We start from the raw sequence: 115,343 nt of genomic DNA, 5'->3' as shown, positions 1-115,343 counted from the left end.
TTGGCTTCAGGGCGATGCCGCCGCTCGCCTCTTCAGCGAAGCGGGCCTGGACCTCGAACAGCTTCGCGTAGCGGCCCGTACCATGGATTTCCATCCGGTAACGCTGCCTGGAACACTGTTTTCCGCCGATCTTCCTGTAAAGAGCGAACAACTGAAGAGCCAGAACGTGCTCGGCAAGATCACGGGAACGAAATATCCTGACGAAACGGTTATGTTCGGAGCCCACTGGGATGCTTATGGCCAGCGCAAGGATGCACAGGGTCATACGGTTATTCGCCGTGGCGCCATCGACGACGGGTCAGGAATAGCCGCCGTTCTGGAGATTGCCCGTGCCTTCAAGGGTGGTCCCAAGCCGGAACGTACCGTGCGCTTTGCATCCTGGACAGGCGAAGAACGCGGGTTGCTGGGATCGGGCTGGTATGTTTCCCATCCGCTGTCTCCCCTGGACAAGACAGCAGCCAATCTGACCATGGACGTCCTCCAGATGGCTGGCCCCGCGCGCAATGCCTTCATCATCGGGCCAGGTCAGGACAGTCTTCAGGATGATTTTGCCGCAGCAGTCCGGACACAGGGTCGTACGGCAGAACCCGAAGCCATGCCGGAGCGTGGTGCTTTTTATCGCGCAGATCACCTTCCCTTTGCACGGGCCGGCGTGCCTGTTCTGGCGGTCATGGATATGGCCGGGAAGTTTGATCTTCTGAAAGGCGGAACGGAAGCCGGCGGTCAGTGGCTGACAGCATATATGGCCTGTTATCACCAGCCCTGTGATGCATGGAGCCCGAACTGGGATGTCCGCGGTGCAGCTCAGGATGCTGAAGCAGTCCGTCTGGTCGGTTCCAAGCTGGCTTTCTCCCATCAGTGGCCTGTCTGGAAAAAGGGTTCGGAATTCGCATCCATTCGCACCGCCAGCGACGCAAGCCGCAACACTCACTGAACAACCTTTTTTCATGGTTCTGCTTTGGCAGAACCATGAAGAAGCGCAAGCTTCTACAGCCTTCGCCCATGCCCGGTCGAAACGTTCGCGGCGTCTCTGGCCGCCCCGAAAGCGCTACCTCGCGGACAAACCAGCTTCTTGGCACAAACTGGCATTTCTGGGAAAACCGCCTCTTCCCGGCTTTGGTTTGCAGGTAAATAACTATATTATTTAGTTATTATTAAATTCCACATAATCCATAGATATTTACTTTATCAACTTTCAAATCCATGGTTATGATCATTTGACGTAATCTTATAGGCTTTATTGGAAAGCGAAATCAGCGTCATGGCCATTTACAGAAAAAGAAATTCACGTCTCCCGCATGCTTCCCGTTTTCCATCTTCCGGAGAAAAACTTCAGCTTTCCCGGCGCCTGGTCCTTGGCGGCCTCGCCACAAGTAGTCTGGCCGCGCTCACTGCAGGTACGGCACAGGCCGCGACCACCCGGCTTCTGAATGTTTCCTACGATCCTACCCGGGAGCTTTACGCTGACGTCAACAGGGCCTTTGCTGCTTACTGGAGCCGAAGCCACCCGGATGATCGGGTCAGTGTTACAACATCTCACGGAGGGTCAGGGGCGCAGGGCCGGTCGGTTCTGGAAGGCGCGCCGGCGGATGTCGTGACGCTGGGTCTCGCGTACGATATCGATATTCTGGCTCAGAAAGGCCTGATTGCCCCGGACTGGCAAAAGCGATTGCCACATAACTCGACCCCATATACCAGCACGATCATCTTCCTTGTGCGCAAGGGCAACCCAAAAAACATCCACGACTGGCCGGATCTGATCCGTAACAATGTGCAGGTTATTACACCCAATCCGAAAACCTCTGGTGGCGCACGCTGGAATTATCTCGCGGCCTGGGGATGGGCGCTCCATAGGCCGGGAGGATCAGAAACGGCAGCCAGAAACTATCTGAAAAGCTTGTTCAGTCATGTCCCGGTCCTTGACACGGGTGCGCGAGGAGCAACAAACAGCTTCGTACAGCGTGGGCTGGGAGATGTTCTTCTGGCATGGGAAGACGAAGCCCTTCTGGCCGCACGCGACCTCGGGCCGGACAAATTCGACATTGTTGTTCCGCCCGTCACCATCCTTGCGGAACCTCCCGTCGCCGTTGTGGATCGCAACGCCCAGGCGCACGGGACCGAAAAGCTGGCCCAGGCCTACCTGGAGTTCCTGTTTGCGCCTGAAGGTCAACGCATTGGCGCGAAACACTATTTCAGACCTGTCGATCCCACTATTTTAGCCGAATCCTCCATTTTCTCCAGAACCCGGACATTTGACATTGCCAGTCTGGGCGGATGGGCAGACGTTCAGAAAACACATTTTTCGGAAGGCGGCCTCTTCGACCAGATCTACAGTCGATGATGAACGCCAGCCTGCTGGCCTCTTTCAGGCAACGGCAGATCCTGCCGGGTTTTTTCCTCACGGCTGGCATCACGCTCTTCTGGCTCGGCCTGATCGTGCTTCTTCCTCTGACAGCTTTGCTCTTTCGTCCCTGGCAGGACGGTGCAGCGGCCATGATACATGCGCTTCATGACCGGCGCATGTATGCGGCCCTGCGTGTCAGCTTCGGCTATGCGTTTCTGGCCGTTCTGATGGACCTTCTGCTCGGACTTCTGCTGGCCTGGACGCTGGTACGGCTGAAACCACCGGGGACCCGGCTGATCAATGCCCTGATTGATCTTCCCTTTGCCATGCCCACAGCCGTTACGGGCATTACCCTGGCGACGCTGTATGGCCCCAACGGGTGGCTTGGTAAGCCTCTGCTGCATCTTGGCTTTCCAGTCGCTTTCACGCCAGCGGGAATTGTCGTGGCGCTCATGTTTGTCGGTCTGCCGTTCATTGTCCGTACGGTCGAACCTGTCCTGAGGGCCACCCCTCATGATGTCGAGGAAGCTGCCTTTCTGCTGGGAGCAACACCATGGCAGCGTTTTTTTCGTGTTGTCCTGCCTTCTCTTCTTCCGGCTCTCATCAGTGGTTTCGGTCTCGCGTTTTCCCGCTGCGTCGGGGAATACGGGTCCGTCATTTTCATTGCCGGCAACCAGCCTTTCCACAGTGAGGTCGCCTCTCTTCTCATCGTCATGCGTCTTCAGGAATTCAATTATGCGGGCGCAACATCGATTGCAGCCATTCTTCTGATCCTGTCCCTGCTCTGTCTGGCTCTTGTCGGACAGGTCCGTCGCATCGCATCCCGCGGGCTGGTACGGGAAGATGGCCGATGATCCAGCCATCCGCGCGTATCGGGCGCTTCGTGCTGATTGTACTGAGCTATGTTGCCGTCGCGACTGTCCTGCTTCTGCCCGTCCTGCTGATCCTGTCAGAGGCACTGCAGCAGGGATGGCATCATGCCTGGACCAGCCTGATGGATCCGGATGCCCTCTCCGCCATTCGTCTGACCGCTTTCGTGACCGTCATCGTAACCGTCCTCAACACGGTGGGCGGCATGGCCGCCGCCTGGTTCCTGACCAAATATACCTTCCCTGGACGGCGTTTCATGGTTGCGCTCATTGAACTGCCGCTCAGCATTTCTCCCGTGATTGCCGGCCTGGTATGGCTGCTTCTGTTCGGGCGGGAAGGATGGTGGGGAAACTGGCTGGAACGACATGATATCCAGGTCGCCTTCGCTGTTCCCGGAATCGTACTGGCAACGCTGTTTGTCACTTTCCCTTACGTGGCGCGAACCCTCATGCCTTACATGGAACAACAGGGGACTGACGCGGAAGAAGCCGCATTCCTGCTGGGAGCCAGCTTCTGGAAAACGCTCCGGCACGTCACCCTTCCGGATGCAGGAGGTGCGCTGCTTTCCGGCATTCTCCTGACCACGGCCCGGGCCATGGGAGAGTTCGGAGCAGTCTCCGTCGTTTCCGGGCACATTCCGGGAGAAACCGAAACGATGCCCTTGCATATCGAAACTCTCTATAATGGCTATCAGACAGCCGCAGCATTCACGATGGCTGCCCTTCTGGCGCTTTTCGCAATGGCCATTGTCCTGTTCCGCTCTGTCCTGGAGCATTCTGTAGCGAAAAAACAGTCATGAGCGTCCGTCTTCAGTCTTTCAGCCAATATGCACCCGGCACATCCCGAAAAATTCTGGATACGATCGATCTCGACGTGGCAGACGGTTCTTTCGTAGCCCTTGTTGGTCCTTCCGGAGCAGGGAAAACAACCCTTCTGCGTGCCATTGCAGGCCTTTCTCCATCTTTTGAGGGAACGCTTCTGATTGATGGCGCAGCCGCGTCCCAACGCCCTGCAAGCGACCGGAATATAGGTTTCGTTTTTCAGAACTATGCTCTGTTCCGCCATATGTCCGTTGCGCGGAATATTTCCTTTGGACTGGACGTTCTGCCACGGAACAGACGCCCTGACCGCGAAACCATCAGGCAGCGCGTCATGGAACTTCTCGACCTGATCCAGCTTCCTCACTTTGCAAAAGCAAGACCTAATCAGCTATCTGGCGGTCAGCGACAGCGCGTGGCGCTTGCACGGGCACTGGCAACCCAGCCGCAGTTACTGCTGCTTGACGAACCCTTCGGCGCTCTGGACCCCATTATCCGACGTCAGATCCGCCGGTGGCTGCGGGAACTGCATGACCGGCTGGGTCTGACAACCATCCTCGTCACTCATGATCATGAAGAAGCGCTGGATATCGCGGATACACTTGTCGTGATGCAGAATGGGCAGATCGTGCAGTCGGCAGATGCCGCCACCCTCGATCATGCTCCGGCCACTCTCTTTGTGATGCAGTTCCTGGGAGAAACCCTCCAGTTCAAAGGAGAGATCAGGAATGGAATCTTCAGGCCTTCTGAGCGGGACGTTCTTCCGTTCGCCTGCGCGTTCCCCGAAGGACCTGCAACGGCTTTCATCCGACCTCATGCCATTCGCCTGAAAAGCCATGAAGGACAGGCACGGGTCCGTCCTGGCCCCCATCATCCCAATGGCCTTTACCGTTACGATGTTGTCCTTACGGACAGGACAATCGAAATATTGTCTCCATCTCCGCCACCTACCGATGGCTTGGTCGGGCTCGACATCACGAACGCACATTTTTTCCCCTGAAAGCCGCTCTTGCCTGAAAAAATCTGGCAAATCATGACTATCGGCAGAAGAACCACACTTTCTTCCGCCGCTTACATGGACAGTAAAGATCAGACGGCCAGACGTGTCCGGGTAACAACGGTCTCGTGGTTTGCGTGGAAATGCGGGAATACAGAAAGCAAGCCAATGACGAAAGTAAAAATGCTTATCGCTTCCGCCCGGACGTAGTCGCGGGCTTACAGAGCAGGTCAAGGTCGTCCTGAATATTCGTTTCCAGTATGCTGTCCCAGACTGCCGACACAAATTCCGGCGTCACCTGTTCGCCAAGACGCACCACCCCTACAGCGCCGGGTGAAAAGCCCGGCAGTCTCTGCATCCTGAGCAGACCGGGAGGAGATACGCGTAAGGGAAATGATGAAACCGGCAGAATGGTTGCGACCTTCCCGGTCATGACCTGAGCATGAATCAGTTCCAGCGAGTTTGTCTCCAGCCTGATCATCGGCTCGACGCCGGCCGTCTGAAATCCCACATCGACCAGTTGCCGGCAGCGCATTTCCCTAGTCAACAGTGCCAGCGGCAATCTGGATGCAGCCTCCCAGCTGATATCGTCGCCTTCAGGAAGCTGAAAAACGCTGGCGGCCGCCAGAACCTGCTGTTCGGCATACAGAGCACGAACCTGGAAGGCTTTTGCCTGGGGACACTGATCATAATACATGATTCCGATATCGAGTTCCCTACTGACGAGTTTTTCAATGATCGACACGTTGGGAAGCACGTACACCTCACTGGCGAAATCGCCACATCGTCCCTGAACAGCTTCCAGCAAGAGTGGAACAATATGCACGGCAGTCGGGATAACACCGATCTTGACGATCCCCGCGATCGCCTTCTTCGTCACCGACACCTCATTGCGCAACTCGCTGATCCCTCGCAGGATGTCATGCGCCCATTTGAGGACACGCGCGCCATCGTCCGTGATCCCGAACACCTTTTTCTTGCGGTCGATAATAACGACACCCAGCTCATCCTCGAGCTGACGGATGGCTCGCGACAGTGCAGGCTGTGACACACCGCACGCAATGGCCGCTCTGGAGAAGCTTTTATGGCGTTCGATTTCCCGCAAGTACTGCAGCTGTTTCAGAAACATCTCATACTCCTCGCCGATGAGAGATCGTCACATCCGCCGCACCTGACATCATGATATTTCCATACAAAATACGTTCCCCGCCATGACTTTTTCCAGACGTTCCATTTCCCGACGATTTCTTCTCTGCTGCCTGTCAACTGCTGTGGAAGACCAGCAAACTGAGTAAAAATGCCAGTTTGCGCCGGACGATGCATACCCCAGTCGTACCGCGTGGCCCACAAAACAACGGAAGTTCTGCCAACCGGTGTAATCATCGCCCGGTCAGGCGCTGGCTGCCACAAAAGACGAACTGCCTGTCATGTCGTGCGATCGCAATCAGCGTCTGGTTCATTTTCTCAGCCAGACGCATAGCGCGATCAGTGGGAGCGGATATCGCAACGACGATATTCATGCCTGCATGTACCGTCTTGAGCGCCATCTCATACGAATAGCGGCTGGTCAGCAGGCAAATGCCATTTCCGGAGAACGTGCCATCACGCATGCGGGCGCCGATCAGTTTGTCAAGCGCGTTGTGCCGACCGACATCCTCCCGGATCAGGAGAATCTGTCCGTCCGTATCCGCCCAGGCCGCACCATGAACCATCCGTGTGCGGGCATTCAGTTCCTGCCAGCGATCGAGGTCATGGAGAGCACGGCGGATCGCGGACGAGGCAATCAACGGTTCCAGAGGAAAGGATGCCTGCCCGGTTACCTCGACGGACGGCACGTCGTCGCTGCCGCATATACCACAACTGGAATGTCCGGTCTGAACACGCGCCTTTCGCCGCAGCAACCGCGAGAAACAATCGCCCGAAATCGTAACATCAATTGTCGGCCCATCCACACCGTCCGACACCGAGACCGAACGTATCTGTTGCGGAGAATCAACAATCTGTTCCGTCAGACAGTAACCGAAGGCAAAATCCACCAGATGATCCGGCGTCATCATCATGACACCATACGGAAAAATGCCGCCGAAGACGAGCCTGACAGGCACCTCGTCTACAATGTTCAGATCAACCGTTTCTTCCGCCCAACCAAGGACAGTCACCTTCCGCGTATGAAACAGGGGAATCATAAAGCGTGCCTGTTTCCGGCATCAGTCAGGCCCGACCGCTCAGTTTCGTCAGAGACAGAACAGCAGGTGACCCATTCCGTACAGCCGTCGACATAATACTCGCCCTTCCAGACCGACACACGGACCCTGATCTTATCCATGACAGACTGAATCCGGCATGCAATTAGGGCAGTGGAAATCGCAATAATCCATCATCGAGATGCGCAAATCCCTGAGTGGTCCACGAAGTCGGTCCCCTGATGACCAGTCGTTCGGTAAGACTTCCGAATTCATGATTTTGGATCCCTGCTTCCCTCCATAGCATCCTTCATTGATGAAGGATGCCGCGCCGAATGGAAGCCTTTCAGCCCGTGATCTTGACCGGAGGCGCCGAAGCGACACTCGGCACGATCCTGACCGGAATTGCCTTGGCAGCTGGCGTGCCACTGATCTCGTCATAAAAATCGAGCGGCAGAAGCGGATTAAGTTCCGGATAATACCCCGCGATCGCACCGCGCGGCATCGGATAGTCGAGGATCGTCAACCCATCGACATAACGCCGGTGGCCGTCGTCGCTGTAGGTTTCCAGTCCAACGACCGCCCCGTTGTCCAGCCCCCGTTCCTCGCGGTCCTCTCTGTTCATGAAAATGACAAGACGGTTGTTATAAACCCCGCGATACCGGTCGCTGTTGCTGTAGATCGTGGTATTGTACTGATCATGCGAGCGGATCGTCGCCAGACGGAGCATTGCCGGGTCATCAATCACGGCGTTGACCTCAAGACCGGGCATAACGAGGAAATTCGCCTTTCCGTTCGGCGTCATCCACACGCGACGACGTGGCGGGATATCCAGATGGAACCCGTGCGGATTTTTCATCTTCTCCGAGAAGTCAGCATAGATCGCAGGATAGACGTCGGCGATCCTGTCGCGGATCAGCGTGTAATCCTCGATGTAATCGGCCCAGGGCGTCTTCGAATTGGGAAGCGTCGCCATCGCCACACGGCAGATGATCTCCGTCTCCGGGCGCACATGCTCGGTCACGGGCTCGAACACACCACGCGACGGCGTAACATTCGCCATCGCATCCTCGATGGTCACAAACTGCTCGCCCTTCGTGGTGCGGATGATTTCCGAACGCGACACAACCGGCAGAATCAGTGCGTCCCTGCCGTGGACCAGATGCGCGCGATTGAGTTTGGTCGTGACGTTCACGGTCAGATTCAGCCGCGCCATGGCTGCATAAGAGCGCTCGGTGTCAGGAATGGCGCGGGCGAAATTACCGCCCATGCCAAAAAACACCTTTGCCCTACCCTCTTTCATGGCCGCGACCGCCTCGACGACATGATGGCCATGCTCACGCGGAGGCTCGAAACCGAAGACGTCACGCACGCGGTCAAGATAGGCCTGTGTCGGCTTCTCATCGATCCCGACGGTACGGTCGCCCTGCACGTTGGAATGACCGCGGATCGGTGCGATGCCAGCACCAGGTTTTCCGATATTTCCTTTCAGCAGCAAAAGATTCGTGAGCTGCTGGAGAAGATGCGAGCCTTCCTGATGCTGCGTCAGACCCATGCCATAGCACATGATCGTCGCATTCGATTTCGCATAGATCCCGGCGATATGGCGGATCTGGTCTTCCGAAACGCCCGAAATACGCGTGATATCCGCCCAGGACGTATTCATGACATCCGTGCGCACCGCTTCCATGCCAACGGTGTGTTCGGCAATGAACGCCCTGTCCAGCACATTTTCGCCAGCCTCTTCCGCCTCGAACATCGCCCGCATCATGCCCTTGAAGATAGCCAGATCGCCACCAATCCGGACATGTACGAAATCCGTGGAGATTGCAGTCGACCCGAACGTCCCCATCTGAAGGATATCCTGTGGCTCGGTAAAGCGGATCAGCGCACGCTCTGGCATCGGATTGATCAGCACGACCGGAACGCCACGTTTGCGCGCCTCGACCAGATTGGTCATCATCCGCGGTGAGTTCGTGCCGGTGTTCTGGCCGATGACGAAAATCGCCTCCGCCTGATCGAAATCCGCCATGACGATCGTGCCCTTGCCGATTCCGATGGCAGGCGGCAGACCGCGCGATGTCGGCTCATGGCACATATTCGAGCAGTCGGGAAAATTGTTGGTCCCGTATTCACGTACAAAAATGGAATAAAGAAACGCCGTTTCATTGGCGGTCCGACCTGACGTGTAGAACTCGGCCTCATGTGGACTGTCGAGCGCCTGAAGGTGCTGGCCGATCAACGCATAGGCGTCATCCCATGCGATGGGCACATATTTGTCGGTTGCAGCGTCATAGCGCATCGGCTCGGTCAGGCGTCCCTGCATTTCCAGCCAGTAATCGCTCCGCTCCATCAAGGACGTGACGGTGTGCTGCGCGAAAAACGCCCGCGTCACCCGGGCTTTTGTTGCCTCGAAAGCAAGCGCCTTGGCGCCATTTTCGCAGAACTCCAGTGTCTTGCGATGATCCGGATCGGGAAAGGCGCAGCTTGGGCATTTGAAACCACCCGGCTGGTTCATGGACAGCAGCCCGCGCGACCCTTTGGCCAGAACGCTCTGCTCCATGAGCACCCTGGCCGTAGCGTTGGCGGCTCCCCAACCACCGGCCGGATGATGGTAGGGCCTGAATTCGGATTTCTTCTCTTTGCTCATGGTCTTACTTCATCTCCCTGAAGGAGGCCGAATTCTTTCAACGCCGGTACGAAATTCTCATTTTCATGCTTTGACCGCGCGAGTTTGATCAACGCAAAACGCTTGAGCGGCACCAATCCCGCCCATTGCTCAGGTGTGGGAGCCGAAACCCCATCCGCCCTTGCCTGAGCCAATACGGCTTCGGGCATACGATCCTTCTCGCGCCAGTCTTCCAGCGCCTGGATCGTCAGAAAGCGTACGGGTTCGTCCGCACGTGTCATGATCAGTTTCTCGACGAGCGCGCGATAGGACGCCTGCTCCCTGTCTGTCTCGCACGGCATATCCACCAACATGCCCCGTTCCTCACGCGTCAGACGGCTCCACTGACGAAGTGTCATCTTGATTCCAGCGATGTCGAGCTTCTGCCGCGCGATCATGGGAATGCAGCGCAGAGAACCGGCGAAATCGCGCTCAAACTCGAAAATCATAGGGTTCTCGGACATTGTATCTGCCCTTTCGTCCTTCAGAAGAGACGTGATTCTTATTTGGGGACCAGAAGATGGAGCAGTGACGCTCCAACAAAGAACACGGCAGTGCTGGCAGCCCATATCCCGGCAAGCCAGCCGAACCGGGCGCTCCAGCGGCGGGGCGCCTCCGACCCGTCTCCTTTTACGACTTCAATGATAGCCATCGGCTTCCGACACTTTCCCGCGAAAAACGCGGTAGGAGTAGATCGTGTAGGTCAGAATGATTGGCAGCATGATGGCGGTGCCGACAAGCTGGAAGAACTGGCTTGATGGCGGCGACGAGACATCCCACAGACTCAGCGTCGGCGGCACGGCATAAGGCCAGATGGTAATACCAAGGCCAGAAAGGCACAGAAAGAACCAGCCTAGGGCACACAGGAAGGGCACACGCGAATGCCCCTTTCGCAGGCTGAGAGCCAGCAGCAGACCCAATACGACCACAAGAACCGGGACCGGCGCCACAAGAGCGATGTTCGGCCACGCCGTCCAGCGACGCAGGTAGGGAGCATGCAACAACGGTGTCCAGACACTGATGACGGCAATGCACGCGAACAGCCCGACAGCCAGCCGGCCGGCCCAGCGGCGACATGACGCTTCCAGTACGTCGGTCGTCCGCCACACCAGCCAGGTCGCACCAAGCAGCGCATAGCCGCATACTACGGACAGCCCACAGAGAATACTGAACGGCGTCAGCCAGTCGAGCGGACCTCCGGCAAAAGCACCGTCTGTTACCGTCACGCCCTGAATGACGCTGCCAAAGATCGCGCCCTGACAGAACGCGGCAACGATGGAACCGGTCATGAAACCCAGATCCCAATGCCGTGCCCTGGGCGTACCTTTGGTCATCACACGGAATTCGAACGCAACGCCGCGAAAGATCAGGGCGACCAGCATCAGCACGATCGGCAGATAAAAAGCCGGAAGCAACGTGGCATACGCGCCCGGGAAAACGCCGTAAAGCACAGCCCCACCCAGAACCATCCAGGTTTCGTTACTGTCCCAGACGGGCGCAATCGTGCTGATCATCACGTTTCGCCGCGTTGCGTCCCCTTCCAGGGGAAACAGGATACCGATCCCCAGATCGAACCCGTCAAGGATAACGTAAATCGAAATCGCGGCGATCAGGATGATGGCCCAGACGATCGGCAACCAGTGTGCAAAATCTATCATTGTTCAGGCACCTTTCGCAGCAGAGGCATCGACGACCGAAGGGTGCGTGCGCATGGCTAGAATATCGGATGCATGCGCCGGATCAGCATTATGCTCGCCTTCTTCAGGCTCGCGCCCGAGCATCCGGACGAGAATGCCCAGACCGGACCCGAAGACGATGATGTAAACGACAACGAAAACGGCCATTGATACCACCATGCTCGAGAGGATGACCGGCGAGACACTCTGCGAGGTCCGCAGCAGCCCGTACACAGTCCAGGGCTGCCGTCCGACTTCGGTGGTAATCCAGCCGCACAGCAGAGCAAGGAAGCCAGCCGGCGCCATGCACAGGGCAACACGGTGGAAAAGCGGACTGAGGAAGAGCGTGTTGTTCCGCCTGTGCCACAGGGACCAGAGCCCAACCAGGACCATCAGCACCCCCAGTCCAACCATGATACGGAACGAGAAAAAGATGATCTGAGACGGCGGCCGCTGGTCGCGCGGGAAATCCTTCATCCCGGGAACCTTGCCATCCAGACTATGCGTGAGAATCAGCGAACCCAGCAGCGGAACCTTCACCGCGTAATCCGTGCGTTCGGTTTTCATGTTGGGAATACCGAACAGCAGTTCCGGCGCACGTCCTTCGCTGTTCCAGTCCCCTTCCATGGCAGCCAGCTTGGCAGGCTGATATTTCAGAGTGTTCAGCCCGTGAGCATCCCCCGCCAGGATCTGGACGGGCGCCACGATGGTCGCCATCCACATTGCCATCGAAAACATGACGCGCACGGGTTCAGTGGACATCTTACCCTGCCGGCGCGCCTTCAGCAGATGCCATGCACCCGTCGCCCCGACCGCGAACGCCACCGAAAGGAAAGCCGCCAGCCCCATATGTACCAGACGGAACGGAAAGGACGGGTTGAAGATGATCGCCAACCAGTCATCAGGTAGGAACTGTCCGTTGGCGGGATCGATCCGATAGCCTCGCGGGGTCTGCATCCAGGAATTTGAGGCCAGGATCCAGGTCATAGAGATCAGCGTACCGACTGAAACGCAGCAGGTCGCTGCGAAGTGCATTCCCTTCCCGACCTTGTTCATGCCAAATAGCATCACACCGAGAAAACCCGCCTCCAGAAAGAAGGCGGTCATGACCTCATAAGACAGCAGGACACCCGTAATCGGTCCGGCTTTTTTGGAAAATACCGACCAGTTGGTACCGAACTCGTAAGACATGACCAGACCGGACACGACCCCCATACCGAACACGATGGAGAATGCCTTGATCCAGTAACGATAGAGGTCGAGGAAGACCTTGCGTCCCGTTATCAGCCACAATCCTTCAAGAACAGCCAGATACGCCGCCAATCCGATGGAAAAGGCGGGAAAGATGATGTGAACGCCCACGGTAAAGGCGAACTGAAAACGCGCCAGCAACAGCGCGATGTCATGAGCATTCTGCATCCATACCTTCCGAAATCATTGCAAGTCCTCGACGCATAGAACGACTATGTTCACGCATACGACAACAGCATTCTCGCCCCCTTATCTGCAAAGAAGGTAGAGAAACACTATGCGATACATCTTCCGCATCAATAAAATAAATCAGAACCGCAAGTCCAAGACCTTTTATTTATACAGTTATGCATTTGAGTTATAAAATAATACGGAATCATCTGATTTGATTATAGTCTGCCACTCTGCTGGTTCATTCGCACAGTGAGTCATTCTCTTACAGGCAAGACCACGCCAGAAATTCGAGATGAAATTTTCGCATTTGGCGCCAGTATCCTGTGAAGGACACGGATCATAGTGCTGCGGACTACATACTGCCAGTCATCACTCAACCCCAGATCCTACCGGCGTCTGTAAGAGACAGCTCCGTAGTTCAGCTTCACCTAAACGATGAAACCGGACACAAATGGAGTTCCATTTGCCGTAGCGCTCATGAATGTCCTGCCAAACGCGGCTATCCCCAAGACATCCGGCGTATCCCGTTGAGAAACAGATGCTCAGACCCAGCGCCCTCGTCCGCAGAGAAGAAGGGACACAATACTTTCCCTCCTCATGCGCAGTGGTCGCCCCATGCCATCTCTGCTAGACTGCTCAGACCTCAGACCTCAGACCTCAGACAGAACGCACAGGACTTTCTTCAACGCGTTCCAAATGAGGCGAAGCAGCAAATTCTATAAAATCCCGCAGATAATGAATCTCTTCGTCAGTTTCGCGGTGTCCAAGAAATATCTGTTTCGCAATACCGTTTTTACCAAGCTTTACCGGATATAGTTCAAAGCGGCTGGCATATTCCTCCACGAGCCAGCGCGGAAGTGCTGCGACGCCCCTGCCATGCGCCACCATCACCAGCATGATGTCCGTCGTTTCTATCTGCTTCTGTTGCCGTGGACCAATGCCGGCAGGCTGCAGAAATTGCGTATAGATATCAAGCCGCTCGGATGGCACTGGATAAGTAATCAATGTCTCGTCTGCAAGCTGCTCCGGTAAGACGAACCTTGCATCCCGCAAAGGATGCTGGGGACCAACAGCCAGAACGAGTTCATAGTCAAAAACCGGCGTGAACTTCAGACCCGGTTTGTAAAGCGGGTCAGGCGTAACCAGAATATCAACCTCATTACTGAACAGCGCGCCGATACCACCAAACTGGAACTTCTGCCGCACATCCACATCGACCTTTGGCCATCGCTCCAGATAGGGTGAAACCACCTTCAGAAGCCACTGATAGCAGGGATGACACTCCATACCGAGCCGGAGCGTACCACGTTCACCATTGCCAAATTGTTCAAGCCGCTTTTCTGCCAGTTCGAATTGAGGAAGCAGACGGTTCGCCACTAACAGTAGCCACTCCCCTGTCTGGGTGAGCGCAAGGGATCGTCCCTCCCGCCGCCATATCTTTACATCAAGCTGGTTTTCGATCTTGCGAATGGCGTGGCTGAGCGCTGGCTGGGTCAGATTCAGGCGCATCCCGGCTGCCGTCAACGACCCTTCCCGCGCCACTTCCTGAATGATTGTCAGATGACTGCGCTCCAGAACACCCATACCGCACCTCATGAATGCATGAAATTTATACAATCATAAAAACATATCATTTCAGTTCATTTTTCTGAACTTTTATCACGATGTCTCTGTACGATGAGGCCACGTTGACAAAAGAGCTGATCCAAAGCCTTACGGAGACAAGATTGAGAAAGCTCATGAAAGACAGAGCAGTCTTGTCGTAGCAAAATGCGATGGGGCGCATCTGCCTGAGGCGGTTGAACATCCGCTCGATGCGGTTTCGGCCCCGGTCGCGCTTCTAGTCTGTTTTCTTTGGAGCAATGCGGCCTTTGCATGAAGAAATGAGCGGCAGGATCCCTCGGATCAGCAGATCCTAGCGAAAGCCGTCGGTGTCATATTCCCGGTCGGCCAGCATGGTTCTGGGGTTCGGGAGTGACAATTCCCTCAAGATACCTGTGGCTTTGTAGTCTGAGGCCCTCTCTCCTAAGAAAACAAAGCCAGAAGGGCATCCCACACGCCATGTTCGGACCAACGATAAAACCGGACATGAACGGAGCTCCACTTGCTGTAGCGCTCGTGCATGTCCCGGCAAGGACAGCCTATGCGCAGGACATGCACCATACCGTTAAGAAACAGGCAATTATCTTCGGGCGGACAGGTTCAGTGTCCATACTCAAGAGGTAGAAGCAGGCCAATCATCGCCCTTTCCTGATCCGTCAGGTCGCCCGGTGCCTTGCCCGCTCCGCCATATTGCCTTCACTGAAGCATTCAGTGAATCAGATCTTACCCCAGCCCAAGAGATTTTTTGCCAACGTAACCTAAACCGAAAGTTCTCTTCGAATGATCTCTGCGCCAGCATTCAAAGCGCCAAGCTTGGCTCGTGCTACCCGACGAGGCAAAGGGGCCATGCCGCAATTGGTGCAGGGGTAAAGCTTGTCGGCGTCTACAAATTGAAGAGCCTTTCGCAGAATACTGGCAACCTGTTCTGGCGTCTCAATAACCTTGGTCGCCACATCAATGGCCCCTACCATTACTTTTTTACCACGAATGAGCTCAATGAGATCCATTGGAACGCGAGAATTCTGACATTCCAGTGAAATCAGATCGATATTGGATTTTTGCAGTTTCGGAAAGATTTCTTCATACTGCCTCCACTCTGTCCCCAGAGCATTTTTCCAGTCGATATTGGCCTTGATGCCGTAACCGTAACAGATATGGACAGCGGTTTCGCATTTAAGCCCTTCTATTGCCTTTTCCAAGGCCGCAATGCCCCAGTCATTCACCTCATCAAAGAAAACGTTAAATGCGGGCTCATCAAACTGGATAATATCGACACCAGCCGCCTCTAATTCCTTGGCCTCCTGATTAAGGATTTTTGCAAATTCCCACGCCAGCTTTTCACGGCTTCTGTAGTGACCATCGTAAAGTGTGTCTATCATCGTCATAGGGCCCGGGAGAGCCCATTTGATTGGCTTCTTCGTTAGCGTACGCAAAAACCTGGCATCTTCAACAAAGACGGGCTTTTCGCGCGTCACTGCGCCCACGACCGACGGCACACTCGCATCATAGCGGTTTCGAATTCTGACGGTTTGACGATTCTCGAAATCAACACCACCGAGATGCTCGATAAATGTCGTGACAAAATGCTGACGCGTCTGTTCGCCATCGCTGACGATATCAATGCCGGCGCGATCCTGATAGTCCAGCGTCAGGCGCAGCGCATCCTGTTTACCCTCGATCAGTTCTTCACCCTGCAATTTCCAGGGGGACCAGAGTGTCTCAGGCTTTGCGAGCCAGGAAGGTTTAGGCAGGCTGCCAGCCGTCGAGGTGGGAAGCAATGTTTTCATGAAAGATGACCTTTTTTCCGGTTAATCAAACGAAGTAATTGGCAGACCACTGCTCAAGAACATCCTGATACGGCTTGATAAATCGCTCCTCGGTGAATTTCCCCTGAGCGACAGCCAGTTGACTTCGTTCCTCGCGGTCATAGACAATCCGGGTGATTGAATAATCCTGATTTTTCAGGCTCGGCTGGTAACAATCCGCTGCCGTAGAGTTAGCATTGTAAATTTCAGGACGGTAAACCTTTTGGAAGGATTCCATCGTGCTGATCGTGCTGATAAGCTCAAGATTGGAATAATCAGAAAGAAGATTACTGGAAAAATAAAAAGCCAGAGGTGCAACGCTATTGGGCGGCATGAAATAACGAACCTGCATCCCCATTTTTCCGAAATACTGGTCAGTCAGGGAAAATTCATGCTGTTGATATTCAACACCTAATACAGGATGCCGATTTGCAGTCCGGTGATAGGTTCTGTTGGCTGAAACACTGAGGCATATAACAGGCAGCTTCCTGAAATTCTTCTTATACGCAGTGGAATTCACAACACTCTTGAAAAGATTCCCATGCAAATCCCCATAATTATGAGGGACACTAAATTTCGGCTTATTATTGTTGTACTCCGGTAATAATATACTGAAGTCATAATCCCGCACATACGAGGAGAAACTGTTCCCTGCCAGACCTTCTATGAGTTTATTGTTTTTTTATCGACAATCGTAGTATTCAGAACTTCAATCACCGGGAAACTATCGCTTCTGCCTGCAAAATCGATATCCATCTCAACGGAAACGATTTCAAGTTCGACAGAATAACGATCTGCTTTGGGGTTATCCCAGTGCGCCAAATCATTGAAACGATTGTCAATCATCCTTAGCACGTTACGCAGGTTTTCCTGACGGCTTTTCCCTCTCGCCAGATTAGCGAAATTGGTCGTGAGACGTGTCTTATCGGATGGCTGATAATTCTCATCGAAACGAATTTTTTTAATCCTAAACGAAGAATCTTTTATCATTGCAGCTTCCCTCCCCACCTTTAAAAGGTCAGATTTTATTTACTGAAGATTAAGAAGCGCCATTTTTATTCTGTTTTTCTCAGGTGGTGGCGTTCATCATGTCTTCTGTTCAGAGCGATGCGCATCTTATGCCTGAAGACAAAAATGAATAAAAATGATTTAATTTCATTGAATCATGAATTCTATTCATGGATTGGTGTTATAAAAAGCTATGTTTGCCACGGGTCAAACCGGACGCCGATCGATACGATATCAATCGCCCTGTAATGTTTCGTTTTTGCTCTCTGAATGCGTTTGGCCGCACAGACCAGACCTTTGCGCGAGCGCGTTAACAGGAAATACCGTCACATGCTGTCAGAGGACTGTCCGGACGCGTAGTCGAAAGCAGCCTTCGCAACGCAGCTCTCGACGGTATTCGGCTGCTTTATTCACCAGAAATGTAAACCATTGTTCCGACGGAGAGCGGAAGATTGGCATCAGTCCGCCATGAACCAGAATATCTGCCATCGTTCACAATCCTCAGACCACGATCCTGACCTGCAATAATGCAGTGCACCCAATGAATGGTCTGTCTTTCCGAGCTCCATCCAACAAGAACCTACGCCACATCCGAGACCTGCAGCTTTGCACGCGATTTCGGCAGATTACTTCAGTAAACTGGAGACCGCCCGCCATTTCACTCTGTTCGCTCGATCAGGCCGCCTTCGTCTTCCACATATTCCGGATCGATCCGACAATGCTGCGCTAAGATACCCAGTTCCGTCTGGAACTTTTTTTACTATCCCCTCCAACAATCAGGCCGGAATGGCATCAAGATCATTTTTCAGCATCTGCGAATCAAACATCCCGCTCCGACCGATAAACACCAGTCGGCTGGCTGGATCGGACAAAGCCTTTTCAGGCGCCACCCCAATGGTAATTCGAGATCCTGTCATCTGCAGAAGCAGCGCACGCTGCGGAGCAGTGGTGAGATAAAGGATTCCTTTTGCCCGAAGCAGAACCGGAGCATGGCGCTCGATCACACTGCGAAAGGCCATCAGATCCAGAGAGGCTTCCCGTCGCCATTCAAGATTGATGAAGTCATCATCAATATCTTCCCCCTCAGCCCAGAACAGAGATTTTTCTGTTGTCGGTTCTAAGGGGCGAACAAGAACCCCGTGGGTCAGAAGGTTCTCCGAGACAGGCAGGATTGGTATCCCTCCCCTGATCTTCTGAAGCCGTTCTTCTACGTCCCGGATGTCAGCCTTTCCAATTTCGTCCATATGGGAAAGAACAATCATGTCTGAAGACAGGATCTGCTCTTTCCAGAGCGGATCTTCTGTAATTCTGGCCTGTGCGATCACATGAACCGCACTAACGACACAGATCACACCTTCAAGGGCCGCATACTGCCAGAGCATGGGATCTGCCAGCGTCCTGCGCATCTCCTGAAGTTTCGAAACCCCACTGCATTCGATAAAAATCGCCTCAGGCATAGGCCTGCGAGACAGAATCATCCTTAATGTGGAGAACAGGTCCGCTTGCAGGGAACAGCAGATACAGCCGTTTCTCAGTGCCAGAACGTCCTCATCCCGCCGCTCCAACAGCAGTCCATCAATATCAATAGCCCCGAAGTCATTGACGAGGATGGCCAGGCGACGATGTTGCTGTGCCCTGAGCAATCGGTTGAGAAACGTGGTTTTTCCTGCGCCAAGAAAACCACCCACGACATGGACCGGAATTGCCGAAGCCTCTGCCAGGCCATCATTCCCCTTCACTGTGCGCCGTAACGTCCGCGAACTGGCCGCCCCGGGAAAGCCTCCGTGTTGAGTTCGCCTTCGGTAATCACGGCCTGACCATTGACCAGCAGATGGCAAACCCCTTCCGAAGGACGGTTCATCACCGCAAAATCCGCACGATCCGTAATTGTCTTCAGATCAAACACGACAATATCCGCATCACACCCTTCCTGAAGGCGCCCTTTCCGGCGCATCTGTGGGGAGACCGTCTCTAGGATTTGCGCAGGACCAAGCGAACAGCGGCGCATGGCCTCACACAACGAAACCTTGCGACGTTCGCGCAGATATTCCCGCAAAAAGCGTGAAAAAGTCCCTGATGAACGGGGATGGGATACCGCCGTCCCGGGCAGCGGCCAATCTCGTCCCTCGTACACGGAGCCGTCCGGAAGCGTCCAGGGCATGGCATCCGATGCAATGACTCCGCCCGGATAAAGAACAGATACATCCAGCAGAGCCTGTGCCGACGGATCACTCTCCACATCCAGGAAATGCCAGAGCACGAGCGTGTCAGGTCGCTCCTTCTGCACTTCCAGAACCTCCTCGCGACTTTCAAACCGATGGCCGTCATCAACCTTCTGGATCGCCGTATATGCGCTGCCCGTTCGCTCCCTGAAGGCAGCTTCTCCAAAAAGGGGAGAACCAATTACCGTTGATCCTGTTCCGTAAGGATAAGCCTCCACGGTAATATTCAGTCCCTGCTTCTGAGCAGTCGCGACAAGCTCGGCCGCCTGACGGATATCCAGAAGGCTCGTACTGTTGAAGTGACAGATATGCATATGCGCCCCGGTCGCACCTGCATACCCGATCAGGCGAGTATAGGCCTCGATGGAACTGCGCGGATCAATATTCGAGGAATAGGCGATATGGGTATAGGTCGGAGCCTCATGCCGCTTCGCCAGCGTACACAGCTCCACAAGCTCCTTTGCCCCACCTCCAGGCACATAGGCATGAGGAATACCGATGCCCAGACCACCTTCCGCCAGCCCCTGCCGGACGAGAGACAGAATGGCCGACAGTTCCGCAGGGCTCGCCGTATTCTCGCTCCAGCGGGGATCATCGTAACATTTCCCCATGAATGAAAGCGACGGCTCCACCGGTCGGCCGATCATCGCATTGATCCGCGCGAAAGCCCACGCAACCGACGCCCCATAATTCAGAACCCGGCCATGCTCCCGCTGACGGCCATACCAGTCAGCAACCGGAAGAATCCCGACCTCCAGTTCCAGAGATGTCGTAACCCCGTCAAACGCCTGCATGCGATCGGAAGCCACACATTGTCCATGGGCATGAAGATCAATGAAGCCGGGCGCAACCACGAGCCCTTCCGCATCGATTTCACGCCGTGCCCCACCGGAAACAGAGCCGACACGCTGAATGGCGCCGCCTTGCACCGCCACATCCCCCACCTGCTCAAGACCCGCTTCAGGATCAATCAGCAGGCCGTTGCGGATCACAAGATCAAACAAAAGCTCACCCCTTCACGCCAGCCCTGTTCCCGTTCCGATCGTCCGATCTCAGCGAGACAGATCTGGAATCAGAACCAGCAGATCCTCCAGAGCAGGCGCAATGCTGGAGACAGGCGTGCGCTCGTTCAGACCATGCATGAAAGAGTCCGAGTTCTTGATGAAGATGGGGCTGATGCCATAGCTCGGCACGCCATGCGAACGGAACCACATGCTGTCACTTGCCCCGGAAGACAGGGCCGGAAAAACCGCAACGCCCGGATAGGCGACCTGCATGCCATGCTCGATGGCCTTGATCACGTCCGGACGCATCGGAGACGCTGCGGTCTGGACTGATCCTTCCGTTGCATCCTCGATTTTCATGGACGGGTCCTGAGCAGCCTTCCGCAGTTCTTCCATAATGGCTGAGCGCGGATGGCCTGGAAAAATCCGGCAGTTGATATTGGCCGTCACCTTCTGCGGCAGGGCATTCAGCGCATGACCACCCTCAATCATGGTCACGACGCAGGTCGTCCCGATCCGGCCGATATAGGCCGGGTCAGCAGACAGGGTGCGAATAGCCTTTTCGTCCGCAGGATTCCTGGCAAAAGCTTTCATGGCGGCCGCAAGCTCAGGCTTCTGCCACCGTGCGGCATTCAGGAAATAGCTGCGACTAAGATCATTGACCTCAGGCTTGAAGCGATACTGCTGGATCCGGAGAAGATCAGCCGCAAGCTCGTCGATCGCATTTACCGGGCGCGGCTCGGAGGAATGCCCCCCCGGATTGGTCACGATCAGACGGAAATCGGCATAATTCTTTTCCGCCCCTTCCCATGTGAAATAGTCCGGCTTGCCCGTCTTTTCATCGAGCGTGCCGTTCGCGCCGTCCATGTTCAGAACCAGTTCGGCATTGGTGAGCTTGTCCGCGATGACGGCGCCCGTCGCCATCGTGGTTTCCTCATCCCCCGAAAACTCGAGGATGATGTCCCGCCGTGGCCTGTAACCTTCCTTCTTCAGTTCCAGAAGCGCTGCAATGGCCAGGGTGTCATCCAGCTTCATGTCCGTTGAACCACGCCCCAGAAGGTAGCCGTTCTCGATCTGCGGCTTGAACGGATCATGCGTCCAGTCCGACGCCTTGGCTTCCACAACATCCATATGTCCCGAAATCACCAGCGGCTTGAGGGACGGATCCTGCCCCGGCCAGCGGGCAATCAGATAGGCCGTGTCCTTGTAAGGCGTAATGGTAATATCGGACGGAGCAAAGCCTCCCTTGATCAGCGCATCGCGGAACAGGGCCGCCACTTCCGGCGTCTGGTTCCCAGGGCCTGCCACCGAGCGCAGCGCGATGGATTTTTCAGCCAGATCCAGGGCCTGTTCAGCCGCGGCATGATGATCTGCCGTAGCGCTGATCGCCCGGCTGGCCGTCAGATCGCCAGCCAGCAACAGAAAGCCACCTTTCAGCAGCATCTTGCGCATCCGGTTCCGAGAAATCCGCGTCCTTTTGATTACAGTCATGCCTTACCCCTTTTTGATTGCCTAAGAATTGAACCTGTGACCAGACACCGTTCTGTCATCCTGCCGTGAACATCATTGCGCAGGAAAACGTTTTTGTCCTGCACCATTCCTGGATGCAATCACGTCAATCTCGACCAGCCAGTCAGGATTGGTCAGATGCGGAACTTCGATAACGGTCCGTGCCGGAAAACCGCTTCTGAACCTGGTCTGATAGGCCTTCATCATACCAGCGAAATCCATGTGCCCCAGACGTGGATCAGCCACCAGATAGACATGCATCTGCACGACATCCCGAAGCGTCATCCCGAAATGCCCGAGCGCCGCCGAGATCTGGTCCAGAGCGCTCTGAGTCTGCTCTGCGGTTGTTGTACCAGAGGCCCTGTCCGGCGCAGGCCCCAGACCGGAGACATAAACCGTCTCTGCTCCGGCCTGTACCTTAACCGCTGCGGATATCGGAAAATCATCCCTTGGGTCGGAATACCGCTGCACAGTCTGTGCAGACACATCCTGCACGCCCGCGACCGCGCTGACCGCCAGCCACAGCCATCGCCCCCTGCTCCGCATGTATCCCGGCACGCTAGCAGGAGAAAGGACGCGAAGCATCAACGCCACTGCTCCTTCGGGATACAAACGAATAGAACAGACTGGTCACAATCAGACTGACCAGCCAGGAAATATCCACCTTATGAAGATAAGGGACGAAAAATCCTGTGAAAAATTCATTCTTCAGAAACGGTATTTCGACAAGAACGCCCAGAACATAACTTCCGACAGCGGACCAGTTTACATAACCGTATATGCCGCCATCCTTCTGAAAGAATGAATCAACGTCATAGTCGCCATGACGAAGGACATAGTAGTCATAGAGATTGATCGCCGTCCACGGCACCATGACTGCCATCAGGATATCCAGAAAAGCCGCATAGGATTTCATGAAGCTGTCCGCCATCCCCAGCGCAAAGAACAGCGACAGGCCCAGCAGCGCGCATGTCAGGACAACCCGACTTTTCAGACCCGCCCGCCACTCCGGCAGAAAGGTCTGGATAATCGTGATGCTCGACAGCGCTCCACAGTAAACGCTCATGGCATTGGCAAGAGCGATCGACAGGGACAGAATAACCAGAACCGGCGCCCCCCAGACTCCCACAAGATGTCCCAGCGACTGCACCACGCTTTCTCCGGGCCACTGCAGAACCAGGAATGCCCCCAGTACCATCGGAAGGATCGTTCCCAGCACAGTCCCGGCATAACTCGCCCAGAACGTGTTTCTGACGGAAAGACTGTCTTCAGGCAGATATCGTGATGAATCGGAAACGTACGGCGCATAGGCAATCTGCCAGAGCGCCGCAATCGAAAACATGCCGCAGAAGCCGGCGATCGAACCATGCATGTCTGTCAGGAGGGTGGCTGGCATATGCCCGAACCCGACCACCAGACAGTACATGACCGCAATCCCGGACAACCACGTCACAGCCTTTGAACAGGCATGAATGGCACCGTAGCCGAGAATGCAGGGAACAAGGCTGATAAACGCCAGCAGAAGAACAGCCGGAACGCGCCCCAGCATGGGCATCGCATCGTCAAGCGCCTCGCCCCCCACCACACAGTTCGAGGCCGCAAAACCGATATACATCAGCACGACCAGAACAATGATGGGAACCGCGCCCCAGACGCCGAACTGCCCTCGGCTCTGCACCATTTGCGGCACGCCCAGAACCGGCCCCTGCGCGGCATGGAGCGCCATGAAGACCGCTCCAACTAGATTGCCGCCAATCACCGCCACGATCGCCCAGATCAGGGACAGATCGAAAATCTTTGGTCCCAGTGCTCCGGTCACGATGGTCAGGAGGGTCATGTTCGTACTGAACCAAACGGTGAACAGGTCGGGGACACGTCCGTGCCGGTGTTCCGTCGGGATGCGATAGATTGTATGAACCTCGACAGTCTGGCGGATCTCAGCCCCGTACACCTGCTCCCCCATCAGAATTCCGCCTTGAGCGTGCCGTAATACTGACGCGGCGCGCCTACAAGGAAGGACTGATAATCACCCGACATCGGCACACCGTTTTCACCCATGGTTGAAATATATTTCGTGTTCGTCAGGTTATAGACATTGAATTCAAATGTCAGGTTCTGGACGAAATCGAGATTTTTCGAATATTTCCCAAGGTTTCCGAAGCGATACCGCGCGCCGAGCGTCTCGATCCAGTAGGAGGGAATTTTCATGTCTCCCGTATAGCTGTAATTGCGTGTACCAAGAAACTGGGTATCAAGATGCGCCGAGAAGTTGCGCCATTCATAGGCCAGGCTCGCCTTGTACATGAAGCGTGGATACGCAACGATCTGCTGCCCCTTGATATGGTAAGTCGTTCCGGCTTCAGTGACGTTGTTGTCATAGGTCGCGTGGTTATAACTTATACTGTTATACAGCGAGAGCCCCTTGACGGGCATCAGCGTCAACCCGCCATCCACACCGTTCATGGTCACGCCACCCACGTTCGCAACCGTGGAAACCGGATTGACGATCGAGCCCGATGTCACCTGCTGCAAGCGGTTGTGGAAATTCGTCCTGTAGGCGTGGATGGAAGCCAGGGCATATTTGTGCGTGAAACGATACCCTACCGCAAAATTCCAGTCCGTCTCAGGCTTTAATCCGCCATTCTGCAGCAGCTGGTTATACGCGGACTGGGAGACGGAAAATGGTGAAGCCCCTTCCTTGAAAGCCTGGACTGGATAGGATTTTACGTTTTCAGCAATATCGAAATAAAGCTCATGATGCTTCAGGAAATGCCAGTCACCGCTGAAATGCGGCAGAAACGCCTTGGCTGTCGTAATACTACCCCCGGCAATCTGGCCAACACCCGTATAGCTCTCGTCATTGGCGTACTGCCCTCCCCGCACTGTCTGGAGAAGCGATTTGAACCCGAAATGCAGGGCCAGATTGGGAAGGACGTGATATGTATCCTGAACAAAAGCGGTGAAACTGTTCGAATTGAGATTCTGTCCCCACAGGGTGGCGTAAGGATCCGGAAGTTCTCCTACTGAATTGATCGGCTTGGCACGCCCGGCCTCCACATCCGAAAGCAGCGGCTCTTCGTATCCGAACCGCCCAACATCCGTATGGAAATTTTCGTACCAGACACCACCGCTGATATCATTATGCGCGATCTGATAATGAAGGGCGGACGTAAAGCCAAAACGCTGTGAATGCGTCACGGTCGCCTGATCGATCAGCGGCGCACCATTAGGGGATGAAACATACGGGTTTGCCCAGGTTCCGCGCAGATACTGGCCATGCCCGTACACCACGCTTTCCCAACACAGGCGATCCGTCAGGGCAAGATTGGCCTTCAGCCCACCCAGATAGTCACGCTCAACCAGTGCACCATCATAATAGGATGCATCCCACGGATCAGACATCTTGGAATAACCTGCCGGCAACGCACCGCCCGGCAGACCATTTGCTGAAAGTGCAGACAGATAGGCTTTCTTGTAGGCATTGGGCGTCCCGTAGAAATTGTCGATCCCGTATCCGCCATTCTTCAGCATGTCGAAAGACATGTCCTGATACAGATAACTCTGCGTCAGGTTGTAATCAAAGAAGGACGAAATCCTGCTGCGTTCACCAATCGGCTGAACAAATTTGGCATTGACCTGCTGCCCGAACTGGTCCCCACCGCCTTTCCACTTGTCCTGCGAGTTACGCATATAGGACACGTAAAACCGCGTCCCGCTCTTGTTCAGGTCGCCGCTGTCCATTCGCAGGAACGTGTGGAACCCGCTGTTTGATCCGAATGTCTGTGACGCAAGCCCGCCGGCCTTGTGCTTGGGATCGGAAGACACATACTCGACAGCGCCACCCAGATTGCTGGTACTGGCAACGGATTCAGCCCCGGCCCCCATCGAGACATCCATACGCCCGACATTCTCGGCCGAGATCGCATTGACGGAATTCAGCCCATTGAAGGTATGGAACTCCTGATCGCCCAGGGGAATGCCATCAAGCGTCATGCCGATCTGGTCCTGCTGGAAACCATGCATATAGAACTGGGTGGACCAGGTATCCATGCCCTGCGGATCATCGGACTGGAACATGATACCCGGCTGACGCGCCAGCACCTTGAGAGGATTGGTCCCTGGCACGGCATCCGCCAGCGCTTCCGATGAAACGGTCGTAACAGCGCCATGAGGGACATGGCGGGCCGTCACATGCATGCTCTCGCTTTCCAGTGCCTCACGCGCCGTCGCACGCCGGGAACGCGCAGCTTTCACGTGGACAGGAGCTGCCCGCGGTGTCTTGCTAGCATTATGATGGACGACAGAACGGGTCTGCTTCGTGGGATCGGCGGCCTGGGCTGAGCAACAGGAGAAAGCAGTCGTCGCGAATACCCAGACCAGAAACGACGATGATCCCTTTCGTTTTAGAAACAGACGCGATCTGGCTCCTGGGATGGGAAAACAACAGGCATACCGATCTGCTGATGGAATGTTATTTTTCAACATCATATTCCCGTACTTTCCCAAAAGCAGACGTTGAGGAGACACCATCAGTCGCTGACAGGCTACAGAGAAAACTGAGAGGCATATCGCCTTTCCGGAATAGACCATGTCATTCCAAAAAACAGTTGTCTATGTCTATTCTGATACCGAACCGACTTTTTAGGTCCTGTAGCATGCCAGTTACCGTCCCCGCAGAGAGGGCTGATCTGCAAAATCTGTTTAAAAATACCATTTAATCAATGTGTTATATTTCCATCAACTTCCTCGAATCACCCCTCTTCCATCTCGTTCAGAAAGCTATACAAAAGATTGGAAAAACATCCTCGAAACCTTTTGTGGCTCTGGATATCCCGAAGAATCTATGGTTGTATTTACAAGTTGGATGATTTTCTCTCACAGAGCCACCAACCTCTTCCTTCCTGTGGAGCTCACGCATGACTGCCGCTTCTGACTGCCGGACATCTTCCCCTTCTCTGGCCCGCGCTGAAGTCCGTCAGCTGCCGGTCTACAATGCTGGCCTGTCGGAAGATGCCGTGAGAGCAAAATACGGCCTCTCCCGGATCACCAAGCTGGGAAGCAACGAGAACCCTTACGGCCCATCCCCCGTTGCTCTTGGCCACTGGACCGACATTGCCTCCAGTCTGTTCCGCTATCCGGATGCTTCCGCTGAGGGGCTTCGGGAAGAGCTGTCCCGCCAGACCGGAATCGACACGGACCATATCGTTATCGGAAACGGCTCCGAGCAGATCATCCGAATGATCTGCGAAGCCTTCCTGTCTCCTGGTGAGCGCCTCGTAACCGTTCTGCCGTCCTTCGGCCTGCATCTGATCTGGCCACAGATGATGGATGCCCGGGCAGACGCTGTCCCCATGACGGCGGATGCCAGTTTTGACCTTTCCCGTCTGCATCAGGCCGTAACATCAGGCCCCCTCAAGATTCTGATGTTCTCAAACCCGTCCAATCCCATCGGCTGCATGATGACAGGTGAAGCCATGCAGAAGCTGATCGATGCCTGCCCGCCGGAAACGCTGATCGTCATCGACGAAGCGTACTGGGAATATGCCCGCTCCAACCCGGACTATGCCGACAGCCTCTCCATCCTCAAAAACCAGTCCAGGCCTTGGATGGTTCTGAGAACCTTTTCAAAGGCCTATGGTCTGGCCGGTTTGAGAGTGGGATACGCCCTGACATCGGATCGTGGTCTCACGTCCATCATGACGCGCGTCCGCGACCCGTTCAACAGTAACAGCGCAGCGCTCGAAATGGCCCGGCTGAGCCTTCTCGACCAGGACCATATGCGCGAAACGGTGGAAGCAACCCTGAGCGAAGGGACGATTCTGAAAGCCGCACTGGAAGAACGCGGCTATTTCATTGCGCAGTCCTACGCCAACTTCCTGTTCTTTGACGCCCGCGAAGCCGCCGCACCCTTGGCTGAACGCCTTCTCAGGGAAGGCGTTATCGTCAAACCATGGAAAGAAAAGGGATACGAGAACTGGGTCCGCGTCAGCATTGGCCGCCCCGAAGACAGCCAGGCCTTTCTACAAGCCCTCGATCACGTCCGCGCTCCTCTGCAAACGTCCGCAGCCTGAGAAGGAAAGCGTCATGACCGGCACTTTTGCCGCCGACCACGCCGCCCGGCGTCTCGCTCCGCTCTTCGGGGATCGCCTGACCGCCAACGAGACAGTCCGGGATCATCACGCCCACGGCGAAGGATGGCGCCACCCAGATCAGACGCTGTTGCCAGCCTATGTCCTGTTCGCCCGCACCACGCAGGACGTGTCCGACGCCCTGCGGATCTGCCACGAGGAAAACGTTCCCATTATCCCCTTCGGCGGCGGTACTTCCCTCGAAGGACAACTAACACCCGTTCCAGGCTGCATCAGTCTCGACCTCGCCCTGATGACGGAGATCCTCGACGTCTCACCCGAGAATCTGACCTGCCGCGTGCAGGCCGGCGTGACGGGGCAGGAACTCAATCTTCATCTCCGGACGCTGGGCCTGTTCTTCGCTGTCGATCCGGGTGGCGAGGCAACTTTCGGCGGAATGTGCGCGACCCGGGCTTCCGGCACGGGCGCCATGCGCTACGGCACCATGCGCGCGAACGTACTGGGCCTCACCGCTGTTCTGGCCGATGGACGCATCCTCCATACCGGAGGCGCCGTCCGCAAGGCCGCCACAGGTTACGATCTGACCAGCCTGCTTATCGGTTCGGAAGGAACACTGGCTGTCATCACGGAAATCCAGGCCCAGCTGCATCCCATCCCCGAAGCCATTGGTGCCGCCGTCTGCCAGTTCCCGACCCTGGCCAGCGCCGTGGAAACGGCCGTCCTTGTGATCCAGTGCGGCTTGACGGTCGGCCGGATGGAGCTGCTCGACGACGTCCAAATGGATGCCTGCATCCACTACTCCCATCTTACGGGATATGAAGCCCTGCCCACCATGTTCTTCGAACTGACAGGTTCCCCCGGCAGTGTGGCAGAACAGGAAGCGATCCTGCGTGATCTCGTGGAAAGTCAGGGCGGACAGTCATTCCGCTGGGCCACCGCAACCGAAGAGCGCAATACACTCTGGAAAGCGCGCCATGACGCCTTCTGGGCCTGCATGGCCTATCGCCCTGGCTACAAAGGTATCACCACGGACGCCATCGTTCCCATTGCCGCCCTGACGGAACTCATGACTGGCGCCAGAGCCGACATTGACGCTTCCGGCCTGCTGGCCCCCATTGTCGGCCATGTCGGTGACGGCAATTTCCACACCGTCACCCTGATCCCGCCCAATGACCCGGAAGCCGAAAAACGCGCTCTCGAACTGGATCACAAAATCATCCGCCGTGCCCTTTCTCTGGGGGGCTCCGCCAGCGGCGAACACGGTATCGGCCTCGCAAAACAGATTTTCATGACTGAAGAGCACGAGCCCACTGCCCTGTCTGTCATGCGTGCCATCAAGACCGCACTGGATCCGAAAAACATCCTCAATCCGGGCAAACTTGTTCCTGAAGACACTCCATGACCCTCCGTCACATCCGCCTGCACACAGTGCCCGACATTCCCTGGAAAAACGGAGCTGGGACCACCCGACTGCTGACCGAACAACGGGAATGGCGGCTCAGCGTCGCCTCCATCGCCCGACCTGCGCCGTTTTCCGTCTTCGAAGGCCTGATCAGACAGATGGGACTTTTGAAAGGACAGGGCGTCCGGCTTTTGCCGACCTCGGGTGCTCCACCCCTTCTGCTGGATCAGGCCGGCGGCCTGATCCAGTTCGGCGGCGACCTGCCTCTGACAGGCATGCCTCTCCATGGTCCGGTCGAAGTCCTGAACCTGATGCGTCCTGACCGCAGCACAGGCCCGAACCTGATCACTATCACACCGGAAAACCCACCCTCAGGTGCTCTGTCAGGTTTCATCGCCGTACGGGGCCACTGGGACGTCATGGCAGGACAGCAACGCTACACACTCACGCCCGGAGACAGTCTTCTTGGCGACGTTCCCTTTGAAATCACCGTCCTGAAAGCGGGCCAGATCGCCTACGCAGTCAGCTAACAGGCCGGAGCGCCTCCGCTTCCTTTGCCCGTAGCGATGCCAGATCTACCATCCCGCCCAGACGCAAGACATCGCGGATCTCACCGCTCAATCCGTCCACCAGACTGCGAACGCCTTTCTCACCGCCGGCAGCAAGTGCCCAGGCCCATGGACGCCCAATCCCTACGGCCTTCGCGCCCAGCGCCAGAGCAGTGACGACGTCTCCACCCCACCGTCAAGAATGACATCCGCCTCGCCCTTCAGGGCCTCGACAATATCCGGAAGGACGGAGAGCGAAGACGGAGCCGGATCCATTTGCCGCCCTCCATGGTTGGAAACGATCACGGTCTGCACTGCCGCCTTCTGGCAGGACCGCGCATCTCCGGCATCCATGATCCCCTTCACGACCAGATGTCCCGGCCAGACAGATCGCAGCCAGTCCAGATCTTTCCAGGTCAGTGTCGGATCAATCTGGAAGGCCGCGTTCCTAGCCTGCTCCATCAGATTACTACCCATGCCATAAGGCGCCAGATTGCCGATTTTCGGCATTCCCCTGCGCAGCATCCTCGCTGTCCAGCACGGATGCGCCGCCATGGACAGCACATGCCGCAAGGACGGACGTGTCAGATTGCGAAATCCGTTACGCACGTCGCGCAGCCGCAGCGGCGTGACCGGCGTATCGACCGTCAGGATAATGGTCCGGATGCCGCAGCTCTCTGCCCGACGAAGCATGTCGCGGGTAATGCCCCGGTCGCGGAAGACATAGATCTGTGCTGCCAGATTCACGCCCGGCACCCTGGACAGCGTCTCAAGCGACTGAATGGCGAATGTGGACACCGCCATCGGCAAACCCGCCGAAGCCGCAACCCGCGCGGCCCGGATCTCGCCGTCCGGACACATCAGACCGCCAAAACCCAACGGTGCAAACATGAACGGAAGCCGATGCGTGGCCCCCAGAAAAGACCCGGACAGATCGCACTCCGAAACATCCACCAGACATTTCGGAACAACCGCCCAACGATCAAACGCCCGGCGATTGGCCCGGACGGTGCGCTCCGAGTGGGAGCCACCGTTTACATAATCCCGGAAAATACGGGGAAGAACCCTGTCAGCCCGTCGATGCAGGGCCGCGATGCCATGATGGTCCATTCCCCGTTATTCTCCCGTCCCGATCAGCCCTCAAGAGCAGGCAGGGCAACCCCCGACCCGACACAGCCTCCCAGAGCGCCATCAATGATGAGTGCGCGGGCGGCTTCCATGTCCGGCGTGAACAGCCGGTCCTGGGCAAAGAAAGGCACAGTTTTCCGCAATGTCTTCGCGACTTCAAGCAGCGGCGCGGATGTTTCCAGAGGCGCCAGGAAATCAAGCCCCTGCACGGCCGCCAGATATTCAACGGCAATGATCGTCCGGACATTGTCCACGATATCGCCGACGCGACGTGCCGCAAACGTCGCCATGGAGACATGATCCTCCTGATTGGCCGAGGTCGGCAGACTATCCACACTCGCCGGATGGGCCAGCGTCTTGTTTTCCGACGCCAGAGCCGCCGCCGTGACCTGCGCGATCATGAAGCCGGAGTTCAGCCCGCTATCCTGCACGAGGAACGGCGGAAGACCACTCATCTGCGCATCGACCAGCAGCGCCAGACGACGCTCGGCGATCGCCCCGACTTCGGACACGGCAATCGCCATGAGATCCGCGGCAATCGCCACAGGCTCGGCATGGAAGTTGCCCCCCGAAATCATTTCGTCCGTATCCGGGAAGTGGATAGGATTGTCCGAAACCGCATTCGCCTCGATTACCAGAACCCGCGCCGCCTGACGCAGATTGTCCAGACAGGCCCCCATAACCTGAGGCTGGCAGCGCAGGCAGTACGGATCCTGCACCCTCTCGTCATCCTCAAGGTGCGATGCCCGGATGGCAGAACCCTGCATCAGCGCGCGATAGACTGCTGCACACTCGATCTGCCCTTTCTGTCCGCGCAGTTCATGCAGACGCGGATCGAACGGCGCATCCGTGCCCCGCGCCGCATCAAGCGTCAGGCCGCCCGTAATGAGGGCGGCATGAAACAGCCGCTCGGCATCCAGAAGAGCCGCAATCGCCAGTGCTGTAGAAGCCTGCGTGCCATTCAGAAGCGCGAGCCCTTCCTTGGCCCCCAGCACCAGCGGCTCAAGCCCCGCCGCCTTCAGGGCCTCTTCGCCCTTCAGGCGCCTGCCCTGATAGAATGCTTCGCCCTCACCGATCACCACGGCCGACATATGCGCCAGCGGAGCCAGATCGCCCGAAGCGCCGACCGATCCCTTCTCCGGAATGACAGGCACGACGCCCCGGTTCAGCATATCCAGCAGAAGCTGCACGATCTGCGGACGCACACCGGAATATCCACGCGCCAGACCATTGGCCTTGAGCAGCAGGATCAGGCGCACCACACGGTCCGGCATCGGCTGACCGATCCCCGCAGCATGGCTCAGCACCAGATTGCGCTGCAGATCCCGCAGACGGTCATCGGGAATACGGGTCTTCGCGAGTTTTCCGAACCCCGTATTCACGCCATAAACAGGCTCGCCACGCCCGACGATGCGCTCAACGGATTCAGCAGCACGCTGCAGGGTCTCAAAGGCCGCGTCGTCCAGACGGACATCCATCTGGCCGAAATAGAAGGTCCGCAGGTCATCGAGTGTGATCTTGCCGGGCGTGAGTGTGAAAGTACTGGTTGTCATGATGATCTCAGGCTCCGCGCGTAATCATGGGAAGATCGAGGCCCTTCTCGCGGGCACAGTCAGTCGCAATATCGTAACCGGCATCGGCATGCCGCATGACCCCTGTCGCAGGATCGTTCCACAGCACCCGCTCCAGACGCCGCGCCGCATCCGGCGTACCATCCGCCACGATCACCATGCCGGAATGTTGGGAGAAGCCCATGCCGACACCGCCGCCATGATGCAGCGAAACCCAGGTCGCGCCCGACGCCGTATTCAGCAGCGCATTAAGCAGCGGCCAGTCGGACACAGCATCCGATCCGTCACGCATGCTTTCGGTCTCACGGTTCGGACTGGCCACTGAACCACTGTCCAGATGGTCACGACCGATCACGATCGGTCCCTTGAGCTCGCCACTGGCAACCATCTCGTTGAACGCCAGCCCCAGACGATGACGATCCCCCAGACCGACCCAGCAGATGCGCGAAGGCAGGCCCTGGAAGTGGATCTTCTCCCGCGCCATATCGAGCCAGTTGTGCAGGTGTTTGTCGTCCGGCAGCAGTTCCTTGACCTTCTGGTCCGTCTTGTAGATGTCCTCCGGATCACCCGAGAGCGCCGCCCATCGGAACGGCCCCACACCCCGGCAGAAAAGCGGGCGGATATAGGCCGGCACGAAGCCCGGGAAGGCAAAGGCGTCTTCAAGGCCTTCGTCAAAAGCCATCTGCCGGATGTTGTTGCCGTAATCGAAGGTCGGAATGCCCTGGCGATGGAACGCAACCATGGCCTCGACCTGAAGCCGCATGGACTCCCGCGCCGCCTTTTCGACCGCTGCCGGATTGGTGAGCCGCATCTTCTCGGCCTTCTCCAACGACCATCCCGCCGGCAGATATCCATTCAGCGGATCATGAGCGGACGTCTGATCCGTCACACCATCCGGACGGATGCCGCGCCGCACCAGTTCCGGAAAGACTTCCGCGGCATTTCCCAGAAGACCGACAGAAACGGCCTCGCCCTTCGCGCAGGCGTCATGAATGATTTCCAAGGCCTCATCCAGATCCTTTACCTGCCGGTCCAGATACCCCGTCTCAAGACGCTTCTGGATACGGGAAGGCTCACATTCCACAGCAAGCATGGACGCACTGGCCATGACGGCCGCCAGAGGCTGCGCTCCGCTCATGCCACCCAGACCGCCCGTCAGGATCCAGCGTCCCTTCAGGTTACCGCCATAATACTGGCGTCCCATTTCCACGAAGGTCTCATACGTGCCCTGAACGATGCCCTGAGACCCGATATAGATCCATGATCCCGCCGTCATCTGCCCATACATCATGAGCCCGGCCCGATCGAGTTCATTGAACTTTTCCCAGGTTGCCCAGTGCGGCACCAGATTGGAGTTCGCGATCAGCACACGCGGCGCATCAGCATGCGTCCGGAACACACCCACCGGCTTGCCGGACTGAACCAGCAGCGTCTGATCGTTTTCCAGGCCACGCAGCGCCTCGACGATCCTGTCATAGCAGTCCCAGTTCCGTGCCGCCCGACCAATACCACCATAGACAACGAGCTCAGACGGCTTTTCCGCAACCTCGGGGTCAAGATTGTTCATCAACATCCGGAGCGGCGCTTCCGTCTGCCAGCTCTTTGCCGAGAGTTCAGGACCAGTCGGGGCGCGGATGACACGATCATTCGAAAGGCGGCTGCCGGAATCACTCATGGGCTTTATCCTGTATGAACTTGTATATACCAATACTCAAATCGCACTGCGGAATTGTCAATCCATTTATGAAATGACACCGGGATTTATTTTCCCGGCCGCCAGCACAGGGCCGTCTCCAGCAGACCGTCGATCATCCGCGACAGACGCACCGCCTTTTCCAGATCGATCGGCCAAGGCGCCTCTTCGCTCCGCAGATAGGTGGATTGCGCGATTTCAAGCTGGACGGCATGGATTCCATGCTCAGGCTGCCCGTAATGCCGCGTCGTATAACCGCCCCTGAAACGACCATTGACGACATGGCTATAAGCCGCATTTCCTGCCAGCCGGCGTTCCAGACGCGCCTGCAACTCCCCGGCACAGGACTGCCCACTATTGGTCCCCAGATTCAGATCCGGAAGCGTCCCCTCAAACAGCCGGGGAATAGTCGATTTGATGGAATGTCCATCCCACAGAACCGCCCATCCCCATTTCTGACGGAGCCGCTCCAGTTCTGCCGACACGGCATCATGGTAAGGGCGCCAGCAAGCTTCCCGCCGCTCGGCAATCTCGCTTTCGTCCGGCTCCTGCCCGGACCGGTAAATGGGCCGTCCATCAAACGTCAGAGATGGCACAAGCCCCGTGCTGGGACGCCCCGGATAAAGCGCCGCATCGTCAGCGCCACGATTCAGGTCCACCACATAACGGGAATGATGAGCCTTCAGTACACCCATCCCCTTTGACAAGGCCCCCGCATAGAGATGTTCCATATACCAGTCAGTATCAGGTAACTGACGTCCCCGTTCCGTCATTCGCTTTTCCATTCCGGGCGTCAGATGGCAGCCGGAGTGAGGAAGGGTCACAAGCACGGGCATCGTGCCGGGAACAAAGGAAAAAACATCCGTCATGATCAGGCTTTCCTTGTAAGATCATAGATCGAGAAGAGTACGCACGGTCCGCCGGAACGCAGCCGTCACGGAATCATGATTCAGGTGTCGCCCATCACGCACGCGCCACTGCCCACCGCACAGTACATTTTTCACGGGAGGCTGACGCGATCCGAAAATGGCCGCATCAAGCACGGCATCATCCTGTAGATACGGCAGCGGCAGCAGATCCTCGTCCAGCACGCACAGATCAGCCCGGGCACCAGCCACTAATCCCCAGGCCTCAAGTCCACAGGCACGCCGACCACCATCCAGAGCCTGACGGTACAGCCATCCGCCCGTAGAGCCCAGAGTCTCAGCCGGCAGGGCCGCACATCGCGTCTGCGTAAAAAGCCTTTGCCCGTATTCCAGAGTACGCAACTCTTCCCACGGACTGACCAGCACGTTGCTGTCACTTCCGATTCCGAAGCGCCCCCCGTCATTCACATAAGACTCAAGCGGAAAAAGGCCGTCCCCCAGATTGGCTTCCGTAATCGGGCAAAGCCCCGCCACAGCTCCGGAACGCGCCATGCCTGCGACCTCGGATGATGACAGATGGGTCGCATGCACCAGACACCATCGCTCGTCCACATCCGCATGAGACAGCAGATACTCCACAGGCCGCGCGCCAACGGAGGCAACGCATTCCTCCACTTCCTTCTGCTGCTCGGCCACATGAATATGAACGGGACCTGTCTGCGCCACCAGAAGATCCGAGGCCGCCTCCAGATCAACAGCCCGCAGCGAATGCAGCCCCAGTCCAACGGACAGAAGCGGCCTCCCTGCCCAAGCTGACCGGGTCTCACTGACGATCCTGCCAATAAGCTCAGGCGTCGTCGCGAACCGCTCCTGAGCCTCCTGCAAAGGGCGACCATCAAAGCCCCCGCGCTCATAAAGCGTCGGCAGAAGCGTCAGTCCGATCCCAACCGCATGCGCCGCCTCGCCAACCCGCAGGGACATCTCCGCCACCTGCCCGTAGGCCACACCACCCGACGCATGATGAAGATAATGAAACTCCGCGACCTGCGTATATCCGGCCGTCAGCATTTCCATATACAGGTAGCTTGCAATGTCCTGCATCTGTGCGGGCGAGATGCGATGCGCGAGCTGATACATCAGCCGGCGCCAGGTCCAGAACGTATCAGCCGGGTTCTGTCGGCTCTCCGCCAGACCCGCCATGCCACGCTGAAAGGCATGGGAATGCAGACTGAGCTGCGATGGAACAACAATCGCTTTCCGCTCAGCTCCGGCAGGCATATCGGAGTCCGGGACAATCGCATCAAATCTCCCGTCGGAAGAAACCGTAATTCTTACATTCCTGCGCCAGCCATCTGGCAGAAGGGCCTGCTCCGCAAACAGTTCCATAACCTCGACATTCCTTCCCTCATCATGCGGAAAGTCTTTTCTTTTTCCGTTGGTTGCGTGATGATAATGGAATTACAAGACTTGTATATACCACTGTGGCGGATTCGGCGCCACCAAGGAAGAATGCGAATGTGGGATACACTCTGGACAGACATTCATGTCGCAACCGCCGATCCGACGCTCATTTCGGAGCAGGATGGCTATGGCTGCATCCATAACGCAGCCATCGGCATTGAAAACGGACGGATCAGCTGGGTCGGCCCAGTTTGCGATCTTCCAGACGTCCCTTCGAATCTGGCCTATGATGTCCGCTCGGGACAGGGGCTCTGGATGACGCCGGGCCTCGTGGATGCCCACACCCATGTCATTTACGCCGGAGACCGCAGTCTGGAGTTCGCCGAACGCCTCAACGGCACCTCCTATGCGGAGATCGCACTTAAGGGCGGCGGTATCGTCTCCACGGTCAATGCGACCCGCAACGTGACCGAAAAAGAACTTTTCGACATCACCGCCCGTCGCGTTCACCGCATGATCGCCGAGGGCACGACAACCCTGGAAATGAAATCCGGCTATGGGCTGACCCTGCAGGATGAACTCAAGCAGCTTCGTGTCGCCCGCGCCATCGGCGCTGCCCTACCCGTGCGCGTCCATGCCACCTTCCTCGGCGCCCACGCTTTGCCCCCGGAGTTCAGAGGCCGTCAGGACGACTATGTCACTCACCTCATCTCAGACATCCTTCCTCAGGCCGCAAAAGAAAACCTGATCGACAGCATTGACGGCTTCTGTGAAAACATCGCTTTCACCCCTGACCAGATCGAGCGGCTCTTCATCGCCGCCTCCGACCTGAATATCCCTGTACGCCTCCATTCCGAGCAGCTCTCCAACAGCGGCGGGACAAAACTGGCAGCCCGTTACGGCGCTCTCTCGACCGACCATCTGGAATATGTCGTCGAAGACGACATCATCGATCTGGCCAGGGCAGGTACGGTCGCCATGCTGCTCCCCGGCGCCTTCTATTTCATCCGCGAAACGCGCATACCCCCCATAGACCTGTTCCGTAAGCACAATGTTCCGATGGGACTTGCTACAGACTGCAACCCCGGTACCTCCCCAAGCGTCAGTCTGACAGGCATCATGAACATGGCCTGCACCCTGTTCCGCATGACCCCGGAAGAGACCTTCTCGGCCGTGACGCGGATCGGCGCCCAGGCCTTGGGTCTTCAGAACATAGCTGGCACACTGGCTGCGGGACAGGTTGCAGATATGCTCCTGTGGGATATCACCGGCCCGCACGAACTTTCATACTGGATCGGAGGCAGAAGACCCATTCATCGGATTTTTGACGGCAAACTGGCTCCTGTGGTATGAAATCGTATATTCTTATCCATACAACCTCTGGTCTAGATAACTGTTTCGCCAGGATGTTTTTTGGATTGCCGCTTCTTGGTTGAAGGACAGCCTGCGACATGAAAATGGCCGCTCCCCGGGAACGCTCTCCCGCTCGGTACGAACAGGTCAAACTCTACATTACCGAGCGTATTCAGGATGGAGAGTGGAAGGAAGGCCAGAAGCTTCCCTCTGAAAGTGAGCTGGTGGATCTCCTCGGCGTCTCTCGCATGACGGTTCACCGCGCCCTTCGCGAACTGATGACCGAGGGGATCGTTGTCCGTGCGCAGGGGGTGGGAACATTCGTTTCCCGACCGTCTCCCAAAGCCGACTTGTTGGAACTCCACGACATCGCCGATGACATCCTGAGTTCAGGCCACACCCACACAGCGCAGGTCATTACACTGGAAGCCATCCGGGCAGACATCGACCTCGCATTTTCCTTCGACATGCGTCCTGGCAGCAAACTCTTCCATTCAGTAATCGTGCATTTCGAAGACGATATTCCGCTTCAGGTAGAAGAACGTTTCGTCTCACCAGCCTTCGCTCCCGAATATCTCCAGCAGGATTTTACCCTGGCCCATCCGCACCGGCATCTGTACCATATTTCTGGCCCTGACGAGATCGAGCACATTGTCTTCGCGGTCTCTCCCACACTGGAACTGCAGTCTCTACTGGACATCGGCCCGCACGAGCCCTGTCTCCAACTGGTTCGCCGCACATGGGTCAAAGGGCGGGTCGTCATGAAAGGAATCTTCACCTATCCCGGCAACCGTTACAGCCTGGGCGGAAGACGAAAATCCACAACCGACGGTTTCCAAATATAGAGGCAGGTAATCACCTCCCTCTCTTTCGAGTATCAGGCTGGGTGCAAAACATGGTTGCGGTCAAGCCGTTTGCGCTCGTCAAAAATCTGGCCTCCACGAACCGTCATTACCCGGGGAACCTGAAGATTTTTCACTTGGCCATGTGGAGCACCTTCCACACGACATCAGTAACCTGCGCCACCGCATCGGTACGTCCAGAAATCTAGGGGCGTCCCAATCCGAACAAACAGGCCCACCTCCAGCATCTTTTTTAAGTGATCTGAACTCTCGTCATTCTCAGCCATTGATCTGTCTCATCAATGGAGGCGATCATGCCTTTTCCGAATAGCGCTTTGCCCAAAAACCCTACAAAAGCCCCCGGCTCTCCTGATGAACAGGAGCGCTTCGATCCCTACCCGGATAAAAGTCCGATCACGGACGAGCCCCCCGAAGAAGAAACTCCGGGAAAATCGTATCCTCCGGAGAAAAAAGCTCCCCCTCCGCCGCCAGATGAGCCACCAGCGCTTCCCGATGGCCCTGAGAACCCGACAAACCAGGTTCAGCACGTCCCTGAACCGTTACTGATGGTGAGCATCTGAAAATGGCGAACAGACGGACGGGTGGACCAGGTGCAGCCGTTCTTTGCCCTGAAAGCATGGGTAAACCCCAACTGGACGGCCATACTCTTTCGGTTATCAATTCAGGTTCTTCATTCCTGCGCAGACAGGTCCTTGTCTGGAAAAAACAGAGAATTGTCGTGATTCCCGTGTGTAACGAGGAAGAGCATATCGCTCCCTGCCTTTTCGCCCTGGCCGCGCAGAAGCATCCGCCAGACAAGGTCGTTCTCTGGATCAACAACACGACGGACGATACTCATCATCAGGCTGTCTCTCTGGCCGACAGGCTCCCATTCGAGCTGGAAACTGTCACGGTCTTTTATGACCCGTCAGTAGCAAGCGCCGGTGTGGCACGGCGTGATGCCATAGCCCATGCTGCCAGAACTGCGTCGCCCGACGCCATTCTGTTAACCACGGATGCCGATAGTAAAGTCGCCGATGACTGGATGGACAGCATTCTTGCAGCGTTCATTCGATATCCTGTTGAAGCCGTTTTCGGTCATGTCCTTCTTTTTCCAGAAGAACACAGGAAAATTCCTCCCCACCTTCATGAGGATGAGAAGTCGGAACGGGCCTATGGAGCACTTCTGGAACAGATCGGACTGCTGCTCAGCCCCGAACCCCACGACCCGTGGCCCCGGCATCTGGAACATTCAGGTGCCAGCATCGCTGTCACACATCAGGCATGGCGTAAGGCAGGCGGGATTCCAGATGTTTCTTCAGGAGAAGACCGGGAATTTTATCGCGCATTACGGCAGAAAGGGATTCCTGTCCGCCATGCCCCGGAAGTGAAGGTGTACGTCTCAGCACGCCTTCAGGGACGGGCCCGGGGTGGCATGGCGGAAACCCTGGCAAGGCGCCTGATCGCACAGGACGAACATATCGACGACGCCTTCGAACCGGTGTCCAGACGCCTGCTGCGTCTTCGAAGAGAACATGCATACTGGCACGCAAGTCAGTCATCCTGCCTCGAAATACCCTATCCGGAGCTTCCTGCCATTCCTATTCGCCGTAGTGAACTGCAGCGGCATCATGAGCGGGCGCTGCGAGTTCTCAATTTTCTTCGTCGGAAGAAACGCCTTTCGTCTGAGAATTTCCGGACCAGCACAACCGGTCTATACGATATCCGTCACCCCGTTCTGACAGATCAGGACCCCAGTATCTTTTATGGCAGGCCCGGATAAAACACTCGGCCGCCTCATCTCCCGTGCAGGGCGTATCTGTCTGTCCGGTCCAGTTTACGATCAGGATATGCCCTGTCGATACCAGGCTCTCCATCACCATGCCAGCAAGGCACCGAATGTCTTCTGGTGCCAGGAAGTAAAGAATTTCCGAAATAAGCACGAGATCACAACCGGCAGCTTCTGAAACCGGATAATCCACCGGCAGGAAAGCCTTCAGAAAATTGACGTGTGCCTGTCTCTGGCATCGTTCCCTTGCGATAACAAGCGCATTTTCCGATGCATCAACTGCCAGAACACGCTGACAGTGTTCTGAAAGCGCCAGCGTACTGACCCCGATTGCACATCCAAGCTCTACAACAAAGGAAACCGGAGAGGCAGGAAGGCATTCCAGAACCCGCGCAAGCTTCTTTTTCTCGTACGGACTGCTTTCAAAGCCCCAGGGATCAGGATTGTCCTGAAACAGATTTTCGAAGACTTCCGGTTTCCATGTATCATTGCTCATGACGCGATGAAGATTTCATAAGGCTGCAGAATTTTTCCCAGGAGATGTTCCGGCAGAACAAAGCCCGTCGGATCATCCTCCACGACCAACCCACGCTGGCTCCGATGTGCCAGAACGGCTGCCCGTTTCCTGTCCAGAAAGGCCCGGACATCAAGCCGCCAGCCTGTTGGAACCGCCTCTTCGATTTCCATTTCAGGAGGCAGGGTCAGACCCCAGACAGGATAAGACAGTATCCTGAGATTTGGCCGCAGGGTTTTCAGCTTCTGCCCCATGATCCAGACGGCTTCGTGGTCGCAGTGCGGATCATGCCGCCACGGCACCAGAACCGTCGTGCAATCATGACGAAGGACAATTTCAAGCAGCTGAGAAATAGCGGCGTCAAAGCCCTCACCCTCCGTCGAAACGGCCGTATCCTGCAATCCCAGAAACAACAGCCGGTCAGAGGGCAAACCAAGCTCCGCCACAGCATCCCGGGTCTCTTCCTGACGAAGCCGGGCAAGCCGCCCGGACGGCCACGTCAATGAACGGGGATGAGACGCCGACCCATCAGAAACGATCACCACAACCGCCGGCCGCCCATTGCTGACCGTCGTCGCGATAAAGCCCCCGCAGCCCAGACTTTCATCATCCGGATGAGGAGACAGGACAAGCGTCGTCCCGCATGCAATCGTCTCGAGGGGCGCAACCGGAAAACTGGCAAAATACTGAAGCATGTCCTGAATTTTCATGCATGCTCCTCCGGCCAGTCATGGCGGACAAACCAGGCAGCGCCTTCAGTCAACGCTTCATCCGGAGCCGGCTGCCTCAGATAAGTCGCCAGATCCCGCATGACCTGTTCAACCGCCCTCCCCCTTACAAAAGCTGAAAGACCAAGCCCCCTCTGTACAAGCGTGATCAGATCCAGAGCCGCTCGCTCAACGGCAATCCGCGCAAGATTGACAGTAGCAGTCACTTCTTCATGTTCCATATCTGAACCACCGCACGCCGCATGGGCAGCCCGCTCAATCCACATGGAAGCCGTCCTCTGAAGGATAGCTGCTTCTCCAATCCGAAAAAGCTGATGCGGATTATTGGCCCGACCCCGCGTCAGAAGTTCCTGCTTCAGCAGATCAACCAAGCGGTCCATGCCGCCAAGGGCAACTGCCGATCCCCGCCACGCTCCGGCAGAAAATTCAGGCTGCCGCAGATAGTCTCCCGCAGACCCAAGAATATTCTCGCCGGCAATGGAAAGATCCGTGAAATCATAAGCGCCCGTCCCACTCGCCTGCATACCGGTCAGCTTGCCCGGCCCCGGTCGCCTGCGATCAGCATCAGTGGTCGGGGCCAGCACCATAACCGAATCTTCTTTCTCGGTCAGAGCTGTTATCAACGCCAGACCAACCTCACTGACACCGCTTGCAAATCCCTTGATGCCGGAAAGCCTGTATCCCTCACCTGCCTTTCGTATCGATACAGGAATATTGTTGTCCGTAACCCATATGCCAGCCAGAACGCCAGTCCTGAGAGTACGAGCCAAGGCGTGAAACTGCGTTTTTGTGCCATATAGCCCCGCAAGCCGCACAACATTCATGTGCCCTTCCAGACACCGCCCCAGAGAGAGACTTAGATACCCCACCCGCCGCAAGAGAATGAGAAGCGCCCTGCTTCCTTCTTCAGACGAGCTGGCCAGTCCGAGGCCTCCCTCTTCAGCCGTGAGAAGAGCATCCAGCGCTCCGATCTCCCGTAAAGCATTCAGAAGCTCCGCAGGAAAAAGATTTTCGGTTGGAATGAATGGTCTGGCCTTCCAGTCCTCATACAGATGCTTCAGCCTGACCCGAAATGCAGAAAGGCCGTCGTCAGAAATATCCTGACCAGAATTCAACATGCCTGAGCGTCCTTCCACGCAATCCAGATCTGGCAACGCCCGGTTACCAGTCATGGATCCCGATCAGAACACAGTCCCCGGTCACTATTCTGCGGGAATGAGCTGCATCTGAAACCGGAGGATGGATTTCTGACATGGCCAATGCAAAGAGGCAGGCCACGGCGAGCCCACAGACACATTGGAGAACAGCAACTCCCACGCTATTCGCCGGGCAGGATAAAGATCGTGACGTAACAGATGCCCAGCATTAGACGTGGGTGCGCGAGGGTATCCAGTTATCTACCCACAAACAGGCCAGAACGGCCCCCACCCCTCTCCCGGCCATAACCAGCCGCGATCCATCCTCTGTTGCAAGAAAAGCCGCCAGAAAGTCCCTCAGGCTGACCTGAACATTTGCAAACAGCAAGCTTAACCCGTCCAAAAAAAGGACTATTCCTTCAGTGACGAAGTTACGCCCTGTTTTTCACCGCCATAATTCCCGTCAAAGTATTTTCAGAAGTTCAACAGATGCCGGATATCTGATTCGTTCGTACTGAATGTCCAGGTCACGAATATGTTACGAAAAATAATGACTGTTCTCCCCTTTTCTCAAAATGAATATCACGCACAGTCATCTTCACATCTGAAAAATATTCACCGACAGAAAGAAATTTATCTCCCGCATCGCAGATAATTTCGTGAAACCTGAGCTCTGCCTGCTTCTTATACCCTGACACACTTAAAAAACTGATGCCGAACGGAGCGCTTCCCAATGACCGATGTGTCTGTCGCTAGCCCCTGTCGCCTCCAGATCAATGGAAAATCTTACTCTGCTGATCTGTCTCCCTCTGTAACATTACTGGACCTTCTGCGTGAGCGTCTGGATCTCACCGGCACGAAAAAGGGATGCGATCATGGACAATGCGGTGCCTGCACCGTTCTCGTTGACGGCAAGCGCGTGAAAAGCTGCCTCATCCTGGCTGTATCGATCCCGGATGCCGAGGTCACGACAATCGAAGGGCTGGCGCATGAAGGCCATCTGCATCCGATGCAGCAGGCCTTCGTTGACCAGGATGCCTTCCAGTGCGGCTACTGTACGCCAGGACAGATCATGTCGGCGGTCGCCCTTCTGGAAGAAGGACATGTGCGCACCCGCGAGGAAATCCGTGAGTTCATGAGCGGCAATCTCTGCCGGTGCGGAGCCTATAACGGTATCATTGACGCCATTGAACAGGTCCTCACCCAGCAACAGCAGGACCGGGCCGGAGAAGCTGCATGAGACATTTCTCCTATTCCCGCCCCGAAACCCTCGATAGCGCCTGTCACACTCCAGACCATACACGGTATCTGGCAGGAGGCACAAACCTCATTGACCTCATGAAATCGGACGTCGAACGCCCCGAACATGTCGTCGATCTCAGCGCCCTGTCCATGAGCCAGATCGAGGAACGTCCTGACGGCGTCCTGCGCCTCGGCGCCCTCGCCACCAATGCCGATACGGCGGCTCACCCGCTCGTCACCGAACGTTATCCTCTCCTGGCCTCCGCCATCCTCGCTGGCGCCAGCCCACAGATCCGGAACAGGGCAACGAACGGTGGAAACCTCAACCAGAGAACCCGATGCCATTATTTCTATGACCCGGACATGGCCTGCAACAAGCGCTCACCGGGTACAGGATGCTCTGCAAAAGGCGGACGAAACCGGATCATGGCCATTTTGGGGACCAGCGACGCCTGTATCGCCACCTTCCCATCCGACATGTGCATAGCGCTTGCGGCCCTGAACGCGACGGTCAACCTTACCGGTCCGGAAGGTGAACGTCAGGTTCCCCTTCGCGAATATCACCGTCTCCCGGAAGATACACCGTGGCAGGACAACATCCTGCGTACCGGCGAAATCGTCACGTCCATTGACCTTCCTCCCCTCTCTTTCGGCCCACATCACACGTATCTCAAGATACGTGACCGCCTGTCTTTCGCTTTTGCAATCGTCTCCGTCGCAGCGGGCCTGCAGATGGAAAACAATACGATCCGCAAAGCCTGCGTTGCCATGGGCGGCGTCGGGACAAAGCCCTGGTGTGTTCCGGAAGCCGAGGCACTCCTCGAAGGGAAAATGCCCTCCCACTCCCTGTTCCGGGACGCCGCCGAATGTCTTCTGCAAGGGGCCGTCACCGACCGCGACAATGCCGCAAAGCTGAAGCTGGCACCTCGCGTGATCATTCGCGCGCTATCGCAGGCGGCCGCTGGCACGCCTCAGTCCCAGACGCAAAAGAACATTTTCTGAAAGAGCCCGGGCATGACAATCCACTCAGCAAAAATCGGACAACCCATTTCCCGGATCGATGGCCTCGCCAAAGTGACAGGACAGGCCAGATACGCTGCCGAACCCCATCCCGCCGGCATGCTGTACGGCTTCATCGTGAACAGTCCCATCGCCCGGGGGCGCATTGAGACGATCCGGGATGATGCAGCCCGTTCAGTGCCCGGCGTGGTGGAAATCATGACCCACCTCAATCGCCCTCATACCGCGCTTTTTGAAAAGTCCTATGTGGATGGTCTAGGCGTCCCCGGCTCCCCCTACAGGCCGCTTCACGACGCAAAGATAAATTTCAATGGCCAGCCGGTTGCCGTTGTCTTCGCAGAGACATTCGAAGCCGCCCGTGAAGCCGCGATGCTCGTCGAAGTTGATTACGAATGCTGGCCTCATAACGCGGACTTCGAAGCGTCCCTGCATCAGAAATACATGCCCAGCAAACCGCGCAGTAACTACGTGCCGCCCAAATCACGCGGAAACGCTGCCGAAGCCTATGCCCTCAGTCCGATCAAGATCGAAGGGCGCTATCACCTGGCTCCCGAACATCACAATCCCATGGAAATGCACGCCACCACCGTTGTTGCCGAAGATGACGGCACCTTCACGGTCTGGGACAAGACACAGGGCCCGCAGGCCGTACAGGCCTACCTGACGAGTGCCCTGTCTCTCTCCAAGGATCAGGTCCGCGTTCGCAATCCCTATGTTGGCGGTGCATTCGGATCCGGCCTGCGAGCCCAGCACAACGTCTTTCTGGCAGCCCTCGGCGCAAAAATGCTGAAGCGCTCGACCCGTATCACCCTGACGCGCCCGCAGATGTTCACCCATGTCTTCCGCCCGGAAGCCGTCATGGATATTGCCCTTGGTGCCCAGCTGGACGGCACGTTGCAATCCATGATCGTCGACGGCGTGACGGACACGTCCCGCTTCGAACACAACATGGAAAATCTCGTTATCTGGGGCCTGATCAATTACAAATGTCCCAACGCAACGGCTGATTACAAGGTCGCCCCGCGCGATACCTATACCTCCAGCGACATGCGGGCTCCGGGAGCGGCCACAGGCGTCAATCTCTTTGAAATGGCTATCGATGAAATGGCCTATGCCTGCAATATGGACCCGCTCGAATTTCGCCTGCACAACTATTCCGACATCGACGCCATGCATGACATGCCTCTGACCAGCAAGGCGCTGAAAGAGGCCATGCTTGAGGGCGCGGAACGTTTCGGCTGGCATGACCGCCTGATGGCACCAGGGAGCATGCGGGAGGGCAAGGAACTGATCGGCTGGGGCATGGCGACAGGCATCTGGGACGCAATGTTCTCCCCCACGTCAGCACGCGCCACCCTGACTTCCGATGGACGTCTGCATATCGCAACGGCCGCCTCCGACATCGGGACAGGAACCTATACGATCCTGGCACAGACAGCTTCTGAAGCGTTCGGTATGCCAATAGATCGGATCGATATCGAACTGGGCGATTCAACCCTTCCAGAGTGTCCAACGGAAGGCGGATCGTGGACGGCTGCCTCCGCAGGAGCTGCCGTCTGGCTTGCCTGTCAGAGCCTGCGCGAGAAGCTTTTCAAAACGCTGGGCAAAAGCGGGAATATCTCTACCTGGCTGATCGAGGGTCTATCGAACAACACCACGGTCCTGCAGGATGGCTTTCTTCATGGCATGGGCGAAGATGAAACTCTCAGGCTTTCCCTGTCCGAAGCCTTGTCCCTGACGGGTCAGGAAAAGCTCGAAGTCGAGGAAACCGCAAAGCCCGGCCTACGCGGAACCATCAGCCAGATGAGAAAAGCTCGCTTCACCCATAGCGCAGTCTTCTGCGAGGTCCGCGTGGATGCAGAACTCGGCATTGTGCGCGTAAGCCGTCTCGTCAATGCCGTCGCGGCTGGTCGCATCATGAATCCCAAAACTGCAGCCAGTCAGGTCCGCGGTGCCATGGTAATGGCTACTGGCATGGCGCTTCACGAAGAATCCCTGATGGATGAACGCGTCGGCCGCTTTATGAACCACAATTTCTCCGAATATCACATTCCGGCCCATGCGGACATTCCACATATGGACGTCCTTTTCGTCAAAGAAAAAGACTCGGAAGTCAGCCCGCTCGGCATCAAGGGTGTGGGTGAAATCGGCATGTGCGGGACGGCTGCAGCTATCGCCAACGCAATTTTCCATGCAACAGGCCAGCGTCATCGCAATTTGCCAGTTACCCCTGGAAGCTGAGTCTTACTTCCTCTCTGGGCTGTCTGCACCAGAGAGGAAGCCGACCATCAGGTTTGAAGAATAACCGCTGTTAATCAGCCGTTGATGATCATGCCACCATTCACATGTAGTGTCTGTCCAGTTACGAAAGACCCGTCCTCGCTTGCAAGATAAACATAGGCCGGGCCAAGCTCCGCAGGATCGCCACAGCGCCCCATGGGCGTGTCTTTCCCCAGATCAGCAACAGCCTGGGGATCGACAACACCCCAGCTCGCTGGCTGCAGCGGGGTCCATACTGGTCCCGGAGCCACGGCATTCACGCGAATTCCCTTTGAAACCAGTTGCAGCGCCAGCGCACGCGTGAATCCCATTTCTGCGGCTTTGGTCGTTGAATACGCCAGCAACGCTTTGTTTCCCGCAAAAGCATTGATGGAAGAGGTATTGATGATAGCGCTCCCTTTTCCAAGATGCGGAAGAGCGGCACGGACCAGATAGAAATAGCCGTTGATGTTGGTGTCCATATGACGCTGCCATTCCTCATCGGATATGGCACTGACATCTTCTTGGACAACCTGAACACCGGCATTGTTGACAAGAATGTCCAGACTTCCGAACGCATCCACAACGCGCGCAACGGCATCATTACAGACCTGACTGGACGAAACATCGCCGGCAATAGCCAGCCCCTTGCGACCTTCCTTTTCAATGAGGCGCACTGTCTCCTGTGCATTTTCATGCTCCTCCAGATAAAGGATCGCGACATCAGCGCCTTCTCGAGCAAAATGCAGCGCAGCAGCCCGTCCGATTCCGCTATCTCCACCACTGATCAGAGCCTTCCGACCCGCCAGTTTCCTGCTTCCACGATAATCAGACCGGATATGAATAGCCTTGGGCTGCATTGGCCCTTCCAGGCCAGGTTGATGGTCTTGGGATTGCGGAAGAATATGATCAGGCATGAAACAGCACTCCGAAAACGGTTCTGGCGTTCTCCGAGGAGAACACTCCTGCCATGTTCAACTTCCAACGCAGGCAAGTGTTGCTTCACGTCTCTGCTGGCCCGATCTTCGAAGCAGGCATCATTTCATGCAGCCTGTCGTGGTGAAATCATCCACGATCAGTTACCTTAGAGGGTCGACCAACGTTATCCCGGCCACCGATATGAAGCCAGATTCATTGTTCTAGCGCCCTTCCGCGTTAACAAAGGGATCCCCAAAAATTGGACAAGGTAATAAGCTGTTCCCGAACTGCCAGAGAAAAGATTTCATAAAGATTACGAGAAGACGGTCTTCAGGTAAGTTCAGGGTCTGGATGGCGCTGCAGATGCCCCGTGACGAGCAAATGTGGCTGAAATTGGCGTCAGAGCAAAACATGCACCAGAAGATGATTGCCCTATAGAAACATCAGGCGATTGGGGGCATGGTGACATGACATCAATACCGGAATCCTGCTCAGAAACATTGCTCCCGCCTAGTCATTCCCTGGAACAGGATTTTCACTTCAGAATTATAACGATACTGCAGCACATGATGAAGCCTTTTCCCAAACGATCCCGTTTCTGCGCAGCCTCTCTTATGGCGGCTTTTGTCATGAGGGTGCCGTCTGCTTTCTCCGCCCCTACCCTCCCGGCATTGTTCGATACCACCGCTCCTCTTGCTGCTCAGACCGGGTCCGGAACGGGCTGGAGTGTCTCGGTTTCCAAGGGGCCCACAAAGGATGAAGTTCTGACCGCTCGGGCAGGGAGCGGCCTGACTGGCCTTCAGATCCTCCGCCTGGATGCCACCAACGTTACGACCCGCACCATCATTGCCCATCCAACAGGCAATGAGCCCCTCCGGATCAGTAGACGGAGCCATCTGACATATGCGATCTTTCCGGTGGCCGATCCTTTGTCCCTGACAGATCCGGCAACTTTTTCCAGCCTCGATCTTCTATTCACAGACGGCACGCGCGCCTCCATGCTTGGCGCGCACGACATTACAGGAACACCGCTGACGGCGCAGAATCAGGGTACGGGTCGGGCGCTTTATCCCAATCAATGGAATCTGGTGGATGTGCCCTTGGGCGCTATCGCCGCTGGCCGGACTGTCGCTGCAATAGAGCTCTGCTCGCATGCAGCCCATGCTGTTCCCCGTCATCTCTATATCGATGCGATCTCAATTGGTGAGGCCAAAGATATTCAGGGTCTGACGCCATCGGACCTTGTGGACACACGACGCGGCACCAATGCGAATGGTCACTATTCTCGTGGCAACAATTTCCCTGCGGTTGCTGTACCGCACGGTTTCAACTTCTGGACTCCCGTCACACGCGGCAACTCCGACTGGCTTTATCAATATCAGGAGCGCAACGGCCCTGATAACCATTCCCGCCTTGAGGCGCTGTCTCTCAGCCATGAGCCCAGTCCTTGGATGGGAGACCGCAACACTTTCCAGATCATGCCGGTACCGGGATCCGGTAGCCCGTCCGCCGATCGCACTGCCCGTGCCGCCACCTTCAGGCACGACCACGAAACTGCCCTGCCTTATCAATACGCTGTCACTCTCGACAACGGCATCACCGCCGAGATAGCTCCCACTGACCACAGCGCTATCCTGCGGTTCCGCTATCCGGGTGCATCCCGTGGGCAAGTGATCTTCGATAACATCACCAACCAGGGCAGCCTCATTATGGCCCCGGACGGTCGCAGTGCGGATGGTTACACGGATATCGCCAGCGACCTTTCGACCGGCGCCAGCCGCATGTTCTTGCATCTGGAATTTGACCGTCCGGTTGTTGCTGCCGGTCATCTGACCGGCCAGAAACGGGACAAGGTACAGGCTTGGGCCGCCTTCGATACAAAGGTCGACCCTTCCGTTACCATACGGATTGCCACATCCCTCATCAGCCTCGATCAGGCCAGGCACAATCTCGCACTGGAACTTCCTTCTGATGCAAAGTTCGAAACCGTGGCGCAGGCTGCAAAGGACGCGTGGAACAGCCGACTGGCGCGCGTGCAGATCCCGGGAGCACCAGCGGATGAACAACGTACGCTCTACGGCAATCTCTACCGGATGTATCTTTACCCCAACAATGCTGCCGAAAACGCAGGAACGGCTGACGTGCCGCATTTCGTGCATGCCAGTTCCTTCCGATCTCGGCTCGCGCCCGATAGCCCAACTCGGACCGGCGTTCCTGTCCTGGATGGAGTGCTCTACGTCAATAATGGTTTCTGGGACACATATCGCACAGCGTGGCCCGCTTATGCCCTGCTGACCCCGGATGAAGACGGACAACTCATCGAGGGTTTCGTGCAGCAATATCGCGAAGGCGGCTGGATCGCCCGGTGGTCCTCTCCCGGCTACGCCGATCTGATGACCGGAACGAGCGCTGACGTCGCCTTTGCCGATGCGTGGAGCAAACAGATCCGCAACTTCGACACATCGTCGTTTTATGATGCAGGCCTGAAAGACGCTACGGTTATTCCCGACAATCCCGGCGTTGGACGAAAGGGCCTGAACCGCTCGGCTTTTCACGGTTACACCGATACCGACACGGATGAAGCCCTGTCCTGGTCCAACGCAGCAACCCTGAATGATTTCGCCCTGGGCGAAATGGCCAGCGCCCTCGCTACCACGACATCGGCAAACACACGGCAACAGGCTGATTATGCTGCCGAAAGCTGGTACCTGCATAATCGGGCTCTCAATTACGTCCATTTGTTCGACCGCGACGTCGGATTTTTCGTCGGGCGCCGCCCGGATGGCCACTGGAGAGCCACCAAAGAGAACTTCGACCCATTGGCTTGGGGAGGCGATTATACGGAAACCAATGCCTGGACCATGGCTTTCGATCCCGTTCAGGACGGTCAGGGCCTCGCCAGCCTTTACGGTGGCCGCACGGGCTTGGCCCGGAAACTGGATGCCTATTTCACGACGCCCGGCGTCTATCATACGGGCGCCTATGGCGGCGTGATCCATGAAATGCGGGAAATGCACGACATCCGCATGGGGCAGTACAGCCACAGCAATCAGCCTGCACACCATATCCTCTACATGTACGACTATGCAGGACAACCCTGGAAGGCACAGGACCGCATCCGCGATGTCATGAACCGGCTTTATCGCGGTACGGCTATCGGCCAAGGCTATCCCGGTGATGAGGATAACGGCGAGATGTCGGCTTGGTGGCTCTTCAGTGCCGCGGGATTTTATCCCTTGCGGATGGGCACGCCGACTTACGCCATCGGCGCGCCGCGCTTCGAGACCATGTGCCTGAAAGTCGGCCATGACCGGATCCTGACCATCCGCGCACCAGGCGTCAGTGACCGCAACCGCTTCGTGCAGTCCGTCATTTTCAACGGCAAACCGCTGACGCGCTGGTGGCTGACCCATGACGAAATTGCAAACGGAGGCGAACTGGTGTTCCACATGGGGCCAAGCCCATCACACTGGGGCACCACTCCAGCCGCGTCCCTTCCGTCCCTGACGCCGGCCGGCCAGACCCCAGACCCGGCCATTGATCTGACAGACCTGCCTGGCGCACGGCATTCCGGACCCGAGGCCCTGTTTGACAATGACGCCATGACGGCCGCTCCCGTTTCCATCCTGACCTCCAGCAGGACCATTACTCTTACGCTCCCGTCTTCCGTCGTGGCGCAGGCTTATACCGTGACATCTTCCGTAGACCCCGCCCATGCACCCTCGTCATGGGAAATCCTGGCCTCTAATGACGGGAAAACATGGCAACGCGTGGATTATCGCGACGGCGAAGTCTTCCGCTGGAAACACCAGATCCGGCCGTTCCTGCTATCTCATCCTGCCCGTTACCACCTGTATCACTGGCACATCCTGCAACCCGCTACAGTCGAAGCCAGTGAGTTTGAACTCCTCGGCCATCCAGCCACCAGACCACACTAACCATTCTGTCCGGAGCGCAGCTATGCAGGGCGGCGCCTTTAGTAAGTCTTCCACGGAGTAAAAAACCTCATGGCGCGTCTCAAGTCGTCCCATTATTTACTGGTCGCCACTTTGGTGGTGGAATCTATTCCCGTTCTGGCCATGGCACAAACCGTTGCTTTGATGGATAAAGGACCGGCCTGGACTGTGGATCCGCGGATCGGAACGGGTGGTGCAGGACATACCTATCCAGGCGCGACTGTTCCTTTTGGAATGATCCAACTGTCACCCGATACGGCGATGACGGATTTTCATCATTCCTATGCCTGGGCCGCTGGCTATCAGTATAACGACCCCACGATCATGGGCTTCTCACATACTCATTTTTCGGGAGCTGGTCATTCCGACCTTGGGGATGTGCTGGTTATGCCTGTTTCCGGTGATGTCCGGCTAGAACCCGGAGATGCTGCCGTGCCCGGAAGCGGATACCGGTCCCGCTTCCGCCATGATACTGAAGTGGAGCGGCCAGGATATTACGCCGTCACGCTCGACGATTACAATATCCGCGCGGAACTCACTGCGTCTCGTCGTATCGGTTGGCATCGTTATACCTTCCCCAAGGAGAAGCCCGCCCATCTGCTCCTCGACGTGCGCCCGAGCATCTATGACTATCCCGGCAAGGTCCTCTGGACCCGACTGCATGTCGGGAACGACGGCACCGTTTCGGGATGCCGTGCGACGCGCGGCTGGGCGCCGGGACGTGTTCTGTGTTTTGCCATGCGTTTTTCAGAACCGATGGTTTCACGCACATTATATAACCGGGAGACGCAAATTCCGTATCGTGGTTTCCGTGGCCCGGGAAACCAGCCTGTTGACCATGACGCACAAAACGGGCGGGCGCTGGAAGGCGTGTTCGATTTCGGACATCTGAATGGTCCGCTTCTGGTCAAGACCGCCATTTCTCCGGTCAGCGAAGAAAACGCCATCGCCAATCTGGAGAGCGAAGGACAGAGCTGGGATTTCAATGCACAGCAGGCAGCAGCCCTTGCAGAGTGGAACAAGACTCTGTCCGTCATCGACATACAGGGCACTACGGACCAGCGCACCGGTTTTTACACGGCACTCTATCATGTAATGCTCGCGCCAACACTGAGCATGGATGCGAATGGAGACTATATTGGCCCAGACTATCTGCGCCATCGGGCGGATGGGTTCGAATTCTATTCCACCTGGTCAACATGGGACGTCTATCGCGCCCAACAGCCTCTTCTAGCCATCCTGCGCCCGGATATGAGCTCTCACTTCATCCGTTCCCTTCTTGCTTCCCAGCAAAACAGCCCATTTGGTCTTCTGCCGGTCTGGGCCTATCAGGGACTGGAGACTTGGTGTATGATTGGCTACCACGCCGTCCCTATTATCGCAGATGCCTATCTGGCCGGAGTCAGGGGCTTTGATGCCGATGCCGCACTAAAAGGTATGATCCGCAGTGCAACCTATGGTCCGTATGGGGATCTGCGCGATTACATGAAAATGGGCTATGTTCCGATCGACAGGGAGGCAGAAGGCGCTTCCAAGACACTGGAATACGCCTATGACGACTGGACCCTCGCCCGCATGGCTCATGCGATGGGTAAAACAGACGTTGCGAAAACATTTGAAAAACGTTCAGAAAACTGGCGACAGGCCTGGGACCCGAAGACTGGCTTCATGAGAGCACGTCTGTCCACGGGCGAATTTCATGTCCCCTTCACAGCTGCCGCAGCAGCCTATGGCAGTGACTACACCGAAGGGAATGCATGGCAGTATTCCTGGTATGTCCCTCAGAACATTCCGGCGCTGATTGATGTCATGGGCGGGCGACAGAAGTTCATGGCCCGGATCGACGAACTCTTTGACGCCAAGGTCGATCCGGCCATTTTCAAGAATGTCGAGGATATCAGCGGCCTGATCGGATGGTATGCACACGGCAACGAACCTGACCATCATGTCGCTTATCTCTATGACTATGCTGGTGCGCCTTTCAAAACACAGAAACGTCTGACCCAGATCATGGAGACCCAATATGCCCTTCGTCCGGATGGTCTGGCGGGCAATGACGATCTGGGCCAGATGTCGGCCTGGTATCTGTTCACGACACTTGGCTTTTATCCAGTAGCGCCCGCCAGCCAGGAATATGCGATAGGAAGGCCTTTCGTTTCCCGGGCTGTCCTCCATCTAGGCAACGGGCATGATTTCACGGTCACGGCCGACAATCTGGACGACAAACATCTTTATGTCGGGCAGATGACTCTCAATGGCCATCATCTTTCAAGGCCATTCCTGCACCAGCAGGATGTTCTCAACGGCGGCGAACTGCATTTTGTCATGCAGACCCAACCTCCTGCGTGATTTCCCTATCCTGAACTGACACCTGCATTGACGCTGCCAACATAACTCACCATGAAGGCCATGCTTTGAGGATGGTGTCAGGTAATCAGGTGTAGGGTTCTTAATCCTAGGACTCATTGATCTGAGTTGAGAAATCTGATTCAGGCTCCGTGAGAAGATTAAAGATGAGCGAGCTGTACTGGCTGACGGACGACCAAATGGATCGTCTGCGGCCGTTCTTCCCAAAGAGCCATGGCAGGCCGAGATTGATAACCGTCGTGTGCTGAGCGGCATCATCTTTGTAAATTGGAACGGTCTGCGCTAGCACCATACGCTACGACAGATATCCGACCGCTTTCTCCTTAGCTATCTGCCTCGCAGCAACCGTCGTGTTCTGAAGTATGTGTCCTGAGCAAGAAAAACAGATACAAAAAGCTGGTCATTCATAAATTCTGGTAATGGAAGGCTTTGACAAACCTCTCTTGAAGGTGATGAGCCTGAAGCACGGATTGAAACGTTTTCTTCCTTACCCGTCCCCTGAGGAAGAAAGACACGATGAAGCGCTTTTACAATCACCGCGATACTCTTGTCGCTGAAGGCATTGACGGATTTCTGAGATCTTCGGCAGGCTATCATCTCTGCCGCCTTGAAGGACATGATAACATCCACGTCGTTCTCAGGAAGGACTGGGACAAATCGAAAGTCGCCATTGTTTCTGGTGGTGGGTCCGGCCATGAACCAGCCCATGCAGGTTTCGTCGGAAAAGGTATGCTGACCGCAGCCGTCTGCGGGGCACTCTTCGCCTCTCCTAATGTGGATGCCATCCTTGCTGCGATACTGGAAGTTACCGGAGACGCAGGCTGTCTGCTGATCGTCAAGAATTACACTGGCGACCGTCTGAATTTCGGCCTCGCGGCGGAGCAAGCACGTCTTCTGGGAAAGAATGTCGAACTTGTCATCGTGGCTGATGACATAGCGCTCGGCCGCGGCCCCCATGCCCGAGGCATTGCCGGAACGATCCTCGTCCAGAAGATTGCGGGATATGCTGCGGAGACAGGTGTCCGCCTGACAGAGGTCAGACAGGTTGCCACCGACGCCATCAAAGCAACGGCATCGCTTGGCCTCTCTCTGTCCGACGTCAATGTGTACGATCCAGAGCACAAGACACGGCTGAATGAAGAAGAGGGCGAACTGGGTCTGGGGATCCATGGAGAGCCCGGCACCGAGCGTATTTCTGTAGACAAACTGGATGTCCTGGTTGCGAAGGCAGCAAACACACTCACCAAGTATCTGACAGACAGCAGGCAGGCCGTCATGGTCAACATGCTGGGTGCAGTCCCGGTATTAGAAGCTCAGGCCATCGTAGATGCACTTTCCAAGACCAGCCTTGCAGACCGCATGGATTTTCTGATCGGCCCGGCTCCCATGATGACCTCCTTGGATATGTATGGTTTCTCCCTGTCTGCTGTTCCCGTACAGCCAGATTTTATCGAAGCTCTAAAATCTCCGGTCGAGCCATGGGCATGGCCGGGTATCGCGCCATTTCGGGATATTCAGACCAAGCCGACCCCATCTTTACCTGATACCTTCGTCTATAAGCCCTCATCTGACTCTTACATCGAAAACCTTATCACTTGCGGAGCTAGGATCCTTATCGACAATGAAAAGGATCTGAATGCGCTTGATGCCCAGATCGGCGATGGCGATGCAGGCTCAACCTTTGCTGAGGCCAGCCGCGTTATTTTGAAAGACATCGATCGTTTGCCTCTCGCATCTCCTCAAGAACTCTGCGAAACGCTGGGGCGGCTTCTGGCTCGTAATGCCGGCGGCTCGAGTGGCGTCCTCTTGTCCATCATGTTTGCAACAGCCGGGCAGAAGAAGGCCTGGCGCGAAGGGCTTGAGACCGGGCTGGAACGTATGCAGAAATATGGCGGGGCTTCCTTAGGAGACCGTACAATGCTTGATGCGTTGTTTCCAGCCATAGCCGCGCTTCAGACTGGTGATCTTAAGCAGGCAGCCAAAGCTGCTCGTGAAGGGGCGGATGCGACCTGCGCAATGCCTGCCAAGGCTGGTCGTGCAGCCTATATTCCCAAAGAACAACTCAGGAATATCCCCGACCCGGGTGCGGAGGCCATTGCCCGTCTTCTGGAAGGGCTTTCAAAGCTAACCTGAACACAGCAGAGCAGGGTACGACTTTTGTTCCGGATTCAGCAGATAGTCCTACGTCTGACGCTATGCTTCATCTCATGACTTTTAGAAAAGCTGCTTTGAGAGCCGCCGGAATGCAACCTATCCCCTCACGAGCTCGTTATGTGGATACAGGAAAGTTGTTTCATAACATTGCTTATCCAAGGGAACAGTCTGCATGTCAGTCTATCAAACACTCAAAGAAGCTATTGAGAAAAAAAGTGCCGTTACTTTCACGTTTCACGGCAAAGCAGGATTTGGATCGCCTCATTCCCTTGGAACAGGGGATGGTGAAGAAAGGGTCCTGCTCTACCGCGGTGAGGACGCACATGAAAAGGAAGTCCCTCCACAGGGAAAATGGAGCTGCATCAGGGTTCAGGATCTGACCGATGTCCATCTCCTTTCCGACACACCATTTCATACAGGTCATCCAGCGGAAAGCCATCTCCAAGGGCTGCATAAGATTGATGTGTCTGTCTGAGTTCAGGCAAATCTCGCAACTCATTCCTTAATAGGAGGCCAATTTTATGGCTGACCATTCCATTCCACACGCCGCAGACTCCATTCACGATCTTGGTCGCAAGGCGGCGCATACACCTGACCTGCTGACCGATGCGGAGCGCACTCGCCTGGCAAATCATGTTCTGAAGGAAGGTGAGCATCCTACAGATGAAGAACAGGAAATTGCCAAGGAGATCCTCAAAAATCCCCAGAGCGTGAACGCATCACAAATTGAGAATCTGGGTCACAAAACGCTGGCACGGCATTAGCCCATTAATCGGAGGCTGCTAGTTCTATCGGTCAGCCTACCGGCCAGGCGACCCACCGCTCTCTCCCGCTCCGTGCGCCAGACGCGCACGGAGCGCGTCAATGAAGACCCGGACCTTTGATGAAAGCTGCGATGTGGCGCTTAGGCCCAGAAAATCGGGAAGACCTCCTGTTCCCATATTGATCTTTAGCAGTATTTTTAGAGCTGCTGACTCTGGCACGGTAGATCCAACAGGCACGGAAATGATGTCATCCTGGCCCTGCATGTTGGTGAACCGCCAGCTCTCGGGACGGTCTGTCCAACCCAGAAGAGTATGGGACGTCAGATCGGACGGTGTCTCAGGGATGCCATGCTGCCTGAGATAGACTGGACTGGCACAGAGCCATAACGCAATCGCGCCAAGACGACGTGCAATCAGACCAGAATCTGGAAGAGCACCGATACGGATTGTCACGTCAACGTCTTCACGGGCCACATCCACGATGCGGTTCTTCGTCTGCAGATGCACCCGGATTTCCGGAAACCGCCTGAAAAATCCCGGAATCATGGGGGCGACGAGGCCAAACACAAACCTCATCGCAGCGTTGATCCGCAACAGACCACATGGCTGACCGCTTACGCCATCAAGAGCAGCCCTGACATCTTCAAACTTGTTAATGACGCGGCGGGCATGCGGAAGAAGCATCAATCCCGCTTCTGTCAGACGCAGGAGGACAGGCCGGGCCATCACACACGGCATGCAGCTTTGAGTTCAGACTACCTTTCGTGCGTTCGATATGGTGAGGAATAGCCCTTTTTTAAGCAGGGACGCTGCTGTCCTGTGCGCCTTGAGGTATGTCACATCGATCATCAGACGCGTCGAACGGCCTGCCTCTTCTGTTAGTGCGACGAAAATACGGTCAAAGACACCCAAGCGGCTCTACCGAAGAAAACAATTTGTATAGGGTCATGTGAGGGCCATACCTTCTCAAGGCATCTTTCAACCGAAACCCGTGACGGATCACATAAACGATCCCGCTCAGAACCCGTCGATCATCTACAATATGACACTCCGAGCGCCAAAGAAAATAAAACTTAATCCTCTCCATCTGGCGCTCAGACAACAAAAACATGTAACTCACAGGCTCTTCCCTCCCAAAGGCCTGCGAAACATTGAACACAGCTCAATTCAATGAATTAATAGGTCCTGAGCATAACCAACAGCGTATCTGGCTGCGCCAGTCATGTCTTCGATAGCCAAGATGGTGGATATACCAAAACAACCCTAGTAATTTCAAAAATAACCGGAAAAAAGTCACCGATACGGGACATAAAAACAGAGAAAAAAGACCAATATTATTTCAATACATTTCTTATAAATTTTTTTATTTCCTTATTCAGAAAACTGCACTCGGAAATATAAATTCACTTTTTAGTAAGTAAATATATTACAAAACTTCTCGTACCGATTTTGTACAGAAACTTTATACCTACCCTAGCGCTACCTCTTTTCCCGAACACAAAAATCAACCTGACAACATCGCGAAATCGGGTTTTCGATCTGAAATGCGAAGCGGTCAGCCACGCGTGCAACTTAATCAATCCCACTTATTTCTTTCATAAGGAACTTCAGTCATGTCAATTTCAGAAAAAACGCGCGACGTCTTTATTCTTGGACTTCGCAACCAGCATGCTGTCGAAAATCAGGCAATCGAACTCCTGCAAAGACAGATCGACCGGCTTGAGCACTATCCCGATCTGTCGCAACGGATGACTGAACATGTCAGGGAATCCCAAAACCAGGCCGAACGGTTAAAAAAGTTGCTGACAACGTACGACAGCAGTCATTCAGCCACCAAAGACGCAACGCTGTCTCTCATGGGCAATCTCGCCGCACTTGGGCATATCTTTGCTGCTGACGAAGTCATCAAAAATTCCTTTGCGAACCTGGCATTCGAAAACTACGAAATCGCATCATATCGTTCTCTCATCACACTTGCCGAATTATGCGAAGATCAGCAGGCCTCGGCGATGCTGAACCAATCTCTTGAAGAAGAACAGGCCATGGCGCAGTTCGTAGAACGCAATATCGACCCCACGACCCGTCTCTACATTGCCCGGCTGGAACAGGGCGAAACCGCAGGGCGCTGAAAAGCCGGTTGGACTCACGATAGAATTCTTCGTCAGACCAGACGGAACAAAGAAAGAAAATGATATGTATCACCATGTGGAACAGCTCATGTATACAGTCCGTATCAGTGAGCCTGATCCATATTTCGGCAATATGCTCTTGGAGCAGTTTGGCGGCTGTAATGGTGAACTGACCGCCACAATGCAGTATTTCATTCAAGGAATAAATACGGACGACCCTAAACTCAAGGATGTGCTGATGGATATCGGCACTGAGGAACTGAGCCATTTGGAGGTAGTCGGCACTCTCGTGCGTGCGCATTTGCAGACCACAGCGAAGGACCGGTGGGCTGCCGAAGCTACTTCCCTTCTTGCCATCATGGGCGGTGGAGGGATCAATTTCTACAATTCACAAGGCAGGTCATGGACCGCTGATTACCTACGGCGCCATCAATGTCACCAATCAGTGGGCGCCTGGCGCCGGCTACGAGGTCGTGAAAAATCCAGCGTTCAATCCAAGCGACATGAAAGTGGACGGTTTACGTACGTAACGTTGCCCGAAAAAAGTCTAGCATAGTTGAAAGAGACACGCCTTCCAGTTGAAGCCATCGTGTCGTCGAAAAAATCCGTCACAGCGATCTGCCACGGCTCACAAACGCTTATCGAAATGGGCGTGCTTCAGGATTGGACGGTTACATCCTGAGCCGCCATAAAGACCGACATGAAAACCGAACCGATGGTTCGGGATTTACTGAGCACTGGTCCATCTGTCGATGAAATATTGGAGATCCCGTCGGCCATAAACCGAGCTTTTCGGCTTCCAGTAACTCATTCGTACGAAAACAGAGGAAAACCAGTGCACTGCGCATCTGTTTACTTCAGAACAATATCAAGCAGGATGACTTCTCATGAAAGCACTGACCTGGCAGAAAAAGGGTAAGATCACATGTGAAAGCGTGCCTGATCCTACTATTTTTGATGGACGTGACGTCATTATCAAGGTGACAGCCTGTGCCATCTGTGGCTCTGACCTTCATCTGATGGACGGAATGATGCCAACCATGCAATGCGGCGACGTTCTTGGCCATGAGACAATGGGGGAAGTGATCGAAGTCGGAAAGGACAACACGCGTCTTTCGGTAGGAGACCGTATTGTCGTTCCCTTCACCATCGCCTGTGGTGCGTGTCGGCAGTGCCAATGGGGCAACTGGAGTTGCTGCGAACGAACGAACCCCAACGGCCGTGAGCAGGCTGAAACGTTCGGGTATCCATTATCGGGCCTGTTTGGCTACTCCCATATTACAGGTGGATTTGCAGGTGGCCAAGCAGAATACCTGCGTGTCCCCTATGCTGATGTAGGGCCGATCATAGTGCCGGAAGGACTGGATGACGAGCAGGTCCTCTTCCTCTCCGACATTTTTCCAACTGGCTACCAGGCGGCTGAAAATTGCGAAATCACTCCGGAATCCGAAAAGACTATTGCTGTCTGGGGCTGCGGCCCTGTCGGACAGATGGCGATCCGTTCCTGCTTTCTTCTGGGAGCAAAGCGCGTCATCGCCATCGACGAAGTTCCCGAACGACTGGCGATGGCACGAGCGAGTAATGCTGAAACCATAGATTTCCGTACTCAGAACATTCAGGAAACGCTTATCGAGATGACAGGGGCACTTGGACCGGACGCAGTGATCGAAGCTGTCGGGATGGAAGCGCATGGGGCTGACACCATGATGCAAAAAGTCGGATCAGTTCTGCTATCTGCCACGACCCTAGAACGACCCTTCGCTCTTAATCAGGCCATTCTCGGATGTCGCCCAGGTGGAATCGTATCGATGCCGGGTGTCTATGCTGGTGCATTAGGTCCTGTGATGATTGGTGTTCTCATGAATAAAGGACTGACCTTGCGAACTGGTCAAACCAATACGCAGAAATATCTCAGACCCCTGCTAGAGCGAATACAGAACGGAGAGATCGATCCCTCCTTTGTCATCAGCCATCGTTCTACCAATCTTGAAGATGGCCCAGCTCTTTATGAGAAATTCAGGGACAAGAAAGACAATTGCACCAAGGTGGTCTTTCGTCCTCATGGAAACTGAACCTGTAAAACTTGACATCTCAAGAAAACGAGTCAGCTCTCAGTAAGGTTTATACATTTCCATTATCAGCGTTCCGAACCCAGTACCGACGACAATTTTAGATAAGAGGACTTCTGATAAGTACGCTGGGCATAAACTATGTCCCCATGCTTCTTATTCTATGTCAGATCGTCAGTCAGCCGCCGGCTGTCTATGGTCGCTTGCCTTGTGTTGGTTGTAGCAGTTTTCGTGTATGCGGGACTTTGTAGACCGCCTTCTGGAAAGCTCTCATCTAACGTCCGCTTTCGGAAATGCATATTGCCGAGTTCAAGGGCCGAAACGAGGCGGAAGCGGCAAGTCTGCTTCCGCTTTCGCTTCATTCCGGACATTTCCGGATGACCGTAATTTAAGATCAGATAAGGTCGGATCAGTCATTCGGATAACGAGTGAAAATCATCTGAAGCAAACCCTAAATGGCATAAATTGGTTCACCCTCCTCGAAACCGCTCGGCAACTCCACGACCCATCTTCACCGAATTCTTAGCTCTCCTGCCCGAGCCGGTGGCCAGGACGAAATCCGTGGGACCGGGCATACCATGCGATCAGAAAGCCAGTAGTAGCCAGCCCCAGAACAGCCCAGGGGAACGACGCAGCCCCCCAGGTCTCAAGCAACATACCACCCAGAACCCCTCCCCCGGCTATCGCGCTGTTCCAGACGACAACATTCATTGGCAGGGCAACATCCGCGCCATCGCCAGCTGCATCTGCAAGGGCGGTCTGGAGCAATGTCGCGGCCCCACCGAATGTCAGCCCCCATATCGTGACGCCGATCATGATCACTGCAGGCGAGGCAGATCCGATTGCGAAAACACCCGCAACAGCAGCGAATATTGCGAGACTGGCCAGAACGGACAGACGCAGGGCATGATCGACCGTGCGACTGGTCAACCAGATACCAGCAAGAGCGGCGAGACCAAAAAGCAGCAGGATGCGATCCGCCTGCCCTGCCAGCCCGGCGGGAGCGATGAACGGCACGATATAGGTGTAAAGCACATTGTGCGCGAGCATCCATGTCACTACGACGCCCAGAACAGGCCGAACCCCTGGAGTTCGCAGGACATATCCGAACGCCAGACGCTGGTGATGTGTCATACCCGGAAAATCAGGAACCTTTGTCAGAACCCAGACGATCAGCAGCAGAGTCAATGCCGACATGATCCCAAAGGCCAGTCTCCAGCCCACAACAGCGCCTAGCCATGTTCCTGCCGGTACACCCAGCGAAAGCGCGATCGGCGTGCCGACCATGGCAATGGCTAGAGCACGCCCCTGCTGGGCGCGCGTCACCATCTTGCGCGCATAGCCTGCCAGTAAGGCCCAGGCGAGCCCGGCCGCCGCACCGGCGCCATAGCGGGCCATAAGGGTCACCCCGTAATGCGCTGAAAATGCCGTAATGGAATTGAAGATCACAAAGCCGATAATCGCCAGCAGGAGAACCCGCCTTCGCCGCCATCGCTGTGTGGCAAGCGTCAGCGGGATCGCGGCACTCAAGGAGCCCAGGGCATAAGCCGTGACCATCTGTCCTGCGAGCGCCGAGGAAACATGCAGCCCGTCACCGATCTGCGGCAACAGACCGGCCGGAAGGGTTTCGGTCATGATGCAGATGAAGCCAGTCATCGCCAGTGCAAGCAGGCCGGCTAGGGGCAGTCCGTCATCGGGGCTCCTGCGGGGGGATATCGTCTCGGAGGTCATGCGGTTCTCACATATGGAACGATCGATACATATATGATAACCGCAAAATCTTGGCAATCACTTCTGGATCAATTAATATGAAAGTCTTTCAGAAGGAACAGCAGCATGGCGCGGACAGGACGTCCCCGTGAGTTTGACAGGGACAGGGCGATTGATGCCGCTATGGCGCTGTTCTGGTCGCAGGGCTACGAACCGACCTCCCTGACGCAGCTCAAATCCTGCATGGGCAATATTTCGCCCGCGAGTTTCTATGCCGCGTTCGGCTCCAAGGAAGCCCTCTTCCGTGAGGTCGTGCAGCATTATCTGGCGACTTACGGCCAGGTCATGGCGCCCTTATGGGATGAAAGCCTGCCCCCGCGTGAGGCCATTGAACGAACGCTGCGCGGTTCGGCACGCATGCAGTCTGCCCGCGCACACCCGGCCGGATGCCTGGTCGTGTCAGGCGCCAGCAACTGCTCACCCGAAAACGAACCCGTCCAAGCTCTTCTCGCGGCAGAGCGACAGCGCACGCGTGCGGGCATCAAAGCCTGCGTAGAGCGCGCCATCGCCAATGGCGAATTAAAAGCGTCCGCGGCGACAGATGTGCTGCCCAACATTCTCGCGACTTTTTTCCACGGCATCACATGCGAGGCCCGGGATGGGATGACTTCGGATAATCTGGATGCCGCCGTCACCTCGCTCCTGACATTGTGGGATCTGAATGCGGTGAAGCAGGAAACAGTAAAGCGGCCCCAAAAAAGCTGACGAGCTGACGGACGCAAAGCGAGGCTATCCCGGCAGGAATATTCTATATCGTTCGGTCCATAAATCATTGACCTCTCCTTCTGCTTCTATTATGGACCAATTGGTACGGAAGTAGTGGTTTTCGGGGCACGGCATCATGTTTCCTCAAGGAATCCGATCATGAGCACATCAAAAATAGCCCTCGTCACGGGCGCCAATCGTGGCATCGGCTACAGTATCGCCAAGCATCTAACGGTCGCCGGCATCAGCGTGATCGGCACCTATCACGCCAACGAAGACGAGGCGAAAGCAGCCGAGATCGCTCTCAGCACCGAGAACGCCAAGCTGCGCATGCTGCAACTGGACATCGCCAGCCATGCGTCGTTCACGGATTTTGCAGAGAGGGTCAAAGTCTCTCTCGCAAACGATTTCGGCCAGCGGGACCTGAATTATGTTGTCCAGAACGCGGGTAACATTATTCACACCCGCTTCGATGCCGCGTCGTCCGAGCAACTCGACAACCAGTACAACATCCATTTCAAGGGCCCCTATCTGCTGACGGCGGCCCTTCTGCCCCTGATCCGGAATGGCGGCCGCATTCTCAACATCACCTCCGCCGCGACCCGGTTCTATCTGACGGATCATGGTCCCTATTCGGCCATGAAAGCCGCGACCGAGGTCATTTCGCTCTATATGGCGAAAGAGCTGGGAGAGCGGGGCATTACCGTCAATGCCGTCGCACCTGGAGCAGTCGCCTCGGATTTTGGCGGGGGGCTGGTCCGCGATGATGCCACGATCAACAAGAGCCTCGCAGACATCACGCCGCTGGGGCGTGTCGGGCAACCCGATGATATCGGAGCCGCGGTCCGTGCCCTTCTGTCTGACGACATGCGCTGGGTGAATGGTCAGCGCATCGAAGTGACAGGAGGCCAGTCGCTATGAAAGCCAGGCAGGCACGATCGGGAGTTGCATCATGATCCACGTCATGGCCAGCAGCGTCCTCAATGCACCCGTTTCGTCCGTCTGGGGACTGATCCGTGATTTCGGCACCCTTGGAAACTGGTTGCCGGGCGTGAAAAGCTGCGTGATCGAAGGCGATGATCCTGGCGACCGTGTCAGCGCGATCCGCCGTGTTGAAATGGGCGATGTCGGTGTCATCCGCGAACAGCTTCTGGCGTTATCCGACGTGGATCATGCGGTGACGTTCTCGATTATTGAATCTGCCCTGCCGATCTGGAATTACCGTTCGACGATCAGCCTTCTTCCCGTCACGAATGGTGACCGCACGTTCATTCAGTGGCGGGGACAGTTCGAGGCGCCTGTCGAACACGCCGCCAGTATGGAGGCCCGAATGCCAATACATATCTATCAGCCAGCCTTCGACAGACTGGCAGAAATTCTGGCCTCGCTGGAGATGCAGTCATGAGCGGTTTTGAGGGTAAATCCGTTCTCGTGCTCGGCGGCAGCCGCGGGATTGGAGCCGCCATCGTGCGCCGTTTCGCTTCGGATGGTGCGAAAGTCCTGTTCACGTATTGGTCTTCCCCGGACGATGCCGAAGTTCTGGCGGCCGAGACCGGAAGCGAGGCCCTGCGTGCCGATAGCGGCGACCGTGACGCTCTCATCGCACTGATCGGCTCACTTGGTCCGCTCGACGTTCTAATCGTCAATTCCGGCATTCTTGGCGCGGGTGATCCGCTGGAGATACCTCCGGATGACATCGACCGGCTGTTTCGCATCAACATCCATGCGCCTTATCACGCCGCCGTTGCTGCCGCCCGGACCATGCCCGACGGGGGGCGTATCATCTTCATCGGTTCCGCCAATGCCGACCGTATGCCGATGACCGGGCTTGCTGCCTACAGTGCCAGCAAATCGGCATTGCGGGGCATGACCCGGGGACTGGCTCGTGATTTCGGCGCACGCGGAATCACCGTCAATGTCGTCCAGCCCGGGCCGACCGATACCGATATGAACCCTGCCGATGGTCCGCTGAAGGACGTGATGCATGGTTTCATGGCAATCAAGCGCCATGCCACGGGCGCGGAGATTGCTGGACTGGTGGCATATCTTGCCGGACCAGAGGCTGGCATCATCACCGGCGCCGCATATAACATTGATGGCGGTTTCACGGCCTGACGGAATGAAACCACCGGCTGGGAAGGGAACGAAGCCGTGACGCGATCTCGCCAGGTCAGGTTCGATCCTGGACATCATGGCGTGAAAACATGACGCTCATCCGAGCCAGATAGCATTGACCCAAATCCTGAAATGCAGTCCAGCGATACTGCCTGCTCAACGCAGCTATGAAGTTACCCATCTGGGAACAAATTGTCGCCGTGGCCGCCATCGCGTTCTCCGATGAAGACTTCTGGGCACTAGACGCAAAAGGCCGCAAGGCGTTCCAATCAATGCCATAGGAGAGCCCCCTCCCCGACATTCACAGTCCCAGCACAGAAAGGCCAGGGTGATTATCCGGACGGCGCTTTTCAGGCCAGTGGAACAGACGGCTAGTGGCTGAAATGGGTTGATCGTTGATTGAAGCGGCGCGGTAACGCATCAACCCTTTTTTATCGAATTCCCAGTTCTCATTCCCATGAGACCTGAACCATTGCCCGGTCTGATCCCGCCACTCATAAGCGAAGCGGACTGCGATCCTGTTGTCCTGAAAAGCCCAGAGTTCCTTGATGAGGCGGTACTTCTGCTCACGCTTCCATTTCCGCGTCAGAAACGTCACGATTTCCTCTCGACCGCAGATGAACTCCGAGCGATTGCGCCACTGGCTCTCGGGCGTATAAGCCTGCGCCACCTTTTCAGGGTCCTGACCATTCCAGGCATCTTCGGCGAGACGGACCTTTTGAATAGCGGTTTCGGTATTGAAAGGGGGAAATGGGGGTCGGGACACTGAAAATTTCGCCTCTGGTTCGGAGAAGGATCACGAGCTGATCCGGTGTCTGTCAATATTTCCCGGAAAAGCATTTGACGAAAGGACAATGATCCCTCATTTCAGGACATGCCCAGACAGATCGGTCTTCTGCTTTATCCTGACTTCCAGTTACTCGACGCCGCCGGAGTAACTGCGGCTTTCGAGATTGCCGGAGCGTTGGGAGACGCAACATATGAGACGATGCCCTTGTCCCAGCATGGGGGTCTGGTCCGGTCATCTTCCGGCATAGCGCTCGAGACCGTCCCGTTCGCAACGGCAGAGTCTTTTGACACGCTTATCGTTGTCGGAGGCGAAGGTCACAAGCTAGCCATGGCCTGTCCGGAGTTCCAAGCCTTCATACGACATCAGGCCAGCACAGTACGGCGGATATGCAGCGTGTGTACAGGAGCTTTTCTGCTGGCGGCGGCCGGGCTGCTCCAAGGACGCCGCGTGACGACGCATTGGCAACAGGCTGGGGTTCTGAAAGCACAGTTTCCAGAAGTCAGGGTCTCGGCAGATGCAATTTATGTCCATGACGGCCCGGTCTGGACATCTGCCGGCATCAGCGCAGGAATTGACATGGCTCTGGCGCTGGTGACTGAAGATCTCGGTGCAGACATCGGACGTCGGACGGCGCAGCAGATGGTGGTTTTCTATCATCGCCCCGGAGGGCAGTCCCAGTTTTCGGCTCTTCTTAAGATGGACAGCACTCAGGAACGCTTTGCCGAACTTCTGGGATGGATCCGGTCCAACCTGAGACAGCGCCTGACTGTGGACGTTCTCGCCAGCCAAGTCGGCATGAGTCCCCGGAACTTTTCACGCAGTTTCCGGGCAGCCGTGGGAATGAGCCCTGCCAGAGCGGTCGAACGACTACGTCTGGAGGCCGCACGCGAGCGGGTCGAGCGATCCGCGCATCCGATCGAAGCCATTGCCGTCATGACCGGCTTCCATGACCCCGAGCGAATGCGACGTGCCTTCCTGCGTGAATTTCACCAGCCGCCTCAGGCTATCCGGCGAAATGCCACTGGGTATCCAAGCTAAAACACAGTCCGGGCGGTACTTATCTCCCCCCTTGCGATGGCTGTATTACCAATCGGGCAGTCTACATGGTCATGACGTTTCCGTGACGTCCTTGCCCTATAAAGCTTTCTTCCACTCACGTGAAAATATAGACCAAACGCTTCCCGGCAAAGAATGCTTCAAGCGAAATTCTTGTAGCACCCGTACCAAACGGTTTGAACAGACTTCCAAGCTCAAGCGACGGCAATAGCATCAAGGCGTGCTTGAGCATCGTCTGATAGTTCGAGCGTTGCTGCTGCAAGATTTTCCGAGAGATGAAGGATATTTGAAGTCCCCGGAATGAGGAGTATGTTGGGTGAACGGGCCAGCAACCAGGCCAGCGCCACCTGCAACGGGCTTCCTCCGATACCGCCTGCGATCTCGGACAGGGCATCCGACTGGATCGGATTGAACCCACCCAACGGAAAAAATGCCACATAGGCAATGCCCTGTGCAGCCAACGCATCAATCAGTTCATCATCCTTCCTATGGACAAGATTGTAATGGTTCTGCACGCAGACAACTGGCGCGATCGTCTGTGCTTCGGCTATCTGGGCGGCCGTCGCATTGCTAAGGCCGAGATGGCGGATGACGCCTTGTTTACGCAGAGCAGCCAATGCCGAAAACGGCTCTTCCAGCGAGCCTTCTTTTGACGCGAAGATGTCACCCATCAGTCGCAGGTTGACCACATCAAGCTGCTCAAGCCCCAGATTGCGCAGATTGTCATGCACGGCTCTGGTCAGGTCTTCCGCGCTCTGGGCTGGCTGCCATGACGCATCCTCACCACGCATCGCGCCGACCTTGGTCACGATCACAAGGTTATCATCATAAGGATGCAGCGCTTCCCGGATGATCTGGTTCGTGACATGCGGGCCATAGAAGTCACTGGTATCGATATGATTGACCCCAGCTTCAACAGCAGCACGAAGCACAGTAACGGCGGTTTCGCGATCCTTTGGCGGTCCGAATACACCAGGGCCAGCAAGCTGCATCGCCCCGTATCCCATACGATTTACGACGCGGTCGCCGAGTAAAAAGGTTCCTGCATTAGTGCGGCTGCTCATTGGTATCTCCTTGATAAAAAGGTGCACACCAAACATGGACTACGCTCGAATGACCGATAAGCTGTTCAATCCTGGACGGGTCGTACGGAAATTCGCACAATGTCATTTGAGCTTGATGATCTCTCAGCGTTCGTCACGGTGGTGCGAGCAGATGGTTTTCGCGAAGCTGCACGTGTTTCTGGCCTTTCAGCGTCCGGTCTCAGCGAAGCTCTGCGGCGACTGGAAACCCGTCTCGGCACGCGACTGCTTCATCGCAGCACACGTAGTATTTCGCTCACAGAAACGGACGCTCGACTGTTCGAGCGACTTTCGCTAGCTCTTGCCGAGATCACCGCCGCACTCGATACGGTCCATGCGCAAACTGACCAGCCTGCGGGCACGATCCGCCTCAATGTGCCGGCCAATGTTGCCCGAACTGTACTGCCGGGCATTCTGTCGTCCTTTCTGATCGCTCATCCGCAAGTCCGCGTGGACGTGACGGTAGAGGATAGTTTTGTCGATATTCTCGCCTCTGGCGCGGATGCAGGCATCCGTTATGAAGAGCGCCTGGAACAGGACATGATTGCTGTTCCCATCGGGCCAGCCAAGCAGCGCGTTCTTGCTGCGGCCGCACCATCCTATCTATCCGCAAAAGGACGTCCCCAGCACCCGAGTGAGTTGCTGAAACATTCGTGTCTGCGTCTTCGCTTCTCCGGCGGAGCAGCAGCCATGTGGGAGTTTGAGAAAAATAGTGAGATTATTCGTCTTGATCCTCCCGGGCCTTTATTGGTTCAGCCCGGATCGGCCTGCGACCTTCTGGTTGAAACGGCTCTGGCGGGCCTCGGCATCGTCTGTCTGTTTGAAGACTGGCTCGCTCGCTCCTCACATCCACCGCGGTGCGCTTGAAGTGGTGCTTGAAGACTGGGTTACACCCTTTTCGGGACCCATGCTTTACTATTCTGGTCGCCGCCAACTTCCACTGCCGCTACGCGCGTTCGTCGATTCCATTCGTTCGCGTTAGTTTGCGGCACACTGAGTACAGTCTCCAAGCGTCATGGGAACTCCTGCAGGTTATCTCAGTATTGACGGGGAGGTTTCAGATGAGCGTCAATAGCGTAGATGTTGACAGGCAGTTTGACGCGGGAGATGCCGTCGCTCTGGAATGTTGCAGTCCGGTTGAGTTGAATTGCGGGAATCCACAATGAGCCAGATGCGGTGATCCACATCGCGTCCGCCCACACGAGGCGCGGATCGGCAATAAAGGTTGTAGCCTTTCCTTCTGGTGTGATTTTCAGAATACGCAAACGATCGACATCCGAAACATAGAGATTGCCGTTACCGTCAATTGCAGTGCCGCCCGTTGTTGGTGTGTCATAAAAGAATTTCACATGTGCACTGAGTTGAGCGTCGGTTAGTGACGTATTTTCAAGATCGGCTGTTGCGACTTTCCACATCGGACCCGAACTCGGCTGGAAATAAAGTATCTGTCCGTCTGGCGATACTTCAAGCTGATCGGCATGGATGCGGGCCTCGCGATTACCCGTCATCAGGATCTGACCTTCCGCACGCATCGGACGCTCGTCAGTGACGCACTGTCGATGGGACAGAATACGCCGCTGTCTGCCATTGTGAAGATTGACAAGAATCAGGGCAGGATCACCCGCATCGGTAAGGATCAGCGTATTGTCATGAAAACGCAGATCGTCCACATAGCTGTATCGTGTCGTTCCCTGCCGCAGCACGATCAAATGCACAGGACGTCTCGTTACAGGATCGAAAGCGACCAGCTTTGCGGGGGCGCCGTTGGGGGGGCCAGGCTTCCCTCCAACATTCGCCTCACCGGAATCCACGACCCAGAGCAGTCCGTCCGGACCGATGCGGATGGCGTTGACCCGTACGAAGCTGTGCAGCGCGTCGTGCGACTGCTCCCAGTCGTTCCAGCCCGCATCAGGGAAAGGTCGCATGGAGCCGTCCGGCAGCAATTCCCCCATCGTAGGTCCGTTTCCGCCGCCACCCCAATAGGGAAACGACATGAACACACGGCCCTTATCAGTGGTGGTCACCGCATTCATGATGCGATTGGACGAATAGACAGTCCGCAGCACGGGAGCGGAAGAGATCTGCGCTCTTGCGACCGGGTTTGCTACGCCAGTTGCAAAAACCACGGCAGCAACACAAGAGACACATCTTGAAATCTGCATGGGAAGCTCCTGCATAAGGCAAGTGTTACCGGATCATGGTCTTGAAGATCCGGGTCTGTTCAATGAGCGCGCTCTCAACGGGTAGGCGTTCCATGCTGGAAGCGCCGTAGAATCCATGGCAATCAGGGCATGCGTTCAATACTTTCTGTGCATCGGCTGGCATCGCGATGGGGCCGCCGTGACAGAGAAGGATCACATCCTCACGCACGCTCCTCGCCGCATCGGAAATTTCATTGATAAGCTTGATAGAATCATCGAGCGTGAAAGCCGTCTCGGCGCCGATGCTTCCTCCTACCGTCAGTCCCATATGAGCGACCAGGATATCGGCGCCGGCACGGGTCATGTCCTTCGCCTGCTCGGCGTCAAAAACATAGGGCGTTGTCAACAGATCTTTCTTCCGCGCGCGGGCGACCACATCCACTTCAAGGTTGTAGCTCATGCCTGTTTCTTCGAGATTTTTACGGAAATTTCCGTCGATCAGTCCGACTGTGGGGAAGTTCTGGATGCCTGAAAACCCGACCCGGCGCACGTCATCGAGGAAAACGTCGAAATCCACGAAGGGATCGGTGCCGTTAACACCAGCCAGAACCGGTGTGTTCGGCACGACCGGCAGCACTTCCCGCGCCATATCCATGACAATCTGATTGGCGTTACCGTAAGCCAGAATCCCTGCCAGAGATCCACGTCCGGCCATGCGATAACGGCCCGAATTATAGATAACGATCAGGTCGATCCCGCCTGCTGCTTCGCATTTGGCTGATAGGCCGGTTCCTGCGCCGCCACCAACGATTGGCCTGCGTTCATCGATCAGTCTATGCAGACGGGCGAGGATGGTGCTACGTTCGATCCGGGGCATGATTAATTCTCCTTGAAAAGCTGGATAAGTTCTTCTGCCATCGCCTGAGCGAAGGCTGGATCATTCATGGCGAGCGGCAGACTGATGAAACGTCGATTTACTGTCTGTTGCAATGTCGCAAGAAACGCATCGCGAAAAGCTTCATTGGCTACAGGGTCGTAAAAAGGCTGTTCTGGACGATCAAGTTGTGAAAACCCTTCTTCCGGATAAAAGAACCGGACGGGCCCGTCACAGCGGTTGAGACGTTCACCGATCAGGCGTCCCATCTGCCGACACTCCGCCGGCGTCGTGCGCATGAGGGTGATAAACGGATTGTGGCGCACGAAAACACGGTCACGATAATGCTCAGGCACCGTCTCGATCGCGCCGAAATTTACCATGTCGAGACCGCCGCAACTTCCGACATATGGCACTCTTGTTCGGGCGATAACGTCGAGGCGTGAGACCTCGCAGGGAAAGATGCCACCCGCGACGAAATCGCAGAACTCCGTTGTGGTGATATCCAGAACTCCGCGAATGATGCCTTGAGCGACAAGACGCTCCATTGATTTTCCGCCTGATCCTGTGGCGTGGAAAACCAGACATTCGAAGTCGTGCTCAAGCACATGCATCGTTTCTGTAACACATGACGTAGTCACGCCGAACATGGTGATACCAATGGCCGGACGGCCTTCTGGAGGAGACGTGTATCGGTGGTGGGCCATCCCCGCCATGGCGTTGGCTGCGTTAGCGAGAACCGTTCGGGAAATGCGGTTCAGTCCCTGCAAATCCACAACGGGATAAATCATCGCGATATCGGACTCACCCACATAGGGTTCGATATTGCCGGAAGCTACCGTGGAAATAAGGATTTTCGGCAATCCGATCGGCAATGTCTGTAAGGCGGGTGCGACGATAGCTGTACCTCCCGAGCCGCCAATGCCAATCACCCCGGCCAGATCTGTGCGACCCGGCAGGAAGCGCTCGAGCGCCTCGGACATCGCGGCAATTGCTCGCCCACGATCTCCGCAGAAAACGGCTGTGTTTCCGCCAGGATGACATGCAGCGACTGTCTGTGCCGATATATCCGCAGGGGCGGATGTACTGTCCGTGCTGACGTCCACGATCAAGGCCTGAATGCCATTTTCTGCAAGAACAGAACGCAGATAAATCAGTTCGGCAGATTTCGTATCAGCTGTTCCGAGAAGATAGACATGCGGTGTCATGGTCCGCGCTACCTGCGTTCAGGAAAAAGCCGTGACATTTTCAAGCATAGTTACGACCAATGGTCCTTCCATGCCTTTTTCAAGTGCGGATTTCATGGCGAGAAAATGCGGTTGCTGTTCGTGTTCATGGATGGCGGCTGCGCTTTGCCATTGTTCGATGAACACGAAATGCAAAGGATCATTAAGATCGCGGCGGCAAATATAGGAAAAATTGGTCGCTTCCTGCCTCGATGCTTTGATGCACGTGGCCACAACGGGCAGAACTTCGTCGAGATAATCTTTTTTAAGATAAAAGGATGCGACGACTGTAATTCCCTGAAAACTCTCGCACATTGTCTTCTCCCAACCATTGACCTGTTGGAAGCCTAACCGAAAGAGACACTTTCAGTATATCGATATAGTGTCACGTGACACTATACCCTTGGCAAGGAGGCAAGCCGACCGGACACGCTTGAGGGCCTCGGGCAGTTTTCGGAGTGGCTCATTCCCCAAAGCAAGACGGACGCCAGTATTAAGTGGTGCCTCCACAGCCTGAAAAGACGTCATGGAAGGAAGAGAAATACCGAGGTGACGTGCATGCTCGATGACACGCGCAACCTGCTCTATGGGCATAGGAACCCACACATGAAAGGCGTGATAAAGGGGTTTGACGGCTTCAGGGAGATTGGAAACCACCAGTTCCTGACGGCGAAAAGCTTCGCGATGGAGCGCGTTGCGTACGCTTTCCGCTGTTCCATCCTCCATCCATTGCGCCATCATGGCATAGGAAAGTGGCGCGATCATCAATGAAGATGCAAGCAGCGCAGGTAAACACTTTTCCACATAACAGATTGGTGGAACCAATGCGCCGATGCGCAGTCCCGGACTTAGGATCTTTGACAGGCTGCAGACATGAAAGGTGCGTTCCGGAGCCAGTTCCATGAAAGACGGTCTGGAAGGATTGCGTTCGGCAACATAGACTCCGTCTTCAATGATCAAGGCATCGAACTTCCTACAAAGAGAAGCAATATCTTGCCGGCGCTGCAACTCCATTGTGGCCGTGGTCGGATTATGCATGGTCGGTGTCAAATAGACGGCCGCGCGCTCACTTCGGTTACGTTGCAGAATATCCTGCAGTGCAGCAGGAAGAATGCCTTCCGCATCCATCATGGTGGCGCGAACAGGTAAACGGCTTTGACGCATGGCCTCCAGCATGCCGGGGTAGGTCTGTTCCTCCGTTATGGCGTACGTCACAGAGGGTCGGATCACGTTAAGAGCCACGTTTAATGCCTGTTGGGCGCCGGAGGTCAGAAGTAAGCCTTCCGGCCTAACATCAATTCCCAAACCGGCGAGCCAGTGCGCCATGATCCGCCGATGTTCGAGATGTCCTGCGACAGGTGGATAGACATTGAACAAATCCGGATCGACCTGTTTCGCCAGTCGAGTGAGCGTACTGGCCAACGCTCTGTTGCTGAACATTGGCGGGGGCATGTTTGTGGCAAGATCAAATCTGGTCCCGGGATTTTCCTGCTGCACAGCAACGAACATCCCGCGCCCATGCACGCTACACACAAGCCCTCGCCGCTCCAGAATAGCATAGGCGCGCGTTACGGAACCGACACCGATTTTCAGCCGCCACGCCAGATCCCGATGGGCGGGAAGACGCTCATCCACCTTGAGCTTTCCGGAAAGAATGTCATTTTCCACCGCGTCCGCCAGCCGCTCCGCCGGAGAGGCATTTCCGGTCACCAGATATGGCTGCCAAGACGATTGAAGGCGCATAGTCAGTTCTTATCCTAGAGTTCAAAGCTTAAAGTCAAATATAAATTCTGTATGGAACTTTTTGAGATACATTGATGTGAATTTCTTTTCCTTGAATTTAAATATGATGAAATCCTATTTACTAATGATATTATGTTGCATCCGTCACAATCACTGTACGGATACGTTCTAAATCATCGGACATAGGACCTCATCCCGCATAGGATGGACTGTGGTCGTGTTGATAGCATCGGCCATGTAAATAAAATAACACGCAGGACATAATTGACATGTCGCTAGGTCGGTTGGGCAGCATGATGCCCTTCAGCAGGCCTCCCATGATGTTGCCGATGATCTGTCCCCAACGTTAAAGTGCGATGAAATGCATCGCGTGTGGCCGCAGGGTCTGTAATCCTCCCGAACATAGATCAATCGCGCAGGCAAAGAGCATGAGTGGCACGGCCGCATGAATGAACATCGATCCGACAAGGCTCAGCCCCTAAGCGTAATAGATGTTCGCAATGGTCATGCCACAGACAGTGGTAAAAAACGGCGACAATTGATGAAGAGAACTGGAACGGGCGCTGGTTCACACTTCTGCTCTTAATAGAAACGTGGAAAGATGTTGCGTCCTTATGCGAGAGGCGGCAGAGCGGGAAGAATACGGTCCAGAGTAATGGGAAACTGGCGAATACGGGCGCCGGTCGCATCAAATACGGCGTTGGCGATTGCTGCAGCCGCACCGTTGATCCCGACCTCGCCGATGCCTTTCATGCCCAGAGGGTTGGCGACCGGTTCGGTTTCGGGCAGCAAAACAGCCTCAATGTTCTGGATATCGGCCAGCACCGGCACATGGTAATTGGCCAGATCACGCATCGCCATCTGCCCCCGATGATCGACGGTATTTGCCTCGATAAGTGCGGAGGAAAGCCCCCATATCATGCCACCCAGTGCCTGTGAACGAGCCGTTCGCTCGTTGATGATGCGCCCACAGGCGAATACGCCCAGCATCCGCTTCACACGCGTCTCTCCTGTATGGACATTGACGGCTACTTCAGCGAACTGAGCACCGAAACTGGCTTCGGAATAGTGCTTCGTTTCGTCTCCGGGTGTGATCTTTCCTTCGGCCGTCATGCCCCCCGCCTCGCGCACCAGCCGCAGGATGGTTTCAGGACTTCCGTCCCTTCCCTTCGCCATCTCGTCAAGGCGATGTCTGAGGGCCACGCATGCCTCATAGACGGCCGATCCTGCGCTTTCGGCACCGAACGAGCCACCGGAGCCGGACGTTTTGGGAAAATCGGTGTCGCCCAGCATGATCGTGACCTTCTCCATCGGCAGACCGACCGTTTCTGATGCAATCTGGGTGAGGATCGTGATCGTTCCGGTTCCAGGATCGGTCATGTCCAACCGAACCACAAGCTGTCCTGCGGGTGTAAGGGTGACCTGCGCAGCCGAAGGGCGGACAAGATTGTCCCGCATAGCCGAGGCAACGCCCTGCCCTATCAGCCAGTTTTTCTCGCGCCTGCGTCGACGTTGCATCCAGCCAAAGCGGCGCGATCCCTCCTTCAGGCTGGCGACGAGATGCCGAGAACTGTATGGCTTTCCAGTCGTCGGATTGACGGGCGTATCGTTGAGAATACGGAACGCGACCGGATCCTGACCGCAGGCATGCGCGGCTTCGTCAATAGCACATTCCAGCGCCATGGACCCATTTGCGTCTCCGGGAGACCGCATGGAATCCGAGCGCGGCAGATCCAGTCGAACAATGCGCTGCGTTGTCCGGATTGCCCTAGCTCCATAGAGGCCTTTGGCACCCGCCGTGCTGCCATCGACATAATTGTCGAAAGAGGCCGTCTGACTGATGGCGTCATGGCTGATGGCGGTTATCCGCCCGCCAGCCGTCACACCCAGACGCACCCTGTGGGACACGGCAGACCGATGGGTCGTGGCGGTGAACATCTGCTGCCGCGTAAAGCTGAATTTGACAGGCTGCTGGAGTTGCCGGGAGGCCACGGCACAGAGCACCGCATCGGCGAAATAAGGTAGCTTGCCCCCGAATCCCCCGCCGATAAGCCGAGCGACGACGCGCACCCTGTCCTCTGGAAGATTCAGGGTCCTGGCGAGACCGGTGCGGGTTGCGGAAGTAATCTGCGCCGGCGTATGAACAGTAAGATGATCGCCATCCCAAATGGCAATGCTGGCCTGGAGTTCGATGGCAGCATGGTTCTGATAAGGCGTTTCGTACTGGACATCGATGTGGTGCTCAGCTGCTGTAAAGGCGGCGTCGAAATCCCCGACTAAACTGTCGGAGGACTGGCCGCCATGCAAAGGCGCAGGATCGATGCCATGCTCAGAATCGAGGACAATGCGTGCCTGTTCCTCTTCGTACTGCACACGGATAGACATGGCGGCGGACCGAGCACATTCGAAGCTTTCAGCTACGACGAAAGCCACGGGTTCTCCGAAATAGCGCACCCGGTTGTCACGGAAGACCGGCTGTGCACGTGCAAAACGCACATTGGCATTCAGCGGTCCCCATTCCGCTTGCGGCAACATGTTGTGGTGGGTGAGAACAAGGCATACGCCCGGGGCTTGTTCCGCGGCCGAAGTGTCCATGGCGGAGATGTGGCCGCGGGCGATACTGGACAAGATAACGGCGCCATGCAAAATAGGCTTGGTTGCGCCTATCTCGGCGGGTTGCAGATCGAAAGTGTAAAGCGACGCCCCCGTCACCTTCGCCTTGCTTTCCACCCGCGGAATGCCTTTGCCGATCGGCGTCATGTGCGAGGCACCTGTTCCAGTCCCGTCAGGAGATAAGGGTGGCGACAAGAGTGCGTCGTGCAAGAAGAATCTTGAAATCATTGTCCCCATGGCCTTTCGCGCCTTCGAGAGCGATGTCACAGGCGTGTTCAATGGTGGAAACCTCAGCGGGCTGGTTCTGCAGGACAGCCTCGGCAGCCTCGATGCGCCATGGCCGAGGTGCGATGCCGCCGAATGCGAAACGGACCGAGATGATCCGCCCATCCCGGATGTCCGCGACGGCACCGACGGAGACAAGCGCAAAAGCATAGCTCGCCCGATCGCGCACCTTGCGATAATGATGCACGCCCGTCGGTGGGGGTGGCAGGCTGATTTCAGTAATGATTTCACCAGCCTGCAATGCCGTCTCCCGTTCCGGTGTTACGCCTGGCAGAAGGTGGAAGGACGCAATAGGAATGGTCCGGTTCCGTCCCGTCGCATCCTGCACATGAACCGTGGCGTCGAGGACACGAAGCGCCACCGACATGTCCGACGGATTGACCGCAATGCAGGCTTTACTGCCGCCGATGACGGCGTTCATGCGGTTTCCTCCGTTCCATGCGCCGCAGCCGGAGCCGGGCTGGCGTTTGTTGCACGCATCCGTCGTATCGTAGAACTGGACGCATCGTGTGCGCTGAAGCAGATTGCCGCCGGTGGTCGCCATGTTACGGATCTGAGCGGAAGCACCGGCCAGAAGCGCACGGGAAAGCAAAGGATAGCACTCCCGGATGAGAGGATGGGCGGCCAGCGCTGTGTTCGTGACGTCAGCACCAATTCTGACACCTCCCTCAGGCGTAGCGGTGACATGATCGAGCCGAGGAAGCCTGCGGACGGAGACAAGCCTGTCCGGCGTCTCGATCTGAAGCTTCATCAGGTCGAGAAGATTCGTGCCCCCGGCTATGGGACGCGCTCCAGAGGCTGCAGCATGGGCTGCATCGTCAACGGAATGCGCGGTCGAAAAGGCGAAATTTTTCATGCCGGCACCTTTGTGCGCGCCAATTCGATCAGGGCGACGGAAATACCGACATAGGCGCTGCACCGACAGAGATTGCCGGACATGCGTTCATGCAGTTCTTCGGTCACCGCTTCAGGGTGCGCCGAAAGGTCGGCGGTGATATAGCTGGGATTTCCAGCGGCAAGCTCACGTAGCATCCCGACGGCGGAACAGATCTGTCCGGACGTGCAGTAGCCACACTGGAAGCCATCATGATCGATGAAAGCCGCCTGCACGGGATGAAGTGTCCCGTTCGCCGCTGAGAGACCTTCGATGGTGGTGATGCTATCCCCCTCATGCATTGCGGCGAGGCTGAGACAAGACAGGATACGCTGACCGTTTACCAGAATAGTACAGGCGCCACATTGCCCGTGATCGCAGCCCTTGTGCGTTCCGGTCAGGATAAGCTGCTCACGCAAGAGGTCCAGCAGCGTGGTGCGTGTGTCCACCGTCAGGTCGTAATGTTCGCCATTAACGGAGAAAGCGGCCATAGCCGTTTCCACCCCTTTGGGCGGGTGAGATGGCGGGGTGTGCCGCCGGGAGGCGAGAGCTCGGGCCCAGACTGGACGCAGAATCTGACTTGCACTGAGGAGCGCCATCGCTCCGCGCAAGACCATGCGGCGCGACAGCTTCGCGATGTGCATCGGCAAATCGACTGGCATGTTGAGACGCGGCTCTTGGGGCATGCACCGCTCCTTTAGCGCTCTGATTTTACGGAGAACTTAAGCTTACCTGAACGTTACGTCTCAATGGCAACCTGTAATAGAATGTCTCACGCATACGTGACTATCATTCCCATCAGCAATCGTTCTTGGCTTTACATCCATTTGCCTGGGTGTTTGGTCTTGGGATTTGATGATGTGATATTTTCACGCGAGTGGAAGAAAGCCTAATGGGACAAATACGTCTTGGTAGTGCCAGGGCCACTCATGCCGTCCAAGCAGCAGTGTAGCGATTACAAGCTTCGTTCGCGACGCTGAACCGGGAGGTCGGGATCAATCCGAAGACGGGTCCCAAAGAGCCGTGTTTGACAGTTCTGACTAAGGCGGAGGAAACCATGTCAGTTGCCTTCCGTCGCCATACCCCGCTGTCGCTAGATGACTGCCTTTATGCCTTGCAGGCCAGCATTCTACTCCGCACCCGGACTTCAGACCTAGACACGTTTATCCCACAATCCGTAGAACATGTCCGACGCACCTTCAGGAGGAAGGGGCCTGAGATAGACGTTTTTCATATAGCTCATGCCCCTTGCTCCGGACACACGCCATGTCTGCTTGTTGCAACTAGAGAGATGCTTAAGCACAGAGTTTTCGCAAAAGATTCTTATTGCGATATTACAACAAGAAAACGGGCGCGGGGTACTGACAACGGTTGATTTACCGGACGGATCGTCTGCGTGCGTTTAGGGCCGTAAAAATCAGCGCAGTGAACAGCACTTCAAGAGTCAGAAGGCCAATCCAGGTTAGGGTATCAATGATTGGGAAATCACTGCGATGAAACTCCAGAAACAGGCTGGTTATCAAAAGAGCGAAACCCGCGCGTTGCAGTCCCAGACGATGAGAACGGAACGGCGATTTTTGAAAGAGAATGCTGCTCCCATGGGTTGATCCAGCAGCCAGCAGAAACATTGCGGATTGCCCGCAGAGAAAAGATAGCCCGATCATATTTGTTCTGCTTTTTCATGGCAGGCCCGGAAAGCCGCGTAAGTAAAAGCTCCCGAGAACAGCAGGCTTATCGCTGCCATGCTTTTCGTGACAGCATTGCTGCACGGAACGCTGAAGGCTGCAATAGCGAGACAGGCGAGAGCGCAGGCTCCCAGCAACATAGGCCAGGCACGCCTTGCAGGGCTACTGACTGCAACAACCAGCGCCAGACCCCAGATGATGAAAACGCACTGGATTTCACGATCCGAGCGATACAAAAGTGTAAACGGAAGCATTCTGTTCGCCAGAAAGTACGAGGCAAATGCCAGTGGCATTCCTGCCAGAACACCAACATTCAGCCGATTTGTCAGGACATGTCCGAAATGGTGTGACAGGCGCAACCGTTTCATCGTCCACAGACGCATTCCACTGCCGATCACAGCCGTCAACATTAGGCCGGAGACAAAGTAGAGCCATCGGGTTAGGTCTGGTGCAAACCGCGCGACGTGTAGCCCATACAGGAATGTATAGGTGCGGATGACGGGTCGGGTTTCGATATGCTCCTTCATGAAATGGCCTGTTGTTCCATCGAACGTTAGAGTGTGGGATGTTGTGCTGACAGTGCCGTTATTCCCGGCCATGACCGTGATCAGGGATGCCCTGTCAGAGGGATTGAAGACATTGATCTGGGAAATTCCAGCGCCTTTAAAACGCTTTTCCGCTTCCTGAAGTAACGGCGTAATGGAAACGAGCTGGCCGGGTTTTCCACTGGCTGGCCGAGACTCAAGGGCCGGGTTCAGGTCCGTGAACGCTGCCATCGGATCGTGTCTGTAAATGGCTTGGGAGCTCCAGGGCAGAAGCATTGTGACGAGAGTAACAGCTCCGGTAAAAGAGATCATCAGATGGAAGGGAAAAGCGACAACTCCCAACAGGTTATGTGCATCCAGCCAGCTTCTCTGCCCCCTGCCCGGCCGGAATGTAAAAAAGTCGGCAAAGATTCGCCGATGGACGATCAGCCCGCTTACCAGCCCCACGACCAGTGCGAGAGCCGCCACGGCAGCGATCAGGCGCCCGTAAGGATAGGGAAGCTTGAGTTCGAAGTGGAAGCGGTAAAAGAACTCACCCCCTGCCGTGTCACGGATGCCGTCCGGACTTCCGGTCTGAGGATCTAGAGCCTTCTGAGTATAGCCACCTTCAGGCCTTTCCCAGATACCTAACACGTAAGGAGCACGGTTATCAGGAGCCGTAAGATACCAGGCAGAAGACTTCGCGGCATGATCCGTGAGCCACGCAATAGCGTGTACAGTGGAATCAACGGGCTGGACAGGCCCATCCCGGAGTTCCGGGCGCATCCAAACACTGATGTCTTCCCGAAACACACTTAAGGATCCGGACAGGGCTATGGCGAATAGGAGCCAACCTGTGATCAGCCCCAGGCCCGTATGGAGCCACGCCATGGAGGCACGGAACGATCCTTTCACGGGCGCCAGCCTGCCAGCAAAGACAGTCCTGTCAGACAGAGAATGGCAAAGACGGTTATAACCAGCGCCTTATGTCCGTCAGAAACGGCAAAGCTCACCATGAAAACGACAGGCCAGATCAGAAGACCTGCAAGCATTCCCATCATGGCGCGTTCAGCGCACAGGCCGGGAAGCCAGAGCGCAAGGCAGATCCCGGTAAAGGCTGATAGCGCATAGCCGCCGGGGATGGCAGCAAGGATCCGGAAAGCCAGATCCCACCGCCTTAGCAGATAAGGCTTACCAGCTGTAGCCAATAGTGGCCTGAGCGTTCCGGCGCTCTCCATAGTAACAAAATTCCTGACCGTAGGAAGCATAGCTCAGGCAGTTGGCCACAAAGTTCCTGTCGAACAGATTGCGCACACTGGCCGAAACGTTCCATCCACGCAGAGAGTGTGACACTTTCGAGAGGTCATAACGGACGGAAGCATCAAAAAGGGCATATTGTGGAACCCACACGCTGCCATAATCCGCTTCACCTCCATAGGACTTGTTCGTGTAACGCATGCCACCGCCAAAACCCAAACCCTTCAGTGGGCCGGACGGCATAGTATAGAATGCGAACAGGGAGGCATTGCCCTTGCCTGACTGAATCAGCGGTTTTCCGGTTGAATCATCCTTAACCTTCTGAAAACTGACTGCCGCCGTGAGCATAAGGTTCCTGAACGGCTCGGCATGAGCCTCCAGCTCGAACCCGTCAGAATGGACCCTGCCGCTTTCGACACTGTAAGCCGTGTTGGCGACAGCGACGAGCACATTCGTTTGTTCGATATGAAATCCGGCCGCGCTCAGCAGGATCGAGGTGCCCGGAATCTGATACTTTACGCCGCCTTCAAGCTGCTTACCGAGAGAGGGGTTGGCCTGACGGAGCGTTGCACCCCCGTTGCTGGAGACCGTACCAGACTGTGGCTGGAAGGATGTCGAGTAACTGATATACGGCGCCAGTCCAAAGTCGAAATGATAGAGGCCGGAAGCACGCCAGGTAATCTGACTGGGGCTCTCCTTCGTATCCGAACCGTAGATATGCTCCACTTGATGGGAACGATACCAGTCGTTCCGGATGCTGCCAGTCACTATCAGACGTTTCCAGCGAATTTCGTCCTGACCATAGGCACCAATCTGGTGTGATGTCGTGTCGTAGCTGATATACGGGGCCGCAGTCGGGATGCTCATGTTGTAATTGGGGTGAAAAACGTTCAGGTCTGGAGCTGAACCATAGAAGCCCTGTTCAGAAGCTGTCTGTTGCATGTAGTCAAAGCCGAACATCATTGAGTGAGTGAGCGGTCCTGTGCGGACATGGCCCTTGAACTGGCTGTCAAACGCCAGATTGTGCGTATGTTCGTTCGTGCCAAAAGCGGAGCGGGCCAGAAGCCCGTTTGCTTCATCACTGTAATAACCACTGTCATAAACACTGCGATACTGCGTCTTGATATCATCGTAACGGCCGCGCGTGCTGAAGCTCCAATCCTTGTTGAAACGGTGATTGAAGATATAGGTAATGGAGCCGTGCCTGCGATTGAATTTCTCATAGTTGGCATCACCATCATAAAAGTTACGTGACAGATATCCGAATGTTGCACGCTTGAGGGAACCGACCAACGGAACGCCGCCATAGGATCCGTTTTCCGGATCATACTGATAATTGCCAAGCAGGGTCAGTGTCGTCGGGCCATCGCCGCCAAAGGTAAAGGAAGGGCTGATGCTGAAACGACGGCTGCCGGTCCGGGAAAGCTGCGTATGCTGGCCATTAACCGTTCCATTGACGCGATAACGGACAAACCCGTTATCCGTCGCAAACCCACCGACATCCGCATCGACACGATACAGATCGAACATACCGCCCGTTGCGTTCACGCTGCAATAGGATCGCTGATCCGTCGGAAGTTTGCTGGACAGGGCTGTCAGACCACCCGGACTGGACTGACCATAAATCGCGGAGGCTGGTCCCTTGAGGATTTCAATACGTTCTAGACGGGACGTGTCAGTCTGAGCAATGGCGTAACCTGTCGGGCTGTCCTGCAGCCTCAGTCCGTCGAGAAATGTTGGAATGGAAAAGCCGCGCAGCAGGAATTGGTCATATCGCGTTCCTTCGCCACCCCGTAGGTCAGGCGTGATGCCCGCAGTGTACCGCACAGCCTGATTGAGGTTCAGAACACCACGCAGCGTCTTTACAGCAGCTGGATATGAACTAGGCTAAAGAGGAATGTTTTAGCCGCGACTGTTCCGAAAATAATTTGGCGCCTTGACGAGCTATCGCACGGATATCGCAACGGGACGCGTCAGCGTTAGAAGCCCTTCCGGCCCGCGGGTTGTACCGTAACCACTGCCGCCACATCCCCCGAAGGGCAATCGTGGGTCCGCGGTTGGAACGATCAGATCATTAATACAAATTGAACCTGAGCGAAGCCGCCGTGCCAGCCGTGTCGCTGCAGACACCGGTCCGAAAATACATGCTCCCAAGGCATAGGACATTTTCTTCTCCAGCTTCAGCGCCTCCTCCATGTCCGACACACCTGTCAGCGCTAGCCAGGGCATGAAGATGTCGGTATCCAGCAAAGTATGAAGCCCTTCCACCTGCGTGAATATGGTCACATCCTCGACCGTCTCTGCACACCCCCCTGCAGCTTTGAATGCGCTCCATCTGAACCGTAAGTCGCGCCCAGCCCAGCGCTGTCGCATGATAGGGGCGGTTTTTGCACCAGCATGGACCGCAGCAGCGTCAGAAACGCCGTTTTGTCCTCATGGAAGATGAAAACCCGGTGTGGGGCGATACATGTCGCCCCATTGTTCAGACGGGCACCATAGACGAGCCGGCGAGCTACATGTTCTAGGTCAGCCCCCGGCAACACGAACACCGGGTCCACGCCAGAAAGCTCCATGATTGTGGGCGTCAGTGTCTTGGCCGCCTCCTGAAGGCACACACCGCCCCGTCTGCGCCGAGCCTGTGAGTATGATCAGATCAAAACCTGCAGCTACCGCCTCCACTCCAGAATCCGTCGGCAGAATCATGCACACCGCGGGAGGAAAACCGGCATGCACCAGAAGATCAGCCAGAAGACAGGCGGCCGTCTCACCCCCTGGAGCCGGCTTCAGGGCCACAACGTTTCCTGCCACCAGGGCCTGCAGGATCTGGATCCCCGGCAGCATCAGCGGATAATTTCCCGGTGCCAAGATCAAGACCGCTCCGAAAGGTCGCCGCTCCACACGCGATGTCACTCCCGGCAGCCACAGCGGGCGCCCCCATACACCTGCTTTCCGCCCCCGTAGGACCTTCTTGGCATTCCGCTCAAGAAACTTGCACGCCGCAAGCACAGGTAACAGTTCGGCCGTCAGCGTCTCCACTACCGGGCGGTCAGGAAACAGACCCGGCAACATCCACCACCTACGCCGCAGAAGACGACGAAAACGCCTGACCAGACGCAGCCGCACTGTCATCGGAACCCCAGCCCACAGTTCTGCGGCTTGCTTCAGCTGTTCAACCGCATCATCAGGTAGCATCTTAGGGATGCCTTATTTCACCCTCAGCGCTACGGACACGGCGCTGTTCTGAGTCCAAAACGAAAATGCCGCATCGGCAAAACGGGGTGGTCCGAAATGCATCGGCGGATTACGCGAAAAGCCAAGCGGCTCTTTCGGCATTCCCAGGAAATTCTGGTCCAGCTTCTGATTGGCGTTGCGATCCTGGAAGACCTGGACCGCATAAATCCCGGGCCGGATAGTCTCGAACATCACGCTAACCTGTCCCGCCTTTGATGGTGTGATCGCATGATACCCGCAATCCGGATGCAGGAACTCCGCCTTCGTACAAACAGCAACGCGAATGCTCCCTGCTGCATCCGGAATGTTTGTCACCGTCACATCAAGCGCAGCAGCCTGCACAACACAGGGAAGCAGCAGCAGAGACAGCGTCAAAGACAATTTCACCATACAGATCTCCGTGGATAGGACCGCCCCCGCCAGCGCGGCGCATGCCCTAGACACCCGCCAATTAACGCCTGCCACTGAAGCAGAAGCAACATTGCCGTTCCAAGCGGCGCCAGTACAACCGTGCCCCAGCCCTGCCGGAAACGGTACGAGATCAGACCGCGCGTCAGAAACGTCATCCCGGCCGCCAGCTTGGACACCGGCGTCCCCGGCAGGAGGAACGGAAGAATTTGTGCCGCCCCTAGCAGCACGGTCCAGACCGGCAGCCCCCGAGGCGTCGCCATGCCCTCCGTCGCGTTTTTCAGAAGCCCGTTCCAGACATCTGCCGCCCGGTGATACATCCGGCATGACGCGATGTCCGTCGCATCAAACAACATTGTCCTGAAGCCAGCGCTCCGAAACTGCCGTGCAAGCGCAAGCCCGTCATGCAGCCTGTTGCGGATGGCAGCATATCCCCCACTCACCCGATAGGCACTGCGCCTTACGAAAACGAGCTGACCACAGGCCGCAGCAAACTCCGGCTTCTGCCCGGTGTCGAACACCATCGGCAAATATCCCAGCAGCAGGACATGAATGAACGGCAGCAGCAACCATTCCAGAAATGTTCGCGTCACCTGCCGGGGCACGCCACTGAGAAACGCAATCTCGGGCCGCGCCGACATCAGGGCGGAAAGCCGCGCCAGCGCATCGGGCCGCAGCCGCACATCCGCATCCACAAACAGCATTAGATCATGTCGCGCGGCCTCTCCCAGCAGCGCACAGGCATGTGTCTTGCCACACCACCCTTCCGGCAGGTCTGGCGCCTGCAACACCCGCAGCCGAGGGTCAGTGCAGGCACGCAGGATATCCAGCGTCCTGTCGCTCGAATGATCGTCCAGCACGACCAGTTCCAGCTCCACCCCCTCACTGGCCAGAACCGTGTCGATCGCCCCCTGGATAGTCTCTTCCTCATCCCGCGCCGGAATCAGCACAGAGACCGGCCCATGCCCAGATTTATCCGGAAGTCTGCGCAACCGGCCCAGATTCAGCAGCGTCATGACAAACGGCAGAAGAGCCGCGCCGAATGCCAGTTTCTCAAGCTTCCGGGTCATGGATCATGCCGTGGCTGAAAATTCTCCCGACGCACCCATTGCCGGACCCTGCGTCCCAAATCATAAATCCCGCCAATCCCCGCCTTTTCCTGCACAAACGTCGTAAAACGCGATGCATCGCGCGTGCACGCATCCTGGGCCAGTGCGTCCATCGTCTCCGTCAGGGCCTCCTCCATGCGTGCCGTCACACAACGCACACCCTCCCCCTCACCCATAGGTACCGGAGCGCCGAATCTGAGCAACAGCTCCGGCCGGATCTCATTCCAGAACGGATATTCGATCGCTAGCGGCACAAGCCGGACCGAAGGCATATGCCGTACCAGATGCGCAAACCCCGGCTGAAGCCGGACGGGCCGGACACGACTGTCAGTGAAGTGCCCCTGAGGGGTTATCCACAGGACATTACCCCGCCGCAGCACATCCTGCGCCACACGAACAAATCGCCGGAGCGACTGCGGATCATCCGGATCAACCGGTATCAACCCAGCTTTTTCCAGCAGCGGATACCGCTGCAATGCCGCAGCCTCCATCGGCCCGTAGCCATGACAGTGTCCGAAAAAATGATGCTGCAACCATGCAAAGACCGCCGGATCCCACCACCCCGGATGGTTCGCACACACAACAAGAGGCCCACGATGACGCAATGCCTCGCCATTTCCTGACAGCCGGACCGCATTGAAGCGCCGCCCAATCCCCCGGCGCATCCCCCGAGAGACGAGCGCAGCCACCAGCGGATGACGCCCCCCGGGCGCTGTCATGATGCGCGCGCTTCCGCCATGTCATGATCGGCACAATCCGCAGCAATCCAGCCCGACATCAGCGCCATTGGCATGCCCGCCCCCGGATGTGCAGCCCCTCCCGCAAGATACAGTCCCGGAACATCCGCCGACCGATTTGCAGGCTTGAACGCCCCATTAAGGCGGCCGTGGCTCGCCAGACCGTAGATCGCACCGCGCAGCGTCGAATAACGCTCCTGTATATCGAGCGGCGTCAGATGATGCTCAACCCTGATCCGTTCCTCCAGATCAGGCATCTTCCCGCAGCGCTTCAGCTTGTCCAGAATGATCTGCCTGTACCCCGGAAAGATCTCCTGCCAGTCCTGGCCCCGGTGGATGTAGGGCGTATGCACCAGGACATACAGCGCCTCCCCCCCTTCCGGTGCTACATCCGGATCAGTCCGCGACGGTGCCGCGAGATAACAGGTCGGATCTGGCGCGGGTACGCCTTGGCGGTAGATGGCATCGAATTCCTTTTCCGGATCAGTGGAAAAGACAAAATCATGATGCGCCAGATGATCGTAGGCTCGATCCAGCCCGAGATACAGCACCACCCCCGAACAGGCCGGCTTCCGCCGCTTCCACTGACGCTCGAACCCTGCGCTCGGAACATACATCAGCAACTCCCGCATCGTACGCACACTGTCCATGTTGGAGATGATTACATCCGCCTCCAGCACGTCACCCTGCGCGGTCAGGACGCCACAGGCACGGCCGTTCCGCGTTAGTATCCGCTGCACCGGCACCCTGCTTCTGAACTCGATCCCGAGATCCTCTCCAAGCCGGGTCAGTGCTTCAGGCACAGCACGGGTACCGCCCATCGGATACCAGACCCCGTCATGATTCTGCATGTCGGCGATACCCAGCAGCACGGCCGGGGCTTGGAACGGACTGGACCCCACATACTGCGTCAGATGATCCAGCATCTGGGCCGCCCGGGGATTGTGAATGCGCTTGCGTATCTCCCGGGCAAACGTGGAATCCATCCGCAGTCGCAACACGTCGCGTAAGGTCGCAAGCGTGAACGTGCCACGCAGATCCATCATATCCGTGAGGCCACCAACACTTTTCCAAAAGAAGAACCGCTCGGATGTGTCATGCAACTGCTGACTGGTCTCCATCAGGCCGCGATAACCGTCTCCGTCCCCTGCGCACAGGCTTTCCAGAACCTGCGCCATCCGCTCCGCATTTTCCTCTAGATCGAGCGTCTGTCCGTCCTCGAAAAAACAGCGCCACTGCGGATCAAGCCGCCGCAAATCCAGTCGCTCATGCATATCAACACCCGCTTCGGAGAAAACACGCTTCAGTACACGCGGAACGGTCAGAATGGTCGGCCCCATATCGAACCGGTAACCTCCCTCCCGCCATTCCACAGCCTTGCCCCCAAGCCACTCATTGGCCTCAAGCACAGTCACTTTGTGGCCACGCGCAGCCATCGTGCAGGCCGCCGCAAGCCCCCCAAGCCCGGCTCCGATAACAATGACAGACGACCTCTGTTCAGGACATGACATGGGTGGCCCCTTTCCGGGAACGCCAATTGAAAAACGCAAAGCGCCTGCGGGGTGCAAGATCCCGGACCACCAGATCGCTGCTGATCCGCGCACCTTCGAAAATTACCGGAAGCCCGCTGCCTGGATGGGTTCCCCCACCCGCCAAATAAATGCCCCGGATATCTTCAAAACGGTTATGGGGCCGCCAGTACAGCATCTGCCCCAGATTATGCGCCAGATTGAAGACCGCCCCCTTGTGAACGTCATAACGCTCCTCCCAGTCGGCGGGCGTTATGATCTGCTCAAAGCGGATCCGCTCCTCAATATTCGTAAAACCAGCCTTTTCCAGTCGTGCCATCAAGAGCCTGCGGGCCTGCGCCCGTGTCTCATCCGTCCAGTCCACACCCCCGTCACGCAGATGCCCGACCGGCATCAGGACATAGAGTGTGGAATGTCCCACCGGCGCCTGGCCCGGATCGGTTACACAGACATTCTGGATGTAGAGGGATGCCTCCTCGGACAGCATTTTCCCCGCCTCGATTTCAGCGAAGTTCTGATCATAAGATCCCGAGAGGAAAATCGTGTGATGTCCCTTGTCCGGCACACTTCCTTTGATCCCGAGATACATCATGAATGTCGAGCAGGAATATTTCTTCCGCTCGATGGACTTGTTCTTCCATCGACGCCGTTTGCGGTCCGGAACCAGCTTCGTCATCGCTCGCCCGAAATCGGCATTGATGATAACGGCATCCGCCCGCTCAGGTCCCTGATCCGTTAGCACTCCCGTTGCATGTCCCTTGCGGGTCAGGATCTCACGCACGGGCGTATTCAAGCGGATCGTAACCCCAAGCCGCTCCGCCGCCTGCCCCATGGCCTCCATGACGGCCATCGTGCCCCCGACGGGATGATAGATGCCGTATTCATACTCCATGAAGCTCAGGATCGTGAAAAGGCTCGGACATCTATAGGGCGACATGCCAAGATATTTGCTCTGGAACGAAAAGGCGAGCCGCGTTCTCGGATCACGGAAATACCGGCTCAGATCCCGATCCACCGAGGACAGCGGCCGCAGCTTCGGAAAGGCCCGCAGCATGTCAGGCCGCAACAGATCCAGCACATTGTTGAAAGGCCGCTGCAAAACAGGAATGAAGCTCCGGAACTTGGTGCGGTTATCGGCAATGAACTCCCGAACCTTCCCGGCATCCTGCACATCAATCCGCGCAATTTCACGCTCCAGCATATCGATGTCGGAGGTGACCTTCAGGGAAGGGCCGTTTTCGAAAACCAGATCGTAGTTTTCGTCGAGCTTTTTCAGGGTGATCGTATCTTCCATCCGTAGCCCGCAGCGCTGGAAAATGTCCCGAAGGATCTGGGGATAGAGAAAGAACGTCGGCCCGGTATCGAACCGGAACGCTCCGGCCTCACACTCACCCTCAATCACGGAAGACCGCCCCCCGAGTTGGCCGTGTCGCTCATAGAGCGTGACGTCTGCGCCCTCGTGGGCCAGCAGCATTGCTGAAGCCAGTCCACCTGGCCCTCCACCAACAATCGCAATCCGCCGCCTGGAGAGCGAACCAGATTTGGTGACAGTTCTAGATATCGAGCAATTCTCCAAATTCTGGTTTCTTCCACTTGAGCAAGTATCTCGGCCTTTTAAAAAAACCGACATTTTCTGGAGACGAAGTCTCAGTCCAGCAAAAACTCACCCCGAGGGCATTCGTTGCACGAGGGAAAATATTTATATTGATCTTACACTTCACCCAGATCTCGCAGCTGAGCGGCCTGTTAATTTTCCATCGTTGATAGGTACAAACCCAGTCCAGGCGGGAGCCGTTGTCACTAGTCAGGCCGCCGCGATACTCCCGCGCTGTCAGGCAAGAGGCTTATAGTCTCCTTCACGTTTCTTCTTGCCCTTCCCGCCAGACTGCCGGAGGATTTCTATCTGATATTTAAATCGATCGCCCGCGACGGCTTCCACAGAGACCCGTCAGATGCCAATTATTGCTTGTTCGGATCGCGCAGATACCTTTTCATCTTCCTGACGAAGTTATGAGGGTCAGGGCAGGAGATCTACGATGTGTAACCTTTATGCCCAGACATCTTCCCAGGACGAAATCCGGGCCATCGCGCAGGTTTTAAGCGATCATACAGGCAATCTTCCACCGATGCCTGATATCTATCCCGACTACGCGGCACCGATCGTTCGTAACGGTAAGGACGGCAGGGAACTGGTTCTGGCCCGGTGAGGGATGCCATCACCTGTTTTCGCCCTGAAGGGCCGCAAGGTGGACCATGGTATCACGAATATTCGCAATACGGCCTCTCAGCACTGGCGACGCTGGCTTGGCGTGCCCCATCGCTGTATCGTGCCGTTTACGGCTTTTTCTGAACAGTCGTGCCAGCAGGACGGATCATTTCGTCCGGTGTGGTTTGCAGCGAATGAAACCAGACCCTTGAGATTTTTTGCGGGTATCTGGACGTCCTGGACATCGGTACGGAAGCTCAAAGAAGGAGAAGTAACAGCGGATCTCTTTGGTTTTCTTACAACCGAGGCCAATGGCGTTGTGGCACCTTATCACCCCAAGGCCATGCCAGTTATTCTGCGGAGCAGAGAAGAGATCAAGACCTGGCTGACCGCCCCAACTCCTGTCGCGCTGGAACTGCAAAGGCCGTTGGCAGACTCTGCGCTTCAGGTTCTTTGAAACAAAACGTCCTTTTATTCTTCTGCATGACCGAAGTCGGAAGTACGCCGGGTTTGGCCGTTCCGCGAGCCATGACTGAGAGCAGCCTGAATACGATCTATCAGCTCAGAGCGCTGATAGGGCTTCCCCAAAACCTCGAAACTGTTGTTTTCCGGAGCGTTTAGAGACATTTCGTCATTATAGCCTGTGGTCAGAATAACAGGGGTGCCCGGACTTATTGCCGTGATCTTTTCTGCAAGTACCAGACCATTCGGGCCGCCTGGCATGATGACGTCAGAGAAAACTGCGTTGAAAGGCTGTTGTCCGGAAAGCGCCTTCTTGAAGACATCGAGAGCTTCCACTGCGTCCTGAGCGACAGTCACCTGATATCCGGTCTCCATAAGGGATTCCGCAGCAAACTGTGCGATATCAGAGTTATCCTCCACAACCAGGATACGAGGTGAATTCGGAGTGTCCGCGACAGGATGAGCTTTGTAACCTGTATGGCCTGACGTGGTGTCGGCACGCTCCTTCGGCGTATAGATCGGGAAAACCATACTGATGCTAGTGCCATGCTCTGGCGCGCTGTCAATTTCCAGACGGCCGCCGGACTGCTGGACAAACCCCTAGACCATTGCCAAGCCGAGTCCGGTCCCCTGCCCTGACGGCTTTGTCGTAAAAAATGGCTCTGTGGCCCGTTGAACAATATGGGGAGGCATGCCTTTCGTCCATTACGGTCACAACAACATAGTCCCCCGGTTTGAGGCGACGGGCTTCTGCGTCTCCGTTGAGATGAATCAGTTTCGTTCTGATTGTAATGGATCCGCCAGGTGAAGAAGCGGCCCGTGCATTGGCAATAACATTCAGCAGCGCCATCTCGAAGTAGTTTGCGTCCAGTTTAACGCTCGGCAATCTGATCTGCAGATTGAGATATAAGGCAATCTGATTTCCAGCAGACATTTCTATCAGTTCCTTGAAGGAACTGATGAGGCTGCTCAAATTGTTTTCGGTGGGATCCAGCCTGTTGCGACGTGCAAAGGAAAGCAGTTGACGCGTAAGCTTTGCTCCGCGCTCAGCAGCCTGCTCGGCAATCATATGCTGTCGGTCGAAGGCCTGATGATCAAGGCGCTTTTCCTTCATCCGCTGCAGACTGTTATTCAGGATCTGCAGCAGGTTATTGAAATCATGCGCAAGTCCGGCCGTAAGCTGTCCTATGGCTTCCATCTTCTGGCCTTGCCGAAGAGCCATTTCGCTTTCTCTGCGTTTTGAAACGTCAAGCTGGCTGGCAAAAAAATAGATGAGCTCGCCTTGATCATCAAAAACAGGCCCCTGAAAGCCGAATCAGAAACGTCCAGTCCATCTGTATAAAACCCAAGCGCTGGCAGAATGAGACGATCCGGTCCTTTTATGCAATAGGGACTGCTTATGACATGCCCTCTGATCCGCATTCTGATCTTCGGATGAAGATGTCCCGCCAGTTCTGCCTTACCTGTGGGAACCGTTTCGGACGGAATATGGTGCAGGATCAGATTGCCTGAATGATACTCATCCAGCCATTCACCTGCGATATCCGGAACTGGATGGATGTCATGATTACCCGTGATCCGCACAATGGACGTCTTTGAGGCTATCGCCCGAAGTACTGCTTTTTCAGTGTCCAGAAGACGCTCTTCGGCTTTGGCACCATGAAAGCTGTCTCCAAGGGCAATCAGAAGCCGGGGTTTATAATCCTCTACGAGGCGCTGTTCTTTCTCCAATGTCGAAACCGTATCTCCAGGTGGAAGCAGGAGACCGCGCATCCGGGCGAAAGTCCCCTTCCCCAGATGCAGGTGCGCCACCACAAGCGTCTGCGTCTCAGGCAGGAAGACGACACCGCCCGCAAGGGTGTCATATCCGTTCGTCCGCGAGTTCGATATCCCAGAATCTCATGGCGTTGCCGCCAGTTCATAAAGCCTGTCCGCTTCCGCCAGAAGATAGCCTTCCCCCTCCCCGCCACGAATCTTTTTACAGCCTCGCTCAAGCATGACGGGTCCTGCAAGCGGCGAGACATGTGCGGGAGGCTGACATGCTCGATATACCCCTGAATACGCTCCAGCATGTCCGACAGGCGCCCCCGATCGATGGCGTTCCAGAACACCCTTCTTTAAACGCGCATATAAAACCTGACCCTGGCAGAAAGCATATGTCTATTGACACGCCTCATACCGAACAACCCGACGCGAAACACTTAACACAGCTCCGAGAAGTGCAAATCCGGTGGCCAGTTCAAGGCAATGCACGGCCCCACCGCTACCTTGAGAAATGCCAAAGACCAAAGCCACCAATGCAGAGCCAAGCGCCCAGCCTATTGTGCGTGCGACAGCCAGCATGCCACTTGCGGCGCCACTACGGGTTGCCGGGCCTGAAGTCATGACCGTCAGATTATTTGGCGTCTGATAAAACCCAAAACCAATACCGCAAAGCGCCATTCGCCAGGCAACATTCCAGAAAGCCGGGTGCGTCGGCATAAAGCTCAGTGTCGCTAATCCGATGGCCAAAATCGACAGGCCTACGCTGCTCAAAACAGAAGCAGGGTACCGGGTGGCCAGTCGGCCAGCAAAAGGTGCAGCAGCCGCAACGAGCAGTGGCCAGGGCGTCACAAGCAAACCTGTCGTAACAGCAGATTGATGCATGACAATCTGGAAAAAAAACGGCAACGCGACATAGGCCAGAATCTGTGCCGCATAGGCGCAGATGGAAGTCAGGATTGAAAGCGAAAACAGCGGAATAGCCAGCAGATCAAGAGGCAGCATAGGCGTTTGCTGTCTTTTCTGCTGTCCATAAAGGAGAATAGTGCAGAGCAAACCCGCCCCGATCTCGATCATGGCCAGTTCGTGTTCCTTCTGCCCAAACGCATCAACGCCTAGAATACCCAGCCCCAGGGCCCCTACGTTCAGCAATGCTCCAACCCAGTCGAACGAGAGCGGGATGCGGGGACTTGCAGGGGCTGCGCGCAGGAAAAGCGCGACAGCCATCAGGCCAATCGGAACATTGATCAGAAACAGCCAGGGCCAGGTTGCAACGGCCAGAACTGCCGCCGCTAGGGTAGGCCCAACCGCGGCTGAAATCGCAACCGCCAGCGCGATAATGGCAAAAGCCTGATGCAGCATGGCTCTGGGGTAGACACTGCGCACAAGAGCACCACTCAACGCCGCCATACACGCTGCCCCGAGCCCCTGAACAACACGGCCCCCGATGAGAACGCCGAGAGAGTTAGAAAGCGCACAGGCGAGAGACGCTGCTGTAAAAAGCATCATTCCGAACCCGTAAACCCGTTTCAGACCCAGTGAATCCGCCAGGGCTGCGGCGGGCAAGAGACTGACGGCAACCGTCAGATGATAGACATTGACGATCCAGACCGTCAGGGTCTCGCTACAGTTAAGGTCGCGTGAGATTGTCGGGAGGGCGATATTGGCAATTGCTCCGTCCAGTCCTCCCAGAACAATACCAAGCACGGCGCAGAGCATGACCAGACGACGCTGCGCATCGGAAACAGAGGAGACGGTCATAAAATATTCCGGTAGCCTAATTCTGATAGAGCGGTCTTATGTACTGCTTGCAAAATATCAATAGTTCGTCTTCTTCGACAACTCGCGTTTCCGGATCACTCATGCCAGTATCATTTTTTATTCCATATTTACGGAGAAACAGCCAAAACAGGCACGATCCACAAGGCTGGTTGAAACGATTTTGGCAGTAGCCAGTTGTGTTTTGGACGAGGAAGAAGCGAAGCGTTTTACGATCGTATGGCGTACAAAGGACCGCTTGGGTATGCGTCTTCTGTCGCGCACCACCCGCAGTATTTCGCCGACCGAGGCCGAAGAGCGGCTTCTGGTCACGCTTGGCCCGATGCTGCGCAATCTAGGCTCAGGACTCATTCCTTGAGGTAGAAGATGAAGCTTGCTGCGATGTGGATTGCGGACATGAATGTGTGAGCGCAGTGGTCGTATCTGGTGGCAATACGCCGCCAGTCTTTAAGCTTTGCAAACATGTTTTCGATCAGGTGGCGCTTTTTATACAGATGCCAGTCGTAAGGTGGCTTTGATTTCCGGTTCTTTTTCGGGGAAATACAGGCAGTAATATTGCGTTCTGCAAGCGATGACCTGATCCGGTTGCTGTCATAGCCTCTGACCGGAAGATCTGCCTAGGGCGTCGCAACGCCCGTGTCATTGGCCAGAACAGGCGTGCCCTTGATAAGGCCCCACTGCTGCGTTCCTAGGGAAACGACCGCACCGGGAGTGTTGAGCGGGGCCGTCACATTTCCGCTGGCGTCCAGTCCTGCAACGCCGTTGACGATCCCGACCTCGCTTTTCGCGACAGCGTTCTGCACGCCCGTCAGCGCTGCATTTAATTGCGTGACCAGGTCACCGAGATTGACACCGCTGATCACGGTCGTCGGATCGATCGCGGCAAAATGCGCAATCCCGTCAGGACCGATCGTCCAGGTTGAGTTTTTCGCCTGTCCCTGAATGCCGCCACCGCGCGTCTGGACGGGAGCCTGGGCATAGGCGGCTCCAAAACACAGGAGAGAGGCGCTTAAAACGCCGATAAAACGCATCTTCATTGTGCCACTCCCAGCGATCCCGCCTGTGAATAGATTTCGTTTGTTCCGGAAACCGGTGTGTAATTGGCAGTGCTGTCCGGCAGTGGCGTCGGCAATGTCAGATTGCCTTCGCCAGACACACCGAGACGCGGCTTTCCGCCAAGGATGAGAGAGCCGTTGGCATCAAGTACGGCCAGCGAAGCACCATTCAGAGACTGGGCAAGCCCTGCCACGCCACCACTCATGGCGACGATCACACCCACAGTCCCACGTCCGAGCCATCCAAGCACCACGTTGACGTAAGCTGCGCCAGCCGCCGTGGCCCATTTCTCGTAATCGGCACTCGTTCCACCGCCATAAGGCGTGCGGATTGCATCAATGATCCGCGCCCGCCAACTCTCAACGGCTTCGATCGGCGCGCCACCAGCAATCCCGTTCTGATCGGACACCACCGAGGAGATCCCGGCAACAGGAGACACGAGCGTACCTGCCGTGTTCGCTGCCAGATTGCCGGATGTGCCCGCCACCGTCGCCTGCACGCAAACCGAAGCGGACGCCCCGGCCGCGATCGTCACAGCCGACGTCACCGCCCACTGGGCAGACCCGTCCATGCCCGCTCGATCGGCTTGGACTGGCCCGAGTAGGGCGTCGTCCAGTGCACCTCGACGCCAAGCTGCGTCATGATGCCCACCGGCTCGTCTTCCTTCACCTTGAAGCGGAACCGGTTTGGAATGCCGCCCGTCTCCGAAGCGACGGCGGAGAAGCTGGGCCTGTCACGCCGGACCATTGAGACGGCCGTGCAGCTGCATGGGCTGATCGTCGATGATGTGCGGAAAACCATCTCGGGAACATGGCTGGCCGGTTCCGGCGCACAGCTCATGACGCTCGGAAAACTGACGCCTGACCAGCAGCGCAAGGTTGCGTTCTTTGTTGTCCAGCATCCGGACGTTCGCAACGTTGGCGAGATCGTCCGGCAGCTTGAAAACCGGCCAAGGCCGCCAGCCCCGGAAAAGCTGGAGAAGTTCCTGTCTTTCTGGCGCAAGTGTGACCCGGATGAGCAGCAGCAGATTGTGGAATATGCCGCAGCACAGATGCCGTCGGTGGCCTGCAATGCGGCCTGGAGCAAGGCATCGGAGTTTGAGCGCAAGACGATCGTCCATGACTTTTCGCCCTATTTTCCGGGATTTGATGGCAAGGAGGCTGCGTGATGGCTGCTACTCATCGCCTGAAAGATCCGGCGATCATGAACCGCCATCAGGCGCTTCTTGAACGTCTGGGCAATCTGCTACGCCGCGAGCGCAGCAATGGCCGCATTTCCCGTCGCGAGTTGTCGCAGCGTGTCGGGCTTTCCTCGACGACGTTGAGTCGGATTTATCCGGCACAGCAGCGGCGGCGTGATGTGTTCCATGCCCTCCAGGCTGTGAACGCGAACGGTCATCGCTGGGACGTGTTCGTGAAGTGGGAAGACGGCACGATCGGACGGCCGGTCATGGTGGGTTTTCAGGATCTGTTTTCCGACATGATCCTGTCCTGGCGGATCGACAAGTCCGAGAATGCCGAGACTGTCCGTCTGGCGTTTGGCGACATGGTCGAGACCTATGGTATTCCCAAGATGTGTTACCTCGATAACGGCCGGAACTTTGCGTCCAAGTGGATGAACGCAGGGATCAAACCGCAAAGCTCTGCGCTTTGATCGGACTTGCGGTCTCCGCCCTGTTTCGTCTCGGGATGCAGCTTCTCGTAAACGGTCTTGCGCTGCGCAAGAAACGTCGCGCGATCCAGAGGCGTCAGCTCACGACGGATCAGGTTCTCGTCAATCTCAAGAAGCTGCGCTTCCGTCTCTGAGACCTTTTTGACAGACGCAATCGCGATCTCTTTTCCGGCTTCCTTCAGGGCCGCGATACGATGACCACCGGCAATCAGGGAATACCTGTCACTGCGTCCGATCTTGCGCACCCAGACCGGCGTATCCTGCCCACGCTCCGCAATAGAAGCCGCCAGGAACTCGACTCATGCCGGGTCTACCGTCCGCAGACGATCACCGACCTCGATCTGTGACAGCGGGATCTCAATGACGTTCATGCCGCCACTCCGTTTCTACGAAGATCAGCAGAGGATTCCTCAATAGAAATCCGATTGGCACGAACGGAGACGGGCGTGCCGTCATACAGAAACCACTCAGGCCATACATCATGCGGCAACATGTTCATGTCTTTTGCGATCAGGCGCTGGATCGGCAGGAAATATCCCTGCTGGCGGATAGCGTTCGAAACGGCATGAACCGTTTTCCCGATCTTCTTTGCGTAAGCGCTCAGGCTGCCGTATTTCATACGGAAGTGCGCCACGATCTCCTCGGGGTGCATTCCTTTTGGCTTTCGTGCCATGATAACTCTCCTCGACCGGGGCGGTGCCAGCCGCCCCTTTTCTTGACCCCCATCACCGGGAACTTTCGCGGTCCCGTTTGCTCGATAGGATTGACGGTGAGAATACACTTTTCGGGATGCTCGACAACCGAAAACGGTAAGTTCGGAGTTTGTAAAAACCACTTTTTTGTGGATAACCGATCACAACCTTTGAAAAACTCACAGAAATCAGTCTGCTATCTTCCGTTTTTCGGTATTTCGCAGTTAGCGTTATGAACCCCGAAGCCAAAAAACGGGCTGAACGGCTCAAACAATCCATTAAAGCGGCTGGTGGGAATGAATTGGTCGCTGCCCGTGCGGGCATGGGAACAACAACGATCAGTGGTTATCAGAACGGCAAAGAATGGAAGCTGACGAACATCGAAAAGCTGGCTGAAGCCTGCGGTGTATCGCCTGCCTGGCTTTTGTTCGGCGATGAAGGGCAAAGCCCCGCTGTTTCCGAAAAAAAGTCGCCTGCATCACCAGAAAAAGCAGACGAAAAAACAAAATTAATATCCGGGTATGACGTGGAATTATCAGCGGGTTTCGGGTTTACAGCAAATCCTCACATAGAAGTGGTGTCATTCTCTATAAGCTCGGATGTTCTTCCTACTGAATTACTAAAGCCATACAGGAAGCTTATTGCGGTTCGTGCTCGTGGAGGCAGCATGGAGCCATATATTTGCTCTGGAGATATTATCGTCCTCGACCTGAACGATCGTTCTATCTTCACGGGTGGCGTTTACGGTTTGCGTGTCGGCGATCAGCTCCTGGTGAAACGCCTGTCCGTCCGGGCCAACGGCAACCTAACGGTCGCCAGCGACAATCCCCGCTATCCTCCAGATGAAATCAGCGCTGCAGAAATGCGCCAGATGACCGAAGACGGCGGCTCGCCAATAACAATCATCGGCAGAGTAGTCTGGAGAATGGGAATGGGCCTGTCATGATCAGAAGAACACGGATCGCGGTAACGGCTCCCCTGTTTTTGGCTCTAGGACTTTTAACGATCTGGGGTGACAATACCTTCGCAAAGGCAGCTGAAGGTTCTGGTCCTAAGAGAGGAGAAAGCTTCCATTTGCCTGATACCAGCAATATTTTACCCAAAAATCTGGCAAGTGAGGCAGTAGAATACCTCTCTCCATGTCTTAATAGAGGAGACTACTCTCTTAAAGATTGCATGGACTTTCAGGATCAGTTTGTAAGAGAATATATCAATGCGTATTCTGGAGATTATTTAGCAATCTCCAATGTCTCCACTATGTTTTCTGAGCCTTTAGCAGGCGCTGTACGGGTCAATAACACACAGAGTTGTGCGTGGAGACTTGTTCTCATGCGCTCTGGTTCGCCCTACCTGAGTGATCTAGACAGAGACATCACGAAAAACAGATGTGAAACCGTAGGCGGCACAAGGGATCAGGCTGCTGTCACCCGCGCAAACGAGATCGAGAAAGTCGTGCGATCCCATCGCGTCCATCCCATTGCCGTCCCACAAATCAGTTATGACCCAAAGCGCGACAAAGACGAGCAGACGGCTGACGAGTAGGAATGTTTTAAGCCGGTTTAAAACGCTTCTTAAACGGCACTAATCCACGAAGCCTAAATGCCGGTTCCGGTTCCAAACTGTTTGTCTCTATCGCCTGAACTGGATCACCGAAGGCAAATCGCTTCAAACGGCCTCTTTCTGGGCGACCGTCACATCGCGCCCGGGAAATCGCCGTTTTAGATCCCGTGAGATCCCGCAACGTCCCGGACAATCCCACTTCCTAGTTCTCCCATACTGACTGTCCTCCCTCAGGGAAAAACGGCCTGATCCGTTCCATTCAATAAATTAATAGGTCCTGAGCCTAGGTATGCTCTGAGGAAGTTTGGGAAGGCTATATATGCGTTGGTATTTCGATACTGTAGGTCGGGATAAAAGCTCCTAGCGCCCGTGGACAAAGCTGATCCAAAGGAAGGCTGAGGCGATAGAGACGAAGCCGAGGTAGGACTGGGCGGTCTTGTCGTATCGGGTGACGACACACCGCCAGTTCTTGAGCCTGTTGAACATATGCTCGATACGGTTTCTCCGCTTGTAGGCATGACAATCGTGGCTGGCGGGGTTTCGCCTCCCGCGTTTGGCCGGGATCACCGGACGGGCACCGGCGTAGGCGATGTCGGCCCGGATCTGATCGGCGTCGTAGCCACGATCCGCCAGAAGCCTGTCGAGACGACCGCCGATGGCTTGGAACAATGGCCCAAAGCCCTGCTGATCGTGAACTTGTCCGGGCGTCAGGACGAAGGCGAGCGGGAGGCCGCGTGCGTCGCAGCGGGCATGGAGTTTGGTTATGAACCTTCCCCGTGATCGGCCAAGCGCCTCGGCCGGGCCAGCACTTTTTTATGCCCGCGGCGCAGTGATGGGCCCGCACGACCGTGCTGTCGATCATATCGGCCGAGCGATCGTGGCCAACCAGTTCCGCCAGTGTCTCCAGCAGGGCATCGAACACGCCCTGCTCGACCCAGTGGCGGTAACGGCGAAACACGCTGTTTCACTTGCCATAGCAGGGCGGAAGATGCCGCCACTGCGCCCCCGTGCAGACCATTCACATCATGCCATCGAAGAACCGACGGTTATCTCCAGCAGGACGGCAACCGCGCCCCGTCTCAGACGGCAGAAGAGGACCGATCAGCGCCCATTCCGCATCCGTCGCCCCGATCGTCTCGTCCAAAGCCATCTCCAAATGGCAGCGTTGAATCAATCTCGTGCAGCCCCGTCAAGCTTTGTTCACGAGCGCTAGGGTGCTTCTGCGATAGCGCCACGCCATGGACGCAACCAGTCCAAGCCTTCGGATGTCGAAGCTCGGGGATTGTATTCGCATCCAATCCAGCCACGATAGCCAAGACGGTCCAGCAGAGCGAAGAGATAGGGGTAATTGACCTCTCCCTCATCCGGCTCGTGCCGCTCCGGGACGCTGGCCGCCTGAATGTGACCGATTGATCCAAACAGGGTTTCCAGTCGAACCGCGAGGTCACCCTGCATAATCTGCGCGTGATAAAGGTCAAACTGGATTCTGACGTTATCCGCCCTGACCAGATCGCAAACCGCTTTCGTCTCTTCCTGATAATTCAGGAAATAACCGGGCATGTTGCGCGTGTTAATGGCCTCCAGAACGATGGTCAGTCCGATGGATTGCGCCTGGGAAGCTGCATATTCGATATTCCGCAAATAGGTCTCCATCTGCTTCTCATGCGACATCTCGGTGTCGCGCAAACCGGCCATGACATGCAGGCAGCTGCTTCCGAGAGCCTGGGAATATTCCAGTGCCGTCCCGATCGTACGGCGGAACTCCTCCTCACGACCGGGGAGCGCCGCCAGTCCACGCTCACCTCGATCCCAGTCTCCTGGTGGAGCGTTGAACAGTGCGACATGCAGATCGTTTCCCCTGACCCGTGCGCACAACTCCTGCCTGTCGAAAGCGTAAGGGAACAGGAATTCGACTCCCCTGAAGCCGTCACGCGCAGCAGCATCGAAACGTTCGAGGAATTCAAGCTCCGGGTAGTTCATGGTCAGGTTTGCGGCAAAAGCAGGCATGGCGAGAGACTTCCCTTGCAATGAATTACGAGACGAAAGGCCACAGGAGGCAGGTGGCCAGAAACCCCAGGACACCGAGCGTGGTTGTCAGAACGGTCCAGGTACGCAGCCCATCGGCAACGTCGATCCCGGACAGCTTCGTGAATATCCAGAACCCTGCGTCGTTGACGTGGGAAACCGATAGCCCCCCGCCCCCCATGGCAAGCGCGAGTAGGGCAAGCTGGTTGGGGTTGGCATGCATCTCCGAGATCATAGGGCCGAGAATCCCTGCGGTCGTCACAAGCGCCACCGTCGTCGATCCCTGCACTGCGCGCAGGATCATGCTCAGGATAAAAGCCAGGGCGAGCGCAGGCAGTCCGGTCGTACGGAGTATGTCAGAGATGACGTGTCCGATGCCGCTTTCCACCAAGATGTTCCCGAACACGCCGCCACAGCCTGCGATCAGGATCACCAGGGCCACACCGGGCACCGCAGACCCGATGACCGTTGAGACCTGCTCAAAGCTCCATCCCCGTCGCAGTCCGAGCGTGTAGCCGGCCAAGAGGGTATCGAGCAGGAGCGCCGTTACCGGCGAGCCGACAAGGTGGACAGCTCCGGCATAGGAAGAGGCGGCCGGCAGAAAGATCGACAGCATGGTGCCAAGCATGATGAGGATGATCGGGAGCAGGATCAGCCCGACAATCAGCCAGAATCCGGGCGGTTCGGCTGAAGGCAACGCATGGACGGATGCTTCTGGCAGGGCATTGAACGTTCCATCCTTACATCCACTGACCGCGGCTTGGATGTCTGGCGCATATGTGAACTCGCAGCGTGTCATGCGCTGTGCAATCAGAGCCCCGGCCCCACAGACTATAAGGGTAATCGGCACTCCGAACGCCAGAATGCGCCCCATATTTGCACTGATCTGTGCCGCGGCAGCGGCCGGACCGGGATGCGGCGGCAGGAACGAATGCACCGTCAGCATGGCCGCACACATCGGGAGTGCGAAAATCATGAGAGAACGCCGGGTTACGTTCGACACACCGTAGAGCAACGGCATGACCATAATCACGCCGACCTCGAAAAAGACCGGAATGCCGATCAGGAACCCTGCAAGCGTCAGGGCAAACGGGACGCGCCGGTCTCCAAAACGTGCGATAAGATCGCGCGCGAGAACCTGGGCGCCCCCTGAAATCTCCACGATCTTTCCGATCATCGCCCCGAGGGCGATGATGATAGCGATATGGCCCAGCGTCTTGCCCATTCCCGCCTCGATCGCAGGAACGATCTTGGCGGCAGGCATTCCGGCGAAAAGCGCGACAAACATGCTGACGATAAGGAGCGTCAGGATCGGATGAAGCTTGAAACGGATGATCAGCACCAGCATCAGCACGATGCCTGCAATGGCGCTGGCCAGAAGAACCATCGGGGTCATCAGGACTTCTCCTGCTTTCGAAAAGGCCAAATCAGTCCCACTTCACCCCGAACACAGCCGCGATATCTGCCAGTGCGGCATCATCCAGCAGTGCGGGACGGGGTGTGGTCATCAGCCACAAGCGGGCCGTCTCTTCGAGTTCGGCAAGCGCATCACTTGCACTCGTCACACTGCGGCCCCAAACGACCGGCCCGAGACGATCCAGCATGACTCCGTTGACCGAGGAGGCCAGTTCGGCCACGCGAACTGCCGCTTTCGGCGATCCCGGACGTTCATAGGGGATCAGCGGAACACGCCCGATCTTCATGACCTGATACGGTGTGATCGGGGGCAGGATAGCATTCTCGGCATGCACACCCGCCAGCGTCAGCGCGACGAGATGGGTGGAATGCGTATGGATGATGCCGTTGCAATCCGGTCTCTGCTCATAGATCCTGCGATGCAGGGTGACCGTTTTGGACGGACGCGGACCGGAAACCCAGTTTCCTTCAAAATCGGCCTTGGCGATCCCCTCGGGTGTGAGGCGCCCCAGACAGACATCTGTGGGCGTGATTAGCCAGCCGTCAGAGAGACGCGCGCTGATGTTTCCCGCGCTTCCGCTCGTATGCCCGCGCGCGTACAGATCCCTTCCGATCGCGCAAATTTCTTCACGGCATGCTCTTTCATCCGTCATGACCGACCTCCCGACAATGCCAGCAGCGCTTTTTCAAAGAAGTCGGCCTCACCAAAATTGCCTGATTTCAGGGCAAGTGCGAGCGGCACGCTGCCCGTTGATACGGTTGCAGGAACGCCCGGCGCAATCGGCGCGCCAATACGCAGTCCCTTGACGTCAAGTGCCTGGACAACGGCGCCTGACGTTTCTCCGCCGGCAACGACAAAACGCCTGACACCCCAGTTTTTCAAAAACTGCGCGATACGGCCCAGAGCGTGCTCGACCATTTCTCCCGCCTTCTGGACTCCTATCGCAACCTGCACCTGTCTGAGTTCATCGGCCGGGATGGTTGCGTAGATGAGAACGGTCTGATCAGCGTGAGCGTCGAAAAAGGCAACCGCCTCTTCCACAACCGGTTCACCGGCAGCCAGCTTCATGACATCAATCCGGTAAGCTGGCCGCTCAGCTTCGATCCAACGTGCCACCTGAAGATTCGTCCGCAGGGAACCGCTGCCAGCAAGAACGACATCCTTTCCAGCCACGGCGGGCAGAACTGCGGCATCCGCAGCGGAAAGTTCGGTGCTCGCTCTGAAATTGTCGGGCAGCCCCAAGGCAATTCCCGAACCGCCCGTGATCAGGACATGATCGCGGCAGGCCTGTCCGATCACTGTCAGATCAGCTTCGGAAATTGCATCAACAATAAGAAGAGTGGCTCCGTCGGCCTTCGCCTTCCCGATTCCTGCCCTGATCTGCTCCGCCCCCTTGAGGACCGTCGAAAGGTCAATCAGCCCGACAGTCCCTTTGGACTGGGCCTGAAGCACGCGTACGAGATTGGCGTCCTTCATCGGTGTCAGCGGGTGGTGCTGCATCCCGCTTTCATTGAGCAGCGTATGACCGACGAAGAGATGACCATTATAAACCGTGCGCCCATTGGCCGGAAAAGAGGGCGCAGCAATCGTCACCTCCTGTCCCAGAGCCTTGGCCAGCGCCTCCGCAACGGGACCGATGTTGCCCTTTTCGGTGGAATCGAAGGTGGAGCAGTATTTGAAAACGATCTGTTGGCAGCCGGCAGACCGCAGGGAATCCAGAGCGGTCAGTGACTGCGCCACCGCCTTTTCGGCTGCAATGGTGCGCGACTTGAGGGCGACGACAATGGCTTCAGCATCGGCGATCATCGGATCATCCGCATCAGGAATGCCGATGGTCTGCACCGTTTTCATGCCTGCACGGACCAGCGTGCTGGCAATGTCGGTCGCGCCCGTGAAATCATCGGCGATACAGCCGATAAGAGCACCGGCTCTGGTCATGCTCCCTCTCCCTTGTCGGAAAACGGAAGCGTAATCCCCGGGAAAATCTTGATGACTGCCGAGTCATCTTCCCGACCATGCCCTGCGGCGGACGCGTTCAGGAACATCTGGTGGGCCGTTGCCGCCAGAGGAAGGGGAAATTTCGTCCGACGGGCCGTATCAAGCGCCAAGCCAAGGTCCTTGACGAAAATATCCACCGCTGACAGCGGCGTGTAATCTCCCGCAAGAATATGGGGCACCCGGTTTTCGAACATCCAGGAATTGCCAGCGCTGTTGGTGATGACTTCGAACAGGGTCGCCGGATCGGCACCTTCCCGCAGTCCCAGAGCCATGGCTTCGGCAGCTGCGGCGATATGAATGCCGGCCAGATGCTGGTTGACGATTTTCACACGGGTGCCGACACCCACTTTGGCTCCGAGCCGATAGACCTTCCCGGCCACGGCGGGCAGAACCGTTTCCGCACGGGCATAGGCTTCTTCGGGGCCGGAGGTCATCAGCGTCATCTCGCCGGAAGCAGCCTTGGCGGCGCCCCCGGACATCGGCGCATCAAGCAGCCAGATGTCGCGCTTCCTCAGGCGCGTCTCCAGGCTCTCGATGAAGGCTGGCGCCACAGTCGCGCAGGAAATGAGCAGAGAACCAGGTTTCAGCGTGTTCACGGCCCCCTGTTCGCCAAAGAGGACCTGCTCTGTCTGCTCCGCATTCACGACCTGAATGATCAGGATGTCACAGGACGCTGCGAGAGCAGCAGGTGACGTGTAGGCCCTGCCGCCTTCAGTTTCGAACGCTGTCAGAGCCTCTGCACGCACATCATAGGCGCCGACCGGAAAGCCTTCACGCAACAACGATTTCGCAACACCAAAACCCATCGCTCCGAGGCCGATCACACCGATCTGACCTGTCTGATCCTTACCCTGCATCGTCGCCCCCATCTGAAGTGCTAAAGTTTTCTTTGCACCTGCTGCACAAGGCAGAGATGATTAAAAGGAAATAATTCACATATTTTATGATAGGTATAATGCATAAATTGTTATGTTTCATGTTACTCATGTTATGTTGAGCCCATGCAAAAGAAGCAGCTGTTACCCCCTTCGTGGTTCGTCGATATCCGGCTGAAGTTCAGGCATCTCCAGCTATTGCAGGCTTTTTCACGCCACAACACGCTCCAGAGCGCGGCTGAAAGTCTCAATCTGGCGCAGCCCGCCGCGTCGCGGCTGCTGGGGGATCTCGAAGATGTGATTGGTATCCCACTCTTCCAGCGGGAAGGACGCCGTCTTGTCATCAACGCCTATGGCAGTGTGCTGACCCGGCATGCCAATAATCTGCTCGATGAACTTGACCGCACACGGGACGAGTTCAATGCGCTTCTTTCGGGTGGGGCGGGCACCGTATCAATCGGTGCCATCGACGGGCCCGTGGTCGATCTCCTGACAACGGCTGTCCTCAACATTCAGCGTGATAACCCGGATATATCGCTCGAAATCCGTACCGGATCGAGTGTTGGGCTTTTTCATGACCTGATGAATGGCGACATCGACATCATGATCGGCCGGGCACCGGAAGATGCGCGGAGCATGGCGTGTCATTATACCCCGATCGGAGAGGAACCCATGGTCATCGCAGCGCGTCAGGAGCACCCTCTCTTCAGGAAGACAGCCCCGGTCCGACTGGAGGATATGGCGCCTTTTCCGTGGGTCCTGCAACGGAAAGGGGGAAAGTCGCGCAGCAAACTCGAAAGCATCTTCCAAGACAGGAATCTGCCTCTTCCGAAAGACATCATCGGAAGCGACTCCCTGCTGATGACTCTCGCCTATCTGGAAAAAACGGACGCGCTGACAGTTCTCTCGGCCGCAGTGGCCAATCAGCAGGCCAAATACAGGCAGATCCAGATCGTCTCGTCCGATGTGAATATCGCGATCAGTTCATATGGAATTCTGATGCTCAAATCCCGCAATCAGTCGCGCCCTACCATGAAGGTTCTCGACGAACTGAAGAAAACGCTGCGACCGGTACAGAAGACCGAGCGTCTGTCTGGACGCCCGGCTCGCATCTGAAGTCACCTCAATTCGTATTCATTGTAGTCCATGAGCCCCATGCCGCCATTGATGACTTCGAATGTGCCTTTTGCGAGGACATCAGCATCGCCCTGACTCATGTGTTTTTCGGAGAATGCGACAGCCCCTTTCTCGCGTGTCATCAGCCGTCCTCCCGTGAGAAACACGCGTACACTTAGCCCCGACTGCGTATAGTCACCCGTGCTCTGCCCTGGCTCCAGATGAACATGCCACCCCCGCACGACCGGCTTGTCGAGGATCATCCTGAAAGCCTGGGTGTTCGCACGGTCGGCGGGCCCGAAATGCCCGATACCCTTGCGTTTGATTTCGAATGTGACCTGTGCATTCACCGTATCGCCCGTATTGATGACCTGATCGACGTCCGATTTCTGACTATAGGGCAGGTAACGGACCTCACCGGACTTCATAGTACCATCCCTGGACGGCTCGGAGAGGGAGTCCTTGTGTATGGTCGTCCCGACAATCGGCGTGTTCACATAATCAGCCGCCCCCGTCACAAAGCTCCCGCGCCAATTCCTCCGCTTGAACTGCCGATGTCGTTGCCCGCAGAGAGCATGAATTTGAGACTGCAGGCCGTTCTCCTTGAGGCCGCATACGCGTTTGCTTAGGACCCCAAGGCAGGACCGGCCCTGAACCAGCAGGTCACGGAAGTCATCTCCCCTCGGATGAGGATCAGAACATATTTTTATGGACGTCTGCGTCTCATGAAGATGCAGCGGGAGATGAATTTTCTGACAAACGCCCTGACTGATCCTGATCATGCTGTTTTTGGAAGTTTTTGCTCACTGGCGCAAAAATCTCTTCCTGAGCTGAATTCATGCCTGATTGCTGCGATGGCCAGACGAAAAACGGGAGCGCAATCCGCACCCGCTGCAAGACACGCTCAGGATGCATATGTTTGTATCCGAAATGGAAAAGCGGGTGCGCCTGAGACAAGTACCTGTCGAACTAGATTTATGCTTTTGAAACATCATTTCCACTCCGTTGGACATATTCTGGGAGCGATGAATATTCTGTCCTCAGCTGTCGAAGATCCATCAACGGGAGCAAGAGCCGACTGGCCAGAGACTGAGGAAGATCTGGGTTATCGCGATATTCGGGCCGGATACACGATCCTGAACCATACAGACTGGGACTACCTGACCACAGGCACCATTGCTCTGACGTTAGCATTGCAAAACGAACTCACCGTCAAGCAACAAACGAAACCATCCCCTGAACCTATCTTACGCCTACACGAACTCGTTCTCATCAAAAGCGATATCAAAGCTGCCCACCTTCAGCGAGGACACTGTTTTATGCCTGAGTATCGAAAAAAATCGCGTCCCGTCAGTCCTTTGACGGGTATTGCGTTTGAGCCAGAACCTCTTTTTCGTCCGGATGTTCCGAAAGGTTTCGATACTTCGACTTGGATCACCACCTCTGCTTTCTCTTGTCAGGCCTCCCCGTCCTATCGTGAAAATAATCTTTTCCCAACATCGCTGGCCGCCATGGGACAGTACAAGACAGAGGCCATTGATCATGATGCAGAGGAGGGGGCCACCTGCGTAATCACTTTTTCCGAAGTGCCAGAGGTCTTTCTTGATATCTTCAGGAAATATATCCCTCCCAATCAAAAGTAAGGCAGTCTCAAAAAGGATACTGGAGCGCGCCTGATCAGCAACGTTCAGACCTCACGAGCAACAATCCCCTGTTATTGGCGATCTTAGAATCACAGTTGCAAATATTAATTAAAATTATTTAATATTTTTAGCGGCAACGAATTTTTTTCTCTTATACTGACGAGTGATGAATGAAGCACCGTTGTCGGAGCTTCATCATGTCCTCGCAATTTTCTTCAGAGTCATCGCGCAAAAAGCCTGAGCAGGATCGTGAGCCCTCAGTCGCCCTGATTATTCTTGTCCGTTTTTTAGCCCGCGAAGCGGCCCGACAATGCTACGAACATCAGGCTGGTCGTTCCCTGACCAAGATCACATCACCCAAAAAAAGAAAAGCCCACCATGAAAGTTGCTCTTTATGCGCGTTACTCCTCGGACAATCAGCGGGATGCGTCCATTGAAGATCAACTCCGGGCATGCCGCGGTTATGCTGACACACAGGGCTGGGCGATCGTTGATAGCTATTCTGACCGGGCAATTTCCGGAGCGTCATTGATCCGCCCGGGGATCCAGGAGCTCATTACGGATGCCAATGCGGGTCGCTTCCAGATTCTCCTGACCGAAGCCATGGATCGCCTGTCACGAGATCAGGAAGACATCGCCGGTCTGTTCAAACGCATGAGCTTTGCAGGGATAAAGATCGTCACGCTCTCAGAAGGCGAGATCAATCACCTGCACATTGGCCTGACCGGCACGATGAATGCGCTCTACCTCAGGGAACTGGGCAACAAGACCCGCCGCGGTCTGCGCGGCCGCGTCGAACAGGGCAAATCCGGTGGTGGCCTGTGCTACAGCTATGACGTTGTCAAACAGCGCGACGGTCATGGCGAGGCGATCTGCGGCGAACGCAGTATCAACGACGATCAGGCCCAGATCGTCCGTCGGATCTTTCGGGACTATGCCGACGGCAAATCCCCCAAATCCATTGCTCTTTCTCTGAATGCCGAAGGCCATCGCGGCCCCCTGTCCGGAGCCTGGAGTCCGTCAACAATCAATGGCAACCGGGAACGCGGTACAGGCATCCTGAACAACGAACTCTATATCGGCCGGCTGATCTGGAACCGCCTGCGCTACATCAAGGATCCGAGCACCGGGAAACGCGTCTCCCGCCTCAACCCTGAATCGGAATGGGTTCTTCAGGACGGGCCTGACCTCCGGATTATCGAGCAGGATCTCTGGGATGCGGTCAAAGACCGCCAGAGCAAAACGACCTGGTCCCAGAAATTCCTCGGTAGCGGCGTTCATCCCCTCAACGCCCTGCAACGTCCGACCCATCTTCTGACAGGCCTCATCAAATGCGGTTGTTGTGGCGGTGGGTTTTCGATGATCTCGAAACATCACCTCGGCTGCTCGACCGCCCGGAACAAGGGCACCTGCGAGAACCGCCTGACGATCCGCCGGGATGTTCTGGAGAAATCCGTTCTCAACGGTCTGCGAACCCAGATGATGGATCCTGCGCTCTTCAAAGAATTCTGCAACGAGTTCACACACGAGATAAACCGTCTGCGGATGGAAAAAGGGGCCGATCTGATTGCTCTAAAATCCGAACTTCCCAAAATCGAGCGCGAACTCGACAAAGCGGTGCAGGCAATCCTCGACGGCTTTGCCAGCCCTGCTCTCAAGAGACGCATGGAAGAACTCGAAGCCCGCAAGGCCGAGATAGAGGAACGACTAGCGAAAGCCCCTTCCCCGCCGTCTCTGCTGCATCCCAACATGGCGGAGCTGTATCGCCAGAAGATCGCGTCTCTTCACGCCAGCCTGCAAAACGAGGCCACCGGGACGCAAGCCAGAGAAGCGATCCGGTCCCTGATCACACGAATCCGCCTCATTCCAGAGAATGGGGAACTCGGGATTTTTCTTGAGGGGGACCTGGCGGCAATGCTGGGCTTTGCGTTGAACAAAAAGAACGCCGCAGTCCATCCGGACCACGGCGTTCTAGAGAAGTTCTTAGTGCAGGGTTCAATGGTTGCGGGGGCAGGATTTGAACCTGCGGCCTTCAGGTTATGAGCCTGACGAGCTACCGGGCTGCTCCACCCCGCGGTGGTGTTTGATGATGTTGGTGTATGGGAGGGGTGGACTGGGGGACCTGGCGGCGACCGACTTTTCCGCACCTTGAGGTGCAGTATCATGGGCGCTGAGGGGTTTCACGGCCGAGTTCGGGATGGGATCGGGTGGAGGGCCCTCGCAATGGCCACCAGGTCTTCCAGCCCACCCTGTCTTTGGGAGGGAGGAAGGAGGTTGGTTTTGAGTGTGACTGATTTCTGTGCATGTATTGTATGTGAGAGGTATGAGCGATTAGGACCGGTTAGCTGCATGCATTGCTGCACTTTCACACCCGGCCTATCGACGTGATGGTCTCTCACGGCTCTATGAGACCTTGTTTTGAGGTAGGTTTCCCGCTTAGATGCTTTCAGCGGTTATCCTGTCCAGACTTAGCTACCCGGCTGTGCCACTGGCGTGACAACCGGTGCACCAGAGGTCTGTTCATCCCGGTCCTCTCGTACTAGGGACAAATCCTCTCAAGTCTCTTACACCCACGGCAGATAGGGACCGAACTGTCTCACGACGTTCTAAACCCAGCTCACGTACCACTTTAATCGGCGAACAGCCGAACCCTTGGGACCTGCTCCAGCCCCAGGATGTGATGAGCCGACATCGAGGTGCCAAACCTCCCCGTCGATGTGGACTCTTGGGGGAGATCAGCCTGTTATCCCTAGAGTACCTTTTATCCGTTGAGCGATGGCCCGTCCACGTGGGACCACCGGATCACTATGGCCGACTTTCGTCTCTGATCGAGCTGTCACTCTCACAGTCAGGCGGGCTTATGCCATTGCACTCGACAGCCGGTTTCCGACCGGCCTGAGCCCACCATCGCGCGCCTCCGTTACACTTTGGGAGGCGACCGCCCCAGTCAAACTGCCCACCATGCAGGGTCCCGGACCAGGCTTACTGGTCTCGGTTAGACATCAGAAAAATTCAGGGTCGTATTTCAAGGGTGGCTCCACCGGTGCTGGCGCCCCGGCTTCAAAGCCTCCGACCTATCCTACACAGAATGTCTCTGATGCCACTGCAAAGCTGCAGTAAAGGTTCATAGGGTCTTTCCGTCTGACCGCGGGTACCCCGCATCTTCACGGGGAATTCAATTTCGCTGAGCCGATGCTGGAGACAGTGGGGAAGTCGTTACGCCATTCGTGCAGGTCGGAACTTACCCGACAAGGAATTTCGCTACCTTAGGACCGTTATAGTTACGGCCGCCGTTTACCGGGGCTTCGATTCAACGCTTGCACATCTCCTCTTAACCTTCCGGCACCGGGCAGGCGTCAGGCCCTATACGTCATCTCACGATTTCGCAGAGCCCTGTGTTTTTACTAAACAGTCGCTACCCCCTGGTCTGTGCCACCCAACCATGGTTGCCCACGATTGGGTCTCGTTTATCCCGAAGTTACACGAGCAATTTGCCTAGTTCCTTCAGCATCGTTCTCTCAAGCGCCTTGGTATTCTCTACCAGTCCACCTGTGTCGGTTTCGGGTACGGTCTATACGCCAGAGCTGTTTCCTGGAATGATCGAAAAGCCTGTTCAATCCGTTAAGGACAGACAACATCTTTCATTCGTCACTTCTGGCAGGCCCAGTAATATTCAACTGGTTCCCATCGACTACGGCTCTCGCCCTCGCCTTAGGGGCCGGCTCACCCTGCGGGGATTAACCTTGCGCAGGAACCCTTGGACTTTCGGCGACAGTGTTTCTCGCACTGTTTGTCGCTACTCATGTCAGCATTCGCACTTCCGATATCTCCAGAGAGGGTCACCCCGTCTCCTTCGCAGACTTACGGAACGCTCCGCTACCGCGCATACAAAGTATGCACCCACAGCTTCGGCACGTGGCTTGAGCCCCGTTACATTTTCGGCGCAGGGTTTCTAATAGACCAGTGAGCTATTACGCTTTCTTTAAAGGATGGCTGCTTCTAAGCCAACCTCCTGGTTGTTTTGGAATCCCCACATCCTTTCCCACTTAGCCACGATTTAGGGGCCTTAGCTGGTGGTCTGGGCTGTTTCCCTCTCGACAATGGACCTTAGCACCCACTGTCTGTCTGCCGGGCTATACTCCTGGGTATTCGGAGTTTGGTTAGGTTTGGTAAGGCTTTGGGCCCCCCTAGCCCATCCAGTGCTCTACCCCCCAGGGTAAACACCCGACGATCTACCTCAATAGATTTCGCGGAGAACCAGCTATCTCCGAGTTTGATTGGCCTTTCACCCCTAGCCACAGCTCATCCCCGACTTTTTCAACAGGCGTGGGTTCGGCCCTCCAGTGCGTGTTACCGCACCTTCAGCCTGGCCATGGCTAGATCACTCGGTTTCGGGTCTTCTGCCAGCAACTCAGTCGCCCTATTCAGACTCGCTTTCGCTACGCCTACACCTAACGGCTTAAGCTCGCTGCAAACAGAAACTCGCTGACCCATTATACAAAAGGTACGCCGTCACCCCATAAGAGGCTCCGACTGCTTGTAGGCGTCCGGTTTCAGGTCTCTTTCACTCCCCTTATCGGGGTGCTTTTCACCTTTCCCTCACGGTACTTGTTCGCTATCGGTCACTGAGGAGTATTTAGGCTTGGAGGGTGGTCCCCCCATGTTCAGACAGGGTTTCACGTGCCCCGCCCTACTCGAATCCTCATCAAGACACTACGCATACGGGGCTATCACCCATTCTTGCCGGACTTTCCAGACCGTTCTGCTTCTTCTCAATGAGGCATTGGCCTGCTCCGCGTTCGCTCGCCACTACTAGCGGAATCTCTGTTGATGTCTTTTCCTCCAGGTACTGAGATGTTTCAGTTCCCCGGGTTCGCCTCATGCACCTATGTATTCAGTACATGATCCTCTTGCGAGGGGGTTGCCCCATTCGGACATCCACGGATCAAAGCCTGTTCGCGGCTCCCCATGGCTTTTCGCAGCGTACCACGTCCTTCATCGCCTCTCAGTGCCAAGGCATCCACCGAACGCCCTTCTCTTTCTCACACTACAGAGCCGCAGAACGGCTCCCATCCCATCGGGATGAACACATGCACAGAAACCAGCCACACCCTCAGAAAAGGATGCTGCCAGATCCTGGCTTGCGCACAGTGTCAGACACACTTTTCAAACGCCGTCTGAATGCTTCTTCCCTCTCCTCAGCGTCGCCTTCAGAGCCAGAGCTCCAAACGCAACGGGTCAGACCAACCCGGAGACGGC

The 115,343-nt window shown here is 56.0% G+C and carries 97 protein-coding genes, 1 tRNA gene, 2 rRNA genes and 9 pseudogenes (1 of these 109 running past the window's edge); 40 read left to right on the top strand and 69 right to left on the bottom strand.

Annotated features, from left to right (window positions below; genetic code table 11):
* From GMO_RS04385 to GMO_RS04365, 5 genes are all read left to right on the top strand, one after another.
* Positions 1-934: the 3' portion of a M28 family metallopeptidase gene (locus GMO_RS04385; protein WP_008851085.1), read on the top strand. It extends 767 nt beyond the left edge of the window; 934 of the gene's 1,701 nt are visible here — the last part of the coding sequence; its start codon lies beyond the left edge, outside the window; the stop codon is at positions 932-934.
* Between the two features lie 327 nt (positions 935-1,261).
* Complete coding sequence (locus GMO_RS04380; protein WP_050801383.1) at positions 1,262-2,341, top strand: sulfate ABC transporter substrate-binding protein; 1,080 nt, start codon at positions 1,262-1,264, stop codon at positions 2,339-2,341.
* Positions 2,338-3,198, top strand: coding sequence for a sulfate ABC transporter permease subunit CysT (gene cysT, locus GMO_RS04375; protein WP_008851082.1), 861 nt, complete (start codon positions 2,338-2,340; stop codon positions 3,196-3,198). The genes GMO_RS04380 and cysT overlap by 4 nt, the downstream gene beginning before the upstream one ends.
* Positions 3,195-4,013: a sulfate ABC transporter permease gene (locus GMO_RS04370; protein WP_008851081.1), complete on the top strand. Its 819-nt coding sequence runs from the start codon at positions 3,195-3,197 to the stop codon at positions 4,011-4,013. The genes cysT and GMO_RS04370 overlap by 4 nt, the downstream gene beginning before the upstream one ends.
* Positions 4,010-5,032 carry a sulfate/molybdate ABC transporter ATP-binding protein gene (locus GMO_RS04365; protein WP_008851080.1) on the top strand — a complete coding sequence of 341 codons (1,023 nt, stop codon included), beginning with the start codon at positions 4,010-4,012 and terminating at the stop codon, positions 5,030-5,032. Before GMO_RS04370 ends, GMO_RS04365 begins: the two co-directional genes overlap by 4 nt.
* 184 nt (positions 5,033-5,216) lie before the next feature.
* Here the strand turns inward: GMO_RS04365 and GMO_RS04360 are convergent, their stop codons facing one another.
* The 17 genes and pseudogenes from GMO_RS04360 to GMO_RS04285 form a co-directional block, all read right to left on the bottom strand.
* Entirely contained in the window at positions 5,217-6,158 is a 942-nt protein-coding gene (locus tag GMO_RS04360) for a LysR family transcriptional regulator (protein ID WP_008851079.1), read from the bottom strand.
* 250 nt (positions 6,159-6,408) lie between these two features.
* Positions 6,409-7,215, bottom strand: coding sequence for a formate dehydrogenase accessory sulfurtransferase FdhD (gene fdhD, locus GMO_RS04355; protein ID WP_008851078.1), 807 nt, complete (start codon positions 7,213-7,215; stop codon positions 6,409-6,411).
* 343 nt (positions 7,216-7,558) lie between these two features.
* Complete coding sequence (locus GMO_RS04350; protein ID WP_040507464.1) at positions 7,559-9,862, bottom strand: FdhF/YdeP family oxidoreductase; 2,304 nt, start codon at positions 9,860-9,862, stop codon at positions 7,559-7,561.
* Positions 9,859-10,329: a nitrate reductase associated protein gene (locus tag GMO_RS04345; protein WP_008851076.1), complete on the bottom strand. Its 471-nt coding sequence runs from the start codon at positions 10,327-10,329 to the stop codon at positions 9,859-9,861. The genes GMO_RS04350 and GMO_RS04345 overlap by 4 nt, the downstream gene beginning before the upstream one ends.
* 53 nt (positions 10,330-10,382) lie before the next feature.
* Positions 10,383-10,532 carry a DUF2474 family protein gene (locus GMO_RS14130; RefSeq protein WP_139064356.1) on the bottom strand — a complete coding sequence of 50 codons (150 nt, stop codon included), beginning with the start codon at positions 10,530-10,532 and terminating at the stop codon, positions 10,383-10,385.
* Positions 10,519-11,538, bottom strand: coding sequence for a cytochrome d ubiquinol oxidase subunit II (gene cydB, locus GMO_RS04340; protein WP_008851075.1), 1,020 nt, complete (start codon positions 11,536-11,538; stop codon positions 10,519-10,521). Before cydB ends, GMO_RS14130 begins: the two co-directional genes overlap by 14 nt.
* Before the next feature lie 3 nt (positions 11,539-11,541).
* Positions 11,542-12,975, bottom strand: a complete 1,434-nt coding sequence (locus tag GMO_RS04335) for a cytochrome ubiquinol oxidase subunit I (RefSeq protein WP_008851074.1) — start codon at positions 12,973-12,975, stop codon at positions 11,542-11,544.
* Between the two features lie 663 nt (positions 12,976-13,638).
* The gene (locus GMO_RS04330; protein ID WP_008851073.1) at positions 13,639-14,565 is read right to left on the bottom strand and encodes a LysR family transcriptional regulator; all 927 of its coding nucleotides are present in this window, start codon (positions 14,563-14,565) and stop codon (positions 13,639-13,641) included.
* Between the two features lie 441 nt (positions 14,566-15,006).
* Positions 15,007-15,165, bottom strand: a pseudogene (locus tag GMO_RS14955) (transposase); the annotation flags it as partial.
* 176 nt (positions 15,166-15,341) lie between these two features.
* A complete protein-coding gene (locus GMO_RS04320; RefSeq protein ID WP_008851070.1) occupies positions 15,342-16,370 on the bottom strand; it encodes a methionine synthase in 1,029 nt (342 codons plus the stop codon).
* Between the two features lie 25 nt (positions 16,371-16,395).
* Positions 16,396-17,378, bottom strand: a pseudogene (locus tag GMO_RS04315) (DUF1852 domain-containing protein).
* Between the two features lie 794 nt (positions 17,379-18,172).
* The gene (locus tag GMO_RS04310) at positions 18,173-19,135 is read right to left on the bottom strand and encodes a CobW family GTP-binding protein (RefSeq protein WP_008851066.1); all 963 of its coding nucleotides are present in this window, start codon (positions 19,133-19,135) and stop codon (positions 18,173-18,175) included.
* On the bottom strand, positions 19,132-20,622 hold the full coding sequence (locus GMO_RS04305; RefSeq protein ID WP_008851065.1) for an amidohydrolase family protein: 1,491 nt from the start codon (positions 20,620-20,622) through the stop codon (positions 19,132-19,134). Before GMO_RS04305 ends, GMO_RS04310 begins: the two co-directional genes overlap by 4 nt.
* 48 nt (positions 20,623-20,670) lie before the next feature.
* A complete protein-coding gene (locus tag GMO_RS04300; RefSeq protein ID WP_008851064.1) occupies positions 20,671-22,074 on the bottom strand; it encodes a M20/M25/M40 family metallo-hydrolase in 1,404 nt (467 codons plus the stop codon).
* Positions 22,075-22,185: 111 nt separating this feature from the next.
* Entirely contained in the window at positions 22,186-22,716 is a 531-nt protein-coding gene (locus GMO_RS04295) for a Rid family hydrolase (protein WP_083813598.1), read from the bottom strand.
* A complete protein-coding gene (locus GMO_RS04290; protein WP_008851062.1) occupies positions 22,691-24,094 on the bottom strand; it encodes a purine-cytosine permease family protein in 1,404 nt (467 codons plus the stop codon). Before GMO_RS04290 ends, GMO_RS04295 begins: the two co-directional genes overlap by 26 nt.
* Complete coding sequence (locus GMO_RS04285; RefSeq protein ID WP_008851061.1) at positions 24,094-26,721, bottom strand: TonB-dependent receptor; 2,628 nt, start codon at positions 26,719-26,721, stop codon at positions 24,094-24,096. The genes GMO_RS04290 and GMO_RS04285 overlap by 1 nt, the downstream gene beginning before the upstream one ends.
* 326 nt (positions 26,722-27,047) lie before the next feature.
* Here GMO_RS04285 and GMO_RS04280 point away from each other — a divergent pair, with 326 nt between their 5' ends.
* Genes GMO_RS04280 through GMO_RS04270 form a run of 3 tightly spaced genes read left to right on the top strand, consistent with a single transcriptional unit; the run spans position 27,048 to position 30,152 of the window.
* A complete protein-coding gene (locus tag GMO_RS04280) occupies positions 27,048-28,202 on the top strand; it encodes a histidinol-phosphate transaminase (protein ID WP_008851060.1) in 1,155 nt (384 codons plus the stop codon).
* 13 nt (positions 28,203-28,215) lie between these two features.
* Positions 28,216-29,622, top strand: a complete 1,407-nt coding sequence (locus GMO_RS04275) for an FAD-binding oxidoreductase (protein WP_008851059.1) — start codon at positions 28,216-28,218, stop codon at positions 29,620-29,622.
* Complete coding sequence (locus GMO_RS04270) at positions 29,619-30,152, top strand: HutD/Ves family protein (RefSeq protein ID WP_040507463.1); 534 nt, start codon at positions 29,619-29,621, stop codon at positions 30,150-30,152. The genes GMO_RS04275 and GMO_RS04270 overlap by 4 nt, the downstream gene beginning before the upstream one ends.
* On the opposite strand, the pseudogene GMO_RS04265 reads toward GMO_RS04270, so the two are convergent.
* The 5 genes and pseudogenes from GMO_RS04265 to GMO_RS04245 form a co-directional block, all read right to left on the bottom strand.
* Positions 30,145-31,280: pseudogene (locus tag GMO_RS04265) on the bottom strand (alpha-hydroxy acid oxidase). The gene GMO_RS04270 and the pseudogene GMO_RS04265 sit on opposite strands and share 8 nt — an antisense overlap.
* Before the next feature lie 23 nt (positions 31,281-31,303).
* Entirely contained in the window at positions 31,304-32,851 is a 1,548-nt protein-coding gene (gene hutH, locus GMO_RS04260; protein ID WP_008851056.1) for a histidine ammonia-lyase, read from the bottom strand.
* Between the two features lie 7 nt (positions 32,852-32,858).
* A complete protein-coding gene (gene hutU / locus GMO_RS04255; RefSeq protein ID WP_008851055.1) occupies positions 32,859-34,544 on the bottom strand; it encodes a urocanate hydratase in 1,686 nt (561 codons plus the stop codon).
* An 86-nt stretch (positions 34,545-34,630) separates the two neighbouring features.
* Positions 34,631-35,431 carry an N-formylglutamate deformylase gene (hutG, locus tag GMO_RS04250; RefSeq protein ID WP_008851054.1) on the bottom strand — a complete coding sequence of 267 codons (801 nt, stop codon included), beginning with the start codon at positions 35,429-35,431 and terminating at the stop codon, positions 34,631-34,633.
* A gap of 21 nt (positions 35,432-35,452) precedes the next feature.
* Positions 35,453-36,814 carry a formimidoylglutamate deiminase gene (locus GMO_RS04245; RefSeq protein WP_008851053.1) on the bottom strand — a complete coding sequence of 454 codons (1,362 nt, stop codon included), beginning with the start codon at positions 36,812-36,814 and terminating at the stop codon, positions 35,453-35,455.
* 129 nt (positions 36,815-36,943) lie between these two features.
* Here GMO_RS04245 and hutI point away from each other — a divergent pair, with 129 nt between their 5' ends.
* From hutI to GMO_RS04225, 3 genes are all read left to right on the top strand, one after another.
* Positions 36,944-38,182 (top strand): imidazolonepropionase, encoded by a 1,239-nt coding sequence (hutI, locus tag GMO_RS04240; RefSeq protein WP_008851052.1) that lies wholly within the window; start codon positions 36,944-36,946, stop codon positions 38,180-38,182.
* Between the two features lie 98 nt (positions 38,183-38,280).
* On the top strand, positions 38,281-39,027 hold the full coding sequence (hutC, locus tag GMO_RS04235; protein WP_008851051.1) for a histidine utilization repressor: 747 nt from the start codon (positions 38,281-38,283) through the stop codon (positions 39,025-39,027).
* Positions 39,028-39,661: 634 nt separating this feature from the next.
* Positions 39,662-40,807, top strand: a complete 1,146-nt coding sequence (locus tag GMO_RS04225; protein ID WP_050801403.1) for a glycosyltransferase — start codon at positions 39,662-39,664, stop codon at positions 40,805-40,807.
* A 34-nt stretch (positions 40,808-40,841) separates the two neighbouring features.
* Here the strand turns inward: GMO_RS04225 and GMO_RS13765 are convergent.
* The 3 genes and pseudogenes from GMO_RS13765 to GMO_RS04210 all read right to left on the bottom strand — a co-directional run.
* Positions 40,842-41,309: pseudogene (locus GMO_RS13765) on the bottom strand (class I SAM-dependent DNA methyltransferase); the annotation flags it as partial.
* Positions 41,306-42,037, bottom strand: a complete 732-nt coding sequence (locus tag GMO_RS04215; protein WP_008851045.1) for a PIG-L deacetylase family protein — start codon at positions 42,035-42,037, stop codon at positions 41,306-41,308. The pseudogene GMO_RS13765 and the gene GMO_RS04215, both read right to left, overlap by 4 nt.
* Complete coding sequence (locus GMO_RS04210; protein ID WP_040507457.1) at positions 42,034-43,173, bottom strand: acyl-CoA dehydrogenase family protein; 1,140 nt, start codon at positions 43,171-43,173, stop codon at positions 42,034-42,036. The genes GMO_RS04215 and GMO_RS04210 overlap by 4 nt, the downstream gene beginning before the upstream one ends.
* Positions 43,174-43,924: 751 nt before the next feature.
* Between GMO_RS04210 and GMO_RS04205 the strand changes: the two genes are divergently transcribed.
* The 3 genes from GMO_RS04205 to GMO_RS04195 are packed head-to-tail and all read left to right on the top strand — an operon-like array spanning position 43,925 to position 47,694.
* A complete protein-coding gene (locus GMO_RS04205; RefSeq protein ID WP_008851041.1) occupies positions 43,925-44,431 on the top strand; it encodes a (2Fe-2S)-binding protein in 507 nt (168 codons plus the stop codon).
* Positions 44,428-45,435 carry an FAD binding domain-containing protein gene (locus GMO_RS04200; RefSeq protein WP_008851040.1) on the top strand — a complete coding sequence of 336 codons (1,008 nt, stop codon included), beginning with the start codon at positions 44,428-44,430 and terminating at the stop codon, positions 45,433-45,435. The genes GMO_RS04205 and GMO_RS04200 overlap by 4 nt, the downstream gene beginning before the upstream one ends.
* Positions 45,436-45,447: 12 nt before the next feature.
* Positions 45,448-47,694 carry a xanthine dehydrogenase family protein molybdopterin-binding subunit gene (locus tag GMO_RS04195; RefSeq protein WP_008851039.1) on the top strand — a complete coding sequence of 749 codons (2,247 nt, stop codon included), beginning with the start codon at positions 45,448-45,450 and terminating at the stop codon, positions 47,692-47,694.
* Positions 47,695-47,768: 74 nt separating this feature from the next.
* Here GMO_RS04195 and GMO_RS04190 read toward each other — a convergent pair whose 3' ends face one another.
* Positions 47,769-48,629 carry a glucose 1-dehydrogenase gene (locus tag GMO_RS04190; RefSeq protein ID WP_040507455.1) on the bottom strand — a complete coding sequence of 287 codons (861 nt, stop codon included), beginning with the start codon at positions 48,627-48,629 and terminating at the stop codon, positions 47,769-47,771.
* A gap of 630 nt (positions 48,630-49,259) precedes the next feature.
* On the opposite strand from GMO_RS04190, the gene GMO_RS04185 reads away from it, so the two are divergent.
* The 6 genes and pseudogenes from GMO_RS04185 (at position 49,260) to GMO_RS04160 (ending at position 57,871) form a co-directional block, all read left to right on the top strand.
* The gene (locus GMO_RS04185; protein WP_217491385.1) at positions 49,260-52,568 is read left to right on the top strand and encodes a GH92 family glycosyl hydrolase; all 3,309 of its coding nucleotides are present in this window, start codon (positions 49,260-49,262) and stop codon (positions 52,566-52,568) included.
* A gap of 69 nt (positions 52,569-52,637) precedes the next feature.
* On the top strand, positions 52,638-54,935 hold the full coding sequence (locus tag GMO_RS04180) for a GH92 family glycosyl hydrolase (RefSeq protein WP_008851036.1): 2,298 nt from the start codon (positions 52,638-52,640) through the stop codon (positions 54,933-54,935).
* 164 nt (positions 54,936-55,099) lie between these two features.
* Positions 55,100-55,236 (top strand): annotated as a pseudogene (locus GMO_RS13760) (transposase); the annotation flags it as partial.
* Between the two features lie 233 nt (positions 55,237-55,469).
* A complete protein-coding gene (locus GMO_RS04170; RefSeq protein ID WP_008851035.1) occupies positions 55,470-57,086 on the top strand; it encodes a dihydroxyacetone kinase subunit DhaK in 1,617 nt (538 codons plus the stop codon).
* Positions 57,087-57,279: 193 nt separating this feature from the next.
* Positions 57,280-57,582, top strand: coding sequence for a hypothetical protein (locus GMO_RS04165; protein ID WP_008851034.1), 303 nt, complete (start codon positions 57,280-57,282; stop codon positions 57,580-57,582).
* Positions 57,583-57,628: 46 nt separating this feature from the next.
* Positions 57,629-57,871, top strand: a complete 243-nt coding sequence (locus GMO_RS04160) for a hypothetical protein (RefSeq protein ID WP_008851033.1) — start codon at positions 57,629-57,631, stop codon at positions 57,869-57,871.
* 36 nt (positions 57,872-57,907) lie between these two features.
* Here the strand turns inward: GMO_RS04160 and GMO_RS04155 are convergent, their stop codons facing one another.
* Complete coding sequence (locus tag GMO_RS04155; RefSeq protein ID WP_245528423.1) at positions 57,908-58,597, bottom strand: substrate binding domain-containing protein; 690 nt, start codon at positions 58,595-58,597, stop codon at positions 57,908-57,910.
* Between the two features lie 887 nt (positions 58,598-59,484).
* Between GMO_RS04155 and GMO_RS04145 the strand changes: the two genes are divergently transcribed.
* The 3 genes from GMO_RS04145 to GMO_RS04135 all read left to right on the top strand — a co-directional run bounded on the left by GMO_RS04145 (position 59,485) and on the right by GMO_RS04135 (position 62,072).
* Positions 59,485-60,000, top strand: a complete 516-nt coding sequence (locus tag GMO_RS04145; RefSeq protein ID WP_008851031.1) for a ferritin-like domain-containing protein — start codon at positions 59,485-59,487, stop codon at positions 59,998-60,000.
* Complete coding sequence (locus tag GMO_RS04140) at positions 59,963-60,556, top strand: manganese catalase family protein (protein WP_217491384.1); 594 nt, start codon at positions 59,963-59,965, stop codon at positions 60,554-60,556. The genes GMO_RS04145 and GMO_RS04140 overlap by 38 nt, the downstream gene beginning before the upstream one ends.
* Before the next feature lie 331 nt (positions 60,557-60,887).
* Positions 60,888-62,072: a zinc-dependent alcohol dehydrogenase gene (locus GMO_RS04135; RefSeq protein ID WP_008851028.1), complete on the top strand. Its 1,185-nt coding sequence runs from the start codon at positions 60,888-60,890 to the stop codon at positions 62,070-62,072.
* Between the two features lie 519 nt (positions 62,073-62,591).
* On the opposite strand, the gene GMO_RS04130 is transcribed toward GMO_RS04135, so the two are convergent.
* Positions 62,592-63,800: an MFS transporter gene (locus GMO_RS04130; protein WP_040507452.1), complete on the bottom strand. Its 1,209-nt coding sequence runs from the start codon at positions 63,798-63,800 to the stop codon at positions 62,592-62,594.
* A 105-nt stretch (positions 63,801-63,905) separates the two neighbouring features.
* Here GMO_RS04130 and GMO_RS04125 point away from each other — a divergent pair, with 105 nt between their 5' ends.
* The 4 genes from GMO_RS04125 (at position 63,906) to bdcA (ending at position 66,659) form a co-directional block, all read left to right on the top strand.
* Positions 63,906-64,544 carry a TetR/AcrR family transcriptional regulator gene (locus tag GMO_RS04125; protein WP_008851026.1) on the top strand — a complete coding sequence of 213 codons (639 nt, stop codon included), beginning with the start codon at positions 63,906-63,908 and terminating at the stop codon, positions 64,542-64,544.
* Positions 64,545-64,703: 159 nt separating this feature from the next.
* Complete coding sequence (locus GMO_RS04120; RefSeq protein WP_040507450.1) at positions 64,704-65,465, top strand: SDR family NAD(P)-dependent oxidoreductase; 762 nt, start codon at positions 64,704-64,706, stop codon at positions 65,463-65,465.
* A 31-nt stretch (positions 65,466-65,496) separates the two neighbouring features.
* Positions 65,497-65,949 (top strand): SRPBCC family protein, encoded by a 453-nt coding sequence (locus GMO_RS04115; protein ID WP_008851024.1) that lies wholly within the window; start codon positions 65,497-65,499, stop codon positions 65,947-65,949.
* Positions 65,946-66,659: an SDR family oxidoreductase gene (gene bdcA, locus GMO_RS04110; protein ID WP_008851023.1), complete on the top strand. Its 714-nt coding sequence runs from the start codon at positions 65,946-65,948 to the stop codon at positions 66,657-66,659. The genes GMO_RS04115 and bdcA overlap by 4 nt, the downstream gene beginning before the upstream one ends.
* A gap of 301 nt (positions 66,660-66,960) precedes the next feature.
* Here the strand turns inward: bdcA and GMO_RS04100 are convergent, their stop codons facing one another.
* On the bottom strand, positions 66,961-67,425 hold the full coding sequence (locus GMO_RS04100; protein WP_008851022.1) for a nuclear transport factor 2 family protein: 465 nt from the start codon (positions 67,423-67,425) through the stop codon (positions 66,961-66,963).
* A 108-nt stretch (positions 67,426-67,533) separates the two neighbouring features.
* Between GMO_RS04100 and GMO_RS04095 the strand changes: the two genes are divergently transcribed.
* Positions 67,534-68,487, top strand: coding sequence for a GlxA family transcriptional regulator (locus GMO_RS04095; RefSeq protein ID WP_008851021.1), 954 nt, complete (start codon positions 67,534-67,536; stop codon positions 68,485-68,487).
* Positions 68,488-68,699: 212 nt separating this feature from the next.
* Here GMO_RS04095 and GMO_RS04090 read toward each other — a convergent pair whose 3' ends face one another.
* Positions 68,700-69,569: an aldo/keto reductase family oxidoreductase gene (locus GMO_RS04090; protein WP_040507445.1), complete on the bottom strand. Its 870-nt coding sequence runs from the start codon at positions 69,567-69,569 to the stop codon at positions 68,700-68,702.
* Positions 69,570-69,668: 99 nt separating this feature from the next.
* Between GMO_RS04090 and GMO_RS04085 the strand changes: the two genes are divergently transcribed.
* Complete coding sequence (locus tag GMO_RS04085; protein ID WP_008851019.1) at positions 69,669-70,454, top strand: LysR substrate-binding domain-containing protein; 786 nt, start codon at positions 69,669-69,671, stop codon at positions 70,452-70,454.
* Between the two features lie 170 nt (positions 70,455-70,624).
* Here the strand turns inward: GMO_RS04085 and GMO_RS04080 are convergent, their stop codons facing one another.
* The 8 genes from GMO_RS04080 to GMO_RS04045 all read right to left on the bottom strand — a co-directional run bounded on the left by GMO_RS04080 (position 70,625) and on the right by GMO_RS04045 (position 80,029).
* The gene (locus GMO_RS04080) at positions 70,625-71,749 is read right to left on the bottom strand and encodes an L-dopachrome tautomerase-related protein (RefSeq protein WP_040507869.1); all 1,125 of its coding nucleotides are present in this window, start codon (positions 71,747-71,749) and stop codon (positions 70,625-70,627) included.
* Between the two features lie 25 nt (positions 71,750-71,774).
* Complete coding sequence (locus GMO_RS04075; protein WP_008851017.1) at positions 71,775-72,605, bottom strand: phosphoenolpyruvate hydrolase family protein; 831 nt, start codon at positions 72,603-72,605, stop codon at positions 71,775-71,777.
* A 2-nt stretch (positions 72,606-72,607) separates the two neighbouring features.
* Positions 72,608-73,810 carry a Tm-1-like ATP-binding domain-containing protein gene (locus tag GMO_RS04070; protein ID WP_008851016.1) on the bottom strand — a complete coding sequence of 401 codons (1,203 nt, stop codon included), beginning with the start codon at positions 73,808-73,810 and terminating at the stop codon, positions 72,608-72,610.
* An 18-nt stretch (positions 73,811-73,828) separates the two neighbouring features.
* Complete coding sequence (locus GMO_RS04065; protein WP_008851015.1) at positions 73,829-74,143, bottom strand: putative quinol monooxygenase; 315 nt, start codon at positions 74,141-74,143, stop codon at positions 73,829-73,831.
* Between the two features lie 51 nt (positions 74,144-74,194).
* The gene (locus GMO_RS04060; protein ID WP_040507443.1) at positions 74,195-75,571 is read right to left on the bottom strand and encodes an aminotransferase-like domain-containing protein; all 1,377 of its coding nucleotides are present in this window, start codon (positions 75,569-75,571) and stop codon (positions 74,195-74,197) included.
* Between the two features lie 612 nt (positions 75,572-76,183).
* Positions 76,184-78,331: a xanthine dehydrogenase family protein molybdopterin-binding subunit gene (locus GMO_RS04055; protein ID WP_008851013.1), complete on the bottom strand. Its 2,148-nt coding sequence runs from the start codon at positions 78,329-78,331 to the stop codon at positions 76,184-76,186.
* A gap of 25 nt (positions 78,332-78,356) precedes the next feature.
* Positions 78,357-79,325, bottom strand: coding sequence for an FAD binding domain-containing protein (locus GMO_RS04050; protein ID WP_008851012.1), 969 nt, complete (start codon positions 79,323-79,325; stop codon positions 78,357-78,359).
* On the bottom strand, positions 79,322-80,029 hold the full coding sequence (locus tag GMO_RS04045; protein WP_456303442.1) for a 2Fe-2S iron-sulfur cluster-binding protein: 708 nt from the start codon (positions 80,027-80,029) through the stop codon (positions 79,322-79,324). The genes GMO_RS04050 and GMO_RS04045 overlap by 4 nt, the downstream gene beginning before the upstream one ends.
* Before the next feature lie 206 nt (positions 80,030-80,235).
* Between GMO_RS04045 and GMO_RS14630 the strand changes: the two are divergent.
* Positions 80,236-80,493 (top strand): annotated as a pseudogene (locus GMO_RS14630) (IS481 family transposase); the annotation flags it as partial.
* Positions 80,494-81,003: 510 nt separating this feature from the next.
* On the opposite strand, the gene GMO_RS04035 reads toward GMO_RS14630, so the two are convergent.
* From GMO_RS04035 to GMO_RS03995, 11 genes and pseudogenes are all read right to left on the bottom strand, one after another.
* Entirely contained in the window at positions 81,004-82,467 is a 1,464-nt protein-coding gene (locus GMO_RS04035) for a PepSY-associated TM helix domain-containing protein (RefSeq protein WP_008851009.1), read from the bottom strand.
* Complete coding sequence (locus GMO_RS04030) at positions 82,464-82,760, bottom strand: hypothetical protein (RefSeq protein WP_040507440.1); 297 nt, start codon at positions 82,758-82,760, stop codon at positions 82,464-82,466. Before GMO_RS04030 ends, GMO_RS04035 begins: the two co-directional genes overlap by 4 nt.
* Positions 82,744-84,666 (bottom strand): annotated as a pseudogene (locus tag GMO_RS04025) (TonB-dependent siderophore receptor); the annotation flags it as partial. The pseudogene GMO_RS04025 and the gene GMO_RS04030, both read right to left, overlap by 17 nt.
* 87 nt (positions 84,667-84,753) lie before the next feature.
* Entirely contained in the window at positions 84,754-85,095 is a 342-nt protein-coding gene (locus tag GMO_RS14625; protein WP_008851006.1) for an aldehyde dehydrogenase family protein, read from the bottom strand.
* A complete protein-coding gene (locus GMO_RS14835) occupies positions 85,092-85,382 on the bottom strand; it encodes an aldehyde dehydrogenase family protein (protein WP_280985120.1) in 291 nt (96 codons plus the stop codon). Before GMO_RS14835 ends, GMO_RS14625 begins: the two co-directional genes overlap by 4 nt.
* Complete coding sequence (locus tag GMO_RS14830; protein ID WP_008851005.1) at positions 85,336-86,001, bottom strand: aldehyde dehydrogenase family protein; 666 nt, start codon at positions 85,999-86,001, stop codon at positions 85,336-85,338. Before GMO_RS14830 ends, GMO_RS14835 begins: the two co-directional genes overlap by 47 nt.
* Positions 86,002-86,013: 12 nt before the next feature.
* Positions 86,014-86,430 (bottom strand): DUF2141 domain-containing protein, encoded by a 417-nt coding sequence (locus tag GMO_RS04015; protein WP_008851004.1) that lies wholly within the window; start codon positions 86,428-86,430, stop codon positions 86,014-86,016.
* The gene (locus tag GMO_RS04010) at positions 86,424-87,518 is read right to left on the bottom strand and encodes a glycosyltransferase (protein ID WP_008851003.1); all 1,095 of its coding nucleotides are present in this window, start codon (positions 87,516-87,518) and stop codon (positions 86,424-86,426) included. Before GMO_RS04010 ends, GMO_RS04015 begins: the two co-directional genes overlap by 7 nt.
* Positions 87,515-88,276: a lysophospholipid acyltransferase family protein gene (locus tag GMO_RS04005; protein WP_040507438.1), complete on the bottom strand. Its 762-nt coding sequence runs from the start codon at positions 88,274-88,276 to the stop codon at positions 87,515-87,517. The genes GMO_RS04010 and GMO_RS04005 overlap by 4 nt, the downstream gene beginning before the upstream one ends.
* Positions 88,273-89,805, bottom strand: coding sequence for a phytoene desaturase family protein (locus GMO_RS04000; RefSeq protein ID WP_040507437.1), 1,533 nt, complete (start codon positions 89,803-89,805; stop codon positions 88,273-88,275). Before GMO_RS04000 ends, GMO_RS04005 begins: the two co-directional genes overlap by 4 nt.
* Entirely contained in the window at positions 89,792-91,453 is a 1,662-nt protein-coding gene (locus GMO_RS03995) for a phytoene desaturase family protein (RefSeq protein WP_083813594.1), read from the bottom strand. The genes GMO_RS04000 and GMO_RS03995 overlap by 14 nt, the downstream gene beginning before the upstream one ends.
* Before the next feature lie 406 nt (positions 91,454-91,859).
* Between GMO_RS03995 and GMO_RS03990 the strand changes: the two are divergent.
* Positions 91,860-92,486: pseudogene (locus tag GMO_RS03990) on the top strand (SOS response-associated peptidase).
* Positions 92,487-92,500: 14 nt separating this feature from the next.
* Here GMO_RS03990 and GMO_RS03985 read toward each other — a convergent pair.
* From GMO_RS03985 to GMO_RS14520, 8 genes are all read right to left on the bottom strand, one after another.
* Positions 92,501-93,022: a response regulator gene (locus GMO_RS03985; RefSeq protein WP_008850997.1), complete on the bottom strand. Its 522-nt coding sequence runs from the start codon at positions 93,020-93,022 to the stop codon at positions 92,501-92,503.
* A 31-nt stretch (positions 93,023-93,053) separates the two neighbouring features.
* Complete coding sequence (locus GMO_RS03980; protein ID WP_008850996.1) at positions 93,054-93,689, bottom strand: hybrid sensor histidine kinase/response regulator; 636 nt, start codon at positions 93,687-93,689, stop codon at positions 93,054-93,056.
* The gene (locus GMO_RS03975) at positions 93,677-94,303 is read right to left on the bottom strand and encodes a metallophosphoesterase family protein (protein WP_245528421.1); all 627 of its coding nucleotides are present in this window, start codon (positions 94,301-94,303) and stop codon (positions 93,677-93,679) included. Before GMO_RS03975 ends, GMO_RS03980 begins: the two co-directional genes overlap by 13 nt.
* 348 nt (positions 94,304-94,651) lie before the next feature.
* Positions 94,652-96,013, bottom strand: a complete 1,362-nt coding sequence (locus GMO_RS03970; protein ID WP_008850994.1) for an MFS transporter — start codon at positions 96,011-96,013, stop codon at positions 94,652-94,654.
* Positions 96,014-96,378: 365 nt separating this feature from the next.
* Complete coding sequence (locus tag GMO_RS13745; RefSeq protein ID WP_408734792.1) at positions 96,379-96,573, bottom strand: hypothetical protein; 195 nt, start codon at positions 96,571-96,573, stop codon at positions 96,379-96,381.
* Between the two features lie 75 nt (positions 96,574-96,648).
* Positions 96,649-97,068: a hypothetical protein gene (locus tag GMO_RS03965; protein WP_008850991.1), complete on the bottom strand. Its 420-nt coding sequence runs from the start codon at positions 97,066-97,068 to the stop codon at positions 96,649-96,651.
* Positions 97,065-97,658, bottom strand: coding sequence for a baseplate J/gp47 family protein (locus GMO_RS03960; RefSeq protein ID WP_008850990.1), 594 nt, complete (start codon positions 97,656-97,658; stop codon positions 97,065-97,067). Before GMO_RS03960 ends, GMO_RS03965 begins: the two co-directional genes overlap by 4 nt.
* On the bottom strand, positions 97,631-97,834 hold the full coding sequence (locus GMO_RS14520; protein WP_245528436.1) for a transposase domain-containing protein: 204 nt from the start codon (positions 97,832-97,834) through the stop codon (positions 97,631-97,633). Before GMO_RS14520 ends, GMO_RS03960 begins: the two co-directional genes overlap by 28 nt.
* Here GMO_RS14520 and GMO_RS03955 point away from each other — a divergent pair.
* Genes GMO_RS03955 through GMO_RS14620 form a run of 3 tightly spaced genes read left to right on the top strand, consistent with a single transcriptional unit; the run spans position 97,779 to position 98,892 of the window.
* Complete coding sequence (locus GMO_RS03955; protein ID WP_008850989.1) at positions 97,779-98,255, top strand: hypothetical protein; 477 nt, start codon at positions 97,779-97,781, stop codon at positions 98,253-98,255. The genes GMO_RS14520 and GMO_RS03955 overlap by 56 nt on opposite strands.
* On the top strand, positions 98,255-98,740 hold the full coding sequence (locus GMO_RS03950) for a transposase domain-containing protein (RefSeq protein ID WP_040507433.1): 486 nt from the start codon (positions 98,255-98,257) through the stop codon (positions 98,738-98,740). The genes GMO_RS03955 and GMO_RS03950 overlap by 1 nt, the downstream gene beginning before the upstream one ends.
* Positions 98,737-98,892 carry a hypothetical protein gene (locus tag GMO_RS14620; protein ID WP_245528420.1) on the top strand — a complete coding sequence of 52 codons (156 nt, stop codon included), beginning with the start codon at positions 98,737-98,739 and terminating at the stop codon, positions 98,890-98,892. Before GMO_RS03950 ends, GMO_RS14620 begins: the two co-directional genes overlap by 4 nt.
* Positions 98,893-98,910: 18 nt before the next feature.
* On the opposite strand, the pseudogene GMO_RS14950 reads toward GMO_RS14620, so the two are convergent.
* Both GMO_RS14950 and GMO_RS03945 read right to left on the bottom strand, forming a co-directional pair.
* Positions 98,911-99,003: pseudogene (locus GMO_RS14950) on the bottom strand (hypothetical protein); the annotation flags it as partial.
* Between the two features lie 122 nt (positions 99,004-99,125).
* On the bottom strand, positions 99,126-99,431 hold the full coding sequence (locus GMO_RS03945) for a helix-turn-helix domain-containing protein (protein ID WP_245528419.1): 306 nt from the start codon (positions 99,429-99,431) through the stop codon (positions 99,126-99,128).
* Between the two features lie 251 nt (positions 99,432-99,682).
* Here GMO_RS03945 and GMO_RS13730 point away from each other — a divergent pair, with 251 nt between their 5' ends.
* Positions 99,683-100,396: an XRE family transcriptional regulator gene (locus GMO_RS13730; protein WP_008850985.1), complete on the top strand. Its 714-nt coding sequence runs from the start codon at positions 99,683-99,685 to the stop codon at positions 100,394-100,396.
* Positions 100,393-100,992 carry a hypothetical protein gene (locus GMO_RS14110; protein ID WP_139064351.1) on the top strand — a complete coding sequence of 200 codons (600 nt, stop codon included), beginning with the start codon at positions 100,393-100,395 and terminating at the stop codon, positions 100,990-100,992. The genes GMO_RS13730 and GMO_RS14110 overlap by 4 nt, the downstream gene beginning before the upstream one ends.
* A gap of 378 nt (positions 100,993-101,370) precedes the next feature.
* On the opposite strand, the gene GMO_RS14945 is transcribed toward GMO_RS14110, so the two are convergent.
* The gene (locus GMO_RS14945) at positions 101,371-101,775 is read right to left on the bottom strand and encodes an IS5 family transposase (RefSeq protein WP_083813609.1); all 405 of its coding nucleotides are present in this window, start codon (positions 101,773-101,775) and stop codon (positions 101,371-101,373) included.
* Here GMO_RS14945 and GMO_RS14510 point away from each other — a divergent pair.
* On the top strand, positions 101,774-102,223 hold the full coding sequence (locus tag GMO_RS14510) for a hypothetical protein (RefSeq protein ID WP_217491381.1): 450 nt from the start codon (positions 101,774-101,776) through the stop codon (positions 102,221-102,223). The two genes, GMO_RS14945 and GMO_RS14510, sit on opposite strands and share 2 nt — an antisense overlap.
* On the opposite strand, the gene otnI is transcribed toward GMO_RS14510, so the two are convergent.
* Genes otnI through ltnD form a run of 5 tightly spaced genes read right to left on the bottom strand, consistent with a single transcriptional unit; the run spans position 102,220 to position 107,307 of the window.
* Positions 102,220-103,017 carry a 2-oxo-tetronate isomerase gene (otnI, locus tag GMO_RS03920; RefSeq protein ID WP_008850980.1) on the bottom strand — a complete coding sequence of 266 codons (798 nt, stop codon included), beginning with the start codon at positions 103,015-103,017 and terminating at the stop codon, positions 102,220-102,222. The genes GMO_RS14510 and otnI overlap by 4 nt on opposite strands.
* Positions 103,018-103,042: 25 nt before the next feature.
* Entirely contained in the window at positions 103,043-104,431 is a 1,389-nt protein-coding gene (locus tag GMO_RS03915; protein ID WP_040507431.1) for a GntT/GntP/DsdX family permease, read from the bottom strand.
* Positions 104,432-104,462: 31 nt separating this feature from the next.
* Positions 104,463-105,104, bottom strand: coding sequence for a 3-oxo-tetronate 4-phosphate decarboxylase (gene otnC / locus GMO_RS03910; RefSeq protein WP_008850978.1), 642 nt, complete (start codon positions 105,102-105,104; stop codon positions 104,463-104,465).
* A complete protein-coding gene (otnK, locus tag GMO_RS03905; protein WP_008850977.1) occupies positions 105,101-106,390 on the bottom strand; it encodes a 3-oxo-tetronate kinase in 1,290 nt (429 codons plus the stop codon). Before otnK ends, otnC begins: the two co-directional genes overlap by 4 nt.
* On the bottom strand, positions 106,387-107,307 hold the full coding sequence (ltnD, locus tag GMO_RS03900; protein WP_040507835.1) for an L-threonate dehydrogenase: 921 nt from the start codon (positions 107,305-107,307) through the stop codon (positions 106,387-106,389). Before ltnD ends, otnK begins: the two co-directional genes overlap by 4 nt.
* Before the next feature lie 144 nt (positions 107,308-107,451).
* Here ltnD and GMO_RS03895 point away from each other — a divergent pair, with 144 nt between their 5' ends.
* Positions 107,452-108,441: a LysR family transcriptional regulator gene (locus GMO_RS03895; protein WP_083813589.1), complete on the top strand. Its 990-nt coding sequence runs from the start codon at positions 107,452-107,454 to the stop codon at positions 108,439-108,441.
* Between the two features lie 2 nt (positions 108,442-108,443).
* Here the strand turns inward: GMO_RS03895 and GMO_RS13510 are convergent, their stop codons facing one another.
* On the bottom strand, positions 108,444-108,959 hold the full coding sequence (locus GMO_RS13510; RefSeq protein ID WP_139064350.1) for a hypothetical protein: 516 nt from the start codon (positions 108,957-108,959) through the stop codon (positions 108,444-108,446).
* A gap of 207 nt (positions 108,960-109,166) precedes the next feature.
* Here GMO_RS13510 and GMO_RS03885 point away from each other — a divergent pair, with 207 nt between their 5' ends.
* Both GMO_RS03885 and GMO_RS13725 read left to right on the top strand, forming a co-directional pair.
* Positions 109,167-110,084 (top strand): hypothetical protein, encoded by a 918-nt coding sequence (locus tag GMO_RS03885; RefSeq protein WP_139064349.1) that lies wholly within the window; start codon positions 109,167-109,169, stop codon positions 110,082-110,084.
* A gap of 378 nt (positions 110,085-110,462) precedes the next feature.
* Complete coding sequence (locus GMO_RS13725) at positions 110,463-112,127, top strand: recombinase family protein (protein ID WP_008850972.1); 1,665 nt, start codon at positions 110,463-110,465, stop codon at positions 112,125-112,127.
* Here the strand turns inward: GMO_RS13725 and GMO_RS03865 are convergent.
* From GMO_RS03865 to GMO_RS03855, 3 genes are all read right to left on the bottom strand, one after another.
* Positions 112,084-112,160 (bottom strand) — tRNA-Met (locus GMO_RS03865). The two genes, GMO_RS13725 and GMO_RS03865, sit on opposite strands and share 44 nt — an antisense overlap.
* A gap of 44 nt (positions 112,161-112,204) precedes the next feature.
* Positions 112,205-112,319, bottom strand: a 5S ribosomal RNA gene (gene rrf, locus GMO_RS03860).
* A gap of 76 nt (positions 112,320-112,395) precedes the next feature.
* Positions 112,396-115,131, bottom strand: a 23S ribosomal RNA gene (locus tag GMO_RS03855).
* Positions 115,132-115,343: the final 212 nt, after the last annotated feature.

It is taken from the genome of Gluconobacter morbifer G707 (assembly GCF_000234355.1).
GTDB classification, from domain to species: domain Bacteria; phylum Pseudomonadota; class Alphaproteobacteria; order Acetobacterales; family Acetobacteraceae; genus Gluconobacter; species Gluconobacter morbifer.
Note: the sequence above shows the minus strand (reverse complement) of the source record. Positions and strands in the feature narration are given on the sequence as shown.

What these genes read in the sequence shown, in the direction of transcription:
- GMO_RS04380 (WP_050801383.1), top strand. Translation starts at nt 1,262, where the DNA reads ATGGCCATTTACAGAAAAAGAAATTCACGTCTCCCGCATGCTTCCCGT.
- cysT (WP_008851082.1), top strand. Translation starts at nt 2,338, where the DNA reads ATGATGAACGCCAGCCTGCTGGCCTCTTTCAGGCAACGGCAGATCCTG.
- GMO_RS04370 (WP_008851081.1), top strand. Translation starts at nt 3,195, where the DNA reads ATGATCCAGCCATCCGCGCGTATCGGGCGCTTCGTGCTGATTGTACTG.
- GMO_RS04365 (WP_008851080.1), top strand. Translation starts at nt 4,010, where the DNA reads ATGAGCGTCCGTCTTCAGTCTTTCAGCCAATATGCACCCGGCACATCC.
- GMO_RS04360 (WP_008851079.1), bottom strand. Translation starts at nt 6,158, where the DNA reads ATGTTTCTGAAACAGCTGCAGTACTTGCGGGAAATCGAACGCCATAAA.
- fdhD (WP_008851078.1), bottom strand. Translation starts at nt 7,215, where the DNA reads ATGATTCCCCTGTTTCATACGCGGAAGGTGACTGTCCTTGGTTGGGCG.
- GMO_RS04350 (WP_040507464.1), bottom strand. Translation starts at nt 9,862, where the DNA reads ATGAGCAAAGAGAAGAAATCCGAATTCAGGCCCTACCATCATCCGGCC.
- GMO_RS04345 (WP_008851076.1), bottom strand. Translation starts at nt 10,329, where the DNA reads ATGATTTTCGAGTTTGAGCGCGATTTCGCCGGTTCTCTGCGCTGCATT.
- GMO_RS14130 (WP_139064356.1), bottom strand. Translation starts at nt 10,532, where the DNA reads ATGGCTATCATTGAAGTCGTAAAAGGAGACGGGTCGGAGGCGCCCCGC.
- cydB (WP_008851075.1), bottom strand. Translation starts at nt 11,538, where the DNA reads ATGATAGATTTTGCACACTGGTTGCCGATCGTCTGGGCCATCATCCTG.
- GMO_RS04335 (WP_008851074.1), bottom strand. Translation starts at nt 12,975, where the DNA reads ATGCAGAATGCTCATGACATCGCGCTGTTGCTGGCGCGTTTTCAGTTC.
- GMO_RS04330 (WP_008851073.1), bottom strand. Translation starts at nt 14,565, where the DNA reads ATGGGTGTTCTGGAGCGCAGTCATCTGACAATCATTCAGGAAGTGGCG.
- GMO_RS04320 (WP_008851070.1), bottom strand. Translation starts at nt 16,370, where the DNA reads ATGAAAACATTGCTTCCCACCTCGACGGCTGGCAGCCTGCCTAAACCT.
- GMO_RS04300 (WP_008851064.1), bottom strand. Translation starts at nt 22,074, where the DNA reads ATGCGCAAGATGCTGCTGAAAGGTGGCTTTCTGTTGCTGGCTGGCGAT.
- GMO_RS04295 (WP_083813598.1), bottom strand. Translation starts at nt 22,716, where the DNA reads ATGCTTCGCGTCCTTTCTCCTGCTAGCGTGCCGGGATACATGCGGAGC.
- GMO_RS04290 (WP_008851062.1), bottom strand. Translation starts at nt 24,094, where the DNA reads ATGGGGGAGCAGGTGTACGGGGCTGAGATCCGCCAGACTGTCGAGGTT.
- GMO_RS04285 (WP_008851061.1), bottom strand. Translation starts at nt 26,721, where the DNA reads ATGGTCTATTCCGGAAAGGCGATATGCCTCTCAGTTTTCTCTGTAGCC.
- GMO_RS04280 (WP_008851060.1), top strand. Translation starts at nt 27,048, where the DNA reads ATGACTGCCGCTTCTGACTGCCGGACATCTTCCCCTTCTCTGGCCCGC.
- GMO_RS04275 (WP_008851059.1), top strand. Translation starts at nt 28,216, where the DNA reads ATGACCGGCACTTTTGCCGCCGACCACGCCGCCCGGCGTCTCGCTCCG.
- GMO_RS04270 (WP_040507463.1), top strand. Translation starts at nt 29,619, where the DNA reads ATGACCCTCCGTCACATCCGCCTGCACACAGTGCCCGACATTCCCTGG.
- hutH (WP_008851056.1), bottom strand. Translation starts at nt 32,851, where the DNA reads ATGACAACCAGTACTTTCACACTCACGCCCGGCAAGATCACACTCGAT.
- hutU (WP_008851055.1), bottom strand. Translation starts at nt 34,544, where the DNA reads ATGAGTGATTCCGGCAGCCGCCTTTCGAATGATCGTGTCATCCGCGCC.
- hutG (WP_008851054.1), bottom strand. Translation starts at nt 35,431, where the DNA reads ATGACGGATGTTTTTTCCTTTGTTCCCGGCACGATGCCCGTGCTTGTG.
- GMO_RS04245 (WP_008851053.1), bottom strand. Translation starts at nt 36,814, where the DNA reads ATGGAACTGTTTGCGGAGCAGGCCCTTCTGCCAGATGGCTGGCGCAGG.
- hutI (WP_008851052.1), top strand. Translation starts at nt 36,944, where the DNA reads ATGTGGGATACACTCTGGACAGACATTCATGTCGCAACCGCCGATCCG.
- hutC (WP_008851051.1), top strand. Translation starts at nt 38,281, where the DNA reads ATGAAAATGGCCGCTCCCCGGGAACGCTCTCCCGCTCGGTACGAACAG.
- GMO_RS04225 (WP_050801403.1), top strand. Translation starts at nt 39,662, where the DNA reads ATGGGTAAACCCCAACTGGACGGCCATACTCTTTCGGTTATCAATTCA.
- GMO_RS04215 (WP_008851045.1), bottom strand. Translation starts at nt 42,037, where the DNA reads ATGAAAATTCAGGACATGCTTCAGTATTTTGCCAGTTTTCCGGTTGCG.
- GMO_RS04210 (WP_040507457.1), bottom strand. Translation starts at nt 43,173, where the DNA reads ATGTTGAATTCTGGTCAGGATATTTCTGACGACGGCCTTTCTGCATTT.
- GMO_RS04205 (WP_008851041.1), top strand. Translation starts at nt 43,925, where the DNA reads ATGACCGATGTGTCTGTCGCTAGCCCCTGTCGCCTCCAGATCAATGGA.
- GMO_RS04200 (WP_008851040.1), top strand. Translation starts at nt 44,428, where the DNA reads ATGAGACATTTCTCCTATTCCCGCCCCGAAACCCTCGATAGCGCCTGT.
- GMO_RS04195 (WP_008851039.1), top strand. Translation starts at nt 45,448, where the DNA reads ATGACAATCCACTCAGCAAAAATCGGACAACCCATTTCCCGGATCGAT.
- GMO_RS04190 (WP_040507455.1), bottom strand. Translation starts at nt 48,629, where the DNA reads ATGCCTGATCATATTCTTCCGCAATCCCAAGACCATCAACCTGGCCTG.
- GMO_RS04185 (WP_217491385.1), top strand. Translation starts at nt 49,260, where the DNA reads ATGAGGGTGCCGTCTGCTTTCTCCGCCCCTACCCTCCCGGCATTGTTC.
- GMO_RS04180 (WP_008851036.1), top strand. Translation starts at nt 52,638, where the DNA reads ATGGCGCGTCTCAAGTCGTCCCATTATTTACTGGTCGCCACTTTGGTG.
- GMO_RS04170 (WP_008851035.1), top strand. Translation starts at nt 55,470, where the DNA reads ATGAAGCGCTTTTACAATCACCGCGATACTCTTGTCGCTGAAGGCATT.
- GMO_RS04165 (WP_008851034.1), top strand. Translation starts at nt 57,280, where the DNA reads ATGTCAGTCTATCAAACACTCAAAGAAGCTATTGAGAAAAAAAGTGCC.
- GMO_RS04160 (WP_008851033.1), top strand. Translation starts at nt 57,629, where the DNA reads ATGGCTGACCATTCCATTCCACACGCCGCAGACTCCATTCACGATCTT.
- GMO_RS04155 (WP_245528423.1), bottom strand. Translation starts at nt 58,597, where the DNA reads ATGGCCCGGCCTGTCCTCCTGCGTCTGACAGAAGCGGGATTGATGCTT.
- GMO_RS04145 (WP_008851031.1), top strand. Translation starts at nt 59,485, where the DNA reads ATGTCAATTTCAGAAAAAACGCGCGACGTCTTTATTCTTGGACTTCGC.
- GMO_RS04135 (WP_008851028.1), top strand. Translation starts at nt 60,888, where the DNA reads ATGAAAGCACTGACCTGGCAGAAAAAGGGTAAGATCACATGTGAAAGC.
- GMO_RS04130 (WP_040507452.1), bottom strand. Translation starts at nt 63,800, where the DNA reads ATGACCTCCGAGACGATATCCCCCCGCAGGAGCCCCGATGACGGACTG.
- GMO_RS04125 (WP_008851026.1), top strand. Translation starts at nt 63,906, where the DNA reads ATGGCGCGGACAGGACGTCCCCGTGAGTTTGACAGGGACAGGGCGATT.
- GMO_RS04120 (WP_040507450.1), top strand. Translation starts at nt 64,704, where the DNA reads ATGAGCACATCAAAAATAGCCCTCGTCACGGGCGCCAATCGTGGCATC.
- GMO_RS04115 (WP_008851024.1), top strand. Translation starts at nt 65,497, where the DNA reads ATGATCCACGTCATGGCCAGCAGCGTCCTCAATGCACCCGTTTCGTCC.
- bdcA (WP_008851023.1), top strand. Translation starts at nt 65,946, where the DNA reads ATGAGCGGTTTTGAGGGTAAATCCGTTCTCGTGCTCGGCGGCAGCCGC.
- GMO_RS04095 (WP_008851021.1), top strand. Translation starts at nt 67,534, where the DNA reads ATGCCCAGACAGATCGGTCTTCTGCTTTATCCTGACTTCCAGTTACTC.
- GMO_RS04090 (WP_040507445.1), bottom strand. Translation starts at nt 69,569, where the DNA reads ATGAGCAGCCGCACTAATGCAGGAACCTTTTTACTCGGCGACCGCGTC.
- GMO_RS04085 (WP_008851019.1), top strand. Translation starts at nt 69,669, where the DNA reads ATGTCATTTGAGCTTGATGATCTCTCAGCGTTCGTCACGGTGGTGCGA.
- GMO_RS04080 (WP_040507869.1), bottom strand. Translation starts at nt 71,749, where the DNA reads ATGCAGATTTCAAGATGTGTCTCTTGTGTTGCTGCCGTGGTTTTTGCA.
- GMO_RS04075 (WP_008851017.1), bottom strand. Translation starts at nt 72,605, where the DNA reads ATGCCCCGGATCGAACGTAGCACCATCCTCGCCCGTCTGCATAGACTG.
- GMO_RS04070 (WP_008851016.1), bottom strand. Translation starts at nt 73,810, where the DNA reads ATGACACCGCATGTCTATCTTCTCGGAACAGCTGATACGAAATCTGCC.
- GMO_RS04065 (WP_008851015.1), bottom strand. Translation starts at nt 74,143, where the DNA reads ATGTGCGAGAGTTTTCAGGGAATTACAGTCGTCGCATCCTTTTATCTT.
- GMO_RS04060 (WP_040507443.1), bottom strand. Translation starts at nt 75,571, where the DNA reads ATGCGCCTTCAATCGTCTTGGCAGCCATATCTGGTGACCGGAAATGCC.
- GMO_RS04055 (WP_008851013.1), bottom strand. Translation starts at nt 78,331, where the DNA reads ATGACGCCGATCGGCAAAGGCATTCCGCGGGTGGAAAGCAAGGCGAAG.
- GMO_RS04050 (WP_008851012.1), bottom strand. Translation starts at nt 79,325, where the DNA reads ATGAAAAATTTCGCCTTTTCGACCGCGCATTCCGTTGACGATGCAGCC.
- GMO_RS04045 (WP_456303442.1), bottom strand. Translation starts at nt 80,029, where the DNA reads ATGCCCCAAGAGCCGCGTCTCAACATGCCAGTCGATTTGCCGATGCAC.
- GMO_RS14835 (WP_280985120.1), bottom strand. Translation starts at nt 85,382, where the DNA reads ATGGAGCTTTCTGGCGTGGACCCGGTGTTCGTGTTGCCGGGGGCTGAC.
- GMO_RS14830 (WP_008851005.1), bottom strand. Translation starts at nt 86,001, where the DNA reads ATGCTACCTGATGATGCGGTTGAACAGCTGAAGCAAGCCGCAGAACTG.
- GMO_RS04015 (WP_008851004.1), bottom strand. Translation starts at nt 86,430, where the DNA reads ATGGTGAAATTGTCTTTGACGCTGTCTCTGCTGCTGCTTCCCTGTGTT.
- GMO_RS04010 (WP_008851003.1), bottom strand. Translation starts at nt 87,518, where the DNA reads ATGACCCGGAAGCTTGAGAAACTGGCATTCGGCGCGGCTCTTCTGCCG.
- GMO_RS04005 (WP_040507438.1), bottom strand. Translation starts at nt 88,276, where the DNA reads ATGACAGCGCCCGGGGGGCGTCATCCGCTGGTGGCTGCGCTCGTCTCT.
- GMO_RS04000 (WP_040507437.1), bottom strand. Translation starts at nt 89,805, where the DNA reads ATGTCATGTCCTGAACAGAGGTCGTCTGTCATTGTTATCGGAGCCGGG.
- GMO_RS03995 (WP_083813594.1), bottom strand. Translation starts at nt 91,453, where the DNA reads ATGTCGGTTTTTTTAAAAGGCCGAGATACTTGCTCAAGTGGAAGAAAC.
- GMO_RS03985 (WP_008850997.1), bottom strand. Translation starts at nt 93,022, where the DNA reads ATGGTTTTCCCGATCTATACGCCGAAGGAGCGTGCCGACACCACGTCA.
- GMO_RS03980 (WP_008850996.1), bottom strand. Translation starts at nt 93,689, where the DNA reads ATGGAAGCCATAGGACAGCTTACGGCCGGACTTGCGCATGATTTCAAT.
- GMO_RS03970 (WP_008850994.1), bottom strand. Translation starts at nt 96,013, where the DNA reads ATGACCGTCTCCTCTGTTTCCGATGCGCAGCGTCGTCTGGTCATGCTC.
- GMO_RS03965 (WP_008850991.1), bottom strand. Translation starts at nt 97,068, where the DNA reads ATGAAGATGCGTTTTATCGGCGTTTTAAGCGCCTCTCTCCTGTGTTTT.
- GMO_RS03960 (WP_008850990.1), bottom strand. Translation starts at nt 97,658, where the DNA reads ATGGACGGGTCTGCCCAGTGGGCGGTGACGTCGGCTGTGACGATCGCG.
- GMO_RS03955 (WP_008850989.1), top strand. Translation starts at nt 97,779, where the DNA reads ATGCCGCCCGTCTCCGAAGCGACGGCGGAGAAGCTGGGCCTGTCACGC.
- GMO_RS14520 (WP_245528436.1), bottom strand. Translation starts at nt 97,834, where the DNA reads ATGGTCCGGCGTGACAGGCCCAGCTTCTCCGCCGTCGCTTCGGAGACG.
- GMO_RS03950 (WP_040507433.1), top strand. Translation starts at nt 98,255, where the DNA reads ATGGCTGCTACTCATCGCCTGAAAGATCCGGCGATCATGAACCGCCAT.
- GMO_RS03945 (WP_245528419.1), bottom strand. Translation starts at nt 99,431, where the DNA reads ATGGCACGAAAGCCAAAAGGAATGCACCCCGAGGAGATCGTGGCGCAC.
- GMO_RS13730 (WP_008850985.1), top strand. Translation starts at nt 99,683, where the DNA reads ATGAACCCCGAAGCCAAAAAACGGGCTGAACGGCTCAAACAATCCATT.
- GMO_RS14110 (WP_139064351.1), top strand. Translation starts at nt 100,393, where the DNA reads ATGATCAGAAGAACACGGATCGCGGTAACGGCTCCCCTGTTTTTGGCT.
- GMO_RS14510 (WP_217491381.1), top strand. Translation starts at nt 101,774, where the DNA reads ATGAACCTTCCCCGTGATCGGCCAAGCGCCTCGGCCGGGCCAGCACTT.
- otnI (WP_008850980.1), bottom strand. Translation starts at nt 103,017, where the DNA reads ATGCCTGCTTTTGCCGCAAACCTGACCATGAACTACCCGGAGCTTGAA.
- GMO_RS03915 (WP_040507431.1), bottom strand. Translation starts at nt 104,431, where the DNA reads ATGACCCCGATGGTTCTTCTGGCCAGCGCCATTGCAGGCATCGTGCTG.
- otnC (WP_008850978.1), bottom strand. Translation starts at nt 105,104, where the DNA reads ATGACGGATGAAAGAGCATGCCGTGAAGAAATTTGCGCGATCGGAAGG.
- otnK (WP_008850977.1), bottom strand. Translation starts at nt 106,390, where the DNA reads ATGACCAGAGCCGGTGCTCTTATCGGCTGTATCGCCGATGATTTCACG.
- ltnD (WP_040507835.1), bottom strand. Translation starts at nt 107,307, where the DNA reads ATGCAGGGTAAGGATCAGACAGGTCAGATCGGTGTGATCGGCCTCGGA.
- GMO_RS03895 (WP_083813589.1), top strand. Translation starts at nt 107,452, where the DNA reads ATGCAAAAGAAGCAGCTGTTACCCCCTTCGTGGTTCGTCGATATCCGG.
- GMO_RS03885 (WP_139064349.1), top strand. Translation starts at nt 109,167, where the DNA reads ATGAAGATGCAGCGGGAGATGAATTTTCTGACAAACGCCCTGACTGAT.
- GMO_RS13725 (WP_008850972.1), top strand. Translation starts at nt 110,463, where the DNA reads ATGAAAGTTGCTCTTTATGCGCGTTACTCCTCGGACAATCAGCGGGAT.